Source organism: Paenibacillus sp. sgz302190 (assembly GCF_059820445.1).
This window is the reverse complement of the sequence record NZ_JBZYAO010000034.1, coordinates 1-92614: the sequence shown is the minus strand read 5'-3', so window position 1 is coordinate 92614 and position 92614 is coordinate 1. Positions and strand designations below refer to the sequence as shown.

At 52.0% G+C, this 92614-nt stretch carries 76 protein-coding genes and 1 pseudogene; 13 read left to right on the top strand and 64 right to left on the bottom strand.

The genetic code is table 11. The features are described from left to right. The 14 genes from AC6RNO_RS28125 to AC6RNO_RS28060 all read right to left on the bottom strand — a co-directional run. Positions 1 to 3088 (bottom strand): chitobiase/beta-hexosaminidase C-terminal domain-containing protein (locus AC6RNO_RS28125; RefSeq protein WP_497107519.1); only part of this gene is annotated, 3088 nt, incomplete at its 3' end. Then, positions 3085 to 3246, bottom strand: coding sequence for a hypothetical protein (locus AC6RNO_RS28120; RefSeq protein WP_474684710.1), 162 nt, complete (start codon positions 3244 to 3246; stop codon positions 3085 to 3087). The genes AC6RNO_RS28125 and AC6RNO_RS28120, both read right to left, overlap by 4 nt. Positions 3247 to 3853: 607 nt before the next feature. Next, on the bottom strand, positions 3854 to 3991 hold the full coding sequence (locus AC6RNO_RS28115) for a hypothetical protein (RefSeq protein ID WP_497107518.1): 138 nt from the start codon (positions 3989 to 3991) through the stop codon (positions 3854 to 3856). A 409-nt stretch (positions 3992 to 4400) separates the two neighbouring features. Then, complete coding sequence (locus AC6RNO_RS28110) at positions 4401 to 8996, bottom strand: S-layer homology domain-containing protein (RefSeq protein WP_497107517.1); 4596 nt, start codon at positions 8994 to 8996, stop codon at positions 4401 to 4403. A gap of 155 nt (positions 8997 to 9151) precedes the next feature. Further along, the gene (locus AC6RNO_RS28105) at positions 9152 to 10282 is read right to left on the bottom strand and encodes a response regulator (RefSeq protein WP_474684707.1); all 1131 of its coding nucleotides are present in this window, start codon (positions 10280 to 10282) and stop codon (positions 9152 to 9154) included. 8 nt (positions 10283 to 10290) lie between these two features. Next, complete coding sequence (locus tag AC6RNO_RS28100) at positions 10291 to 13395, bottom strand: ATP-binding protein (protein WP_497107516.1); 3105 nt, start codon at positions 13393 to 13395, stop codon at positions 10291 to 10293. A 462-nt stretch (positions 13396 to 13857) separates the two neighbouring features. Beyond that, complete coding sequence (locus tag AC6RNO_RS28095; RefSeq protein WP_497107522.1) at positions 13858 to 14196, bottom strand: low molecular weight protein tyrosine phosphatase family protein; 339 nt, start codon at positions 14194 to 14196, stop codon at positions 13858 to 13860. A gap of 48 nt (positions 14197 to 14244) precedes the next feature. Then, entirely contained in the window at positions 14245 to 14685 is a 441-nt protein-coding gene (locus AC6RNO_RS28090) for a hypothetical protein (RefSeq protein ID WP_497107515.1), read from the bottom strand. Between the two features lie 41 nt (positions 14686 to 14726). Beyond that, a complete protein-coding gene (locus AC6RNO_RS28085; protein WP_497107514.1) occupies positions 14727 to 15599 on the bottom strand; it encodes a hypothetical protein in 873 nt (290 codons plus the stop codon). Positions 15600 to 16381: 782 nt separating this feature from the next. After that, a complete protein-coding gene (locus AC6RNO_RS28080; protein WP_497107513.1) occupies positions 16382 to 16873 on the bottom strand; it encodes a hypothetical protein in 492 nt (163 codons plus the stop codon). A 106-nt stretch (positions 16874 to 16979) separates the two neighbouring features. Next, the gene (locus AC6RNO_RS28075; protein WP_497107512.1) at positions 16980 to 17144 is read right to left on the bottom strand and encodes a hypothetical protein; all 165 of its coding nucleotides are present in this window, start codon (positions 17142 to 17144) and stop codon (positions 16980 to 16982) included. A gap of 327 nt (positions 17145 to 17471) precedes the next feature. Beyond that, positions 17472 to 18164: a hypothetical protein gene (locus AC6RNO_RS28070; RefSeq protein ID WP_497107511.1), complete on the bottom strand. Its 693-nt coding sequence runs from the start codon at positions 18162 to 18164 to the stop codon at positions 17472 to 17474. A gap of 958 nt (positions 18165 to 19122) precedes the next feature. Next, a complete protein-coding gene (locus AC6RNO_RS28065) occupies positions 19123 to 20400 on the bottom strand; it encodes a recombinase family protein (protein WP_497107510.1) in 1278 nt (425 codons plus the stop codon). Positions 20401 to 20482: 82 nt separating this feature from the next. Further along, positions 20483 to 20614, bottom strand: coding sequence for an SHOCT domain-containing protein (locus AC6RNO_RS28060; protein ID WP_488434441.1), 132 nt, complete (start codon positions 20612 to 20614; stop codon positions 20483 to 20485). A 925-nt stretch (positions 20615 to 21539) separates the two neighbouring features. On the opposite strand from AC6RNO_RS28060, the gene AC6RNO_RS28055 reads away from it, so the two are divergent. The 3 genes from AC6RNO_RS28055 (at position 21540) to AC6RNO_RS28045 (ending at position 22840) form a co-directional block, all read left to right on the top strand. After that, positions 21540 to 21701 carry a hypothetical protein gene (locus AC6RNO_RS28055; protein ID WP_497107509.1) on the top strand — a complete coding sequence of 54 codons (162 nt, stop codon included), beginning with the start codon at positions 21540 to 21542 and terminating at the stop codon, positions 21699 to 21701. A gap of 3 nt (positions 21702 to 21704) precedes the next feature. Continuing rightward, positions 21705 to 22334 (top strand): DUF6973 domain-containing protein, encoded by a 630-nt coding sequence (locus tag AC6RNO_RS28050; RefSeq protein ID WP_497107508.1) that lies wholly within the window; start codon positions 21705 to 21707, stop codon positions 22332 to 22334. Between the two features lie 71 nt (positions 22335 to 22405). Beyond that, positions 22406 to 22840 carry a hypothetical protein gene (locus AC6RNO_RS28045; RefSeq protein WP_497107507.1) on the top strand — a complete coding sequence of 145 codons (435 nt, stop codon included), beginning with the start codon at positions 22406 to 22408 and terminating at the stop codon, positions 22838 to 22840. Between the two features lie 523 nt (positions 22841 to 23363). Here the strand turns inward: AC6RNO_RS28045 and nikE are convergent. The 6 genes from nikE to AC6RNO_RS28015 form a co-directional block, all read right to left on the bottom strand. Then, positions 23364 to 24944, bottom strand: coding sequence for a nickel ABC transporter ATP-binding protein NikE (nikE, locus tag AC6RNO_RS28040; RefSeq protein WP_497107506.1), 1581 nt, complete (start codon positions 24942 to 24944; stop codon positions 23364 to 23366). A gap of 6 nt (positions 24945 to 24950) precedes the next feature. Continuing rightward, complete coding sequence (gene nikC / locus AC6RNO_RS28035) at positions 24951 to 25781, bottom strand: nickel transporter permease (RefSeq protein ID WP_497107505.1); 831 nt, start codon at positions 25779 to 25781, stop codon at positions 24951 to 24953. Then, on the bottom strand, positions 25778 to 26716 hold the full coding sequence (gene nikB / locus AC6RNO_RS28030) for a nickel ABC transporter permease (protein WP_497107504.1): 939 nt from the start codon (positions 26714 to 26716) through the stop codon (positions 25778 to 25780). Before nikB (AC6RNO_RS28030) ends, nikC (AC6RNO_RS28035) begins: the two co-directional genes overlap by 4 nt. After that, a complete protein-coding gene (gene nikA, locus AC6RNO_RS28025; RefSeq protein WP_497107521.1) occupies positions 26713 to 28269 on the bottom strand; it encodes a nickel ABC transporter substrate-binding protein in 1557 nt (518 codons plus the stop codon). Before nikA (AC6RNO_RS28025) ends, nikB (AC6RNO_RS28030) begins: the two co-directional genes overlap by 4 nt. A 173-nt stretch (positions 28270 to 28442) precedes the next feature. Continuing rightward, complete coding sequence (locus tag AC6RNO_RS28020) at positions 28443 to 28838, bottom strand: cupredoxin domain-containing protein (protein ID WP_497107503.1); 396 nt, start codon at positions 28836 to 28838, stop codon at positions 28443 to 28445. 99 nt (positions 28839 to 28937) lie between these two features. Beyond that, positions 28938 to 31196, bottom strand: a complete 2259-nt coding sequence (locus AC6RNO_RS28015) for a heavy metal translocating P-type ATPase (protein ID WP_497107502.1) — start codon at positions 31194 to 31196, stop codon at positions 28938 to 28940. Between the two features lie 180 nt (positions 31197 to 31376). Between AC6RNO_RS28015 and AC6RNO_RS28010 the strand changes: the two genes are divergently transcribed. Together AC6RNO_RS28010 and AC6RNO_RS28005 are read left to right on the top strand one after the other, a co-directional pair. After that, positions 31377 to 31658 carry a hypothetical protein gene (locus AC6RNO_RS28010; protein ID WP_497107501.1) on the top strand — a complete coding sequence of 94 codons (282 nt, stop codon included), beginning with the start codon at positions 31377 to 31379 and terminating at the stop codon, positions 31656 to 31658. Positions 31659 to 31713: 55 nt separating this feature from the next. Beyond that, a complete protein-coding gene (locus AC6RNO_RS28005) occupies positions 31714 to 32427 on the top strand; it encodes a response regulator (RefSeq protein WP_497107500.1) in 714 nt (237 codons plus the stop codon). A 51-nt stretch (positions 32428 to 32478) separates the two neighbouring features. Here the strand turns inward: AC6RNO_RS28005 and AC6RNO_RS28000 are convergent, their stop codons facing one another. The 4 genes from AC6RNO_RS28000 to AC6RNO_RS27985 are packed head-to-tail and all read right to left on the bottom strand — an operon-like array spanning position 32479 to position 35250. Next, positions 32479 to 32850, bottom strand: a complete 372-nt coding sequence (locus AC6RNO_RS28000) for a c-type cytochrome (RefSeq protein WP_497107499.1) — start codon at positions 32848 to 32850, stop codon at positions 32479 to 32481. Positions 32851 to 32868: 18 nt separating this feature from the next. Further along, complete coding sequence (locus AC6RNO_RS27995) at positions 32869 to 33519, bottom strand: response regulator (RefSeq protein ID WP_497107498.1); 651 nt, start codon at positions 33517 to 33519, stop codon at positions 32869 to 32871. Further along, a complete protein-coding gene (locus AC6RNO_RS27990) occupies positions 33520 to 34347 on the bottom strand; it encodes a histidine kinase (RefSeq protein ID WP_497107497.1) in 828 nt (275 codons plus the stop codon). Between the two features lie 15 nt (positions 34348 to 34362). Continuing rightward, complete coding sequence (locus tag AC6RNO_RS27985) at positions 34363 to 35250, bottom strand: cytochrome c oxidase assembly protein (protein WP_497107496.1); 888 nt, start codon at positions 35248 to 35250, stop codon at positions 34363 to 34365. Positions 35251 to 35463: 213 nt separating this feature from the next. Between AC6RNO_RS27985 and AC6RNO_RS27980 the strand changes: the two genes are divergently transcribed. Continuing rightward, positions 35464 to 35880: a FixH family protein gene (locus AC6RNO_RS27980; protein ID WP_497107495.1), complete on the top strand. Its 417-nt coding sequence runs from the start codon at positions 35464 to 35466 to the stop codon at positions 35878 to 35880. 14 nt (positions 35881 to 35894) lie between these two features. Continuing rightward, on the top strand, positions 35895 to 36521 hold the full coding sequence (locus AC6RNO_RS27975) for an SCO family protein (protein ID WP_497107494.1): 627 nt from the start codon (positions 35895 to 35897) through the stop codon (positions 36519 to 36521). A gap of 943 nt (positions 36522 to 37464) precedes the next feature. Here the strand turns inward: AC6RNO_RS27975 and AC6RNO_RS27970 are convergent. The 16 genes from AC6RNO_RS27970 to AC6RNO_RS27895 form a co-directional block, all read right to left on the bottom strand. Beyond that, a complete protein-coding gene (locus tag AC6RNO_RS27970) occupies positions 37465 to 38166 on the bottom strand; it encodes a methyltransferase domain-containing protein (RefSeq protein WP_497107493.1) in 702 nt (233 codons plus the stop codon). A 28-nt stretch (positions 38167 to 38194) separates the two neighbouring features. Next, the gene (locus AC6RNO_RS27965; protein WP_497107492.1) at positions 38195 to 39043 is read right to left on the bottom strand and encodes an EamA family transporter; all 849 of its coding nucleotides are present in this window, start codon (positions 39041 to 39043) and stop codon (positions 38195 to 38197) included. A 26-nt stretch (positions 39044 to 39069) separates the two neighbouring features. After that, positions 39070 to 39849, bottom strand: coding sequence for an ATP-binding cassette domain-containing protein (locus tag AC6RNO_RS27960; RefSeq protein WP_497107491.1), 780 nt, complete (start codon positions 39847 to 39849; stop codon positions 39070 to 39072). Positions 39850 to 39881: 32 nt separating this feature from the next. Continuing rightward, complete coding sequence (locus AC6RNO_RS27955; protein WP_497107490.1) at positions 39882 to 40733, bottom strand: ATP-binding cassette domain-containing protein; 852 nt, start codon at positions 40731 to 40733, stop codon at positions 39882 to 39884. A 20-nt stretch (positions 40734 to 40753) separates the two neighbouring features. After that, entirely contained in the window at positions 40754 to 41626 is an 873-nt protein-coding gene (gene nikC, locus AC6RNO_RS27950) for a nickel transporter permease (RefSeq protein ID WP_497107489.1), read from the bottom strand. After that, complete coding sequence (gene nikB, locus AC6RNO_RS27945) at positions 41623 to 42567, bottom strand: nickel ABC transporter permease (protein ID WP_497107488.1); 945 nt, start codon at positions 42565 to 42567, stop codon at positions 41623 to 41625. Before nikB (AC6RNO_RS27945) ends, nikC (AC6RNO_RS27950) begins: the two co-directional genes overlap by 4 nt. Position 42568: 1 nt before the next feature. Next, entirely contained in the window at positions 42569 to 44155 is a 1587-nt protein-coding gene (nikA, locus tag AC6RNO_RS27940) for a nickel ABC transporter substrate-binding protein (protein ID WP_497107487.1), read from the bottom strand. A 92-nt stretch (positions 44156 to 44247) separates the two neighbouring features. Next, the gene (locus AC6RNO_RS27935) at positions 44248 to 45591 is read right to left on the bottom strand and encodes an opine metallophore biosynthesis dehydrogenase (RefSeq protein WP_497107486.1); all 1344 of its coding nucleotides are present in this window, start codon (positions 45589 to 45591) and stop codon (positions 44248 to 44250) included. Then, positions 45592 to 46404 carry a nicotianamine synthase family protein gene (locus AC6RNO_RS27930; protein ID WP_497107485.1) on the bottom strand — a complete coding sequence of 271 codons (813 nt, stop codon included), beginning with the start codon at positions 46402 to 46404 and terminating at the stop codon, positions 45592 to 45594. Positions 46405 to 46982: 578 nt separating this feature from the next. After that, positions 46983 to 47159: a hypothetical protein gene (locus AC6RNO_RS27925; protein ID WP_488436715.1), complete on the bottom strand. Its 177-nt coding sequence runs from the start codon at positions 47157 to 47159 to the stop codon at positions 46983 to 46985. Positions 47160 to 47377: 218 nt separating this feature from the next. Then, positions 47378 to 49954 carry a beta-mannosidase gene (locus AC6RNO_RS27920; RefSeq protein WP_488436801.1) on the bottom strand — a complete coding sequence of 859 codons (2577 nt, stop codon included), beginning with the start codon at positions 49952 to 49954 and terminating at the stop codon, positions 47378 to 47380. 158 nt (positions 49955 to 50112) lie between these two features. Beyond that, positions 50113 to 51417 (bottom strand): extracellular solute-binding protein, encoded by a 1305-nt coding sequence (locus AC6RNO_RS27915; RefSeq protein WP_497107484.1) that lies wholly within the window; start codon positions 51415 to 51417, stop codon positions 50113 to 50115. Positions 51418 to 51473: 56 nt separating this feature from the next. Beyond that, a complete protein-coding gene (locus tag AC6RNO_RS27910; RefSeq protein WP_474684677.1) occupies positions 51474 to 52310 on the bottom strand; it encodes a carbohydrate ABC transporter permease in 837 nt (278 codons plus the stop codon). Then, entirely contained in the window at positions 52307 to 53233 is a 927-nt protein-coding gene (locus AC6RNO_RS27905; RefSeq protein ID WP_488436717.1) for a carbohydrate ABC transporter permease, read from the bottom strand. Before AC6RNO_RS27905 ends, AC6RNO_RS27910 begins: the two co-directional genes overlap by 4 nt. Before the next feature lie 264 nt (positions 53234 to 53497). Next, positions 53498 to 54553, bottom strand: a complete 1056-nt coding sequence (locus tag AC6RNO_RS27900) for a LacI family DNA-binding transcriptional regulator (protein ID WP_474684675.1) — start codon at positions 54551 to 54553, stop codon at positions 53498 to 53500. 9 nt (positions 54554 to 54562) lie between these two features. After that, complete coding sequence (locus AC6RNO_RS27895) at positions 54563 to 54775, bottom strand: hypothetical protein (protein ID WP_488436718.1); 213 nt, start codon at positions 54773 to 54775, stop codon at positions 54563 to 54565. Between the two features lie 191 nt (positions 54776 to 54966). On the opposite strand from AC6RNO_RS27895, the gene AC6RNO_RS27890 reads away from it, so the two are divergent. Further along, positions 54967 to 55368, top strand: coding sequence for a hypothetical protein (locus tag AC6RNO_RS27890; RefSeq protein ID WP_488436719.1), 402 nt, complete (start codon positions 54967 to 54969; stop codon positions 55366 to 55368). A 49-nt stretch (positions 55369 to 55417) separates the two neighbouring features. On the opposite strand, the gene AC6RNO_RS27885 is transcribed toward AC6RNO_RS27890, so the two are convergent. The 3 genes from AC6RNO_RS27885 to AC6RNO_RS27875 all read right to left on the bottom strand — a co-directional run bounded on the left by AC6RNO_RS27885 (position 55418) and on the right by AC6RNO_RS27875 (position 59395). Then, the gene (locus AC6RNO_RS27885; RefSeq protein ID WP_497107483.1) at positions 55418 to 56419 is read right to left on the bottom strand and encodes a zinc-binding dehydrogenase; all 1002 of its coding nucleotides are present in this window, start codon (positions 56417 to 56419) and stop codon (positions 55418 to 55420) included. A 1041-nt stretch (positions 56420 to 57460) separates the two neighbouring features. Further along, entirely contained in the window at positions 57461 to 58297 is an 837-nt protein-coding gene (locus AC6RNO_RS27880) for a TIM barrel protein (RefSeq protein WP_497107482.1), read from the bottom strand. A 3-nt stretch (positions 58298 to 58300) separates the two neighbouring features. Further along, positions 58301 to 59395 (bottom strand): Gfo/Idh/MocA family oxidoreductase, encoded by a 1095-nt coding sequence (locus AC6RNO_RS27875; protein ID WP_497107481.1) that lies wholly within the window; start codon positions 59393 to 59395, stop codon positions 58301 to 58303. 129 nt (positions 59396 to 59524) lie between these two features. On the opposite strand from AC6RNO_RS27875, the gene AC6RNO_RS27870 reads away from it, so the two are divergent. Then, positions 59525 to 60409, top strand: a complete 885-nt coding sequence (locus AC6RNO_RS27870; RefSeq protein ID WP_474684668.1) for a helix-turn-helix domain-containing protein — start codon at positions 59525 to 59527, stop codon at positions 60407 to 60409. A 4-nt stretch (positions 60410 to 60413) separates the two neighbouring features. Here the strand turns inward: AC6RNO_RS27870 and AC6RNO_RS27865 are convergent, their stop codons facing one another. After that, positions 60414 to 61448: a substrate-binding domain-containing protein gene (locus AC6RNO_RS27865; protein WP_497107480.1), complete on the bottom strand. Its 1035-nt coding sequence runs from the start codon at positions 61446 to 61448 to the stop codon at positions 60414 to 60416. Between the two features lie 105 nt (positions 61449 to 61553). Between AC6RNO_RS27865 and AC6RNO_RS27860 the strand changes: the two genes are divergently transcribed. Then, on the top strand, positions 61554 to 62468 hold the full coding sequence (locus tag AC6RNO_RS27860) for an ROK family protein (RefSeq protein ID WP_474684666.1): 915 nt from the start codon (positions 61554 to 61556) through the stop codon (positions 62466 to 62468). Positions 62469 to 62499: 31 nt separating this feature from the next. Beyond that, positions 62500 to 63441: a mannose-6-phosphate isomerase, class I gene (gene manA, locus AC6RNO_RS27855; RefSeq protein WP_497107479.1), complete on the top strand. Its 942-nt coding sequence runs from the start codon at positions 62500 to 62502 to the stop codon at positions 63439 to 63441. Positions 63442 to 64353: 912 nt separating this feature from the next. On the opposite strand, the gene AC6RNO_RS27850 is transcribed toward manA, so the two are convergent. The 5 genes from AC6RNO_RS27850 to AC6RNO_RS27830 all read right to left on the bottom strand — a co-directional run bounded on the left by AC6RNO_RS27850 (position 64354) and on the right by AC6RNO_RS27830 (position 70298). Continuing rightward, positions 64354 to 66042: a methyl-accepting chemotaxis protein gene (locus tag AC6RNO_RS27850; protein WP_497107478.1), complete on the bottom strand. Its 1689-nt coding sequence runs from the start codon at positions 66040 to 66042 to the stop codon at positions 64354 to 64356. Positions 66043 to 66170: 128 nt separating this feature from the next. After that, a complete protein-coding gene (locus AC6RNO_RS27845) occupies positions 66171 to 67097 on the bottom strand; it encodes an AEC family transporter (RefSeq protein WP_497107477.1) in 927 nt (308 codons plus the stop codon). Positions 67098 to 67136: 39 nt separating this feature from the next. Further along, a complete protein-coding gene (locus tag AC6RNO_RS27840; RefSeq protein WP_497107476.1) occupies positions 67137 to 68663 on the bottom strand; it encodes a tripartite tricarboxylate transporter permease in 1527 nt (508 codons plus the stop codon). Positions 68664 to 68718: 55 nt separating this feature from the next. After that, entirely contained in the window at positions 68719 to 69180 is a 462-nt protein-coding gene (locus AC6RNO_RS27835; protein ID WP_488436729.1) for a tripartite tricarboxylate transporter TctB family protein, read from the bottom strand. Between the two features lie 29 nt (positions 69181 to 69209). Then, the gene (locus AC6RNO_RS27830) at positions 69210 to 70298 is read right to left on the bottom strand and encodes a tripartite tricarboxylate transporter substrate-binding protein (protein WP_497107475.1); all 1089 of its coding nucleotides are present in this window, start codon (positions 70296 to 70298) and stop codon (positions 69210 to 69212) included. Between the two features lie 231 nt (positions 70299 to 70529). Between AC6RNO_RS27830 and AC6RNO_RS27825 the strand changes: the two genes are divergently transcribed. Next, a complete protein-coding gene (locus tag AC6RNO_RS27825) occupies positions 70530 to 72155 on the top strand; it encodes an ATP-binding protein (RefSeq protein ID WP_497107520.1) in 1626 nt (541 codons plus the stop codon). Further along, positions 72136 to 72852 (top strand): response regulator, encoded by a 717-nt coding sequence (locus AC6RNO_RS27820; protein ID WP_488436731.1) that lies wholly within the window; start codon positions 72136 to 72138, stop codon positions 72850 to 72852. Before AC6RNO_RS27825 ends, AC6RNO_RS27820 begins: the two co-directional genes overlap by 20 nt. Before the next feature lie 741 nt (positions 72853 to 73593). Here the strand turns inward: AC6RNO_RS27820 and AC6RNO_RS27815 are convergent. The 15 genes and pseudogenes from AC6RNO_RS27815 to AC6RNO_RS27745 all read right to left on the bottom strand — a co-directional run bounded on the left by AC6RNO_RS27815 (position 73594) and on the right by AC6RNO_RS27745 (position 92372). Further along, a complete protein-coding gene (locus AC6RNO_RS27815) occupies positions 73594 to 73893 on the bottom strand; it encodes a hypothetical protein (protein WP_497107474.1) in 300 nt (99 codons plus the stop codon). A gap of 287 nt (positions 73894 to 74180) precedes the next feature. Then, on the bottom strand, positions 74181 to 77735 hold the full coding sequence (locus AC6RNO_RS27810) for a cohesin domain-containing protein (protein WP_497107473.1): 3555 nt from the start codon (positions 77733 to 77735) through the stop codon (positions 74181 to 74183). 411 nt (positions 77736 to 78146) lie between these two features. Continuing rightward, the gene (locus AC6RNO_RS27805; RefSeq protein WP_474684656.1) at positions 78147 to 79244 is read right to left on the bottom strand and encodes a DUF1648 domain-containing protein; all 1098 of its coding nucleotides are present in this window, start codon (positions 79242 to 79244) and stop codon (positions 78147 to 78149) included. Then, complete coding sequence (locus tag AC6RNO_RS27800; RefSeq protein ID WP_488436733.1) at positions 79241 to 79642, bottom strand: GntR family transcriptional regulator; 402 nt, start codon at positions 79640 to 79642, stop codon at positions 79241 to 79243. Before AC6RNO_RS27800 ends, AC6RNO_RS27805 begins: the two co-directional genes overlap by 4 nt. A gap of 665 nt (positions 79643 to 80307) precedes the next feature. After that, the gene (locus AC6RNO_RS27795; RefSeq protein ID WP_488436734.1) at positions 80308 to 80682 is read right to left on the bottom strand and encodes a VOC family protein; all 375 of its coding nucleotides are present in this window, start codon (positions 80680 to 80682) and stop codon (positions 80308 to 80310) included. 64 nt (positions 80683 to 80746) lie between these two features. Beyond that, positions 80747 to 80868: pseudogene (locus AC6RNO_RS27790) on the bottom strand (SRPBCC domain-containing protein); the annotation flags it as partial. A 524-nt stretch (positions 80869 to 81392) separates the two neighbouring features. After that, positions 81393 to 81707 (bottom strand): DMT family transporter, encoded by a 315-nt coding sequence (locus AC6RNO_RS27785; protein ID WP_488436804.1) that lies wholly within the window; start codon positions 81705 to 81707, stop codon positions 81393 to 81395. Beyond that, the gene (locus tag AC6RNO_RS27780; RefSeq protein WP_474684652.1) at positions 81707 to 82048 is read right to left on the bottom strand and encodes a DMT family transporter; all 342 of its coding nucleotides are present in this window, start codon (positions 82046 to 82048) and stop codon (positions 81707 to 81709) included. Before AC6RNO_RS27780 ends, AC6RNO_RS27785 begins: the two co-directional genes overlap by 1 nt. A 13-nt stretch (positions 82049 to 82061) precedes the next feature. Next, positions 82062 to 82643, bottom strand: coding sequence for a TetR family transcriptional regulator (locus AC6RNO_RS27775; RefSeq protein ID WP_497107472.1), 582 nt, complete (start codon positions 82641 to 82643; stop codon positions 82062 to 82064). 366 nt (positions 82644 to 83009) lie between these two features. Next, positions 83010 to 85271, bottom strand: a complete 2262-nt coding sequence (locus AC6RNO_RS27770; RefSeq protein WP_497107471.1) for a glycoside hydrolase family 3 N-terminal domain-containing protein — start codon at positions 85269 to 85271, stop codon at positions 83010 to 83012. Positions 85272 to 85420: 149 nt separating this feature from the next. Beyond that, complete coding sequence (locus AC6RNO_RS27765) at positions 85421 to 86944, bottom strand: extracellular solute-binding protein (RefSeq protein WP_497107470.1); 1524 nt, start codon at positions 86942 to 86944, stop codon at positions 85421 to 85423. 58 nt (positions 86945 to 87002) lie between these two features. Beyond that, the gene (locus tag AC6RNO_RS27760; RefSeq protein ID WP_488436739.1) at positions 87003 to 87887 is read right to left on the bottom strand and encodes a carbohydrate ABC transporter permease; all 885 of its coding nucleotides are present in this window, start codon (positions 87885 to 87887) and stop codon (positions 87003 to 87005) included. 19 nt (positions 87888 to 87906) lie between these two features. Continuing rightward, the gene (locus AC6RNO_RS27755; protein ID WP_474684759.1) at positions 87907 to 88776 is read right to left on the bottom strand and encodes an ABC transporter permease; all 870 of its coding nucleotides are present in this window, start codon (positions 88774 to 88776) and stop codon (positions 87907 to 87909) included. Positions 88777 to 89007: 231 nt separating this feature from the next. After that, positions 89008 to 90618, bottom strand: a complete 1611-nt coding sequence (locus AC6RNO_RS27750) for a helix-turn-helix domain-containing protein (protein ID WP_497107469.1) — start codon at positions 90616 to 90618, stop codon at positions 89008 to 89010. Positions 90619 to 90644: 26 nt separating this feature from the next. After that, positions 90645 to 92372 (bottom strand): sensor histidine kinase, encoded by a 1728-nt coding sequence (locus AC6RNO_RS27745; RefSeq protein ID WP_474684646.1) that lies wholly within the window; start codon positions 92370 to 92372, stop codon positions 90645 to 90647. Positions 92373 to 92614: the final 242 nt, after the last annotated feature.

Here is a 92614-nt window from a genome sequence, read left to right as displayed (position 1 = left end):
CTGTCGGCGTCGCCGTCTGCGGCATGATCGTGTAGCTTTCGCTCATCTCGGCACTATTGGTCATGCCCGATTTTACCGCAATCGCCTTGATCGTCATCGCGCTTGTCACGCTGATCGGCGTGCTGTAAGCCGTACTGCTGGCGGTTGGCGTGCTGCCGTCGGTCGTATAGTAGATCGTCGCTCCAGAAGTGGACGTCGACAACGCTACGGTCGTGCCCGACGCTACCGCGCCGCCGGACGGATTCGCTGTCGGCTTCGCCGCTTGCGGCATGATCGTGTAGCTCTCGCTCATCTCGGCACTATTGGTCATGCCCGATTTTACCGCAATCGCCTTGATCGTCATCGCGCTCGTCACGCTGATCGGCGTGCTGTAAGCCGTACTGCTGGCGGTCGGCGTGCTGCCGTCGGTCGTGTAGTAGATCGTCGCTCCAGAAGTTGCCGTGGACAACGCTACGGTCGTGCCCGACGCTACCGCGCCGCCGGACGGATTCGCTGTCGGCGTCGCCGCCTGCGACATGATCGTGTAGCTTTCGCTCATCTCGGCACTATTGGTCATGCCCGATTTTACCGCAATCGCCTTGATCGTCATCGCGCTCGTCACGCTGATCGGTGTGCTGTAAGCCGTACTGCTGGCGGTTGGTGTGCTGCCGTCGGTCGTATAGTAGATCGTCGCTCCAGAAGTTGCCGTCGACAACGCTACGGTCGTGCCCGACGCTACCGCGCCGCCGGACGGATTCGCTGTCGGCTTCGCCGCTTGCAGCATGATCGTGTAGCTCTCGCTCATCTCGGCACTATTGGTCATGCCCGATTTCACCGCAATCGCCTTGATCGTCACTGCGCTTGTCACGCTGATCGGCGTGCTGTAAGCCGTACTGCTGGCGGTCGGCGTGCTGCCGTCGGTCGTATAGTAGATCGTCGCTCCCGTCGTGGACGTTGACAACGCTACGGTCGTGCCCGACGCTACCGCGCCGCCGGACGGACTCGCTGCCGGCATCGCCGCTTGCGGCATTGCGGTGATTGGGCCGGACTTCACTATCCTTCCACCTAATCCCACCGCCACATACGTGCCGTTTCCACAGATGACGCTATATAGATGATACATAATGCCGCTCATTCGGCTCGTCCAGTTCGCCCCGTCGCTGGAGGTCACAATCGTTCCACTGTTCCCCACCGCCACATACGTGCCATTTTCGTAGGTGACGCCATTTAGCTGATTCGGAGTGCCGCTCGTTCGGCTCGTCCAGCTCGCTCCGTCGCTGGAGGTTACAATCGTTCCACCTAATCCCACCGCCACATACGCCTCGTTTCCGTAGGTGACGCCATATAGATAATTCATAGTGCCGCTCGTTCGGCGCGTCCAGCTCGCTCCGTCGCTGGAGGTTACAATCGTTCCACCTAATCCCACCGCCACATACGCCTCGTTTCCGTAGGTGACGCCATATAGATAATTCATAGTGCCGCTCGTTCGGCGCGTCCAGCTCGCTCCGTCGCCAGAGGTTACCATCGTTCCACCTGCTCCCACCACCACATACATGCCGTTTCCGTAGGTGACACCATTTAGATTACTCATAGCGCCGCTCGTTTGGCTCGTCCAGCTCGCTCCGTCGCTGGAGGTTACAATCGTTCCACCTAATCCCACCGCCACATACGTGCCGTTTCCGTAGGTGACGCCAGATAGTTGATTCGTAGTGCCGCTCGTTCGGCTCGTCCAGCTCGCTCCGTCGCTGGAGGTTACAATCGTTCCGCCTGCACCCACCGCCACATACGACCCGTTTCCGTAGGTGACGCCATATAGATTATTCGTAGTGCCGCTCATTCGGCCCGTCCAGCTCGCTCCGTCGCTTGAGGTTACAATCGTTCCGCCTGCACCCACCGCCACATACGCCCCGTTTCCGTAGGTGACGCCATATAGATTATTCGTAGTGCCGCTCGTTCGACCCGTCCAGCTCGCTCCGTCGCTGGAGGTTACCATCGTTCCACCTAACCCCACCGCCACATACGCCCCGTTTCCGTAGGTGACGCCGTGTAGATTATTCGTAGTGCCGTTCATTCGGCTCGTCCAGCTCGCTCCGTCGCTGGAGGTTACAATCGTTCCACCTGCTCCCACCGCCACATACGTACCGTTTAAGTAGGCCACACCTTGAAGATTATTCGTAGTACCGCTCGTTCGGCTCGTCCAGCTCGCTCCGTCGCTGGAAGTTATAATCGTTCCACCTACTCCCACCGCCACATACGTGCCGTTTCCGTAGGTGACGCCAGATAGTTGATTCGTAGTGCCGCTCGTTCGGCTCGTCCAGCTCGCTCCGTCGCTGGAGGTTACCATCGTTCCACCTAATCCCACCGCCACATACGTGCCGTTTCCGTAGGTGACGCCAGATAGTTGATTCGTAGTGCCGCTCGTTCGGCTCGTCCAGCTCGCTCCGTCGCTGGAGGTTACCATCGTTCCACCTAATCCCACCGCCACATACGTGCCGTTTCCGTAGGTGACGCCAAATAGTTGATTCGTAGCGCCGCTCGTTCGGCTCGTCCAGCTCGCTCCGTCGCTGGAGGTTGCAATCGTTCCTCTTGCACCCACTGCCACATACGACCCGTTTCCGTAGGTGACGCCAAATAGATGATTCGTGCCGTTCGTGCCGCTCGTCCAGCTCACTCCGTCGCTGGAGGTTACAATCGTTCCACTGTTCCCCACCGCTACAAACGTCCCGTTTCCGTAGGTGACGCCATTTAGATTACTCGTAGCGCCGCTCGTTCGGCTCGTCCAGCTCGCTCCGTCGCTGGAGGTTACCATCGTTCCACCTAATCCCACCGCCACATACGTGCCGTTTCCGTAGGCGACGCCATATAGAGCATTTGTAGTGCCGCTCGTTCGGCTCGTCCAGCTCGCTCCGTCGCTGGAGGTTATAATCGTTCCACCTACTCCCACCGCCACATACGTGCCGTTTCCGTAGGTGACGCCAGCTAGATTATTAGCTGTTGGCAACGGACTCCGGATATTCCACTCGTCAAGAGAATCTGCAAAAGCATACTGAGGAATATTGGCTGCAATTAAAAATAATACCATGACTATCGAAATCCAACGTTTGATCATTGTTTTCTTCCACTCGCCTTTCCCTGCATTCCTTTGATCGTATTCTCAAACTTTTCAACATAAATCATGTTATACTCGGGAAACACATCCTTGCCTGTCAACGTCGCCTTCTGCAGCATCTTTGTCGTCGTTTTCGTTTCGCTTTTGCTGTTTTCCACCTCGTCATCCAAATATTTAAAGCGTTGTTGAATACAGCTATTTGAGGCTTGACTGCCGGGTTTTAAAGCATCCGCGTTCAACCCGTTCGTACCGCCGCCGTCTACTAGCGACCCGAATACATTCGTTTCATTCGGTGGATCACTCCCATGCTGATTTCACTACCAAGGCATTATAACGGGAGCGATGTTGCAAAATTGTTGCAAAACAAAAAGGAACCCGCTCCGGTCGGATTACAGGTTCCTTCATGCGATATGGGTCAATCCGTTTAGGCGCGAAGCAACGCGGTAAGCGTATCGCCCGGCAAGGCCCCCAGCTCGGTCTTGATCAGCTCGGCTACGCTTCATAGTAGGCGGCCGCGCGTTGGGAACCGCCGATGCGATGGTGCAGCTTCAGCGCCGCTTCCCGCAGTAATTCGTCGTAAGGGTCGTGTCCGACTAGCAGATCGGCCAGCCGCAGCGCCTTAAACGGCTCCGTCTCGGCTTTCTCGTAATACTGGGGCAGCTTTTTCCCAAGATGCAGGAAATAATGGCGATACTGCTTGCGGTAAGGCTCACACCAGGCACTGTCGAACTCTTGCAGGAACGGTCGGCTACAGCGGTGGACGAGCTACTCGACATGGGCCAGATTATCCGGGTCCGGCTCGACGGCGTCCAGCTCGAAAAGCTCCAATTCCACCGCGTCCACAGCCGGCGCTTCATCGGACAAGACCAGCCTGTAGCCATTCCTGACAGAAGCCAGCGCCATCCCCGAACGGCAATCCCGTAACGTCTTGTTGATTCTGCTAACCGTGCTTCACAGGTTGATGCCTGCTTTCTCCGTATTCTGGGCCGGCCAGAGCGTCTCGAACAGTTCCCACTTGCTTGACCTCCTTCTCCCAGGGCTGCAGCAGCATATAAGCGAGCAGCTCCGCGCACTTGGATGTTACCCAGCGAACCGGCTCCAGACCAACATACAAATAATGTGCGAACTTGCCGAACAGCGCGGCGACAGCCGTCCGTTGTCCGCCGCTGCCGACACGACCGTTGCCGTCTTGAAAAGGTTGAGTGCTCTCAATTTCATGATGTAATCGAAAAAAGCAATCCCTCCCCCATGCGGAATGTGTCCACCAGGGAAGGGAATATGGGATCTCTTTGGGTTGACTACTGATTTCTAATTAAATCAGACCCGATTTTTGCAACAGTTTCTGAATAATCATTGCCACTTCAGCTCTGGTCATGTTGGCTTTCGGCGCAAGTGCAGCACCGTTTCTTCCCTCTACAATCCCTGCTTGCACACTATCCGCAACGCTGCTTAGCGCCCACTTGGGTACGGCTGTCGCATCTCCAAACGGACGAAGTGCCGTATCTGCCGATTGAACGGAAAGCTTGTCTTTCAATCCGGTGACCTTCATCGCTTTGGAGAGCACTACCATCGCCTGTTCGCGCGTAATTTTGTCATTCGGTCGGAATGTTCCATCCTCGAAGCCCGTGATCAGATTGTACGTATAAGCAGTGTTGACCGCGCCGCTGTACCAATCCGTTGCCTTCATATCCGAGAATGGCGTCGCTCCATTATCCGGTTTGAGCCCCAAACCTCGAACGACGATAGCCGCGAACTCGGCGCGCGTAATATCCCGGTCAGGACTGAACTGGCCGCCCCCAGTGCCCTGAATGACCATCCGAGTTCCCATATCATTGATGGCGTCTTTCGCCCAATGTTTCGCAACATCGCTGAATTCAAGCGGATGCCAGACGACGGAGTAGGTGCTGTTGGTCAAGCTGTTGATTGTTGCGTAATACTTGCCATCGATCACATCAATCTTAGTCGGAACGTGGCGGACCGTTCCATCAGATTCGACCACAACGCCCGTCGTAATCTTGCTCGGGTCAACGCCATCCGGGATCGCAATCGTTCTACGCACATAGGCGTTGAATGTGGATACTTCGATGGTCTTCTCTCCGTATGAGGCTCTAACCGTAAATTCTACCGGCGGAACGACAAGCGTGAACGCGCCCTTCTCTGCCGCATCTTCTACTACTTTCACCTTATCCGCTGTTGGCGCCGCAACCTCGATTTGTACCTTAATATCCTGCAAGGCAACTGACTTGCCGATCTTGTCGGATACAGCGTCGATATTGATCTGCTGAGCAGGAAGTGTGTATGTCGCTTTGTCCGTTTTAATCGCTACAACCGCCTGCTTGTCTTCCAGGTTCTTCACCATTAGGCCATTCAGTTCGCCGATGAAGACATCGGACTTGGCGGCAATCGGAATGGTGATAACAGCGCCTTTTTCTTCCGCCGCGAGCTTGTCCTCCAGTTTCTTCTGATCGACGACAATCGTAGTCACGGTCTGGTCGTTTCGCTTACTTGCGGAGGCTGTTCCCGCAGTTTCTACTTTCCCGTTAACAAATATCTCTACACCGTTATTGGTTGTCGCCGGTGTCGTGGAAACGCCGGAACCAGATGAGATACGATCCTGCGCGAATGTCGCCGTTACGCTCAAGTTTGCCGTAATGTTCGTGTCCGTTCGCGTCGCTTGCGTGTTGCCATCGCTCCAACTGGCGAAGTGATAGCCGGGATTCGCCACTGCCGTCACGGCTGTGCCGGAACCGCCACTGCTCACCGTCTGCGTCACATTGCCTGTGATCGTGCCGTTCGCACCAGCCGTGTAGGTCAGGGTGTAGGCGGGATTGCCCAGCTTAACCAAGCCGTCCGCGGTAAAGGGAATCATCCAAACGCTATCGCCGTCGAATACCCCGCCCCGGAAAGGCATGGGGCCTCTATTGATCCCATCGGGCCAATTACTGTATCCGGTCATCTCACCCGTAACTGTATTCATCTTGACGACAGAAGAATTTGCCGAGGCAGAGACCATCCAGATATTTTGGCCATCGAATGAACCGCCAAAAAAATATTTTTCCGTTAATCCATCCGGCCAAGCATTGTAACTCGTCATGGTACCGTCGGTTGTATTCATTTTGATAACCCGATCTGCATTAGAAGGGATCATCCACACATTTTGGCCGTCGAAAATTCCTCCCGTGAACCTTGCTGTATTTTTCGAAAAATCGGCGGGCCAGTTACTATAAGCTGTCATAGTTCCGGTTTCTGGATTGATTTTGATCACTTGATTGGCTTCAGAGGGAATTAACCAGACATTCTGTCCGTCGAAAAGACCGCCGCCAAATGCATAAGTGCCATGAATGAATCCGGCGGGCCAGTCCTCGTACCCTGTCATCACCCCGGTAACGGTGTCAAGCTTAATTACTTTGTTCACTTTATAAGGGACGAACCAAATATTCCGCCCGTCAAAAACCCCTCCCATAAAAGCGGTCGCGCCAATGGAAGTCGTCCCTTCGGGCCAGTCACTGTAACCCGTCATTTCCCCAGTGTTTTTATCTACCTTTATAACCCTGTCAGCGCTATAGGGAATGAGCCAAATGGAATTCCCATCGTACACTCCCCCCTGGAAAGCCTGAATAGACTGAAAAGGATCGCTCGGGGTTTTGGTAAATCCGCTAGGCCAATTGTTGTAAGCGGTCATCGCACCCGTATCTTTGTCCACCTTAAGCAGGCTATCGGCGGAATATGGAATCATCCAGATGTGTTGTCCATCGAATACCCCGCCGGAAAAAGCAAAGCTTCCTCTTGAGAGATTGCTAGGCCAATTCTTGTACACGGACATCCTCACAGTGGATCCAATTGGCGCGGGTGCAATTGTGCCGCTATAACCAATGCCGTCTTGATTAAAAATGGTTGAACCTGCCGCGGTAACGGTTATCGTCGCTGTCCCTTTTTTGCTGCCATCCACTGTTGACGTTGCCGTGATCGTATAATTCCCCGGAAAGGCATTCGCCGCGACCGTCACGTTCCCCGTGCCGTCCACCGCCACTTTGTTGCTTGCGTCGCTGCTCGTCCATGTGACCGTCTCTGCCGCGCTTCCCACCGCATCTACCACGGCCGTGAGCTTTTTGCTTCCTCCTTGCACCACGCTTGCGCTGCTCGGGCTGACGCTCACGCTGTTGACTGCCGGCGCTGGGGCGGATTGTATAATCTTTCCAGTCATACCCACCGCCATATACGTTCCGCAGCCGTAGGTGACGCCCCTCAGAGGATTCGTGGTGCCGCTCATTCGGCTCGTCCAACTCGCACCGTCGCTGGAGGTCACAATCGTTCCACTTTCCCCCACCGCCACGTACATGCCGTTTGAGTAGGTGACGCCCCTCAGAGGATTCGTAGTGCCGCTCGTTCCGCCCGTCCAACTCGCTCCATTGCTGGAGGTTACAATCGTTCCATCTGCACCCACCGCCACATATATGCCGTTTTCGTAGGCGACGCCATATAGAGCTTTAGGAGTACCGCTTGTTTGGCTCATCCAGTTCGCTCCATCGCTGGAGGTCACAATCGTTCCAGCATCCCCCACTGCCACATATGTGCCGTTTGAGTAGGTGACGCTAAATAGATAATTCGAAGTGCTGCTCGTTTGGCTCGTCCAATTCGCTCCATCGCTGGAGGCCACAATCGTTCCATTGGCCCCCACTGCCATATACTTGCCGTTTCCGTAGGTGACGCCATATAGAGCTTTAGGAGTGCCGCTTGTTCGGTTCATCCAGTTCGCTCCATCGCCGGAGGTCACAATCGTTCCACTGTACCCCACCGCCACATAAGTCCCGTTTCCGTAGGTGACACCATATACATTATTCAGGTTGCCGCTCGTTCGGCTCGTCCAGCTCGCTCCGTCGCTTGAAGTTACAATCGTTCCATTGGCCCCCACCGCCACATATGTGTCGTTTCCGTAGGTAATACCATTTAGATCATTCGTAGTGCCTCTCGTTCGGCTCGTCCAGCTCACTCCGTCGCTGGAGGTTACGATCGTTCCATTGTACCCCACCGCCACATACGTTCCGTTTCCGTAGGTAACGCCAAATAGTTCATTCGTAGTGCCGCTCGTTCGGCTCGTCCAGTTCGCTCCGTCGCCGGAGGTCACAATCGTTCCATTGCCCCCCACCGCCAAATACATGCCGTTTCCGTAAGTGACGCCCTTCAGACTATCCGTAGTGCCGCTCGGTAGTCTCGTCCAGCTCGCTGCGTCGATGGAGGTCTTAATCATTCCATTGTTCCCCACCGCCACATACGTCCCATTTGAGTAAGTGACGCCAAATAGATAATCCGTAGTGTCGCCCGATCGGCTCGTCCAGCTCGCTTCGTCGCTGGAGGTTACAGTCACTCCAAGTGCACCCACCGCCACATACGTTCCGTTTCCGTAGGTAACGCCAAATAGATTATCCCGATGGTCGTTCGTTAGGCTCGTCCAGTTCACTCCGTCAATGGAAATTACAATCGTTCCACTTTCCCCCACTGCCACATACTTGCCGTTTACGAAGGTAACGCCATTTAGAGCATAAGTAGTGCCGCTTGTTCGGCTCGTCCAGTTCGCTCCATCGCCGGAGGTCACAATCGTTCCACTGGTCCCCACCGCCACATACGTCCCGTTTCCGTAGGTGACGCCCAATAGATGACTCGTAGTGCCGCTCGTTCGGCTCGTCCAGCCCGCTCCGTCGCTGGAGGCTACAATCGTTCCATCGGCCCCTACCGCAACATACGTACCGTTTCCATAGGTGACGCCATATAGAACATTACCCGTGGGCAACGGATTCCGGATATTCCACTCGTCAAGAGAATCTGCATAAGCATTCTGAGGAAGATTGGCCGCAATTAATAATAATACCATGACAATAGCTATCCAACGTTTCATCGTTCTTTGAATCATTTCCGAGATCCACCCTTCTTTGAATTCTTCGACAAAATATTACCGCATACGACATCATAGCTCGTGCGATGTTGCAAAATTGTTGCAAAAAGAAAAGGAACCCGATCCGTATGGACCACAGGTTCCTTTTAGCACGTCTATTCCATTTATGTATTTCAATCGGTCAATTTACAAAACAAAGCGGCAAGCGCATCGCCCGGCTTCGCACCCAACTCCGTCTTCAAAAGCTTGGCATACGCTTCATAATAAGCAGCCGCCCGCTTCTGGCCTCCTAGTTGATAATGGAGTTTCATCGCCGCTGCCCTAAGCGAATCGTTATAAGGATCATGGCCGACCAACATCTCCGCCAGGCGCAACGTTTTGAGAGGTTCCGTCTCCACGCTCTCATAATAAGAGAGCAACTTTACTCCAAGATGAAGGAAATACTGACGATATCGGTTCCGGTAAGACTCGCACCAATCGCCGCTGAACTCTTGCAGAACCGGAGGATTGCAGCGATAGACGAGCTGCTCGACGCGATTCAGGTTTTCCGGGCCGATCTCGACGGAATCGAGCACGAAGCGCTCCAATGAATCGGCATCGACAATGAGCGCATCATCGGACATTGTCAGCCGATACCCGTTTCTGACGGAGACGAGCGCCATGCCTGCATGGAGCTCCCTCAGCGTCTTGTTGACCCTGCTGACGGTACTTCGCAGATTAATGTCCGCCTTTTCCATGTTTTTCTCGTTCCAGAGCGCCTCGAACAACTGCCATTTGCTTACTTCCTTATCACCTTGCTGCAGGAGCATGTAAGCGAATAGCTCCGCGCATTTGGACGTCACCCAGCGAACCGGTTCCGGATTATCGCCGAGATAGACGGAAAACTTGCCAAAAAGAGAGACTGCCACTTGCGGGCTACCGGTCTTTCCCTGAGTCTCCACGCGCACTTTTCGTCTCTTCCTGATCCGCTCCAGCGAGCGGTTCAAATCTTCCTCCATAACCGGCTTCAGCAAATAATCGAGCGCGTTCACCCGAAAAGCATCGATGGCATATTGGTTGTAGGCGGTAATAAAGACGACTTCCGAATCAAGGTTGTCCGAATATACTTTCTCCGCGATATCCAGTCCGCTCATCTCCGGCATTTCGATATCTAGGAACAGCACATCAGGCCGCAACGCCTTCGTCATCTCCAACGCTTCATAAGGATTCGTGAAGCAGCCCAAAACTTCGATCCCCGCGTCAGTAAGAAGCCTGTCAATATGCTCTGCAATTAATCGTTCGTCGTCTACGACGATAGCTCTCATTTCCCCATTCACCCGCTTGGTCGGTCTGGTTGCTTACGAGAAGGAATCGAGATCGTCACTTTCGTGCCTTTCCCTTGAACACTCTCGAATTGCAGGCCTTGTCCGTATTCGTTCATGAGCCGTTTATGCACGTTGATAAGACCAATGCCTCCGCCGCCCGATCGATCCGGCGACAGGATCGTTTCCCGTTGTTCCGCGGACATGCCGACTCCATCGTCTTGAACCACAATTCGCAATCCCTGCTGCTCCGCAATCGTTTGAATGAGGACCGTACCTCCCGATATGCGCTTCATCAAACCGTGGCGGATCGCGTTTTCGACGAGCGGCTGAATGATCAGCGCGGGAATCAGCGTCTCCCTAGAAGCGTCCGTGTCCCATTCCACCTTCAACCGTTCGCCGAAACGCGCCTGTTCCAGTTCGACATAAGATTTCACCAGGGAAAGCTCTCGATTCAGGCTGACTTTGGCATGATGAGGGTCAAGATCGAAGCTGAGCCGCAAATAATTGCTGAATTCGCCCAACAGCTTGCCCGCCCGCGCTCCGTCGCTGTAACACAATGATATAATGCCGCTTAAAGCATTATAAATAAAATGCGGTTTGATCTGCGATTGCAAGAAGAGGGTTTCCACTTGAACGGCATGCTGAACCGCTTCCTTGAGCTGAAGCAACGTCTTCACCCGCGTCATTAACTCTCTGCCGTCGAACGGCTTCACCAGAAAGTCATTGGCTCCCGCTTCAAAGCCCGCGGCAATATCGGCAGGCGAATTGCGCACCGTCAAGAGAAGAACCGGCAGCTTGTATATCGGATGCTCGTCCCGAATGCGCCTGCACACTTCATACCCTGACATCTCAGGCATCATCACATCGAGAAGGACAAGCGACAAATCGCCTTGGCGCTCCTCAATCAGCCTGAGCGCGTCCGCTCCGTTGTAGGCCGCGAGAACTTCATAACGGCTTGGTGCAAGCAGCTCCCGCAGCACCTTAATGTTGGAGGCATCGTCATCGACGAGCAGAATCTTCACCTCGCCGGACCGCTCCGCCGCACGCGGCGAGGGGTCTTCAGCCGTCGGCGTGCCCGCTCCGGGTAGCGGTTGCAGCTCCAGATCGGCCGTGGCCTCTCCCTGGCCGGGCTCCCGTTCCTTCTGCGCAGCCGTTGCCTCCGGCAGCCGCAGCTCGAACACCGAACCCCGCTCCGGCTCCGACCATTGCAGCTCCAGATCGCCACCCATTTGCACCGCAAGCGCCTTTGATATTTTCAAACCCAGACCGGAAGAGTGATACGCCGAATCCGTTGGTTCCCCACCGCCGCCCATCAGATCGTCTGTAAAAAGCCGCTGCCGCCGCTCCGCGTTCATCCCGGCACCGGTATCCGCAAAAGTCAGACGAAGCCAGCCTTCTCGCGATTCTGCGGCCACCGCCACGCTTCCCCGTTCCGTAAATTTCAGCGCATTGCCGACCAGATTCACGAGTATTTGGTTCAGGCGGTTTTCGTCTGTAAACAGATAATAGGTTCCCGGCTGCACCTGATTGACCAGCCTCACCTGTTCGTTCCTGCGCAAATAGTTCAACGCTTCCAGAGTAGCCTGAACTGTGCCGCTGACATCGAAAATCCGGTTATGGAATGTCAGGCTTCGGCGCTGCAAACTCTGAAAATCGATAATATCGTTCACCAGCGTAGACAAGCGGGTCGCCTGGGCAATGATGAAATCCAGATTCTCACGCTGCCGCTGCGCTAATTCTACGCCACTCTGGTCGATGACCACCTGCGCCAGATTGATAATGCCATGCAGCGGCGTCTTGAACTCATGGGACGTATGGAGGAGAAATTCATCTTTTTGGCGATCGTACACGATCAGTTGCTCGGCCAACCGCTCGTTCCGCATGAACGCCTCACGAACCCGGTCCGACATGAGGAACGATTGCGATAGAACGAGAAGCAACGGCGTTACGATCATATAATACGGGTTGTCCAACGCCAACTGATAGCGTGTTTGGGCATAAATCCAACTAATGATGAGGAAAAATACGCCCAACAAAATATAGTAAACTTGAACCCCGCGATCCCGATAGCGGAAAATCCAGAAAAGAATGAAAGCGAAAGCGGTGATTTGCAGGACGATCCCCGACCAAAGAATATCGACCAAATATTCGTTAGGAATCGCGACCAATATGGCCAAATATCCATAAGAAATCCGGCACAGCCACTTAAATCCCAATCGTTCTCTATGGTCCAGGTACAGGTAGACATAGAGGGCAAATGTGAAGATCGAAAAGTAGGGCAGGATAAACAGCATTTTCTGCAAAAATAGAAAGGAAATCGTTGGGAACAAGGTCGCCATGACGATTTCGTTGTCGATGCTGAAAAATAACCCTAACGACAAGCAGAACAAACTGAAAAATGCGAGATAGGGCTCCTCCCACCATTGCTTGAACATACCTGCGAAATAAATCCCGAATACAAGCATCGTAGTGATGACAATCATGTCCGCCAGACGGGCATTGTCGCGTCTGCCCATTACGTCTGCTGTTAAACCAAATTCCGGCGCCTGCACCAGTCCGCCTTCCAGATAGCGGAAGCTAACCACTTGGATGATGATGTCAATAGTAGCGGTATCCGCTTTGATCGTACCGAAAAACGGCAGATTGCTAGGTACAAATCGATCTGCTGACAAATCCGGTATTCCGGTGCCGCCGAGGTCCGATCCCCCCATATATACGTGGCTGGACATGCGAATCTTTTTGGCTCTAAGGCTATAAAAATCCGGATCGCCAACCTTAATGTGCAGACGATATGTACCCGCGCCGTACCCGCTGCCGGAGGAAACTAGACCCTTCCAGCCTCCGGGAACGCGAACGATTCGGCGCTCCGCTTGCAGCGTTTCTCCATGGGCATGAAAATCTTGGGCAGTTAGCAGCTTGTTCTCATAAAACTCCCATTCTCCCCGCAACGGTATAATCCCTTGCTTTGCAAAATTCCATTGTCTTGCGTCCAACTCCCCTCCTCGCGCTTCCGGATACTGAAAAGCAGGATTTAGCCATTCATGGATGAATAGCAATGTAACAACGGTAAACACACCGATCATGCAGATCAATACCGTCAATTGTTTTCTCATCGTTCCCGTTTCCTGTCCCATTTTCATATTCGCACCAATTATCTACCGTTAATAATTGAACGTCACATCGTTAAATTCTCCTCGATTCGACATATTCCTTCATTTTATGCGAAAAGAGCCGGATGAAAGCTCAGACTCCTTTCACTTCGAGCCACTAGAGCCGGACCGGTTGGCCACCTGCTTTAGCCGTCAGCCGTAGAAAACGGCCAGAATCCGGATCGGCGGCCTGCGGAGCAAAGCTAATCGCATTGCCCAATCGACATCGGCAGGCTGTCCAAATACTCCCGCAAAATGCGCTCGGCGATATTTGGCCGGCATAATAATTGAAAAAACTCAAGCGGCAATACACTTGAGTTTATCATAATAGGAAAATGTGGCTCTAAATCACTGCGTTCTCACAAGCGACACACAGCACTCCACATGTGTCGAGACGGCGAAAGGGATATATTCCGATGGCTTTTATCATCCAAGTTCAATATACTCGGAAACTCTGGAATAAAGAATTCCAATGAGGTCTTCATCCATAAATTGATAATCATCAGGTATATCAAGACAGATAACTTTCTTATTTAAAAGTTTAGTCCCACATTTATCTCTCAGCCTACGGATGTGCTTTTTCTCCATTACAAAGATAATATCAGCCCATCCAACATGACCATATGTAACTCTAATTCGAGCATTTTCTTCTGTTCCAGCAGATTTAACATCATAACCATTATTTCCATGAAAAATCTTTTCAGCAGTCAAACTACGCCACTTATTTCTGCTGCAAATAAAAAGTAATTTTATCTTCTTCACCATCCATACTTCCATTAAAGTTTGTTTAATCACAACACACTATCATATGTGTTAAGCATTCAACAATGTGTATCCATTTTGCTTATGTTCTGTAATAACTAAGTTCTCTATCAGCCTTCGAATACTAGAATCTGATAAATTGTCTTCTGTGTAGACTCGATTGTTAAATAAGAACTTATGGATATGCATAATTTGAATATCAATAATGTATTGCTCTGTTTGATATTGCTCAAATGCGGTGTTCATCCTGATATTGGTTGTCTGAGATAACCCTGGTTTTAAGTAGCCTTTTAATCGGTCAGCAAAATTATAAGTTTCCCCAATATAGCATATATTGCATTCTTCTGAATATCTATACACATTCCAACGATATATGACAGGCTTTTTATAAACCTTTCTCATATAAGAATTTAACGGATTAGGAAAATAGTATACTTTGTTCATTTCTTCGTGTACTGGAATCCACTCAAATTCGAGTTCTAAGTTGTACATGAGTTGTCTCCTCATTATATCTCATGAAATTGTGTTGTTTATCATACTTCTCTGTATAGCCTGCCATTTTTGATAAAACTATTTCTATCGTAGAAACGAATCAAATCTTCCTTTGTTAAGTTTCTATTCGGCTTAATTTTACCGTGAATATATTTAATTGGATTATTATGATTAATTGAACTTGTAAATTCATCCCATGATGAATATCTACGTTGTAAATCTGAATACATTTGCTGATTCTTTTTCTCTATATCAAGGTTGAAACGAGGTATCATTTCTAATAAGCATTGAAGCATAAATGTCCCATGACCTTTTCTTTCAACATGTGAATTGAACTCATCTATTTCTAATCTGCCATCGCTATAATAAGTAACATCCATATAACTTCTGTTATGATGGTTTCTACACAACCCATATGATAAATACATTGTTGAAATTGAACTCGGGTTTTTAAACTCTGGCAAATAGACGCAAATAAGATCATCCTCAGAATCAAAATTTGCTTTGAGAAAATAATCTTTTTCTTTATTTTCTTTATACAGCTTTAACATATCATCAAATACTTCATTAACTGTTGAGAACTTTCGAGAGAAGTCTTTGAAACGATATTTTAATTTATTTTCATTATAAGCAAGTTCCTCAAAGGATTCCTCACAGTCGCTTGGAGCTAACGAACAAACAAAATCTTCATTACTTACTTGAGCTTGTTCAGTAAGTGGCACAGTGACTTTATAAAAGCTGCTCATAGACTTAATATCTAACAGTTTAATCATTAATGCCCTGTAATCTGATTGAATAAAATCCAAAGCGTTTGAGTAAATTTCAAGCTTTTTTTGTAAAGAAGCGTACTCATACTTATTGCATCTATGATTCAAATGCATTAGCTTGCAATTAATACTTTTGAGTATAGACATTTTGCAGCCGCCCTTATAAATTATCTTTTCTTACTATTCTAATACACACCAAAAAAATTTCCCGGCACACATGAAAGACGAATTTTATTTACTCGATTGAATTCTCTTCCTAAGACATAATATCAAATTAATTAAGTTTCCGATGGTCGTGCCTACCGCGATACTCATTAACATGTAAGCAAGAAAAAATAATATGAGAAGTCCTAACGCCGGACTATCTTCTTTTTTAGGCTGCATTTCTGAAAACACAGGGATAAAGATAAGCACAAACAAAATGCAAAAAGGAATTGTGAGAAAAGACATATACCACATTTTATTATTGAAAAACAAAATAACTACTACTGTGGTTATAAGGATAATAAAACTAAATGTGTAGTATATATAGCGATCACTGGGAACATCTCCATCTCCATACGCTAGACTAAAGAAAACAATATGCCACGTAAACGCTAGCACAGCACTTGTAATTACCGACATTAAAAACGAACTCATTTTAGGCCGACCTTTAATTAGATACAGCAATTATCACTCCCAGCATAGTCTCAATCACTTGAGTCTTCCAGAATCCATTTTTACATAAAACTTCTCTTTCATTAAGCATATTACAATCTTCCGAATGCAGGGTCTAAAGCAAAAGTTGTATCTTACTATAAGAACAACCACAATTATGTGGTTTACCTTTTCTGTTGATTGAGTAACTTCAATCATGTGTTCTGCTTCGTTAGTCATGAATTTTCGTTTCACCTTGTATCAATGGATCCGACTCCACCGAACACAGCAAATTAATCCTTGGTTATGAAAACATTGTTTTTTGGATCGTATTCTAAAGTGTATTCTTTGGCATCACCATTAAAATCTACCACATAAGATTGCTCAGTCATTTCTGTGCCTGAATCATTAATATTTCCTAAATAGACGGCGAGTTTCGAGAAATCGTGACTATTTGTCTCATCTAAGGAAGTAGTCAACATTGTAGTTATGAAGGGACTGCCAGATATCAATTGACCATTTATAACAACATCTTTAGACAGAAAGTTAACTGGTAAGTTATTATCAGGTTGATTTTCGATATTAGGATTATAAACGTTTGAGGTGTACATCGAATAACTATCTTCCCAAGAAACTGTGTTTTTCTCAAATGGGTTAAACGCAATCCATGAGACAGAATGATCATTATTAGTAGCTTGCTTGGCAATGATAATTTGTAGTCCTTCTTGTTGGATTTTGTTTAGGGTTGCCGAATCGAAATTGATATTAAGAGAGTAATTGCTCACTACCATTCCACCTTTCGCAGTTCACAAATAATGGGCGACATTAAGATTATACTTTAGAGTAATGAATTATGAATTGGTCTGTTTTAAAATCCATGTTTTATGTTATTTACACTTTTTCTAAATTCACCAAAGAAAATACAAAGCTGTTTCCACCACCGCCGCCCATTGCACTTTGACTAATTACTTTCCATCCCTCATTTAATAATTGGCTGAGTTCATTTAAGTTATTCTTTTTTTCAGTGGAAGCGTAAAGAATTAAGGTTTTCTGCATTATACTCACCTCGCATAAAATTGCTCTTTCATTGACGGCGCCGCATCATCAAAACAAAGATCATAAGAGTAACACCTACCAAACCAACACCGAACTTCATGTATATAGTCAATTGATTACTCAACGCCATAATAAATGATAAAATAATTAGACCAATATTCTCTCTCGGATATCTTTTGCCGTTTTTTCGAATGAAAGTACGAAATATCACTAAAGCATATATCAAAATAAGCCATACCACTATAAAAATCTTAAAGAAGATGTCCACGGTATCTCCTTTCTATTGCCATTCTACGTCCTACATCGTGTAAATTATAAAATTTAAATTCAGTTTATCTCAATATCAAGGGCAACGTTTTCAATACTTCCCGATCCATTAAAATGACTTGTCTGTTTAAATTTGAAATCAGTTCCTATGTTCATTTTTGAACGTGGTGATAATTGTATACTCACTGGTTCTATTTCAATTCCTTCAAAATGCTCCTTTATGTCTTTCCAATAGTTCGTCTTTGCAATATTAGGCTTAACTGATATGACCATAGAATTTCCACTGTAGTTCACTAAAATTAAATTGCAAGACATATTACCTAAAGTTTCTGTATTTGAGCGAAAGGTACATTTACTCTCCTTCTGGTAATAGGTTACGGCATCCAACCCTGAAACGTTGAATTTTATCAAATACATCATTTTATCGGTCAATATGGGGTATGCAAAGATAAAAGCAATAAGGATGAAAATCAGTCGTCTCATGAATGAGGGGTACACATTTTTCAGGTAGAATCTACTGTATTTATATCCAATCAAAAATAGTGGTAATCCAATAAGTATCGTATAGTGGAAATTGATACCTGATTCATACTCGTTAGACCAAGTTGGAATTCCAAGTTTTATTAAGCATGAATCAGCAAGCGAATACCCCAAATGATGATTCAATGTAAAAACTAACGAGAGTAGAGTTAGCAATAAAAATGCGAACCCTTTTATTACTGGGCGTTCCTTTTTGTTGAAACTTATTTTCATCCTACTACCCACTCTCTACATAAAATCGTGCTTTCACTTTGCCTAACCTGATTTGTTATGAGAAATGAGTAACAAAAGAATCGTAAAAATAACCGCTTGGGTAAATGCAATAGACAACTCCTTCTTCCAATGAGTCATTGCCCAAGCACTAAATAATCGTAGAAGAAGGAAACTACCAATAAAGAAACTGAGCCAAGTTACAAATACTGCTTGCAATATACTCACTCCCACTAATTACAATCATACGTTAATATAAAACTATTATTTCATCTTTGTCGAAGTTGTAGAGTACTCCATGATATATAAAGAAAGACAATAGCTAAGATACAAAACAATATAGCGTAAAATGGGTTGGTTTTTCTTTCTTTAATCGAGTAAGAAATGGAGAAAATAGCCATTGTAAACTGACTTAAGCTTCTATAATATTGACTTTGTATATGGTATAGTCCAATGATCTGAATAATTACAGTTAGAGCAATGACAATATTAAACCATGTTGGATTATTATTGAATTTAAATTTCAATGTCATTAGCCACCTTTTTTATGAACGTGCTAGGTTTAAAATATTACCCGCTAAAATCATTCTTTCAATTTTCAAACCAATAATCACTAATAACCCACATATGACCACATCCTCAGTATATATTCCCGGCTTCAAATTATCCATAAAATTCCTAGAAGAAAGCTTAATTCACGAAACAACTTGCCATCCCCTCCCATCAGAGTTAACATACACACACTCGAAGAAGGGAAGGGGAGAGGCGCTATGGAGGATTGGCCTGATTGGATTGTAAAAGGTTTGCGTCAGAGGTTTGATGATGTATCGCTCATTGTGGAGCAGCAGGAGCACATTGCTCCATTAATCGAGAAATCATCGAAGTTGCTAACGGATTTGAAAAACCAAGTAGATGAATCTGCTTTGGTGATTGTGCTGGAATGGGAGGAGGCTGTTCAATATCAGCAAGCGGCTGAAAAGGAATGGCTGCATGTGAGAGGGGTTAAGGATATGGTTTCAATATTCGCCTTAAGCGTTCGGATAAATCCATCTTTATTTTCATGCATTCGGTTAAACACTCGCACAAATGCATCTTGTAGCACATATTCATCAACCGCCTTGGCAGCACATGCTTCTTTACCTTCATTGACATAAGTTCTGCATTGCCATACGACTTTTTTGTATGCGTTGTTGCTGTTCCATGTTCGCCGTTTAAAGTTGGCTCCGCAGCATCCGCAGAACACTTTGCTGCTCAGTGCATATTTGCTGGAGTATTTTTTACGTTTGCCCATTGTATTGCCCTTCAGCATGGCGCGGCGCTCTTTTTCTTTTTGTACCGCTTCGAACATTTCCTTGGAGATAATCGGCTCATGGTTATCCTCGATTAGATATTGCTGTTCTTGTCCGTGATTTTTGATGCGCTTATGGGTGAGAAAATCAACTGAGACTGTTTTCTGCTGAAGCAAGGCTCCGTAATATTTCTCATTGGTCAGGATAATCGTGATGGAAGAGTCCCACCATTTATCGCCGCCGGTGACCGTTTTGATTTTGTCTCGCATCAAGCCTTTGGCGATGGCTTCGTAACTTTTGCCCTCCAGATACTCCTCGTAGATGCGCCGTACAATTTCGGCTTCTTTTTCGTTAATGACCAGTTCTCCGTGTTCATCTTTATCGTAGCCAAGGAAGCGAGTGGTGTTGCAGAATACTTTGCCGTTCGCAAATCCTTTCAGAATGCCCCAACGAGAGTTCTCAGAAATATTCCTACTTTCATCCTGTGCAATAGAACTGAATATCGTTAGAAAGACTTCGCCGGAGGATTCAAGTGTATTAATGTTTTCTTTTTCAAATAGAACAGCTACGCCTAGACTCTTCAGTTCGCGAACATACTTGAGCAAATCTAATGTATTCCTTGAAAATCTCGATATCGATTTGACTAAGATGAGGTCGATCTTACCATCTCTAGCATCCTGTATCATTCGGTTAAAATCAGCTCTGTGCTTCGTATTAGTCCCCGAAATCCCCTCGTCGCAGTAAATATCGACCATTTGCCAATCCGAATTATTGTTAATGGTTCGAGTATAATGACGCAACTGGTTCTCGTAACTCTCTTTTTGCTCTGCCGAATCAGTACTGACCCTGCAGTACGCCGCTACTCGTTTCTTTACTTGTTGTAGGATACCGTCCATAACTTCCAATGTTTTTACAGGTACGACAACAACCTTCTTCAATACTTTTGCCATACGATTCCCCCTCAAATATATTCCTTTTGCAGTCACATGTTATAATTGTCCCGGCACATCATCAAGTCCATTTCAACCCAATCTACGGGCTGTTGAAGGATTTTTTATTCAATAAATCGATCTCCAAAAACTCTTCTTCGGTGATTAGATTTTGGGATTTCAGTTGTTTGAGTAGGCTCAAGCTGAGCATGTAGTCGATGGATTTTTTCTTCATATGTAATTGGCTCCTTTTATAATTGAAAATAAAAAATGGCCTACCCGAAAAGGTAAGCCGAATATGTATGAAATCAAAATAGATTTTTAAGTTGAATCGTCTTCTCAAATATAATAGTTGTGTCACTCGATAGCGCGGCAGACAAAACGATGTATTTATTCACGTAGCTGGATGGAGTTCCTGCTCTAATCGTTATGCTATTTTCTGTACGTGCCGTAATTGTCGCCATAATAGGTGTGGAGTTATCCTGGTTTCGAATACTCCATTGCACCGACTGATCAAACACCTCATTGCCATTATCATAAACATGGCTGATGTAAGAACCGCTTTGACCTATTCTTACTGTCGAATTGCCGGTTATTGAAATCGAATAATTATGAAAACATGCCCATACTGCATAAGAAAATAAGCCTACCAATTGTGGCGGCTTACTTATCTCTGACATATTTTACTTGTAGCAAACCGTCAATTTAATTCGATTATCTTCTCGATTATAGACAATCCACTCTCCCAACTGCTTCTACGCCATATTCTTCTCTTCGTCCGTAGCCGCGGCGCTCTCTTTTCTAATCTGCAATATTTGAGAAAACAAATAGCCCTCTCAACGATCAAGAGGGCTTCACAATATAACAGTCAATCAGTTAATCCTCTCGATAAATCATATATTTCATTGAAACAAACGAGTAAGGAAAATACGAATATTACATCATTCAATGAGCTTTTTAAGTATGTTAGTGTGATGAGGCTCAAATTCCTCGCAAGGTATATGATAACATTTCTTACAATTTAGTCCATGCGAACTATCCTAAAATATAGAATTAATTGGTATGATATGAAAGTGATTTTGATAAGGGTAGTAAATTATGAAATTACTTAACTACCTTCTTATTATCATCTACTATTCTTAAATACGAGGAGTGTATTTATGGTTTCAAACAAGAAAGTTATGGTTGTCGCTTTGGCAACTGTTGTAGGGTGTGCAATTAATGGCTTATCTGCCTTTGCAGCTAATTCAGATGCAAACCGCCAATATTCATCACAGTCTATTGAGTCAGCGCCAAACTATATTCAAAGTGAAAAAATTTAAAGCGTGGACGAGGTTCTTTCAGATCCTAAATTCAGCGGTTTAACATTTGATAGTAATGCGGTAAGGTTATTCAAAGACGTGGAAAATTTCAAAAAAGAAAATCCTAACTTGAATACACAAGAACTTATCTCTCAATTTGACAAAAAGATAGATACAGAGGGAAGATTCACTTTAACTAGTGATTCTTATAACTCCACATGGAAAAGCCTTACCCTCGCAGAAAAAGTGTTAGTAACTGCTTCGCCTGCCAATGCTTTACTTGTGAATTATTGTAAAGATAAAGCCGTATCTTTTTCAGATAGCCATTATTTATACGGCACGTTGGATGGCAATGGAACAAAAAAAGATGCGTTTCGCCATGCCATTTGGAATGCATTGATGTGCAAATACATTAGCAAAGCGGATGCAGTTACGTGGGCAACAGCACACGAAGACCACGATAATGTGTACTATCAAACTGTATTCGATGGTTTTACTGGAAGGCAACATACTGACATGGACTTGTTTAACAATAAGAAGGGGAGAGACTGCTGGAACATCTTGACAGATGGCATACTTTGGACATCGGATCAAACTTTGCAAGATCGAGTTAATGCAAAAATCCAAGCTGGCGAGATGGTCGTTTTAAGATAGAATATGGAAGAGGAAGGGAATCTCCTTTCCTCTTTTATGATTTAATATCAACGTAAGAGGGAGATTTATTGATGCGAATAAAACTACTAATCGCATTCATTGGATTGCTATTCACATTAAGCGCTTGTTCAAATGACAAGCCTATGCCTACTTCCACTCCGTATGTTGAGGGGACAGATATTAAAATCCCAGTCGGGATACATGTTTCCACTTGGCAAAAAAAGCATGATTATGGGGAAGGTTCAGCGTATGAAGTAAATGTCCACCCTGTCGTTATTCCACCTAATTCAAAAATCATACTTTCTTTTGATAGAGAACCCAATAAAATCGAAAAAATTTCTGAAGTATTAAGCCCGAACGATTCAACCCTGTTGGATAATTCCAAAAATGAAATAGTCGTACCTTATACCGAAGGAACACATACTTACGCTTATTTAGCTCGTTGGGATGAAGGGTATGTTCAATTTGTCATCAAAGTGGAGGTAAAAGGAAATAAAAATCTTTAACTTTCACACTCGCTGAGTAGTACACTCAGTTATCCTTAAAATGCACGAAGTTGAGTTTTTTCTAACTTGACTTCGTGTTTATTCATTTCCGTATTGAAAAATATAATTTCTTCGACGCCTAATGTTAACATTAGCTTAAGGAGAAATCACGATTGATGCTTAACTTCAAAAAAGACACTATAAAATGTATGAACTGTGGTAAAACATACCGCCTTGTTTCATTGGTAATATAAATTAACGACAAATAGCCCTCTCACCAATCAAAAGGGCTAGACTCAATAGGATAGACTATGCTATTTTCACTTATCCCGATATATCCTTACCACGCATTCCACATGCCTTGTGCGTAAAAGGGATATATGTTCCCGCACTCAACTCCACTCGCATTTTTTGAATGCAGGAACATATTTACTTTTGATTGCAAACCCCTGTACATCAATGCTTCTCATCGCGATAGATTACTACCACGCACTCCACATTCCCCGCTTGCCGCCGTGGCCGCAAAAAAAACAACTGTAACCTCTCACAGTCTTAACAGACGTTTCGTATATTCATGTCGATCCGGAGCAAATAAGCCGTCCCTGCCGCACTCATCGATCACCCGTCCGTTTTGCATGACCATGATCCGGCTGGACATGAAATGGACGGCGGCCAAATCGTGAGAGATGAACAAACAGGAAAAGCCGAGCTGTCCCTGCAGCCCCTTTAACAGCTTGAGAATCTGCGCTTGAGCGAGCGTATCCAGGCTAGACGTCGGCTCATCGAGAATAATGAAAGAGGGCTCGATGCTGATTGCCCTGGCGATGGAAACACGCTGCTTCTGGCCGCCGCTCAGCTCATGAGGATACCGGTGCAGCGCATCGGCCGGAAGCCCCACCAGTTCCAGCAGCAATTTTGCCGCTTGGCTGCGGTTGTTTCTTAAATCCCCAAGAAACGCGGGCATTTTGTCCTTGAATACATCCAGCGGCTCCATAAGCGAATCCAGCACGGTCAGCCGCGGGTTTAAAGCGGAGGAAGGATTTTGAAACACGGCTTGAACACGGCCGCCGATAGCTTTATGCCCGCCACCGCTCCGCTTGTCAAGCCGCATATGCTGAAACCATATTTCCCCGGCATCCGGTTTTTCCATCAGTAATAAACACCGGGCTAACGTAGTTTTACCGCTGCCGCTTTCCCCCACAAGCCCCAAGCACTCGCCGGGTCTGACCGTAAGCGACACTCCATGCAGCGCTCTAACTCCTTTGGGATACGTTTTGGCAATGTCGTGCACGGCAAGAAGAACGCCTGTTTCCGGAACAGCGCCACTTTCCCGCTCCACGTCCGAACAGGCCGTTTGCTGCAAAACGGGCGCAGCGGCAAAAAGCTGCTTCGTGTATGGATGCGAAGGTTCCTGCAGCACAGCCGCGGCATCGCCCGACTCCACCATGCAGCCGCTTTTCATCACGACTATTTTATCCGCATAACGCCTAACATGCCTCAGATCATGGGTAATGAACAGAATGGAGCAGCCTGTCCTCTCTTTTAATCCGGCCATCAATCCGAGTATTTCCTCTCCGGTGACTCTGTCCAGCGCAGTGGTCGGTTCATCGGCTATAAGCAGTTTAGGCTGAAGCATCATCGCCGCCGCAATAGATACCCGCTGCAGTTGGCCGCCGCTCAATTGGAACGGATAACTATCATATACTTGCTTTGCAGGCAAATGAACTTTTTCCAGGATGCGCAAAATTCGTTCCCTGCGCTCCTTGCGCCCCAGCGAAAAGTGTGTTTGCAGCGTTTCATCCAGCTGTTTGCCTAATGGGATAAAAGGGCTGAACATGCCCGTATAGTCCTGAAAAATATAAGCGATTTCCTTCCCGTGCAGCCGGCTTGCCTGCTTCTCCGAAAGCTCCGCCAAAGCTTGTCCGCCGATCCAAATGCTGCCGGATTCCACCGTGACGGCGTCCGGAAGCAGGCCCCCCGCGCATAAACCGGTCAACGTTTTACCGCTGCCGCTTTCACCGATCAAAGCAACCCATTCCCCTGCTCCGACAGACAGGTCCAGATCGCGGACAATTGGCCGCCGCCCCGCGCGCAAATTCAAGCCGCTTATCTTCAAAACCGTCATGCGCCTTCATTCCCCTCTGCGTTTGATATCGAACCTGCCGCGAATCCAGTCACCGCCTGCATTGGAGAGCAGAACAAACAGCATGATAGCCAGCCCCGGCACGAGCATCAAGTGCGGAGCGTTATGAAAATACGCGCGTCCTTCGTTCAGCATCGCCCCCCATTCCGGTGCAGGCGGCTGAACGCCGAGCCCGATATAGGAAAGCGATGCGATCATGAGAATGATTTTGCCGATGTCGAGCGATGCAATGACAATGACATGGATGACCGCATGAGGAAGCAAATGCTTCATTGCAATGCGAAACGGGCTCAAGCCGTTCAATCGGGCGGCTGCGACATAATCCTTATGCTTTTCGGAAATAACGCTGTTCCGAACGATTCGGGCGTAGGCAATCCATTTGACTGCGGCGATGACGAACATAAGCTTCAGAATACCCGGACCCAGCAGTCCGCTTAAGACAATGGCGATCATATAATCGGGAAACGCTAGAAACGAATCGGACACGCGCATAAATAAACGGTCCGTCAGGCCGCCCGCATACCCGGACACCAATCCGGCAGGAATGCCGACGGCAAGCGCCGCAGCGAGAACGATCAGGCTTGTGCCGACCGTATTCCGCCCTCCGACGAGCAGTCGCGAGAATACGTCCCTGCCAAGACCGTCCGTTCCGAGCCAATGCTCCGAACTCGGCGGCAGCAGCCGTGCGGGAAGATTGACCGAGTACGGATCGTGCGGAATGAAGAAATGCGAGCAGAACAGAACCGCTGCAGCCGCGAATAAAGCGGCAAAGCCGAGCTTGCCCGCCCGCGTAGGGGGATGTTCGCCTAATTTTCTCATCGTCTCTCCCCTTTCAAGCGAATTTCCGGGTTCAGACAATGGTTGGCCAAATCGACGAGGATGTGCATGAACGTCACGACCACGCCCATACAGACCATATATCCCTGTATAACCGGGTAATCTCTGCTCCGGATCGCATCCACGATGAATTTGCCCATGCCCGGATAAGCGAACAGCGTTTCAATGACAACCGTACCGCCAAGCAAGCTGCCCACACTCACCCCGAACATCGTGACAACGGGCGCAAGGGCGTGCCGAAAAGCGTGATAAAGCAAAATTTTGCCCTTGGCAATTCCTCTGGCCCGCGCTCCCCGGATAAAGTCTTGGCCCAGACTTTCGATAAGGCTCGAACGAATGAGCCGAACGTAGACCGCCGCCATGGTCAAACCCAGCGTCAGCGAAGGCAAAACCAGATGTGCCGCGCTCCCGGCTCCCATGGAAGGAAGCAGCTTGGCCCGCACCGACAGCCCCTCTATAAAAAGAAGCCCTAGCCAAAAGCTAGGGATGGAGGTGCCGATCACGGCGATAAAACGGCTTGCGCGATCTATAAACCGGCCGGGATATAAGGCCGACAAAGTTCCGAGCGGCAATGCAATGATCAACAGGATGGCCAAAGAGGTGCAGGTCAACAGCAATGTTGCGGGCATTTTGCTCAGCAGCTCTTCACTTACAGGCCGGTTCGTCATATACGAGACGCCCAAATCCAATCGGACAAAATGGGAGAGCCAGCTGCCGTATTGAACAAGAACAGAACGGTCCAAGCCCATCATCTCTTTTTGCCGTTCAATTTCCACAGCCGTCAGTGCTACGTCGTCCGATCTGAGCATTTCCCTGACCGCATCTCCGGGCGCCAGCTTGATAAAGGCGAAGCTGATTAACGAGAGCAGAAAAATAAACAGGACAAGTTCTATGCTTCTTTTCCATACAACTTTCATTTCGTTTCCACATCCAGCTGATTCGTCAGCATGTAGTACTCGCTTTTGCTCGTCACCCAATTGCTCACCTTATCGTTATAAACAACGAGCGTATTCGGATGAACGAGGTAAGAATAGTACGTTTCCTTATCGATTCTCGCCAGCGCCTGTCTGATCAGCTCGTTGCGCTTCGCGGCATCTACCGTTTGATCCAGCTCTTCGATCGTGGCGTTCAGCTCTTTATCGTTGATTTTACCGAAGTTCAGCGAGCCTCCGGGCTTAAAAGCTACATTTAAAAAGTAACTGGCATCGCCGCGCGGGGCAATCAATGGGCTATACGTGCCCAAATCCCAGTTGTTGCCGGTCAGCAAATAGTTCTCGTATTTATCGACCTGATCGATAGTTATCGTGATGCCAAGCTCTTTGGCTTGCGATTGGAGCACTTGGGCAAGCAGCGGAAATTCCGCCCGGGAGGCGTAGGTTACAAGCTTCAAGGTCAAAGGCTTGCCGTCCTTGCCGCTGACTTTGCCTTGTTCGACCTGATAACCGGCATCCTTGAACCATTTTCTGGCTGCATCCAGGCCCGTATTCTTCGACTCATACGAAGGGACGAACGGGAATTGCGGCAAAAAAGGCCCCTGCGCAACGGTCGCTTGCCCGCCCATAATGACGTTCTTCAACTCCTCCCGATTAACTAGCGCATCGAACGCCTTCCGGACGCTGCTGTTTTGAAAATCAGTGCGGTTCGTATTGAAAATAAGCTCATGCGTTCGCAAGCTTTCGACGGAATCCATATGGAGCGCCGGGTTCTGCTTCATCTTGTCCATGCTTTCTACCGGCGGACGATATACAATATCGGCATCCCCGGTCATCAACGCAGACAATCGGGCGTTCGCGTCTTCATTAAAATTAAAACTGGCGCGGTCGAGCTTGGCCGCCCCATCCCAGTATCCGTCGTATCGCTCCAATTGGAGCGAGCTTCCGGCAACGAACGAAGCCACTTGAAAAGGCCCCGTACCTATAGGCTTTTTATCCGGCTCTTGCGCGGATACGTCAACAATCGCCGTGTTGGGATGAACGAGCTCGGACGGAAATTGCGGAAACGGTTTTTCGGTAATGAATTGCAAAGTTTGCCCTTTGGCTTCCATGGATTGGATTTTCAAAACTTGTTTGACTCCGGGGTTAAGTTCCATCGCCCGTTGAATCGATTTTTTGACTGCTCCGGCATCCAATTTGCTGCCGTTTTGGAACGTAACGCCGTCCCTGATCGCGAATGTCCAATGCTGCCCGTCAGGACTGCTCCACTCTTTGGCCAGCCAAGGCTGAATGTTCAAGTCTTCGCCCAGCTTGACGAGCGTTTCGGCGACTCCTGCCCGCAGCGGCGTGTAATCGAGGTGCGGATCGATGGTCTGGCTTGAAAAGTTGAAGAGGAATGTCAACCGCTTCACTTGCGAACCGGTTTGTTTGCCTGTGGAGTTTGAAGTGTCCGAACAGGCGGCAATTAGGATCAACATGCATAAAAATAGTGAAAATTTGAGTACTCTGCCTGTGTACAATATTAAAATAACCCCCATAAATATCCGGATGTGAACATTTTCTCCAGACTTCATGTTACCTCACGGTCCTTCGAACGGACATGACTCTATCGGGCTATTCCCGCGTACAAATTGTTACAAAAAATGAACAGTTGCGCCTCATGCACAAAGTCCCGTCTGTGCCGGATGAAAAATTTCATATCGGATCGGCATTATTGAACGGTAATTGTTCCATAATACATATACATGCCGCAGTTGAATTTGTACGTTCCCGGCTTTAAATCCTCCAGGGTTACGAAATTGTTTCCCTTGTTTAAATAAATGTCGAAGTCCAGGTCCTTGGACTGAACGCTTTTTATGCAGGTGAAGCCCGTTTCCTTTTTAAAATTGATCTTCGCCGGAACTCCGGCTTTGAGCTCAATATGATCCGTATCGAAACCGTCGTCGGTTACATCGATAGAAGCGACCTGATATCCTTGCGCTTCCAGCGAAGCTATGTCCTGCGGCGAGCTATTCGAAGACGCGTTACCGGGAAGTTCGACAAATATAACGACAACCGCTGCAACGATGCAAAGTGCGATCGCCGCCAGTGTGACAGGTTTTTTCATTCGGGTTCAATCCTTTCGAAGTTTATGTTCAAGCCTTGATGAAATCTTGCTAACACAAGCATAGGAAATCAGATTGAAATATGTAATGGCTCAGTCGAGCTATTTGAGTTCAATATTATGTCCAAACTTTAAAACTTTGTACTCAAGCCTGCCGGGGAGTACGGTTCCTTGAAGCCTTAATGAATTGGCAACGACGGATACCGAACTAAGAGCCATAGCAGTCCCCGCAAGCCACGGTGTCATCCAGCCCATAAACGCCAAAGGAATCGCCAGGACGTTGTACAGCAAAGCAAAGGCGAGGTTTTGACGAATGGTGCGCATCGTTTTGCGGCTGATCATGATCGCATCCGCAACGCCTCCCAGATCGCTATGCAGCAAATTTACGTCCGCCGCTTCCTTCGCAACCTCCGTTCCCGTCCCGACGGCAATCCCGATATCCGCCGCCGCTAATGCCGGAGCATCATTGATGCCATCGCCTACCATCGCCACCCTTTTCCCTTTTTGCTGGAGCGTTTTTACCAATTGCACCTTGTCCTGCGGCAGCATTTCCGCATATATGGCAGTGATGCCTGCTTGAGCAGCAATCACATTGGCGGTCCTGCGCTGATCGCCCGTGACCATCACAACCTCTGTGCGCAGCTTCTTCAACCGCCGTATCGCCTGAGGCGAGGAAGGCTTCATCGTATCCTGCAGAGCAATGAGTCCCGCATGTGTGCCGTCGACGGCTGCGTGCAAAACCGTTTTGCCCTCCCTCTCCAAGCGATCGCATATTTCCGCATATCTCGCTAATGAAATCCCGTGCTCGTTCATGAAGGCTTTGGAACCGACAAGAATGTCGCGCTGCTCCGCTTTGGCCATAACGCCAAAACCCGCAACAGATTGAAATGCTTCCGGCTCCTTCACGTTCAGACTTCTTCGGACAGCTTCCCGCACGACCGCTTTGGCAAAAGGGTGTTCCGAACGTTTCTCGGCAGCCGCGATCAACCGAAGAAGACGATGCTCCTGATCGCTATCCGTAATGAAATCAGTAACCTTGGGAGATCCGTAAGTAACGGTCCCCGTTTTATCGAGCAATACGATATTTATTTGCTGGAGCAGTTCGACGTACTTGCCCTCCTTAAACAATACCCCGGCCTGAATGGCTCGGCCCGTACCGGCTACGATGGCCGTCGGCGTCGCAAGCCCGAGCGAGCAAGGACAAGCGATGACGAGCACCGCTATCGCTTTAAACAAGCTGCTCCCGAACTCGCCGGGTGTAAGCCACAACGCCCAAATACAAAACGTGAACAGCGCAAGGGCCAGCACCGCGGGGACAAAAACCGATGCGATACGGTCCGCATAGCGCTGAATGTCTGCTTTTGAAGCTTGGGCGTCCTCCATCAAGCGGATCAATTTGGCCAATGCCGTTTCGGTTCCGACAGCCGTCGCCTTCATAGTTATCGCGCCGTCAAGATTGCGCGAACCGCCGACTAAACGGTCCTGCCGCCGTTTCTCCGCCGGCACGGACTCCCCTGTGATAAAAGATTCGTCCACCGCAGTTCGTCCTTCCAGCACTTCCCCGTCGACGGGAATCGTTTCTCCGGGAAAAATTATCAGCGTTTCTCCGGCTTCTATGCTGTCCAAAGAGACGGCCTCCTTGTTCCCGCTGCGGATTACGGTCGCTGTCTCCGGCTGCAGCCGGCGCAGCTCGCGAATCGCTTTCAAACTCTTTTTTTTGGCGGAGTTCTCCAGCCATTTGCCTAGAAGCACCGCCGTAATAATCATCGCGCTCGTCTCGAAATACACCGCATGAGGGCTCGACTCTCCAAAACGTATCATACGCATCGTCATGTAATGACTGTATAAATATGCGCTGGTCGTACTGAGAACCACTAGCACATCCATATTTGCGCTTTTGCTTTTCAAAGCTTTAAAGGCATTGAAATAAAAGGGAGCGCCGATAACAAATTGGACGGGCGTAACCAAAGCCCACTGAAACCACGGTTGGAGGAACAGTTCGGGGATCCAAATTCCGGAAGTAAACGTATAATGGCGGACCATGGCCCACAGAAGCGGAAGCGTCAGCAGAACGGACACAATGAGCCTTATTCCGAGACCGGATAAGTCTTCCTCGCGTTTACTCCTCTCCTCAAGCTTTTTGGCTGTATAACCCAACTGCCCGATTCGCTCGAGAATTCGGGCGTTCAGCACCGCATCGGATTCAACGACCACTGCGGCGCGTCCCAGCGGCAAGTTGACCGCTATCTCCCGCACGCCCTCTATTTTGCCCACTGCCTTCTCGATGCGCGCCGAACAGGCTGCACAGGTCATTCCTTGAATCTCCAAATGAATCTTCTGCAGAGTCGAATCCGGATTCATTCTTGTCCCCTCCATGCCGGACTTTTTGCTTGCGGCCGAAGTTTGTCCGATATACTCCGTCGAAGGATATGTATGCGAAATGACGGATTTTATGCAGTTGTGCAGACATCTGGGAGTCTGATCGATGAACCACGTAGAAGAGGGAAACACTTGGCAGCTTGGTAGGGGGCTAAACAGGGAATGCCTGCAAAAATGCAGTCTTTTTCTATAGAAATGGTTCGTTTGAGCGAAAAGCCTGCGATTGTGCAGGAATTTTCGGCTAAAACGAGTCAGAGCCCATGTTCGCGGCGAAAAGCCTGCACATTTGCAGGAATATGCCGTAGCCAGCGTTTCCACCGGGCAAAAACTGTACTTTTGCAGGTTTTCTTCATGACTAGAAAGAGTCAATTTGCAGCGCGGAAAAAACTGTTCACAAAGGCTACACGCATTGTTCAATATTTGGCCGAGCAAATAACTCCTTAGAGTCATGCCGAACCGAAGCCTTCGGGATACAATGGATCAACACGAGGTGATAGCGATGAATCAAGCGTACAAATTACTGATTGCAGACGACGAGAAGCGCATGCGCAACCTGATCCGCATGTATCTGGAACGCGACGGAGCGCTGATCGAAGAGGCTGACGACGGGGAACAGGCCGTCATGAAAGCGACGAGTACCCATTACGATATCATTATCATGGATTGGATGATGCCTGCCCTGAGCGGACTGGACGCCTGCCGCATCATTAAAGAGATCAAAAAAACGCCTGTCATTCTTCTGACAGGCAAACATGAGGAAACCGACCGTTTGCTCGGCTTCGAGGCGGGTATTGACGATTACATGACCAAGCCCTTCAGCCCCCGCGAGCTATCCCTGCGCATTCGGGCCCTTCTCAAACGCTCCAATCCCGGCATCTTCTGGTCCGGGGGGTCGAGCATCAGCGATCAAATCGTGTTCAAGCACCTGGTTATCGATCACAAATCCCGTCGCGTACTCTCCAAAGACCGGCAAATCCCGCTTACTTTGAAGGAATACGAGCTGCTGCGCCACTTCTCGCTGCATATCGGAAAAACGTTTACGCGCGAGGCTTTGTTCAAAGAGGTCTGGAACTATGAAACCGGCGGCGACCGCCGGACGGTCGATACGCATATCAAGCGGATACGCGAGAAGCTGCAAACCGCTTCGCCGGAAGCCGCTTCCATGATTCGAACGGTCTGGGGGATCGGCTACCGGATGGATGATATTCAGTAACCGGCCGGCGCTTCCGCCAGCCCGGGACCGAGGCCGAGAGCCGCAGGCGGACTATTTCTTGTCGGCCAACCAGCCCGCCAACGCCTGAACGTCCTCATCCTTGAGCTTGGACTTGAAAGTCGGCATGCCTCCTCCGCCGTCTTGAATTTTGGCGGCGATCTGCTCCTTGCTCAGCTTGTCCCCGACCTTTTGCAATCCGGGGCCGATCTTGCCTTCCAGATTGCCGCCATGACAGGACATGCAGTTGCTTTTGTAAACAGCTTCCGCATTCGCCGTGCCTGAGGCGGGAGTCGCGGAAGATGCGCCCGCCGGCTCCCGGTTCCCGTGGTTCTCGTGACCGGCGTTTGAACCGCACCCTGACAAAGCAATCAGCGCTCCGACTGCGATGATTCCCGCTGCCGTTGCTATGCGTTTTTTGCTCATGCTCATCGCCCTCCGCTCTTATTTATTCGCCATCCAGCCCTGCTCGAACACATAACGGGTCAACTGCACCCTGTTGTCCATCTGGAGCTTTTGCATAATGTTTTTCAAATGGTTTTTCACCGTATGCTCCGAGATGCCGAGCGCTTCGGAAATTTCCCGGTTGGAGCGGCCGCTGGCCACCCATTCGAGAATTTCTTGCTCTCTTGCCGTAAGCGAATGGTTCTGCGGCCCCGGCTTCTCTTTCGGAGAAAACTCCCTCAGCAAACGCAGCGCCAGCTCCCTTGACATCGGCGCCTCGTCCACAGCCACCGCTTTCAAATATTCGTGCCAAGCGTTCGGGCTGAGATTTTTCAGCAAATAGCCTTGCGCCCCTTTTTTCAGCGCCTCGAACAGATGCGTAATGTCGTCGGATACCGTCACCATCACGATTTTGACATAAGGAAACTTGCCTTTGATCAGCTTGGCCGCATCGAGCCCGTCCATCTGTGGCATGTTGATGTCCATGAGCAGCAAATCCGGCATCCATTCCTCCGTCAAGTGGATCGCTTCCATGCCATTTCGCCCTTCGGCGACAATTTCAAAAGAAGGGTCCATTTCCAAGATGTCCCTCATACCCTCTCTGGCATGATGATGATCGTCGACAATGACGACCCGAAACGGCTGTATCATTTAAGAAGCCTCCTTCCTGATTTCCACTCGCGTTGTCCCTTGCCCGCTCTGAATCGCCAACTTCCAGCCCATTTCAAAAGCCCGCTCTTTCATAATTTTCAAGCCGTACCGGTCGCGATGCTGAAACGGATCTTCGGCCAGCCCGAGACCGTCGTCCGACACATAGCATACCCAGCCTCCCCCGTTCTCCACTTTACTGACGATCGCGACATGGCGCGCTTGGGCATGCTTGCGCACATTCAGCAGCGCTTCCCGGATAGAAGCGTACAGCTCGACCTTTTCCTTCACCGACAGCCGATCCTCGGCAAGCTCCCATTCCCAGGTGGCGGCAATTCCCGATTCCTGCACAAAATCCTTGACCATATTTTCCAAATACTGCTGCCAAGGCAAGGCGTCCGGATCTGTCGGGTGACGCAAATTCGCGATTGCCTGGCGGACGTATTCATTGACCTGGTGGGCGGTTTTGCGCAGGCTCTTCGCTTTGTCCGTCAATCCTCCGTCCTGGCGATCCAGTTGATCCATCTTCACCGACATTAAAAACAGCGACTGGGCGATGCCGTCATGAAGCTCTCTGGCGATTTTTTCCCGTTCTTTTGCAGCCGCTTGGCGGGACCGTTCCCGGTTCAGCTCCTCCTGAGTCTTCTCAAGCATGGAAAACAGCTTCAACAGAAAAGTGATGCTCACTCCGAACTCGATAAGGGGCGCAAGCCAATTTCCAAGCTCCATCGAGATGTATTCAAGAAACCAATGGTGTCTGGTGTACTCCCACACTGCCAGCGTCACTGTCGGAATGATCAGGATCAGCCATTTGATTTGTTTATACGACATTCTGCTTGTCCTTTCTTAAGCCTCGGAAGGCCGAAATTGGACGTCATCGTCCGGTTCTTCCCTCTTCTCCTTGCGGTACCAGCCAAAAAAGACGAGAGCGAGCGTAACTCCGTAAATAATTTCCTGCATGATTTTCATAATAACCCCGCCAAGCTGCTGATCCTCGTACGGGGAAAGAAATCCCGCAAGACGCGGCACATCCACCTCGGAAAAGTAAAAAGGCGTACACAAAATGTGCGGTCCTTCCGTATAGACCTTATAAAGCGTGGAAGATGCGAAAATGATGCAGGCGCAGGCCGGCGTAAGCAAAATTCCGTTCATGAAAATGAAGCCTATTTTCTTCAAGCCCGATAATTCCCCGCCCTCTTCCAGCGGACTGAGAATCGGCGTCCACATGCAGAAGGCAGTGACCAGCAATATCAAATGCGCTGCGTTATGAACCGCAAAATTGGACATCGCCAAATCGAAAATCGGGGGCCAGTGATAGACGGAGAAAAAGAAATTGAACAAAAGAAGCGCTGGAACCGGCTTTGTCAATAGGGCATACACCCGGCCTAAGACGGGAATCTTTCTCGCATATTGAAAAAAGCTTCTCGGCAAGCCCGCCAAAATCAAAGGCGGCATAAGCAAATATAAAATGGACTGCTGCAGCATATGGGCGCTGAACAGCAAATGGCCGAGAACGTTAAGCGGCCCGCCAAAACCGATGTAAAAGCACAGGCAGCCCGCCACAAACATCAGCTTTCTTCCGGCGGTTACGGATTGAACCAGGCCTGCTTCTCCTCCTGCGGCAGCCGGTACCGTCATCACGTAGTACAATGCCGCCAAACCGCCGATCAGGAAAATTTCAGGAGTGAACATGGCGTGGGCTCCGAACAAATTCAGAAGTATCGAGAATTCCAACCAATCGCCTCCTTGCTTCCCCTTTCTTATTACTATACTCAAATCCACTTTTTTCAAAATGACTCAAAAGAGCTATTAATCGGGCGTTCGTTCCACTTTCTGTCATTAAATATTCACAAATCGATGTCCGCATAGCACTTTCTGGTCATGGCAGCTTGTTTGCAAACGGGTATACTAGCTAAGAATATTTTGTACAGGGGAGTGGTTGCCTTCATGAGAAGAGCGTATACGGCGCTTATTGCGCTCGCCCTCGTTCTGGCCGGATGCAAAAGCGGTTCGGACATGGGCGATATGGATATGTCCTCCATGAACCAGGCCGGCATGCAGCCGATTGCAGCGGACATTCAAGTAAGTCCCGATCAGCCGAAAAGCGGGGAAACCGTCCGTTTTCAGGCCAAAATTACACAGGACGGCAAATATGTCACTTCTGTCAAAGAGGTCAAATTCGAATTTTGGAAAGAAGGGCAAACCGCAGAACACGAAATACTGAAGGGAACAAAACAGGAGACAGGCATTTTCGGCATCGATAAAGCGTTTAAAGATGAAGGCACTTATCATATCAAAGCGCATGTAACCGCTGCCGGCATGCATACGATGCCCCAGCAGGAATTCGTGATCGCTCCTAAATGAGGTGAATTGTACAGATGATGGTTAGCGCTTCCAAAAAAACAGGGCTTCGAATCGCGACCGCCGCCTTGCTCGCTGCAATTGCAGTTTGCGCTGTGCTGTGGTTTCGCCAAGGGACAGCTCCGCTTCCCGTCGTGAAAAAAGCGCCCGAGTTTACTTTGCAAAACTTACAGGGAGAAGACGTTGCGTTCGCCGGTACGAACGGCAAGGTGCGTTTGGTCGAATTTTTCTTTGCCAACTGCACCGACATTTGTCCTGCGACGACCTCCAACATGGTACTGATGCAAAACAATTTAAAGAAAAAGGGGCTCTTCGGCAGCAAAGTGGAATTTATCAGCATCACCTTCGATCCCGAACGCGATACCCCGGAAGCACTGGGCGAGTACGTCAATATGATGGGCATCGATCAAGCGACCGGCTGGCACATGCTGCGCGGCACGGAGGACGGCGTCCGCCGGATCGCCAACGATTACGGGCTTATGGTCGTCAAGCAGAAGGACGGACAGTTCGCCCACTCCATCCGCTCCCTGTTTCTCGTCGATCAGGAAGGCTCGATTCGCAAAGTTTTCGATATGGGAGAAACGATGGACAACACGGAGATTGAAAAGGCGATCGGCCAATTAGTCAAAGCGGGCGCGGCTTGATGTTGGAAAGCGAGGATTCCGCCGTCCAGCGCGACGGCGGGCGGTGAGGTCCGGAGGCGCGTGGGACGTGCTCCCGAGGCGTTGCGTCAGCGGCGCATGTCGGCGGGCGGCCGCCGCGCGGGGCGCGACAATACACGGGGCGGGTGCGCAGACACATGGTGGCAGGCCCCCCGATCGGGCGGACCGGAGGCGCGCGGGCGCGACAATCCACGGGGCGGGTACCGCCGATGCGTGGCGGTGGGCAACCCCCGCTCGGGGGAACCGGAGGCGCGTGGCCGCGACAATCCGCGGGGCGGGTGCCGCCGATGCGTGGTGGCGGGCGGGCAAAAGCTCGCCCGCTTTGACGGCGCGGGGGGCGCCCTCCAATGCCGGGTTGCCGGGCATGCACAGAAAGCCTGCGAAAGCGCAGGCTTTTTGGGCCACCCGACGTCGACACCCGGCGATAGCCCATATGCCTAACTGCGCGAAGAAAGCCTGCAAAAGTGCAGGTTTTTTGCCCGTTGATACGCCGCAACGGAAAATTCCTGCAATTGTGCAGGCTTTTAGCCGGGCACACAGGCTCAGGTTCATTTTCTTCGAAAATTCCTGCACTTTCGCAGGCTTTTCGCCCAAATGAACCTTTTCCCCGGAAAAAACCTGTACTTTTGCAGGTTTTCCCTCGCCTAGCCGGCCTGGCCCACCAAGCCGCCTCATGATCCCCCGGCGGCATCGACGCAACGCGCACCCCCCGGAGGATGCGCGTCACATCGATGCACGCCGGGAGAGACGCGCGTCGGAAAAGTGCGGCCGTCGCCGCCTTCGGAGCACCTCGCTCCCCTCCCCGGCAAGCGTGGAGGCGGATGCCTGCAGCGCTCCCAAAGCTATTGCCGCCCGCCGCCGCCTTCGGAGCACCTCGCTCCCTCCCCGGCAAGTGAGCGGGCAGATGCCTGCAGCGCTCCCAAAGCTATTGCCGTCCGCCTCCGCCCGGTGCGACGAAGCGGAACAGGAACGCCTGCTCATAGGCGAACTGCAAATGATCAGCCGTATGCAGGTACCATTTTTTATCCGGCGATAAATCGACGAACCCCGCGGGAATCATGCGGCGGACGCCTACCTGGAAGCCTGCTCTGAAAAAGGCGTCGGCCACCGTATCGAGCGTATGCTCCTGCATCGGAATGGACGCATTGCCGTTGATTTTGTCCCGGATCGCCGGCAGGCTCGGATTTCCCGTATAGTCGGCAAAGGTCGCGTAATAGACGCCGCCGGGCTTTAGCGACTTGCGAATCTTTTGCGCGTGCTCATCCAAATCCGGAATCAAATAGAGAACGGCCAGGCTAAACGCATAATCGAAGCGGTGGGCGAACTGCTCCGGCTGCGAGGTTGCCAAATACCGGATGGGCAAATCCCCTTTGCGGCTGTTCGCCACCTCGATGGATTTTCGCGCCAGATCCGTGCCTATGGCTTCTTTGAAAGGTCGCAGCTCATAAAGCAGCCGCAAAAAACCGCCCTGATTGCAGCCAAAATCGAGAATGCTGCTTTCGCGCAAATCCTCCTCGGGGATAAAGCCGAGCACCCGCCGCCAATGGGCCTGATGATCGTCCTCCATCCCCTGGTCCCCTTCGTTTTGATGACGCCACCACATGTCGTACAGCATTTCTTTTTCCAATGTCATGCCTCCTCATTTAATTAAACGTTCAATCGTCCTTGCTGCGGCTGCCCGGTTTGGATAAAACGGCACAGCCGGCCAAAATCATCACGCCGCCCGCCACCGTTATCGGATCAGGCGCCAAGCCCCACAGCAGGAAATCAAACAACGCGCTGACCGCGATGCCCGAATAGCCGACGGCCTGGACGACAATCGCATTTTCATGCGTAAAGGCTTTCGTCAAGAAAACTTGTCCGAGCAAAGAAACAACCCCGATACTCAGCAAATATATGCCGTCGATAACGCCCGGAATAACAAAGTCCCGCCACATAAACGGAAGCGCAACCGCCGCAGAGGTGGCCACAAAATAAAAGACGATTTCATGCGCCGGTTGCGTCCTGCTCAAATACCGGATCGAAATGCCGGCCCCTGCCGCTAACAGCGCGCTAAGCAGCCCGATCACCGCATAGACGGAATAGCTGGAATATTGAAAAGGCTTGACCACCAGCAGCGCCCCGAGAAAGACAACAGGCAAAACGGCCCACATTCTTCGGGATAGCCGCTCTTTCAAAAAAATAAAGGACAGAACCAGCGCAAAGACCGGCGACATATTCGCCAAAATGCCGGCATCCGTCAGCGGGATTTTGGACACCGTGTAAAAGTAAGCGAGCATATATAGCCCGCCCAAGAGGCCCCGCAAAGCCAGCATCGGAATCCCGCTTCCCGAAAAAGAAATGCGCTCCCTTCGCATGAGCCACAGCACAAGCAGCGTCCCGATGAGCCCGCGGAAAAAAGCAATCTCTGCGGCAGGCACCGCAGCGCTGACCAGCTTGACGAGCACATTCATTATGCTGAACACGAGAGAAGACAATAGAGCAAGTACAACGCCGTTTTTCATTCCAATTTTATCCGCCTATCCGGTTCTTATTGCGCCGCATCCGCCAGCAGCTTGGTATAAGCATGACGTTCATCGCTCCACATATGCTCGCGTGCAAAACGGTCGATAATCCGCCCTTCCTTCATAACAAGGATTCGGCCGCTCATTTGCAGGACGGCGGCGATATCGTGGGAAATAAACAGATAAGACATGTTTAAATCCCGCTGCAGCCCCTGAAGCAGCTGCAAAATTTGCGCCTGCACGACGGCATCCAGGCTGGAGGTAGGCTCGTCGCAGATAAGCAGACTTGGACGAAGACTGATCCCGCGGGCGATGGCCGCACGCTGCCATTGTCCTCCGCTCAGCTCATGCGGATACCGGTCGAGGTGCTCGCGCCGCAGCCCGACCATTTCCGCGAGTCTGGCTGCGCTCTGCCTCCGGGAATGCCGGACGTCCTCCAGGAACGGCGGCACGATGCGCGAAAAATTGTCAAGCGGCTCCATGATCGAGCGCCAGATCGGCAAGCGATCGTTCAGCGAAGCTGTCGAGTCTTGAAACACAACCTGCATATGCTGCCTCATGCTCCTCAATTCGCGGCGCTTCGCCTCGATCAACGATCGGCCCTTCAACCGGATATCTCCGCTGTCCGGCCGCTCCAGAGCAAGCAGCAGTCGCGCGAGCGTGCTTTTGCCGCACCCGCTCTCGCCGACGAGCCCGAGGCACTCCCCTTCCCCGATCTCGAAGGAAACGTCCTGCACCGCATTTACGCTATGTCCCGAGCTTCGATAATGCTTGACAAGCCTCTCTGCGGCCATGATTACACTCATTTTGCCATTGCCCCTCCCTGCCTGACGGCAATTTATCCGGAAAGAACCGCAGCCGCAGGCTCTGCACGATCTGCTTGATCTGCCCGATCAATGTGCCCGGCCAATCGCGGGCGTGCGTCCAGCAGCATTTTCGTGTAGGGATGCTCGGGCAGATGGCCGATATGCGCAGCGGACCCTATCTCCACGATTCGCCCTTCCTGCATAACGGCGATGCGGTTCGAGCTTTTCAGCACTTGGCGCAAATCATGGGAAATAAGCAGAATCGCGCAGCCTGTCTGCGTTTGAAGTCCCGCAATTAGCTCCATGATTTTCTTGCCTGTGAGCACATCCAGTGCTGTCGTCGGCTCATCGGCAATAAGCAGCTGCGGTTCCGGCATGAACGCTGCCGCCAGCGCAATCCGCTGCCGCTGACCGCCGCTGAGCTGAAACGGGTAGCTGGCGAACGTGCGTTCCGCAGGCAGACCGACGCGGTCCAGCCAGGTCAGGACCAGTTCCTTCGCTTCCCGCCGGGACATTTTCCGGTGGCTGCGTATCGTCTCGACCAGTTGGCTGCCGATTGTCAAAAACGGCGTGAAGCTCCCTTGATAATTTTGGAACACGCAGCCGATCCGGGCGCCCCGCAACTGCCTTCGTTTCTTTTCCGGCCAAGCCAGCACGTCCTCCCCTTGCAAAAAAATCCGGCCGCCGGCTATGCGAAGCGCCTTCGGAAGCTGCCCGGCTATGGCACTCGCAGTAACGCTCTTGCCGCTGCCGCTCGCACCGACAAGCCCAAGCGTCTCTCCCTGATGAATGGCGAACGAGATGTCATGTACAAGCGGCTTGAAGCACGGATTCCCCTGCTCATGCACCTGCAGCTGTTCAATGCGCAAAATCTGATTTGCCACACCGGCACCTCCTTAACCGATCACCGTCCGCGAACGTCCAATATGACCCGCAGCCTGTCGCTGAACCAATGGCACGCCAGCACGACAACCATGATGCAAGCGCCGGGGACGATCATCAATTGCGGGGCCGCCTGAAAATAAGGGCGTCCGTCGCTCAGCATCGCCCCCCATTCCGGCGCAGGAGGCTGCGCGCCCAACCCCAAAAACGACAGCATCGAAATCAGCAAAATCATTTTCCCGACATCCAGCGCAGCCAATACGGCTACGGGCGAAGCCGTCTGCCTGATCAAATGGCGCCGCAAGACAGCCCAAATTCCGCTCCCGGAGACGATCGAGGCCCATATATATTCCTTCTCCCGCTCGGCCAATACGATGCTTCGAACTACTCGGGCGTAGTCCATCCATTTCACGCAAGCGACGGCCAGCATGGCGTTCATCAGCCCCTGCCCGAGAAAACCCGCGACCGCAATGGCCAGCAAAAATTCCGGCAGCGCCCCTGCTCCGTCGACGAGTCGCATAAAAATCGTATCCGTACGACCGACCGCATAGCCGGACAACAGTCCGATCAGCGACCCGGCCAGCATGACAATCGCGACGGTGAGCGACGATATGCCAAGCGTTACCCCCGCTCCCGCCAGCAGCCGGGACAATACGCATCTTCCCAGATGATCCGTGCCCAGCGGATAGTGCAGGCTCGGAGGTAGCAAGCGATCCGGCATGCTGATGATCAGCGGATCGTTCGGCGCCAACTGCGGACCAAGCAGCGCCAGTGCCAGGAAAATGACCGCAATTGCCGTGGCGATGCAAAAATCGGATTTGAGCGGCGCGCTTTTCCTCGTGCGAGGATGGTCTTGAATCATGACGGGCTCATTGCCGGAAACTTCATGCTTCAAGCTTTTCCCCCCTTGCCCAGCCTGATTTGCGGGTTCAAAATACCGTAGCTGATATCTACCAGCACATTCACAATGCCGATAAACGCGCCGGTCAGCAGCACGTAGCCTTGAACGACCGGATAGTTCCGCTGGGTGATGGCCTCCATCGCCATGCTGCCGAGACCCGGCCAGGCGAACAGCGACTCAGTAACGACGGACCCGGCCAGCAGGCTGCTGAGGCTCATTCCGAATACGCTCGCCACAGGCAGCATGACCGCGCGCAGCGCATGTCCCGAAACTACGCGCCACTCGGCGATTCCTCTTGCCCGGGCGGCGCGAATGTACTCCTGCGACAAAGCTTCCAGCAGGCCCGCACGCAGCAAGCGGATGTACACGGGGGCCATAACAACGCCCAGCGTAATCGAGGGCAGAATGATGTGGCGAAAGCTTCCGCTTCCCATCGTCGGCAGCCAGTTCAGCTTATAGGAGAAAATAAATATCAGCAGCAATCCTAGCCAAAAGCTCGGCACTGAAGCGGCGATCAGCGAAAAAAGCCGGCTTGCATAATCGGGAAGCCGCCCCTCATACTTGGCGGCCATCACGCCGAGCGGAACGGAAATGAGCGTCAGCACGGCCAGTGCTCCCGCCGTCAAAGCGGCCGTAGCCGGCAGCCGTTCCATCATGATTTCCCATACGTCACGATTATTCGCGTAAGAGCGGCCCAAATCAAGCCGGAACACGCCCATGAGCCAGTTTCCATATTGCTTGTAAAGAGGCAGATTCAAGCCGAATTGTTCGCGAACCGCCGATTGATCGGCTTCTGTAACCGCCCCGTCCCCGATTTTCAGAATCGTCCGTACAGGATCTCCCGGGGCCAGCTTCATTAAAGTAAAGGTCACCACAGTCAGAAAGACCAATACAATCGCAAGCTGAGTCAGCCTTGAAACGGCTTGCCGCAGCATTTTATTGCACATCCAATTTATTGGTCACGATATAAAATTCTTCCGAACCCGGCTTCCAGCCGGCGATGCGCCGGTTCACACCGATCAAAATGTCCGGATGAATGATGTAGGAATGCGGTACCGCTTCATTAATGACGTTGACGTCATCCTGTGCAAGCCTGTTCCGTTTTTCCATATCGGCAGTTGCGTTCAGCTCCTGCAATATGGGCTGAAGCTTGTCGACGCTAATATTGGCAGGGTTGAACGATCCCCCCGGCACATAGGCCGAATTTAAAAAAGAGCCTGCGTCCCCTCGGGGCGACGTTAAATAGCTGGAAGTGGCTATATCCCAATCCGGGATATCTTTCATGGAAGCGTCCGGAAACTCCACGCTGACAATCTCGATGTCAATGCCCGCTTTCAAAGCCTCCGACTGGAACATAAGCGGAATCAGCGGAAGCTCCGGGTTGATTCCCTTGAAAGCCAGCAGCTTGAGCTTCAGCGGCTTGCCGTCTTTTTCGAGCTTGCCGTCCTTTCCTTTGACGTAGCCTGCGCTCTCCAGCAGCTTGAGCGCTCCCGCCTGATCGAGGCGCTGCGTTCCGCCCTTGCTGCCGAACGACAGCTTGGATGGAAACGGTCCGCCCGCCGGCGTCGCATGGCCGAGCATAATATCTTTCACCATGCTGTCGCGGTCGATCAGCATATCAAGCGCTTTTCGCACCCGGACGTCCCCGACCCGCTGCGGATTGTAGGTAAAATAATGCGTCCGCAAGCTCGGCACGGAAACGACGGACAGCTCTTTGTCCTTCTCGATGGAAGACAACGATTCCGCCGGAAGATGGTACACAATATCCGCTTGCTTGGATTGGTAAGCGAGCAGGCGGGCATTGGGGTCGCCGTTGAATTTATAGGTCACTTCGTTCAGCTTCGCCTTCCCGTCCCAATATTGCTCGTATCGCTCAAGAGCGATTTCGGCGCCGGGGGTAAAGCTCTTGACTTTGAACGGACCCGTTCCGACAGGAGCCTTGTTGAAGGCAGCTTTGCCGGCGGCCTGCTCGGCGGCTGTGCTGATTATGCTCGTAGTCGGATGCACCAACTCCGAAGGAAAAGCCGGAAACGGCTCTGTCGTGCGAAAAGTCAGCTCCTGGCCGTTTGCCGTCATGGAATCCAGCTTTAAAGCTGCGGCAAGAGCCTTGCTGTCGGCAATGCCGCGCTCGAAGGACGCCTTGACTGCAGCGGCGTCCAGCTTCGTTCCGTCCTGAAAAGTAACGCCGTCGCGAATGGTAAACACCCAAGTCCTCTCATCCTTGACCTCCCATTTTACGGCCAGCCATGGGGCCGGCTTCGTGTTTTCGTCCAGACGAAGCAGCGTTTCCGTCACGCCTGCCCTCAGAGCGATCCAGGTATTGTGCGGATCAAGCGTATCGTCCGGCAAGCTGTGCAGGATCGCAGCTTTCTTTATCTTTTCGGTTGAAACGGCATTGGGCTTGGCGTCTCCGGCCGCTTTCGGTTCATTCGCGCCACAGCCGGAAAGTGCGGCCCCCACGCAGAGGAGCAGCATGAGCATAAACGCTGCCATGCGATAACGTTGTTTTACAGCGGATACCATTGCAGAGTGAGCCCCTTTCTTTTTCTTTAGACCATCCGGTTCCGAATAGCCGTTACAATTATACCCCCTCTTCCATTCATTTCCTATGACTCCTAAGGGCTACTCCAGGCGGAAAAATTCCCCTTTTTTGAAAATTGTTCAACAATCGCTTGGACTTCCTCCGCCACGGTATCCGTCATCTGATCGTCATGGAACCCATGCAAGCCTTCTTCCTTCATAAAAGAAGCCATCCTGTGTTCAAATAGCTCGATAAACGCTAAAGTTTGCGGCATAGCCAGGCGGATTTTTTGCGCAAGCCCGTAAAGCAGCTTTAATTTCTTGTAATCTTCGTACGGCACTCTGGGAATGACCCACTTTCCTTCCTTATCCGGCGAAACCTGCTTATAGGGAAATGCGGAAAAGTCAAAATACCTCCCTTGCTCATCCGGCTCGGAAAACGGATCAATCAGAATCGACGAGTAGCGTATGTATAAAAGATATTCCTGCTTGACCTCATCCATGTCAGAAAACCCTTTGATATCGTCCCGCGAAAGCGTGATTTCATGCACAGGATAGTTATCGTCGTTTAAAAATTGCAATAAATTGAGCGGCCGCACCCGAAAAAAGCGGACAAATTCGGAAATTTCTTTCCACAGCAGCACCATGCTGCGTATCGCATGCTGAGTTATGGGACCTTCCGGATAGAGCTTGTACATATACTTTTTCGAAGGTTTTCGGCTGAAAATCTCATTTAAAGAAAAATCATTGATAAAAAACGGAGGATGCACATACATCGTGATGCTGCGGCTTTCGGCCTCGATCGGATCGGCAGCCGTGCCGCACTCCACACCCAGGCTTTCTATAAAACGCCGCGTACAGTCAAGAGCCTGGCTGCCGGTTTTGCTCGAACCTGTGACGATTTTTTTCTTCATTCCTTTTACAACCGATGTCAGCACCTTGGTACGATCCGGGTCGAACCGCGAAGCCGCATAATAGGTGGATAAGCTGATAATCTCGATCTCGCGCCCTGTCGAGCCCAGAAGACTTTGCACGAGAAGGTTGGAGCCGATCCCGGGGGAAAGCAGCAAAATGGTTCTCACTTCGTTCAGGGAACTCCATGGCAAAGCTTTCACGACGCTCCAATAGCTGTCGCTTGGCGTACATACAACGATGGTTTGCCAAATATCGTCGATCCCCTCATATCCCTCGTATACATGCGAAACTTCGGCTGTTCCGGAAAGGTGCCAGCTCGCTTCGACCTGCACTTCGGCGGCGATCATGCCGTCATGCTCTTGCAACTGTTCCTTGATCCTGCCCGCATGCGCCCCCTTTCTGTTCAGCAAGCCCAGTTGCGCGCACCAGCCTCCGGACAGATCGACGGCAGCATGAATTCCGGCAGGGCCCGCACCGATAATGAGCGTATTTCCGAATGGAGCAGTTTGATCGTGTAAACGCATTCATCTTTCACCTTCTTTTGCCAGGCTTTTTTTCCGTTCGATCATCAGCGTATCGTAGATGCAATGGCTTCGTACGATCGGAGTCAGGTTCCACTCCTGCGACAAATCTTTTTCAAGCGGATAGTTGAAAATGGATTTCAATCCGTTCCCGTATCTGACGATGATTCGCGCATCGGGCTTGACGACAGGCTTGAGATCTTCGAGAATCTCCAGTTTGTTGCCGACAAGGGACGCAACCATGACATGAGTCGCCTCCTGCACAAAGGGCAAATTGCGCAGCCGGTCTCCCGAAAATCGAATCTTGGATTGCAGCCCTGCCGATTCGGCGACCCTTCCGCCCAGATAAACGGCCTCGTCGTCAATGTCCAGGCATACTACGTCTGCGCCAGTTTCCTTGACAATCGTTAAAGCCGATAGCGGAAAAGCGCCCGAACCGATAAACAGCACTTTGGAGCGATGGTCGATTGCAAAATACTTGACCTCCTCGCTAATGGAATTCGCAAGCGCAGCCATGTACTCGCTGATATTCAAATTCTTTTCCAGCGCGCAAAGCGACTGATATTTCTCGACATCGCACAGCGCTTGAATCGAAGTTTGACGCAATTGTTCGCCATGCAGCCTTATTTCTTCATAACGCTCCAACTGTCTCCAAAGCCGTTCGTTCTCGTCGCTGACCATAAACTGGCAGAGGTCATCCAATTTCGTCCGGAGAAGTTCAAAGCAATCCGAACACTCCTTTGAATAATCGTTCAACAGCCTGATTTCGTATTCAAGCGTTTGCAGGGATAACAAATATGCATATTTATTTACCACTTAACTCCCTTCTTCCTGGAAAAAAGTCCCGTTTCGGCTTCTATTATATATAATGGATCGCAAAGCAAAATGACCCATAAGAGTCATGAAGTCACAGAAATTATGAACTTTTTGTGGTAAATACTTGAAGTAATCCCTAAATGAAGGAAACCGCCCCTTTAAGCAGGCTGCTTATGAGCAAACCTTTAGAAGACCTGTGGAAGTCAGGTTACGCACTAATCTGCCCGACTTCACACTAATCGCCGACCACATACCAATCTGCCGACCGCACACTAATCTACCCGACCACACACTAATCTGCTCAACCGCACACTAATCTGCCAACCACACACTAATCTTCCGACCGCATACTAATCTACCCGACCACACACTAATCTACTCAACCGCACACTAATCTGCCGACTGCACACTAATCTACTCAACCACACACTAATCCACTCAACTACACACTAATCTGCCGACCACACACTGTTCTGCTCGACCGCACACCTAATCTACCCGACCACACACTAATCTGCTCAACTACACACTGATCTGCCAACCGCACACTAATCTGCCTGACTGTACATTGGCTGCACTCAAAAAACCCGCAAAAATGCAGGTTTTTGCTCCATCTTGCGCGTGCCTCGGACAATTCCTGCAATTGTGCAGGCTTTTTGCCAGAAACGTGGGCTCGGCTTCACTTTCAGCGGAAATTCCTGCACTTTCGCAGGCTTTTCACCAAAATGGGCCATTGTCGCGGAAAAAGCCTGCACTTTTGCAGGTTTTCTCCCGCTCGGCCTGCCAAGCCGCCTCGCACCCTCCGCCGTGCAGCCGTGCTGCCAAGCCGCCCCGCAGCCAGCGCTGCGCTGCGCGGGAGCATGCGGCGCGCGCCGGGTAGAGCGGCTGCGCCAAACCAAAGGGGAACCACTCGAACATGGTTCCCCCACTCATAACAAAACCGGGAAGACAAGCCCCCCGGTTTTGTTTGCTTCTATGAATTCGGCCGCACGAAGTCGGCCATCGAACGAACCGCGATGCGGCCGGGCGATGCCGGCACGAACGGCTTCCCGCCTGCATCGCGGGCATAAAACTCGACCGTGCGCGGCTCATTGGGCAGCAGGTCGAAGAAATTGTCGCTGAAGATGCCTTCGACTTCCGCAGAGATCCAGACCTGCTTCGCCAGCACATCCGTGCGCAGCACGTATTTGCCGTCGGCGGCTTCCGTCACTTCAATCGCCGGCATGCTCAGACGCAAATCCTTGACAGGCGTCAAGTAATGCTCTTTGCTGTCGATGACGCGCCCGTCCCGCCCGAGCAATCTGGCGTACACCAGCACCGCCGAGGCGTTGCGCCCTTCCAGAAGCGATTCGGCGTCCAGCGACGCCGTTTTCGTGCTGCCATTCGCCTCCACGCGGACAGGATACTGCGCCTGCTCCAGCACTTCGCCGTAAAAGGTCAGCAGTTGAATATCGACTTGCCCGGTAACCGGCTCCATAAGATCGGAAACGACATAAAAGTCGAGCCGCCCTCCGGCCGATCCGTCGATGGACAGCAGCACGTCCCGGAAGCTGCGCTTCGCGTAATATTGCAGCGCCTTCCAGCGGCCGTAGTAATCCATCCCTGCCCATGAAGCGACTGGCCAGCAATCGTTCATTTGCCAATACAGCGAGCCCATGCAAAACGGTTTTTGGCGGCGGTGCGCTTCGATCGCCGTTTTCATCGCTTCCGCCTGCAGCACCTGGCTTACATACAAAAACGACGGGAAATCGTTCGGCTCGCTGAAATACAGCTCCATATATTGCCGGATAAGCTGGTTGCCCCGGGCATTTTTCTGGTGGGCGAGCATCACTTCCGATTCCAGCGCCAGATCCGCTTCCGCCGCATAAGTCCTCACCGATTTCAGCTCGGGAAACGATTGGAACCCGTATTCGCTCATAAACCGGCCGACATGAACGTTATATTTGTCAAAAGGCTCCAGCTGATGCCATACGCCCCAATAATGGATATCGCCGCTCGTCGATTTGTTGAAAGCATGCTGGCTGCCGTCTCCGGTAAGCCCGCGCATCGGCGAAGAAGGCCAGTAGGACGCGCCGGGATGCCACGCATTTACAGCCTCGGGCAAAATACGGTGAAAAATATGCTCGTAATCTTCCCATATGCGCTCGCGCTGCTCGGCCGTATAATCCTTTTTCCAACCCCATCCCGCATGCTCGTCGTAATGCGACCACGCCGTATCGATTTCGTTGTTGCCGCACCACAGCGCAATACACGGATGATTGCGAAGCCGCTTGACGTTCTCTTCGGCCTCCTGCCTCACATTGTCCAAAAACGCCGCATCGCCCGGGTACATGCTGCAAGCGAACATAAAATCCTGCCAGACCAAAATACCGTACTCATCGCACAGCGAATAAAAAGCGTCCGCTTCATAAATGCCGCCGCCCCACACGCGCAGCATGTTCATGTTCGACTCGGCTGCGGTCGCAACCTCGTGCCGGTAATTGTCATAAGTGATTTCGCTCAAAAAGCTGTCGTTCGGAATATGGTTGGCACCTTTGGCAAATACAGCCACTCCGTTTAGTTGTATATAAAACGAAGTGCCTCCGCCCTGCGCGTCCCGCTCCGTAACCAGCTTCACCGTTCTGAGGCCGGTGACCGTTGTCCGTTCGCAAACCGCTTGACCTTGGCGAACAAGCTCCGTTCGGAACGTATACATGTCCTGGCTGCCAAGCCCTCTGCACCACCAAAGCCTCGGCTCGGCGATTTGCGCGTCAAGCTCGACCAACTGCCGGCCGGGCTGCAGCCTGACCTCCCTGCTCCAGGACATGGAGTCCGCCGAAAGCTTCAACACGCCTTCCCAGGCGGCGTCGCTTTCGATTTCGGCGACCGCCGTCAGCAGGGCCTCTTCTCCGGAAACCGCGCGCTGCCGGATGAACACGTCCGCCAGCCGGACGCCGGACCAACCCTCCAGGCGGGCTTCCCGCCAAATGCCGCTCGTCACAAAGCGCGGTCCCCAGTCCCAACCGTAATGATACGGCGCCTTGCGGGCGAACACGCTTATTTTGCGATCGCCCAATCCCCCGGCTTCGGATTGGTCGTTCGTGGCCGGCAGCGGATAGCCCAGTTGCTCAAGCTTGGGCAAATCTTCGCGAACCGGCGAACGAAACCGAATCCGCACCTTGTTGGCCCCCTCCCGCACGATGTGCCGAACGTCCGCTTTCCAGGTACGGAACATGTTGTCCGCCGACAGAACGCGGCGTTCGTTCACATAAACGTCCGCATACGTATCCAGCCCATCGAATACAAGATGCAGATTCGTATGCCGGAGCGCTTCATCGGAAATATGCAGCTGTGTCTCATATTCCCAGTCCTGCTTGTCGATCCACTGCAGATCGCGTTCATTCGTCCCGTAGAACGGCTGCGCAATCATGCCATTCCGCAGCAAATCGGTATGCACGCAGCCCGGCACCTTGGCCGGAAGCCACCGCTCCCCGTCGCACGCTTTAAATACCCATTCGCTCAAAAGCAGGTTTACCGGTCTTGCCGGGTTTGCTCGGTTTACTTGGTTCATTTCCGCCTCCACTGTGACTCCATCCATTTGATTTTCTCTCTTCCGCGGACCGGCGTTTCCGGCCGAATGCGGCTAAGGCTCCTTCTCGAATTGCGAGCCACTCCGATCCGCGTAGGACTGAAGTGGCTCCGTTGCCTGCATGTATAGTAGTCGGATTTTTACTTGCTCAGCTTCGCTTCCGCCGCTTTGCCTTTTTCCACGAGTGTATTATAGGCTTGATCCAGCGTCGATTTGTTGAACATGACCGCTTCCATCTCGGATTTGTACGTTTTCACGAAATCTTCCGCGCCCGCAGGAGCCGGATAGAACGGCAGCGCCTTTTCCTTGGCGGCGCCCAGCAGCTCTTTGCCGAACAAATCGCTTTTGCTTAATGTAGGCTGCAGCTCTTTGAACACCGCTTCATCGATCGGAATACCGCGCGTCGTGCCCAAAATTTTGCCGTTCTCCTTATCGGAAATAAACCATTTGATGAATTGCTTCGCCTGCTCTTTGCTTTGGGAATTCGCCGATACGGAGAGGAAGATCGTCGACTGCGCCCAGCCGCCGCCTTTCACGCCTGTCGGGACGCTGGTAACGGCCAATTTGCCCGGAAGCATCGCTTCGACAACGCCTACGGAACCGACGGACGCCGATCTCAGCATAACGGTGCCGTTGCCGAGAGAGTCGAGCTTCGGATCGTTTTCTTTAAAGGATAATTGCTGGTCCGCGGAAGGCACAACGCCGTCTTTGCGGAATTGGGCGTAAATATTTTGGAACTCGTACCATGTGTCTTTATCCAGATTGAACTTGGAGCCGTCCTGGAAAATCGGGCCCTTGCCTTTGGACGTTTGATAGTATTGATACCATTCCCAAATGTTCGTCATATCGTCGATCGGGTACTTGTCCTTGGGCAGCTTCGAACGGGACTCTTTGGCATAGGCGAAAAAGTCCTCCCACGTCCAGTTGCTCGCCGGCAGCTTGATGCCTGCTGCAGCCAGCGCCTCTTTGTTGTATACGACGCCTTGACCGTTAAGGCTGAGCGGGACGCCGTACATCTTGCCGTTGATTTTGACGTTTTCCAGCACTTTCGGATCGACGATGCCCGTCAAATCAATGTCCGACAGATCGGCCAGCAGCCCTCTTTTTACGTAGCCCTGAATGTAAGCCGCGTCCATTTGCAGCACATCGGGCATCGAATTCGACGCAGCCAAAGTTGGCATTTTTTCCCAATACCCGTCCCAAGCTGTATATTCCGGCGTGAAGGTAACCTGCGGAACGTTTTTCGTATATAAATCAAGAGCTTTCAGCGTGGCGTCATGGCGGGCCTGCGAGCCCCACCACATCATTTTCAGCTTGGCCGCCTTGCCTGCCGCCGGGCTTCCCTGGGCAGTATCCGCCTGTTTGGAGCCGCAGCCCGTCAAAGCTACCATCGAGGCGAGCATTGCAACGGAAACGCCTTTTACCCACGGTTGTTTCATTTTCATCTGAAAAACACTCCCTTTTTATTTAAATTTAAGTGTAACCGTCGTCAGAACTTGCTTTACCCTTTGATGCCCGTAGTCGCGATCCCTTCGACAAAATGCTTTTGAGCCGTGAAAAATACGATAGCCGAAGGCAAAACCGACAGCAGCGACATGGCGAGCAGTTGGCCCCATTGAATTTCGAACTGGTCGATAAACATGCGCAGCGCCAAGCCGACCGTAAATTTCTCGATGGAGCTTAAATACAACAGCTGTGCGAAAAAGTCGTCCCAGCTCCAGAGGAAGGTGAAAATGCCTACCGTAACCAGGGCCGGCTTGATCAATGGCGCGATGACCCGGAAAAAGATACCGTATACGGAAGCCCCGTCGATTTGCGCCGCTTCATCCAGCTCCTTCGGTATGCCGCGAATAAACTGCACGACGAGGAATACGAAGAACGCCCCGCCACCGAAAAAATGCGGCAATATGAGCGGAATATAACTGTTCACAAAGCCAAGCTTGTTGTACAAAATATATTGCGGCACGACCGTCACCTGCGTCGGAAGCATCATCGTCAGCAGCAGGATGGAAAACCAGAACCCGCGCAGCTTGAACTGCAGCCGGCCAAAGCCGTAGCCTACCAACGCCGCCGTTGTCACACCGCCCAGGACGTTCCAAAACTCCATAAGCAGCGTATTGGCAAAAAACTTGGCGAACGTGAACTCTTTCGAATAGGTCCAGCCTTTCGTGTAATTTTCCCATATAAACTGATGCGGCCAAATGGTCGGCAGCCCGAACTCCGTCGAATCCTTGAAAGAAGCCCCGATCCACCAAAACACGGGATACATCATCAGAATCGCGAAAGGGAGCAAAATCAGATGAACCTTGAGTCCTGAAAGACGTTCTCTGCTTGTCATTTCGATTTCCCCCCTTCAGCTTCGTAAAAGACCCAGTACTTCGAAGCCAGGAAGTTGATCGCCGTAAACAGCGCGATAATCAGCAGCAAAATCCAGGCCAGCGCCGAGGCGTAACCCATTTCATACTGTTTGAACGCTTTCTCGTACAGAAACAGCACGTACATATACGTTGAGTTGGCAGGTCCGCCGGGCCCGCCGGGCGGAATGACGAAAGCGGATGTAAACATCTGGAAGGAATTGATGATACCGAGCACGAGATTGAAAAACATGACGGGTGAAAGCATCGGCAGCGTAATATGGAAAAACTTGCGAATGCCGCCCGCTCCGTCCACGGAAGCGGATTCATAAAGATCTTTCGGAATTTGCTTCAAACCGGCCAAAAAAATGACCATCGTGGAGCCGAACTGCCACGCATTCAAAATAATAAGCGTTCCCAGCGCAGTGGCAGGATTGGACACCCAGCCGATCCCCTCGATGCCGAACCAGCCAAGAACGTGATTGATGTAGCCGTCCAGGCCGAACATATTTCTCCACAATGCGGATACCGCGATACTTCCGCCGATCAGGGAAGGAAAGTAAATCGCCGTCCGGTACCAGCTCATGCCGCGAATGTTTTTGTTCAGCAAAATCGCCACCATCAAGGAAAAAAACAGCTTGACAGGAACCGCGATCAAGACGAATGTGAACGTCACGGAAAGCGATTTCAAAAATAACCGGTCCTTGAGGAAAATGTTGCTGTAGTTCTCCGTTCCGATCCATGACGGAGAATCGAGCAGCGAATACTCCGTAAACGATAAATAGAACGACTGTACCGTGGGCCAAAGCGTGAGCAGCAAAAACCCGAGCAGCCACGGAGCGATAAATACATAACCTGCAACATTATGCTCGCCCGAGTTGCGCAATTTGCGTTTTTTTGTCGTCATGGCATTACCTCTTTCAGTGTGGGATCCGAATAGCTCCTTTTAATCCTATGAAACTAATAGTAGTGCTTAATCAACTATTAGTCAACTAAAATTTTAGTTTTATTATGTTTACAAAATGAAATTTAAATTTACTTAAAGCGCTTTAATTAATAACTTTAAAAAATCTGAAGCGGCCGTTCACGACAAACAAAAAAACTTTTCGAAAACGATTCCTCTTAAATCGTCTGCGAAAAGTTTTTGCTCTGCGTTGCATGATGATAGCTGTCAGGCGCGCCCGCCGGGCGGCGTATCGACGCTTTCCCGGGCCATTAAACCGCTTTGCAGCAATATTTTTTCATAGGGCATAAGCGGATTGTCGAGCCTCCATTGCAGGATGTCCACGGCTTTCATGCCCAGCGCCTCTTTCTCGACGTCAATCGTAGTCAGCCCGGGAAAATCTCTCAGTATATCGCTGTTGTTATCAAAGCCTGCAAGAGAGCAGTCCTCCGGCACCCGCAGTCCCATCTTCGTTAAAGCCCGCAGCGCCAGCAGCGCGATCTGATCGTTGGCGCAAACGAAGGCAGTCGGAAAGCTTTTGCGCGGAATCGATTGTAAACCTAACAAAAGCCTATCGATATTTTCATCGTCAAACGTCGGCTTTACGCTCAGCAGTTCCTTGTTCGGCACATAGGGCAGCTCATTTTCGTCCATAACGGAACGAAACCCGCTCCAGCGGTCAAAAAAGCTTCTCGAATAGCGTATCTCGCCGATAAACTGAATATGGGCGTGCCCTTTGCCTAACATAAACTTCGTCATTTTGCGCATGAGATCGAAGTTGTTGACGAACACGCTGTCGGATTCGATCAAATCGTCTTCATGATCGATCAGAACGGTAGGAATCGCTTTGTTTCTCAGCTCCATCAGCATCGGGGTCGATATGTAGCCGACGCCGATCACGCCGAGCAGCCCTTCCGGCTTCATCACCAGATTGAAATTGCGCGGCGAATCGTCGGAAATCAAAATAGCGCCGATGCCTCGCGCTTCCAAAAATTTGTAAACGCCGTCAAGCACTTTGCCCCAATACCCGGATTCCCTGTTCTGGATTCGGATATTGGAGAACAGAACACCTGCAATTTTATGATCGTTTTCCTCCTGCACGCTGCTCTGAAGCTTCTTGATGCTCTTTTGGTTCAAGTAGCCCAAATTCGAGGCAAGCTCGAAAATTTTTTCCCTGGTGACCGCACTGATGCCCGGCTTGCCGGACAGCGCCTTGGACACCGCATATTTGGAAACTCCGATTCGGTCAGCGATTTCCTGCATGGTCACCTTCTTGTTTCTCACCAAATCGTATCACTCCAAGTCGTTAAAATCCGAACCGTTTGTCACCTTTGTAAACCAAACGTTATCCTGCTCATCATAACAAATTCGTTCAAAAATGTACACAACGTTATCGTCCGGTACCCCACGGGCGGCCAGATCCGCATACGAAAGCGCTGCCTCGAAAGGCAGCGCTTTGACTTTCAGCCGGTTGCTTTTCCTTGCGGGAATGTGCGGCTGCGGCAAAATGAGGTTGCTGCGTTTGTAAGCTACCTCGCGCAGCTCCTAGAGTCTGTCCGATGAACCACGTAGAAGGTATATATGCAAAAAATGACAGTCATTATGCAGCGTGAGCGGCAATATATACAGTCATGATTCACCCGGTATGCACAAAAGTAACTCCGTCGGACAGACTCCCATCGCGCGGCGTGTGCTGCATGACTGCGGCCGGTCGAACAGATAACGCGGTTCGCTGTACGCAAAACCTGCAAAAGTGCTCAAAAGTGAAAGTGCCGGGCTTTTTCGATGGAGGTGATTCGTTTTTGGGAAAAACCTGCAAAAGTGCAGGAATTTTCGACGGAAGCGGTTCATTTTTGGAAAAGCCTGCAATTGTGCAGGAATTTTCGGCCATTGAGGCTCCAAACGCGAGTTTAGGGGATAATTCCTGCAGTTTTGCAGGAATTTATCGAGGGACGCGTATCTGCGGGCAAAAAACTGTACTTTCGCAGGTTTTCCGCTCGCTCCCCAATGATGGGCCTGCCAACAATCTCCTATTCGCAGGTATTCTGCATGTGAGATGCTGCTGCAGTGAAGCGCCGGACGCCGGGAATCGAGCGTAAAAGAAAAAACAGACAGCCCCGTTGTGCCGAGTCTGTCTGTCGTTGTTCTCTACCAGCGGAACAAGACGCCGTGGTAATCGTCCTTTCGATTGCGGAGCCCTTCATAGGCGGCAGGCGCATCCTCCGGTGCCAGTATATGGCTGATCAACGGCTGGATGCACAGTTTGTTCGTCTGCATCAGGCGAAATACGATTTGCGAATTACGCACGAGCGAATGCTTGACGAACGGGTCGGGCCTCAGCGGGAACCGCCATTCGTGCGCCCCTTTGTACGTAATGCAGCCATGCCCGTTCAAATGGATGTGATTCAGCAAATCCGTCGCATTCGTCTGATATTCGCCGCGCGGACTGCCGAGCAAAACAACTTCACCGTATTGCCCCACCCAGGAAGCGCTGTCGACAGCCACCTTCGGCACCCCTGTCGCTTCGATCAGCGTCGATACGCCTTTCCCGTCCGTCAGTTCCCTGATTCGCATCCCTGTGTCCGAACCTGACGGCAGGGCAAACTCCACCCGGCATTCGCGCGCAAGCTGCAGCCGGTTAGGGGAAAGGTCAACGCCGATCACCGACGCGCCCTGCAATCCGGCCAATTGCGAGGCCATATTTCCGATCAGGCCAAGCCCGGTCACGGCGACGTAATCGCCCAGTTCGATTTGCGAGACGCGAATGCTCGTCATGGCCACAGTCGCCATCCGGGTAAAAGGCACCCAGGACAGCTCCAAATCGGCCGGAACTTTCAGCATGACCCCGTCTGCGCTGTCCACTTCGTACAGGGCGTGCTTGCCGTAGTGAAACACGATATCCCCGACCTCGAACTCCGCTGCCTCCGGGCCTTTGTCCACAATTTCGCTGACGGCCGCATATCCCGGCACGGCGGGCATCGGGAACCAGCTCTCCCCGCCCGACAAGCAGGCGAGCTCCGTTCCGGGGCTGATCAGCGTGTACGCCTTCTTGAGCAAAACCTGCTTGCCCGTCAGCTTCGTGAAATTGTCCGTTTTTTGCTGAAGCTCAACCTTCCATGGCGCGGTAAAGACGATTTGTTTATTTTCCATGGCGCTTTCTTCTCCTCTGTTGTTCAAATTTTGTACCCGTCGTGCCCTGGATACGAGCGAATCCCGGGCGTGCATTGCAGCGCCGCCAGCCCTCTGCCGGGCTGCGCGAAGAAAGCCTGCAAACATCAGGCTGCCAAGAAACCTGCGCGACAGAGCCGGATCTCACTTCTGTCCGGCTGGGCGAAGAAAACCTGCACATATCTGGCACCCAGAAACCCACGCGTCAGACCAGATCTCACTTCTGCCCGGCAACCTGCACATATCTGGCGGCCCAGAATCCTGCGCGACAGAGTCGGATCTCACATTTGCCGGGCTGCGCGAAGAAAACCTGCAAACATAAGCCCGCCCAGATACCTCCGCGCCAGAGCCGGGTCTTTACATTTGCCCGGCTGTGCGAAGAAAACCTGCAAAAATACATCTTTTTTGCTGCTAATACACCGGCCGCGAAACAATTCCTGCAATTGTGCAGGTTTTTCGCCGGGCGCAAAGGCTCAGGTTCATTTCCATCGAAAATTCCTGCACAATCGCAGGCTTTTCGCCAAAATGAACCTTTTTCCCGGACAAAGCCTGCACTTTTGCAGGTTTTGTCCCCGGCCTGGCCTGCCAAGCCGCCTCACGGCCCTCCGTCGTGCAGCGCCCCGCTGCGTGCTATACCCTTCGCCGTGCATCACCCCGCTCCGCGCAGTGCAGTGCCCCCCGCCATGCAGCACCCCGCTGCGCGCAGTACCCTCCGCCGTGCAGCGCCCCGCTCCGTGCTGTACCCCCGTCGTACGACGCCGCAACCCGCTCCGAGACTTGTTGGGAGAGGCAGGCGTTCTCTCCGGCCCTTCCACGCAAGCTGATTTTGCAAGTTTGCGCGTCTCTCTCAGCCCGCTAACGTACGGCTTGTCCGCCGGCGAAAAAAGCTCCATCGAGCTCTTTCGAAAATGAGCGTCCGCCGATCAGCATGCTGCCGCCACGCGCTTTATCACTGTAATGCGGTAAAAAAGAGCAATTTTGCAGAACAACCCTGCAAAAATCGCTCTTTTCATGGCGGATCGTTTATAGGGCCGCTGCGGAAAACACCTTATCGAATCCCGCTTTGGATCGCTGGACAAGGCTTTCGGGCGTGCCCGCAGGCGGTTCCGCGGATAATATCTCCTGGGCGACGACGCCCCGGTATCCGATTTTGTGCAGCCCTTGCAAAAAGCCGGCCAAATCGATGACGCCCTCGCCGGGGTAAATGCGTCCGTTGTCGAGCGCTTCCTCAACCGGGACGTCCGGCGCGTCGTTGATGTGGACATGGACGATTTGCTCGGCGCGCAGACGCTCGATGTCGCCGACCGTCGAACCGTTCGTATACCAGTGGAACGAATCGAACAGCAAGCCCACGCTGCGCTCCCCGATCGCATCGATCCAGTCAAACGTTTCATCGATCGTCCAGATGAACGGGTTCGCCCAGCGGGTCCGCAAATGGTGCGGCCCGACGAATTCCAGCGCGAGGCGGATGCCGTACGCGCCGAGAATTTGCGCGCAGGTGCGCAGCCGCCGCGTTGCCAGCGCCATGAAGTGCGCCGCTTTCAGGTCGGTCGACGGCAATATGTAGGTGCAGCAGCTCGCGCACCCCAACGCGGCCGCGGCGGCAGCCGACTGCGCCAGCTTGCCGACGCCGTCAAGGAACGCTTCCTCGGTCGTCCGCCATTCGACCGGAAGTCCGAATGCGCCGACGACGACGCCATGCTTTTGCAGCAACGCCTTCGCTCCTTCAACACCGTGACGCTCCACAAGCGCCAGGGCATCCAAATCGACCGATTGAAAACCGTATTCGGCCGCCAATTCGATGAACCGCTCGTCGCTCTCTATTTGTCCCAGCCCAGACCGGGTTAATCCTCTCAGCATCTGCTATGCCCCCTCCGATTCGTCCAAATTCCAGTTCAGCTTCACTTCATTGCCGGTACGGGACGATTCGTAAATCGCATCCAGCACCAGATTGTTCGTGAGTCCGCTCAAAGCCGAAGTAATCGGCTCCTTGCCTTCACGGATGCACGCCAAAAAATGGCGGCTCAGGCGCAGACGCTCACCCTCGTCGTTCTCCGGCCTGCGCAGCTCGGTTTCGATCGCCCGGTCGAACTTTTCGGTCAGCAGCTTGCCCTGCGCACCGCGATAGCTGGCTCCGCCTTCCGAGCCCATCAAATGCACGAACGGTGTGTTGTCGGTATCCATGTGCACGGCCCAGCTTACTTCCAGCGACAGCGTGCTGCCGTTGTCCATTTTGATCAGCGCCGTCGCCAAATCTTCCACATCGTAGATGCCGTTCCAATCCGGTTTCCCCCAGGTGCCGATCCCTTTGCGGCGGGGGCCGAACTCCGCGTAAGTCGCACCGTAGACGGAGACGGGCTTCGGATTGCCCATCAGGTACAGCGCGAGATCCAGCATATGCACGCCGATGTCGATCAGCGGACCGCCGCCGGATTGGTCCATCCGCGTGAACCATGTCCCCCAGCCGGGAATCCCCTTGCGCCGGAACCAGCCGGCTTTGGCCGTATAAATATGGCCGAGCTCGCCCCGCTGTGCCTGCTCCTTAATTTGCATCGGAACGGCTTCCCAGCGCATTTGGTGGCCGATCATGACGACCTTGCCGGCCGCCCGGCTAGCCTTCCAAATTTGCCGCGCCGCAGCTGAATTGATGCCCATCGGCTTTTCCAGCAGCACATGCTTGCCGGCTTCGATCGCCTGCACCGCAAGCGGCGCATGGAACTGGTTCGGCACGCCGATAATGACCGCATCCACATCGGGGCTTTGAATCAGCGCCTCGGGGGACGCCGCAACGTTGGCGATGCCGTGTTCTTTCGCCCTGGCTTCCGCAAGCGGCAAATAGGCATCGGTTATCGCAGTAATTTCGCACTCATCGGCCAGTTTGGAAAATTGCTCGATATGTACGCCCCCGATATTCCCGGCGCCTATAATTCCGATCCTCACTTTATTGCTCACTGCCATTTCTGTTCCTCCTTAACGCATAAGCTGAGTATGTATCCTGTTCCTCTGCCATTTATGGTAAGATAAAAACAAAAAGAAAGCGTACCGTATTTTTCGAAAAACGTCCCAATTTTTCGGAGGACCACAAACATGACTTACTTTCCCGCTTATTTGAAAACGTATCCAAATATGCATTCGGCGTTCCCGTTTCATCTCAGCCTGCACCGACTTGAGCACGGCTTTCGCGCTCACCGCCACGATTTTCTGGAGTTTTCCTACGTTGTGGAAGGCGGCGGGTCCGAGGCGATCAACGGAATGCGCCATCCGATGCTGCCCGGAACATTCACGTTCGTCTTGCCGTACCAGGTACACGAGCTGTTCACCGATCCCGGAAGCACTCTGGTGCTGTACAACTGCGAGTTCAGCATGGATCTGCTGATGGAAGCAAGCGCCGAGGAAGGATTGTCCGGCCTCATCAACGACGCCGACCCGCTTCCCGCCTACGTACAGCTGGGCGAGCAAGAGCAGGCGCGGATGCGGCTCTTATTGGAAGACATGTTCCGGGAATACCAAGGGGATGAGCGCTGGCGGCGCACGCTTTTGCAGGCGAAGCTTAAGGAAATTTTGATCCGCTTCGACCGCTGCCGAAGGTCAGACGGCCAGCCCTCATCGGCGGCAGCGCCCGCATCCAAAGCCAGCCTGTCGGTATGGCCGATCATTCACTACATCCACAGCAGCTACCAGGAGGAGCTGTCGCTGTCCGATCTGTCCGCGCGGTTCTCGATGAGCGTGTCCCGAATCAGCGAAGTCATCAAGCAAACGACCGGGCAAACGTTCGTTCATTTTTTGCACGATTTGCGCCTCCGCCACGCCTGCAGCCTGCTTGTGTCCACCGACATGAGCGTTGCGGAAATCGCCCACGAAGTCGGGTACGGCTCGTACAAGACGTTCTCCCGCATTTTCCGGGAAAGCAAAGGCGTCGTGCCGAAAGATTACCGCAAATTGAAAATGGCCGGAGGCGCCAAAACGCTTTAGGCGGTCAGTCCGCTGCCGCCACCGAATGCCGGACGGTCAGTGCCGCGGGGACGCCCCACTTCAAAAACGGCTGCTCCATCGGCTCCATCAGCAGCCACGCCACGGCGGCATCGCACATGCCGGCTTTATCCACTTTCATCGTCGTCAGCGGCGGGTCCGACGTCTCCGAAAGGGCCAGCCCGTCAAATCCGATGACGGACATGTCCTCGGGAACCCGGATGCCGCGCTCGCGCAGCGCCGCGATCAGCAGCAGCGCGATTCGGTCGTTCCCGCAAAAGAACGCCGTCGGCCGCTCGGCCAGCCCGTCCAAAAAAGCGTCCAGTTCCTCCGCAGTAAAGGCAAAACCCGCAGACTCCAGCAAACAAAAATCCGCGCGCTCCGCGGCTCCGCTCTCCCGCATCGCCTTCCAATAACCGAACCACCGCTCCTCATGGCTCGTCGTCAAGTTCGTCGGGCCGATAAACCCGATGCGCGTATGGCCGCGGCCGAGCAAATAGCGGACCGCTTCATATGCCCCCTCGATATTGGCCGACGTCACGACCGGACCGGGGAGGCCGCGATGATAGGAATCGAACATCAGAACCGGACCGCAGCGCTGCCGGACCATCTCGGCGTATTCCCGATCCACAATCCCGAACAAAATCATTCCCCGCGAAGGAAGCGTAAGCACCAGCTCGGGCAGCTTCAGCCGCTTTTCCATCTCATCGCTGATTCTCAAAATAACGGCGTTGAACCCTTTTTCCCCGAGCCGTTTTTCCAGCCCCCAGATCAGATCGTGGTAAAACAAAAAATGATCGTTATCCTCATAGCTCATAATTCGATCCGGGACAAGCACCGGCACAGCCGCATGCTCCTGCCGCTGCGGACCTCCGGCTTCCGCCACCATGCCGTAGCCCAGATCCCGGGCGGCCTGCAGCACCTCCTGCCTGAGCTGCTCGCTGACGCCCTTTTTGCCGGACAGCGCCAAAGAAACGGCATTTTTGGAGACGGCAAGCTTATCCGCAATATCCTGCATCGAAACTTTTTTCGGCCTTGGCATGATGTTCATTTCCTCCCGCTTATGATACAATCAACATAGCTTGACAATAATCAATTTCGTCAAGTTTTGTCAAGTTAAAAGCCCATATTTTTGGAGGGAAGACCTTTGAGTTTAGCTATTGGAATCGACATAGGCGGAACGAAAACCGCCATCGGCATCGTGGATGCCCAAGGCAGCATCATTGCCAAAAACGCATTAAAAACCGACCTCGCCGTTCCACCGGCGCAAATGGTGGAGCGAATCGCGGCCGACGTGCAAAAGCTGATCGCGGACAGCGGTGCAGACGCCGCCGCCATTCGCGGGATCGGCATCGGCGCTCCCGGACCGCTGGACCCTGCCGGCGGTAAAATTACTTGCCCGCCCAACTTGCCGGGCTGGCAGGATTTCCCGCTGGTGCAAGAGCTGGAGCGCTATCTTCGCTACCCGATCCGCATGGAGAACGATGCGACCGCCGCTACGCTCGCGGAAAAATGGGTCGGCGCCGCCAAGGACAGCGACCATTTCGTTTTCATCACGATCAGCACCGGAATCGGCTCCGGCATTTATTTGCACGGCAAGCTTTTGACCGGTTCCAGCGGCAATGCCGGCGATGCCGGGCACATGGTCGTTGACCCGTCCGCCGGGCGCTGCGTCTGCGGGCAGTACGGCTGCTGGGAATGGGTCGCTTCCGGAACCGCGATAGCGAGACAAGCCTCGGAGCGGTTAGGAAGAACGGTTACTTCCAAAGAAGTATTCGAGCTTGCCGCCAGCGGAAACGCGGAAATGACCGAGCTGACGGCCAAAATGTACCATAACATCGGCGTCGGCTGCGTATCGCTCATCAACATTCTGGACCCGGACAAAATCGTCATCGGCGGCGGCGTGTCCCAAGTCGGCGAGCCGCTTTTTCAGGCTGTCAAAGCCTATGTATCCGCTCATGCATTGAACCCGACCGGACGCAGGACGGACATCGTCCCGGCCTCGCTGCACACCGATGCGGGGCTGGTCGGCGCCGCGGCGCTCGTCCATCTTGCTTATTAAGCGTTCAAAAACAGAGAGGAGCTTGACAAACATGGAACCGATTTTTCTCGAACCGGTATTCAAAGACCGCATCTGGGGAGGCACGAAGCTGAAGGAGCTGTTCGGCTACGACATTCCTTCCGCGCTGACGGGGGAATGCTGGGCGGTCTCCGCCCATCCGAACGGCCAAAGCACGGCCAAAGGCGGGGCATTCTCCGGCACGACACTGGGCGAGCTTTGGGAGAAGCGGCCCGAGCTGTTCGGATCGAAGGCGGGCAAATTTCCGCTGCTTACAAAAATTCTCGACGCGTCGGACGATCTCTCCGTACAGGTGCATCCGGATGACGCTTACGCCATGGAGCACGAAAACGGCGAGCTCGGCAAAACCGAGTGCTGGTACATCGTCGACTGCGAGCCTGGGGCGGAAATCATTTTCGGCCACAGAGCGCAGTCCAAAGCGCAGCTTGCAGCCATGATCCAGGCCGGCGAGTGGGACGAGCTGCTGTGCCGCGTCACCGTGAAGCCGGGAGACTTCTTTTACGTCCCCAGCGGAACGATTCACGCTCTCGGCAAAGGGATCGTCGTGCTGGAAACCCAGCAAAGCTCCGACACCACGTACCGGGTGTACGATTACGACCGCAAAGACGCGGCAGGCAACCTGCGCGAGCTTCATTTGGAAAAAGCGGTCGAGGTCACGACCGTCCCTCATCAATCGAGCGCAGCGGAGTATCTCGTGGAGACCAGCGGCGGCGCCCGGATTACGACGTTCGTCTCCAATTCCTTTTTTACCGTGCAAAAATGGGACGTAAACGGCTCCTCCTCCTTCGCGGCTCCGGCCAAATACACGATCTTCAGCGTATTGTCCGGCGAAGGCGCGCTGCAAACGGAAACCGGCAGCTTCAGCCTGCGAAAAGGCGACCATTTCATTCTGCCGCTAGGATTCGGCAGCTACCGGCTGGACGGACAGCTGGAACTCATCGTTTCCAGCGAGTAAGGCCAGCGGCCGGGCGGAAGCGCCCGCTGCTGCGGCAGCGCTCGGCAGCGCCGCGTGCTTGGGCGCTCGGTGGCGCCGCAGAGCTGGGGTCAAAAGCCTGCAATTGTGCAGGCTTTTTTGGCGAAAACGGCCCGTTTGGAGGAAAAGCCTGCGATTGTGCAGGCTTTTTCCTGTTCTGACGGGGCGGAGCCCCAAATGTTAGCGAAAAACCTGCAGTTTTGCAGGAATTTCGCCAAGGCGGCACATCCTGCGGTAAAAAGATGCACTTTTGCAGTTTTTTTGCTCAGCGCCACACCAAATGCAGATCACAGCGCGCGGTGTGCGTGGTGCGTTTGTGAAATGTGTGGTATGTTTTTTTTGGGCTTGTGTGGTGTATGTCGTGTATCATGCGTGGTACGTTTGGGATATGCTGGTATGCGTGTTTTTGGTTTGTGTGGTGTGTACCGTATGACGTGTATCGTGGGTGGGTGTGCGCATGCATGGTAGGTGGCGTGTTGTATGTACGTGTGGTATGTACGTGTATCGTTTGTGGTGTGTACGCGTGGTTTATGTACCGTGTATCGTGTTATGTGTACGTGTGGTTTGTGTCATGTATCGTTTGTGGTGTGTGCGTGTGGTATGTTCGCGTATCGTTTGTGGTGTATGCATATGGTATGTGTGCCGTGCATCGTGTTGTATGTGCGTGTGGTCTGTGCGTATAGTATGTCGTGTATCGTCTGTGATGTGTTGTGTTGTGTGCGTGTGAGGCGGGTGGTATATGGCACTGCATAGACGGCGGCCGACATGCTGGCGGCCTGTTTCGCAGCAGTCCGGAGCGCCGCGCGGCACCGGCGCACTGCTGCTGCGCGGTTTCACCCGCGGCGGCGGGGACGCGCATCAAAAAAAGGAGGGCCGGCGGCCCCCCTTTTTAAATTACACCTTGAATTTCCCGACAAGTGTTTGTAAATCTTCCGCCATGGATGCCAGCGAAGCTGCCGAGGAAGAGATTTCTTCCATGGAAGCCAACTGCTCTTCCGAGGCTGCGGACACGCTCTCCGTTCCTGCCGCCGCTTCTTCCGACAATGCCGCCACGACCTTGATCGAGCCCACGACCATATCTGCGCTTGCTGCCATTTGCTGGACGGCGGCGGACACTTCTTGGACTTGTCCGGCAACGTCGCCGACGGATTGCTGAATGTTTTCGAACGAGTGGCCGGCTTGCCGGATAATCTCGGTTCCTTCCTGCACTTCTTTGGTGCTCGCTTCCATAAATTGTACGGCTTTGACCGTATCGCTTTGAATATGGCGAATCAATGCGGTAATTTCGCTCGCGGACGAGCCGGATTGCGCGGCAAGCTTTTTCACTTCGCCTGCGACGACGGCAAAGCCCCGGCCGTGTTCACCCGCCCGCGCCGCTTCGATCGCGGCATTCAGGGCAAGCAAATTCGTTTGCGCGGCAATTTCCGTAATGGCCGAAACGATTTGCTCGACCTCTTGCGAACGGGTCGCAAAGCCTTTGATAACTTCCGATAACGATTGAATCGAGCGTTCGATGGACGCCATCTGTCCGACAGCGGTTTGCAGCGACCGGTTTCCTTCAATTGATGCTTCCGATGAATGGGCCGACGATTGCGAAATTTCTTGAATGCTGGAAGCGATTTGCCCGATTCCCATAGATATTTCATCGATGACGACTACGTTATGCCGCAAATCGGCAACCTGCTTTTGCGAACCGGAGGTGACGTCCTGCATCGTCAGAGCGATATGTTCCGTCGCTTGGCTCGTTTGTTGCGCGCTGGCCGTCAACTGCTCCGACGAGGATGCGACCTGGACGGAAGCGAATCCGACCTGCTGCATGATCGAACGCAAATTGCCGAGCATTTGGTTGAAATAACGCGCCAGATCGCCGATTTCATCTTTGGAGGCAACGGAAAGCTGCTTCGTTAAATCGCCTTCGCCCTCGGCTATTTCTTTAATTTGCAATGTTACCTGGCGCACAGGCTTCGTAATTTTATTGGCCAAAAAAAGCGCGATAAGCATCCCCACTACGATGGCGGTAACCGTTACCGCTACATTGACCTGAAAAGACAGCTTTTGCCTGGAGTCGACCTCCCGTCTTTGCTCCACCACTTCTTTGGCAAGCTTGTCTTTGTAGGCGATCAGCGTATTGATGACAGGTTCAAAAGTAACTTCCGTATAGGCTTGCTGCGCCTTTTGAACGGCATTTTGTTGAAAAAGTATAAATGTAGTTTCGTTTCCTTTTTGGTACTTTTCCCATTCGGTGCTAAAAGATTTAAGCGCCTGCATCTCCGTTTCGTCATGCTGCTCAGCCATAACCTCCTGAAACTTGCTTGTGGCATCCTGCACATATTGCCGGTATTGGGCCAAAAACTTCTTTTTGTTCTCATCCGTAGCGCTCATCAGATACGATGCCCCGCTGTCGTCGGCAGTGCGGCCCAAATAAGTCAGATTTTGCAGCTCGGTCAATTCGGATGAAGCTTTGTTCATATCTCTCACAAGCAGGTCGACTTGATACTGGGTCACGATGTTGCCTACGATCGCCGCCGTGAATAATACCATCACTACAATAAACCCCAAAATTAACTTGATGCGAATGGACATCCGTAATCCTCCTCTAGTTGATCATACTGATTTAGATTATCGGCATATTGAACCTTTTCTTTTAGGCTGTATTCATTCTTCATGTTGATTTTAGATAAAAATAAACCACCTTCTTCCTAAAAGGCGGTTTATTGGAACAAAATCCCCGACACATACACGGCGGCAGCGACGGTTACGCTGCTGAGCAGCGTGGACAGCAGCACGGCCTGTGCGGCAAAATCGGGCTCGTTCCCGTATGCCAGGGCAAACACGGCGCTGTTTCGCGAGGTCGGGTATGAGCTTGCGATGAATAAAGCTTGCGCGGTCGTGCCTTCCAGCTGCAGGGCCGCAATGAGGCCAAACGCAATGGCCGGCGACAGCAGCAGCCTTGAGATCACGCTTGCCGCAAGAGGGAAGCTCAAGTGATTGAAGCGCAAATATGCGCTTTGCGCGCCAAGCGTGACCAGCGCGATCGCCAGAAAAGCGCCGGAAACATTTTGCACGGGATTCCACAAAAAAGACGGGATCGGAACGTCCGACAATTTGAGCAAAAAGCCGAGCGCAAACGCGTACATCATCGGATTTTTCAAAAGCTCCTTAACCAGCTTGCTTCCCTGGCTGCGAACGGAAACGGCGTTCATAAACCCGAACGTGTTGGTCAGGAAGTTCTGATAAATCATGACGATCACCTGCACGGAAAGCCCGACGGGATTATGTTGAAACACAAGCTGGCTAACCGGCAAGCCGAAATTGCCCGAATTGCTGAGGACGATGCTGTTGGTAAAGCTGGAAGCGAGCCCCCTGCCAAACTTTGATGCCTTTGCGACGGCTTTGCCGACCGCGATCAAGACCGCCGTTTGCAGCAGCAGAAAACCGGCAATTTGCAAAAGCGTGCCGCCGGCAAGGTTGCTCTGGTAAATATTCGTGAAGCTCACGCACGGCAGCAGGAAATACGCATTGATTTTGGAAAGCGTGTTCATATCGAAACGGAATATGCGATGCATCAGCGCACCGGCGGCGATCAGCAAAAATACAGGGAAAATCACATTCAGCAAAATCAGCGAAAATACGCTCATAACCCTTTCTCCTCGTCATCATGCATGGCTGCGCCATCGTTATCCTTCCTCGTTCACCAGCACGTTTCTGCCTCTCATTTTCAGCAACAGCGGAACCGTGATCCATAGCAGCCCGACGAACAGGAACGCGAGAGAAACCGGCTTTTGCACAAAGATCATGAAATCGCCGTTGGAAATCGTTAGCGCCCGGCGCATGTTGTTTTCCATCATCGGACCGAGAATGAGCCCGAGCACGAGCGGGGCAAGCGGGTAATCGTTTTTCGCCAAAAAATAGCCGACAATGCCGCAGCCCATAATGAGCAGCAAATCGAAGGTCGAATATTGAACCGCATACACGCCGAATACGGAGAACACAATGATCAGCGGAATCAAATATTTGGTCGGAGTTTCGATCACTTTGGCAAACACTTTGACCAACGGCATATTGAGAATGAGCAGCATCAGGTTGCCGACGAACATGCTTGCAATCACTCCCCAGGCAAGCTGCGGGTGGTCCTGGAACAGCAGCGGGCCCGGCTGGACATTGTACATAATAAAGGCCCCCATCAAAATGGCCGTTGTGCCCGAAGAAGGAATGCCCAAGCTGAGCAGCGGAATCATGGCGCCGCCCGAAGCCGCGTTGTTGGCCGACTCGGGCGAAGCTACGCCTTCGATTGCGCCCTTGCCGAAGCGCTCCGGGGTTTTGCTCAGCTTTTTCTCCACGATATAGGCGAAAAATGAAGCGAGAATCGCTCCCGCGCCGGGCAGCAAGCCGATAAAAAAGCCGAGAATGGAACCGCGGGCGATAGGAGCGGCGCTGTCTTTCAAATCTTTTTTGGTCGGGAGAATCCGGTTGATTTTGGCCAGTTCTCCGTCATTACTTTCCCGCTGCAAAATCGTTTTAAACACTTCGCCTACGGCAAAGGTGCCGACCGCCACGGTCAAAAATTCCAGTCCCTGATACAGCTCGGGAATGTTGAACGTAAACCGCTCGACGCCGGATACGCTGTCGATGCCGATCGTGGCCAGCAGCAGGCCGAGCGCGGTCATCATCAGCGCCTTGACCATCGATTTGCCGGCCAGCCCGATGATCGCGAGCAGACCGAGCACCATCAGCGAAAAATATTCGGCAGGGCCGAATTTGATGGCGACCTCGGACAGAGGCCGCGCCATGAAAATCAGGCCGATCAGCGAGATGATGCCTGCGGCAAAAGAGCCGATGGCCGAGATGGCCAGCGCCGCGCCCGCCCTGCCCTGTTTGGCCATCTGGTAGCCGTCCAGCGTCGTCACGACGGAGGAAGACTCGCCGGGGGTGTTCAGCAGAATCGAAGTCGTCGAACCCCCATACATGGCGCCGTAGTACACCCCGGCTAACAAAATGATCGAGCTTGTCGCCGCTTCCTCGGGGCTCAATCCGTTCGTCATCGTCGCCGTAATCGGAATCAGCAGCGCGACTCCGCTCATCGGGCCGATTCCGGGCAAGACGCCGACTACGGTCCCGATCAGCACGCCTATGAAAACAAACGCCAGATTGTGCCACTGCATCGCTGTACCCAGACCGTGAAGCAAGTATTCAACCGTGCTCACAACTATAACCTCCTAAAAGTTTTCCGCAAAAAACTTGGCTTCTGGCAGGAATAGGCTAGGAAAAACCTAACCAAGCCGGGAAACCGGGCAGGGAACCGTCCAGCACATGGACGTAAAGATAATAAACGCCATAGGAAAAAGCTATGGAGATGAGCAGGGAAATCCATATCCTGCCCTTTTCCATCGTCTGGAAACCGATCATCAAAAAGAGAAACGTCGAAATGACAAACCCGACATCCTCCAGAAAATAGGCGTACAAGACAGCCGACGCAAAAATGATGCCGAACCGCTTGTAGTCCAAATTTTCCTTGCGCTTCTCCGCCTGCTGATGGCGAAATGTTTCATAAACGAGCCTGACGCTCAGCAGCGCCAGGATAATGCCCAGCACCATCGGGAATATGTTCGCCCCGACATTGCTGCCGTAGGCGCTGGCCGAAATGCTGTTGCTGCCGACGACAAACAGCGTGCCTACGGCAAAAAATACGATTCCGGCATAACGGTCGAACGTTTTGTTCATTTTCAGCCATCTCCTGTTTAAAGACGCTCTTATTTTTGCATGCCCAGCGCCGTTAAAATATCTTTGACCTGCGTTTCCTGCTGCGCCAGATAAGCTTTGAAATCATCCGCTTTCTTGTACTCGGTCTGCCAGTTGTTGGCCTGTACCTCTTTTTTCCATGCGTCCGACTCCACCATTTTGCCCAGCGTGTCCTCCCAAAACTTTTTCGCGCTCTCGCTCATCTCTTTCGGTCCGAAAATACCGCGCCAAATCAAAAATTCCGCATCGATGCCCTGCTCTTTCATCGTCGGCACATCTTTCATGCTTCCGCCCAGCCGCTCGGGCGCCGCTAACGCCAGCACTTTGATTTTGCCGGCTTTCAAATACTGGTCCAGGGAGGAAGCGTCCGTCCCAAGAATGTCGGCATTGCCGCCGAGCAGCGCCGTTATCGCTTCGCCGCCGCCATCATAGGAGACGTACTTCACTTTTTTCGGATCGATGCCGAATTTGAACGCCGGAAGAATCGAGACTACATGATCCATCGAGCCCGGAGCCGATCCGCCCGCTACCGTGAATTTGGCCGGGTCCGCTTTCAAATCGGTCAGCAGCGACTTCAGGTCGTTATATTTGGAGCTTGCGGATACTGCAACCGCGCCATAATCCTTGGTCAGCTGCGCCAGCGGGGTCGTGTCCTTGTAGCCGTAAGGAGAGTTGCCCTCCTTTTTCAAATTGTTAATAAGGATCGGCGGCGAGTTGACGAACAGTTTGTAATTGTCCTTCACATCTTTGGTGGCGTATTCCGCCATGAAAACAGCTCCGCCTCCGCCCGGTTTGTTTTCCACCGTAATCGGTTTGTTCAGCGCTTTGGTGTCCGCCAATACTTTGACGATCGTGCGCGCGGTCATATCCCAGCCGCCGCCGGCGCCCGACGGAGCGATCAGGCTGAGCGCCTTTTCCGGATACTTGGAGGCCCCTGCTTGAGCAGTTGCGGCTGTCGTCGCCGCCGGAACCTTCGCTGCCTCCTTGCCCGAGCCGCCGCTCGTTGAAGCCTGCTGGGCACCGCCGCCGCATGCAGCCAAGCTGAGCGCCAGCAAGCCGGCCGAAGCCGCTTTCCATGAAGCCGCAAAAATTCGTGTCATTCCAATACCCCTCCATGATAAATTGTATGTGTAAATGAATGCGCTTTCTTATAAACGTTTTCAGAATAACATGAGGCTTATGAATTGAATAGTTTAACGCGATTAACGATAAAAAAAGCGTTTTGCGCATTTTGTTCATATTGTTCACGGCGGGCTGCGGACTATTTTTAACTGAAATGATAGCGCTTTATGTTACAATAACAGCAAAAAAAGTGTGGTGCTTTGAGGACGATGCGTCTGCAAACGAAGCTTATTTTGATCATCTGTTCCCTGCTTGCATTTGTCATCCTTAGCCTTGGAGGCACTCTATATTATGTCATTTCCTCCGTACTGGAGGAGCAGATCGGCACCCGTGCGCTGAAGGTAGCGGAAACTTTGGCTTCCATGCCCGATATCCGGGAAGCCTTCCATCAGCAAAACCCTTCCGCGGTCATTCAGCCGATCGCCGAAAACATCAGGTTGAAAACCGATGCGGAATATATCGTGATCGGAAACCGGGATGGCATCCGCTATTCGCATCCTCTGCCGGAGCGGATCGGCCTGGAAATGGTCGGCGGAGACAACGGCCCCGTCCTGGAAGGCCGGTCGATCATCTCGAAGGCGGTCGGCTCGATGGGCCCTTCCCTGCGTGGCAAAGCGCCTGTGCTGGATGCGGACGGCTCGGTTATCGGCATCGTGTCCGTCGGCTTTTTGACTGAGGATGTCGATCATATTACCGATGTTTATCAGGATCAAGTGTACCTGATTTCTTTTATCGTACTGACCGTCGGCCTCAGCGGCGCGGTGCTGATCGCCCGCAGTGTCCGCCGCTCCATCCACGGGCTGGAACCGCAAGAAATCGGCGCGCTTTATACCCAGAAGCAGGCGATTCTGGAATCGATCCGCGAAGGAATCATCGCCGTCGACCGGAAAGGCACCATTACGATGGCGAACCGCTACGCGCTGCAGCTCCTGCGCATGCCGGAACATGCCGACATCGTGGGCCGGCAGGTGGAAGAAATGATACCGAACACCCGGCTTCATGAGGTCGTTCGGACAGGCGTCGCCGAATTCGACCGGGAAATGCTGATGGGCGATCATGAAGTTATCGTCAACAGGGTGCCGATGACCGATTTGCAGCACCGCGTGATCGGCGCCGTGTCAAGCTTTCGCAGCAAATCCGAGCTGTACCGGTTAGCGGAGGAATTGTCCCAGGTAAAGCGGTTTGCCGACGCGCTGCGGGCGCAAACCCACGAGTTTTCCAACAAATTGTATGTCATCTCCGGCTTGATCCAGCTTGAATCGTACCAGGAAGCCGTCGAGCTGATTAGCCGTGAATCGAATGTGCATCAAAACCTGGTGCAATTTATTATGAAGGAAGTGCCTGATCCCATGATCGGAGGGCTCCTCATCGGCAAGTACAATCATGCGACAGAGCTTAAACTGACATTCGAGATTGACCCGGAGAGCACGTTCAAAGACATCCCGGAACAAGTCGACCGCAACTTGCTTGTTACGATCATCGGCAATCTGGTGGACAATGCGATGGAAGCTGTGCTTGCCGGGGCCAACAGGCATAACGGCCATGTCAAACTATTTTTGACCGATCTGGGAGAAGATTTGATTATCGAATGCGAAGACAACGGAATCGGCATTCCGGGCGAAACGGGCAGCGCCGTTTTTGAAAAAGGATTTTCGACAAAAGCGGGAGAAAACCGCGGCATCGGACTTTCGCTCGTCCAGCATGCGGCAAGCAAGTTGAACGGATACGTCACCTACGGTAAAAATCCGGCAGGGGGCACGAACTTCACCGCCGCCATTCCCAAAAATAGCGAAGTCGCCGCAAGGAGGAATTTCAATGGACATTCGGCTCCATAAACCAAGCGTTGAAGTGCTGATTGTCGAAGATGACGTGAAAATCGCCGAAATCAACCGGAGATTCATTGAAAAAGTGCCCGGCTTTAAAGTCGTCGGCATCGCCACCGATGACATTCAGGCAAAAGAACAGCTGGAAGTTCTCGTTCCCCATCTGGTGTTCCTCGACATCTACCTGCCGAATGCGAGCGGCCTGGATATTTTGCAGTACATCCGGCAGCATTACCGCGAGACCGATGCCATTATGATTACCGCCGCCAAAGAAGTCGACGCGGTGCGCGAAGCTGTCCGCAGCGGGGCGTTCGATTACATCATAAAGCCGCTCGTCTTTAACCGGCTCCAGGAAACGCTCGTCCGTTACCTCGATTTTCGCCGCGAACTGAGCCGGTTGAACGAGAGCGCCAGCATCAGCCAAAGCGATGTCGACCGGCTGCTCTCGGGAACGGCCAAAAAAGAGCCCGGCCCCGACGCAGCGCCATTGCCCAAAGGCATCGACAAATTGACGCTGGTCAAAGTTGTCCAGGCCATATCAGGCGCGCCGGCGGGATTGACGGCCGACCAGATCGCCAAGCTGATCGGCGTGAGCCGTTCGACAGGCCGGCGCTACCTGGAGCATCTGGTCGGGTCCGGCGACCTTTACGCCGATCTGTCCTACGGCGTCGTCGGCCGCCCCGAACGGGTATACCGCAGCAGGAAGTAGCCAACCAAGCGGCGTGCGGAAATGCAATGCTTGCAATGCACATTGGTGAGGCGCATCTCTATTAACGTGTAAAAAACCTGCGAAAGTCAGATTGTTGATAAAGTGTCGGGTTAGAGGAACAAGCGGGGCTACAGCCGTTCCTCCTTAACCTGCCCCTGCCCGAGTTGCGGTGCTGAAGTAAGCCGCTCCTCTCCTGCACAGGTTGCAGAGCTGAAATAAGCCGTGCCTCTCCTCCACGGGTAGCAGAGTTGAAGTATCCCATGCCTCTCCTCCACGGGTTGCGGTGCTGAAGTATCCCATGCCTCTCCTCTAAGGTTGCTGTGCTGAAGTATCCCATACCTCTCCTCCACGGGTTGCAGTGCTGAAGTACCCCATGCCTCTCCTCTAAGGTAGCAGAGTTGAAGTATCCCGTGCCTCTCCTCTACGGGTTGCAGTGCTGAAGTATCCCACGCCTCTCCTCCACGGGTAGCAGAGTTGAAGTATCCCATGCCTCTCCTCCACGGGTTGCAGTGCTGAAGTACCCCATGCCTCTCCTCTACGGGTTGCAGTGCTGAAGTACCCCACGCCTCCCCTCCGCGGGTTGCTGGGCTGGAATAAGCCACGCCTCCCCTCCGCGGGTTGCGGGACTGAAGTGGGAGAGCTAAAGCGGTCTGACAGGAAAAAAGCCTGCGAAAGTGCAGGTTTTTTTCACAAAAATGGCCCATTTTGGCGAAAAGCCTGCAATTGTGCAGGAATTTTTGGTTAAAACGGGGCTGAGGCCATGTTCGCGGCGAAAAGCCTGCACATTTGCAGGAATTTTTCACAGCCAGCGTTTCTACCGAGCAAAAACTGTACTTTTGCAGGTTTTCTTTCGCTCAACCGGGCAGATGGTGCGACCGGCTCTTGATTGTGGGCGTATGGGTTGCTTGTAGGCGTATGGGCTGCCTGTGGGCGTGCGGGCTTCTGGGCGGCCTGGAAAGTGCAGGCTTTTTTTGCACTGCGCGCAGCTCCCAGCGCGTGGTGTTGCTCTGCATGACGGCGGTCGATCGACCACATTTCCATGGAAGCGGCTCGCTTGGAAAACAAACCCGCGAACGCACACAAACGTACAGGGATTTCCACTCATAATGAGGCCGATCCCTAATTTTCAACCGAAATTGCTGCACTTTATACGAGTAGATCTGATTACTTTCAATCTGTGGGGTGGCGTTCGTGGCGGTATCGAGGGCGCAAAAGGATTCACAGCAAGTTTTCTGCGCATGACGACCAGGGGGTGCTGCCAACACGTCGCCGCCTAAAGAAAAAACGCCTCCCCGCGTACATAGGGGGAAGCGTTTGAGACATGCCGGTTATTGTGATAAAACTTTTCTGGCTACGATTGTGAGGTCCATGATGTCGACTTTGCCGTCGTGGTTGACATCCGCAGCCGGCAGCCAGTTCGGGCTTGCCGAAGTTTCGCCGTAGTGCGCCGCCACCATTGCCAAATCGCCGATACTGAAGCGGTCGTCCCCGTTCACATCCCCTGGAGCGGCTACATTCACCGAGGCCAGGAACGTCTGAATCGCGGCGTTCAACTGAGTGACAGCCTGATTGATTTGCGTCTGCGTCGATGACGGGTTGTCGGCAACCGCCTTGGCCTGATCAATGGCAGCTTGCAGGGCGTCGATTGCAGCCCGCGGATATTGACCGGCTTTCGTGCCTTCCACTGCCGTATCGTGCTTCGACTGTGCGTCTGCGATCAGCGAACGCAGCGCAGCCGTATCCGTAACGATCAATTGCAGGCTGTGGGAAGCCCCGGCTAATTGCCGTTCTTCGCCGTTCCCGTCGGCCACCACGACATCCGACATATACACGGTACTTGTCACCGACTGCGCCAGCGGGTTGACCTTGAAGTTCAGCTTCAATATTTGCCCGCTGTTCGCTGCAGTTATCGCATGCTCTGCGCCCTGACTGGCCGCAATGATACGAATATGTCCCGGCGTCTCGGTCTGGCCTACGACCGCTACGCCGTCGAGCAGCGGTTCGGCGGAAACAAATTGCAGCTGGCCCGGATCGTAAGTGACCGTCAAATCCTGGGCGTAAATGCTGCCATACACCGAATCGGTGACGGCGTTTCTAAGGCCGTAGGTCAAATCGAAAGACTGGCCGGCCTGAACGCTGTCCGTTCCCGTTAAAGTGGCTGACGCATTTTCGTCGACGATGATGATCCAACTGATCTGCGGGTCGGAGTTGGTTGCAAGCGCAGAAGCGGACCTGTGAACCGTTACCTCCAGGTGCCCGTCGGTTACTTTCACTTTGTCGTATCCGAGCGAATCGTAAGCATCGGTAAACACGTATCCGCTCGTTTTCGTTTCTCCGTTGATGCGGATATCCGCTTTACGGTTCCCTTTGGAATATTGGTACCAAGGATCGTAAAGACCGACGTACACCGAATAGGCGCCATTGCCAAGATCGAACTTATACGTCAGATCGTCCCCGGCATTGCTGGCGAGATAGCGCAGAGATGCGTACAGATTGCCCGAAGCGTCGCCGGAAGTTTTGGTGCTGTTGCCGACGTAGCCCCATGTTTTGCCGTTCACCGGATCGTACTGCTGGTCGATGACGGACTTGTTGATCAGCGTATTTTGCATGTATGAGCTCCAGATGCCGTAATCGCTCGTCGCCGCCCCGCCTGCATGCACAAAATACAGCACGTGGTCGGGCACAACGGCAATCTGGATCTTGATGACCCGGCTCCCCAAGGCGGTCAGCGTGCCGTTCACGGAAACCGTACCCGGCTTGGCAAAATCGGCTGCGTTCAGCGACCAGACGACCGGCGTCTCCTTGATCGTACCGTCCGTGTCAGTCACATTCAACACAGCGGGCAAAACGGGAGGCTGGCCGACAGCGGCTTTTTGCGGCAGCGCAGTATTCACCGCAATTTTTCCCATGCTGTCAAGCAGGCTCAAATTCCACTGGTCGTACCATTTCAGCGCAATTTCGTCGTTTTGCCCGAATTCGACCGGCAGCCAAATGTATCTCGAATCTTTCAAATTGCTTTCATTCCAACGGTCGGCCATGAAAATGAACTTCCCTTTGGCGGGGTCGACGGGCAGCACATACGTGCTTTGCGAATCGAACGTCGTCGAAGCTTTCGCTCCCACGGAAGGATCGCGCATCGCTTTCCACTCACCGAAAATCCGGTCGGCCATCGTATACATCGCGCGGTTTGGCGCCCATCCTGTAGCGCCTGAAGTGATCAAGTAGTATTTGCCGCCATATTTGAACATTGCGGGCGCCTCGCGCTGCGCGCCGGGAAAGACGCGGATGTAATCGACGCCGTACTGGGCTTTGTAGGTCGTATCGCGGGTTTCCAGACCATCCTTATGCCAGCCGACGATATCCGTATACGAGTCATTGAGCTTTGAAATATAAATCGTCATATTTTCTTCGCTGGAATAAATCAGATAGGCCGTGCCGTCATCATCCTTGAACAAGTTCATATCGCGCGCCATGCCGGGCTGGTTCGGCTGGCCGTCATACGTGGCCCCGGGCGGCACGCGATCCATGCGGTTGCTCACCTGATAGACGAAAGGCCCCGTCGGCGAATCGCTAAGCGCATAACCGGCTTCGGCTTTTGCATAATTCGCGGTGGAAGTGGCGCTTGGCCCGTCCGTATGCATCCACATAACATATTTATGCGTTTTTTCGTTATAAATCACCTTCGGCCTTTCGATGATCCGCTGGGTGCCGATGTCGTTGAAAATATCCGCACGGTCCGTTCGGCCGGCATAAATCCGGGAAATGAGCGGATCGGTGTCAAATTGCTCCAACGACCCGATTGCGGTTAAGGCAAGACCTTTGTCTTCCCAATTATAAAGATCCTTGGAAGCATACACTCGCACTCCTCTGGCGGGAAGGTAGCCGTTCGTTTTGTCCTCGCCGTACCAATAATACGTTTGGCTCGGCTCATCGTAGAGCATGCCGCCGCCATGCGCCTGAATGGGCGCTCCGTTCGTGTCTCTCCAGACAGCTCCCGGCGTAAAAGAGTTATAGACCATGTCCGGCGCCAATCCGGCTACCGCCTGGGCCAGATTTTCCATGGCTGCGCGAATTTCATTTTGCTTCGCAGCCACGTCCGCAGCGCCGCCGGCAATGCTCGTTGCCAGAGCGTTGGCGTCAGCGATCACGGCATTCAGCAGCTGCACCGTGTATTTGCTGTAGCCCGGCTTTGCGGCTTCCGCCTGTGCCGCCGCGATTTTGGCCTGCAAGTCGGAGAGCGGGATGAGCGTATTTTTGCGAACAATAATGTAGTTGACCAAGGGGTCATTGTAATTGCTCAAAGCCGCCGTAGACGGCCCTTGAATATCGACGTTCAGTTCGCCGTCGCCGACGTGCGTCTTCGTATAAGTCACTTCCTTCTCGGCGCCGTAGCTGCCGATATCGTAATCGCCGCCCGACACATTAGTGCCTTCGAGCACAATGTTGACGCTTCTGCCGCTCCACGGATTTTTAAAACCCAAAGTTACATCGTAATCGCCTTCCGGCAGCTCGAACTTGTAGCTCAACGCTTTGCTTCGCACTTGCGTTCCATTATAATAGCGGAGCGATCCGTATTTATTGGCGGCATTGGTGACGTTTGTTGCGCTCGTTGTGGTGGTCAGCCCCCATTTTTTTCCGGTGACCGGATCTTTGCCGTAGATCTGCTCCGTGCTGCCGGCGTACAAGCCCATTTTATCCGTACCTTCGACCGTAGCGGGCGTAGGGTCTCCGGCGTTGACGAAGTAAAGAATATAATCGTTATCTTTCAGCTGCTGCTCCGTTAGACCCGTATCCGCCGCTGCGGCAGGCGCCGTATAAGCGAACGACAAACTGCCGAATAAGGCCAAAGCAAGCGATAACGCCTGAATCCTGCTTTTGCGCAATGAAGATCCCTCCTATAAATGTTCGTTTAAAATCTTTTCTGATACATTTTGTATCAAGACGAACACGACAATGCCTTTCAAGACAAGCCGTCGCATTCGGCCAAAACCTTTCCCTAAGCTCCTTTCGCCAAATTTGTATTCGCTTTCATTTTGCCGGTGCAATTCAACATTATAAACGCCTTCCTTCCGAAGCGTCACTTCATATTGCCGGTTTTTATGCACTTTTTATTAAAAAGCGGGTGGACATTTCCAACTTTTATGAACTTTTCGGCGGTAAAATGAAAAAAACATGCATCCTGCAAGCATTGCAGCATACATGTTTGATACCCGATGCGCCCCTAACACAGAGAAAGCCCGTGGGCAAAACAAGCAGCAGCCCATCCGGGAGCCTAGTCAAGCCGCTCCATTTCGTCAAGACAACAGCAGCGAGATGGCAATGATCGCCAGCGGAAGCAGCAATGTAGCGCCGAGCACCACCCAACTTAACGGCTGCGCCATATTCAGCGTCCACCCCACGCCAATACGTTTGTCAACAAACAACGACGGATCCTCGGGATTGTAATACCACATACCTCCCCCACGCCAATGACGGTCATCGGAGGAAGGGCCGTATTGCGACTGGTCGATACCTTTGCTGCTGAGATACACCATAAATCCGGCGACGCCGAAAACAATAACGATCGGCAGCGCCAATGCCGCCCCTATCACTGCATTCATGGACCAGCCATACAGCATAGACGCCTGAATATAGCTAAAAAAAGCGATAACAAACAAAGACAGGACGAACAAAAAAATCGAGTTGGCCCAGCGAAACCGCAGTTGCTTCTCCATCGATTCCCCGGGGCTGTTCGGATCCAACTGCTGTTTGGCCAATCGGATGATGACGTTGATGGACGCAAAGAGGGCGGTCATCAGCAATTGAATGATATTGAGCGTAAAGACGGAACCGAAGCCTTTCGCGGAATATTTGTCCGGTCGGCCGTTGGCGCCGTAATGGGTTGCCAGCGTATCGGGAATCCGGTCCCAAAAGGCGATAGCGCAAATGACCGATACGGCGATCAGAACCAGATGGATGGCATACCATCCGTTGCCGAGCGCCAGCCGCTGTCTACGGAAGTGCAGATTTGCCACTCGCCGGCGGAAGTCCGCAGGCTGTTCCCAGCCTCTCTCCTCCTTGATCCGGCGCGCGGCGCGATACCCCGCCATAACGGCAATCGCAAAGCCCGCGGTTTGCAGCACGGTTGCCGTCAAAAACGCCGCCGCGGGATTCCATCCGAACAACCATCCCGCCACAGCGCCCAGGGCGGCTCCGCATACGAAATTAACCCATCCGTGAACGATATAACGGCGTCTGATTGCGATGACACCGGAATCGCGGCGCATTTCAGCCGGCACGAACACGCCGAACAAAACGGCCCGGCTCCCCAAATACGGCAGCATCAGCAATAAAATGCCGACCGAAACATACATAGCGCCTACAAAAGCCCAAATCCACCATTCGTCGATCATTGTTCATGCCCCCCTTCTTTAGCACTGCCTCCGCGATAAACTTCCGCGCACACGCGCAAAAATTCCTCCTCCGGCATCCCTCTGACGATCGCCTCCGCCGCTAACGTGCGAAGCTGCCGCCGCAGCTTGCTTTTGAACGCTTCGGTCACGCCCGGCATGCCTTCCGGCTGTACGATGACACCCTGCTTGCGGTGAACCTGCAAAAACCCTTCCTGCTTCAAGCTCTGGTACGCCTTGTTCACAGTGTGCAAATTAATGCCCAGATCCGCTGCCAAACTGCGTACGGAAGGAAGCGGTTCTCCCGGTTTCAATTCGCCAGAGGCGATGCCTTCCACAAGCTGCTCGGCAATTTGCGCGTAGATCGGCACCTCCGACTGCAAATCCAGTTCGATGAACATGGCAAACATCCTTTCTCTCTCAGACGGGAAAAATCAATTAGACATAACGTGTATTTCGTATATCTGTTATATCTTATATATAACATATATGCAGGATAATATCAAGGCGGCATTTAATGACAAGCCAAATAAGCACCCTGCGGGTGATATATCCATTTTGGCAGCAAAATCGGGGAAGCAAGCTTCTTGCAACTAAGCACTTTTTGCGCCCAAGCCCTGCTTGCATTTAGTAAGAAGGTGGTAAGGGAAAACGCAGCTGCAAAGGCCGCTGTTGCAAAACCCTCGCGTCAGAGGCGATGACCACAATCTGTCTGGCTGTACGAAGAAAACCTGCAAAAATACATGAATTTGCGCCCTTGACCGCTGGCCACCGAGAATTCCTGCAAAAGTGCAGGTTTTTTACCGAACTAATGGCCCTAAATTCACTTTCAGCGAAAATTCCTGCACTTTTGCAGGATTTTTTCCAAAACAAGCCATTTCCTGAGGAAAAGCCTGCACTTTCGCAGGTTTTTTTCCTTGCCTCGATGTCTCCTGCCCATTTTGTTCAGTCTTGCGGTCTCACAAGGAAACAGGACTCGAAATTAAACACCCATTTTGCCTGATACGGCAATGAAAAAAGCAGCTGATCATTTTGATTAGCTGCTGTCGTAACTTATTCAACTATTTTATTTCTTTTCCGATACAGCAAAGTAATTTTCTTCATTATCTGCGAAGTTAAAAACTCTGCCGGAGGGAAGTTCCACAATTTGTCCAACTTTGATATTTTTGTTTTTCAGATCGCTATACAACTCATCAAAATTGTCTGTGAAATACATGATAGATGGCGTTCCAAGATTCATTTCAGGGTTCATTTTGGCAACGAACTCTTTACTATGAAGAACAATGCTCGTTGCTGCACCCTTAGGAGCGACTTCGATCCATCTCATCGGACCATTGGTTACTTCCGCGATGACCTCGAAGCCAAGCTTTTTTGTCCAAAAATCTCTGGATGCGTCTTGGTTATTCACATACAACATAACTTGCCCAATTTTGTTAATCATAATTTATACACTCCTCATATGGAATAATTTACGGCTCAAGCCCGCATTTTCTTTCTAGCTAACTTTACTTAAGCGACTCCAAAAGCTCGCTCAATCATTCCAGGTTTCGGCAATTCCTTGCAGCATGCCCATGTCCATAACGGTTTTAAGGGCCTCTGCCGACGCATATTCAGACCGGTTTACCAATTAGGTCTTGCCGCGCTCGAGACCATTTCGTTTTTTGACTGGTATTGCACCTCCTAAATGAATGATGTTATGGTTTTTCCTTATTCTGCAGTTCAAGCAAGTAATTGCCCAAGTTATCAAAACGGTCTTCCAAAATAGGCTGGAAGGACTGCAGTATTTAACAGTTTCTTGTTTAATCTTCTCCGTTATTCAGGATAACTTTCATCCTACGATTCAAAAATGCCCAATCAGGAATATTCCTGTAAAGGAATATTCTAAATGAACTTCCCTTAAAAATTTAAAGGTGACATTGTATCGGCTCATGATTCAACGTCAAGCGTTTCATCGAGGGGCCAAAATTCAATGAAAAAAATTATGATTCCCTACTTGTCCCAGGCTTTCCACGAATCAAGGAATGGGCATATGCCGGATTGGTCTTCGATTTGACCGGCGGCGCTATGTATGCAACCATCGCTGTGGACGGCCTTTCGGGCGATCAAAAATGAACTACTGAATCTATACGTTTTTAAAATGAATTGCGCATACTAAGAGATGAGTTTAAGTCCGACAGCAGCAGCTAGTACCATGGCAATGAAGAGAATACGTCGCCATTCTTTGGATTCACCGAAGAAAAACATGCCAACTAAAGCGCCACCGACAGTACCAATACCTGTCCATATTGCATAAGCCGTACCCATCGGAAGACTTCTCAATGAATAACTCAAACATATGAAACTAAGAATGATCCCCCCGGCAAAGAGCAGATAAGCCTTTACGTTATTGTCACGTTTGATCCTATTCATTCCAAGCACACCTACTACTTCAAATAGGCCAGCGAAAATTAATGATAACCATGCCATCAACCCGATACCTCCTTAGTTTTTGGTGAGGCACCGACTAATTTCAATCCCAGTACACCCGCCAAAAGTAATGCAATGAGTAATAGTTTGGTCAATTTAACCGGTTCATCGAATAAAATCATCTCAGAAAGTACGGTCCCGGCAGTCCCAAGGCCTGTAAATACCGCATAAACCGTACCCACAGGTAACCTGGTAGATGCAATAATGATTAAGCCAAACGATATGACGACGGCAGCAGCAGTTCCCACCCAAGTAAATAAATCATCTGCATGCTTAAAGCCAATGACCCACATAACCTCAAATAACGCACCGATAATGATTAAAATCCAACTACGATTCATGTCTGATCCTCCCCTAGATGTTTCTTACACCCCGCCAAAAAACATGCCATGTAGCCTCAAGTCGTTTCATTAGGTGGTCGTGATCACCATAAAGCATTTCAACAAATAAACTGTCCAGAACCGCCATATAAGCGCCCGTCGCCTGATCAATAGTAACGTCTACATGGATCAATCCTTCTTGCTGCGCGGATTGAAAAAGCACTTTGGCTTGGTCAGCCATTTGATCGATATAAGACAAGCTAAGCTTCATCGATTGCTCCTGCAAATGGACGGGAGAAAAAAAAGACATCCGCAAAAAAAACTTCGTATCCTCCTCTTTCTCGTACCGCTCTTTATATCCGGATAAGAAGCCAAAAAGCTGTTGTTCCAGCTGCTCATGACGGTCAGGCTTCAGATACGTTTCAACAAATTGAAGCTCTCTTTTCGCTGCATCTTGATATACCGCCATGAATAGATCGTCTTTGCCCTTAAAGTGATTATAAATAGACGGTTTCTTGATCCCTACTTCTGTAGCAATATCTGCAAGCGAGGCGCCCTCATATCCATTTTGCGCAAAATGGCGAAGCGCGACATTCATAATTTTTTGAGCTGTCATATACATCCCTCCACTAACTACCGGTCGTTAGTAATTGACTAACAGTTGTTAGTTTACCATAGAGATTTTAGAAATTCAAATTATTTTTTGTGCAGTTTTTAGTTTGAGCCATAAAGCACTAAGAAAACTTTATTTTCTTCAGACACCACAAGCCAAGCCTCACTCACATAAAAAACCGCGCATCGCGCGGCTTTTTAGACACGTATGTACTTATCGGCGCGGTAAACATTTCCACCATATCTTCAATAACGATTTACGGTTATTTATGATGGTATATCACACCCGCTTATTAGCTTCCCAGCGTAGACCTGCTTTGCCGGAACATGGGTGCTATTTGGCATCAGACTGCGCATGCGCAAACTGCCTTCACCTTATTTTAACATACGCCAAAGTGCGGGCATCCTGAATGACACCGCTCCAGTTCAGGCCGAAGCCGAAATCGTAGCGGCTGCCTGCCGCATCGACATGAACGTCCATATCATGCGGCACGTCCTCAAGCTGCTCCTCGACGGTCCGCATATTGGCGGGCATCTGCATCGGCAGCAGTGCGGAAGGCTCCGCCGCGCCGGTCAAAATATCCAGAAGCGCCTGGTCCTGCGCGCCGAAATGAGCGATAATCGCGCTGGCCTCGCGTTCGAATTCCTCTACCACCGTCGGATTGGACAGCATGAGCGAGACGATGACGGGCTTGCCCTGCATCCGTTCCCTTGTCGTCAAAACCATGTCAAGATCCGAAGCGTTCAAAACCTCGACGGTTTTGCCCTTGTAGCTGCGGTTCAGCACATCGCGCGGATCGCCGGCAAGGCTCGTTTCGCGGGCGTATTCCGCCGTATACGGCCGATACTGCAGGCTGATCGGCACGTATCCGTTGCCTCCCGCTTCCGCATCGGCCGTGCTGTAGCCGCTTGTCGTAATCGGGCTCTCGATGAACACCAGCCCGTAATCGGCTTCCCCGGGATCGTTCGTCACTTCAAAATACCGCCGGACGACTTCCAAATTAACCGGACTGCCCTTCACCTCCGGTACCGGCTGGCCGAACCAGTTCACGGACGCCGGACGGTACCGCTCGGGAATGTACACTTTTTTATGCTTTTGCAAAGGAAGCGCGCCGATTTCGTTTTTCAGCATCACGACCGATTTCAGCTGCGCTTCGTATCCGGCGGCCATAAATTCGGCGCTTCCCACGGTTGCAACCGTCTTCGCAGCCTGAAGGTAAGGGTTCTCGAACAGTCCGAGGCGGAACATGTTTTTGAGCAGCCGCACCGCGGATTGCTCGAACCGCTTGCGCATCCACGCTTCGCCGTGCTCAAGGGCGCCGATCCGATACGCTTCGAGAATCGGCCCGGCCTCGTTGTTGCCACCGAATTGGTCCACGCCCGCCATGAGCAGCTTGTAGTGGCGCTGCGCCACCGTATAATTCTCTTCTACGCCCCAGCACCGCCCGCCGGGGAACAGCTTGGAGATATCCTCGCCTTCGTCGTCGGTAATGGCCCAATCGGTACAAACGACCCCGTCATAGCCGTACTGCGAGCGCAGCAAATCGTTAATGATATAAGAATTGTAGGAATTGCCGACGTTTTCCCCGTTCACGGTATCCTGACCGTACGAGATCGTATAATACGGCATGACGGCGGAAGCTTGGCCCGTCGGGCCGTTCAGCCGGAATGCCCCTTCCGTAAACGGAATCAGATGCTGGTCAAAATGGTTCCCCGGATATACGGCGAATTTGCCGTAGCCGAAATGGGCGTCCCGCCCGCCTTCGCCCGAACCGCCGCCAGGCCAATGCTTCACCATCGCATTGACGCTGTCGTAGCCCCAGCCGCCGGCGATTTCCGCTGCACCGGCGGAAGTCTGGAAGCCGTCCACGTAGGCGCGGGCCATATCCGCCGACAGAAGCGGATCTTCCCCGAACGTCATCCCGAAGCGGTTCCATCGCGGCTCGGTCGCGATGTCGATCTGCGGAGACAGCGCCGTCGCGATGCCGAGCGCGCGGTACTCCTTGGCCGCGACTTCGCCGAACCGCTTCGCCGCTTCCGGGTCGAAGGTCGCGGCGAGGCCCAGAGCTTCGGGCCACATCGAAATCGCGCCGCCCGCTCCGGCGTTGAACTCTTTGGAAGCGTCCGCGCTGTGCCGCGGGTCCGAGCTGATGTTCACCGGAATGCCGAGTCCGACGCTTTCCGCATAAGCCTGGATGTTGTTGTTCCACCGGGCGGCCGTCTCCGGGCTCTCCAGCATCGTCACGAGCACATGCCTGACGTGGTCGCGGGACAAAAATTCAACCTGCTGATCCGAAAGATCGTGCGGCCGGGCGCCGCTTTCCTCATACGGCTTATCCCCGTATGTAGCCGAAAACCAGCCGAGAGACGCCGGGACCGCCTGGTGGCTGCTGTACAGCATCAGTCCGGCGATCTGCTCGACGGACATGCGGGAAGCCAGATCCGCCGCGCGTTCTTCCGGCGATAAGCGCCAATCTTTATATTTGTGCAGCTTGCCGTCCTGATTCAAATCCTTGAAAGCGCATCCATCCTGTTCGATAATTCGAACCCCGGATGCAGCCGAGTACCCCAACGTCGGACCGTTCGGGTTCGTGATGTAATGAATGACCGCCTCTTCTTTGCCTTTGTTCATTCGCTCTTCTCTCCTCGCGCTTCATAATCGTCCTGTGTTCGCCAACTGCCGCGCGGCATATTCAACAACAAATTCGTTGGAAGACCGCACGTATCCTGCTTTAACAAACACGCGTACCCCTCAAAAAGAAGCGTACGCGCGTCTGACTGTTATTTGCCGTTTGCTTTCGCCCAGGCGTCCAACTGCTTTTGCTTTTCTGCGATAATTTTGTCGAGACCGGCCGATTTCAGCTTTGCGTTGAATTCCTGCAGCATCGCCGTATCGAGCGTTCCCGTTTCGAGGCCGACGCGGTATTGGCTGAGCACGTTCGTCGCTGCGGCTACTTCCGTTTTGACCGGATCAACGTTAAATGTGAAGCCCAGCGCTTTGGAGCGGATCGAAGATTTGTTGAACTGCTGCATGTTATCCCAGTTTTTCGGATCTTCGCCTTCCCAGATGTAGGATAAATAGTTGTTGCCGACTTCCCACTCGTTCAGCATATAGCCGGATTCCCCTGCGCCCGCGGGCTTGGCGATCAGAATGTCGGATTTTTTGACGTAATGCTTGTTCTCAATTCCGTTATCGATCAGGTTCACGATGTCTTTATCCGTATACATCAAATTCATGAACTCCATCGCTTTTTCCGGGTTATCACTGTTTTTCGTAATCGACATCATGAAGGACGTGATGTTGGACGTTGCGGTGAACGGCTTGGTCAGCCTGACGCCGACCAGCTCAGCAGCGGAGTTGCGCGACTCCTGCACTTCAAAGCCCGGCTTCATGTTGGCTACGTAGCCGAACGCTTTGCCGGCTTTCACCAGGCTCGGACCGGTTTCCTGCGAAGTGGCGATGTCTTTCATGACGTATCCGGCTTGATACCATTTGCGGACGAGCGCCAAGGTGTCGGCATATTCCTTCGTCTCGAACAAGTTGACGACTTTCAGGTTGCCGCCGGAATCGGTCAGACCGCCCAGCCAGTCCCCTAGCGGGTCGAACGTCGCGCCGGTCAGCACCTGCGAAATCGTTTGTCCCGACTGCCCTTGACTTTGCTGGACGAGCGGGGCGATACCGGGCTCGTTGTCCTTGATCGTTTTTAAAACCGGCTCCAGGTCGCTGAACGTCTTCACTTTGCTCAGATCGATGTGATATTTGTCGACGAGATCTTTTCGCATCACCATGCCGTAATCCGCGGCCAAATCCCTCATGCTCGGAACCCCGGAAATTTTGCCGTCCACCTTCGTCGCGTTCAAAATGTCCGGCTCCACGACCTTCTTGATGCCCTGGCCGTATTTTTCCAGAAGGTCGTCAAGCGGAATCAGCTGCCCTTTGGCAACCTGACTGCCGTAATTGAAAACCGCCGAGCTGACCATCAGGTCCAGCTTCTCATTGCCGGCCAGCATCAGGTTCGTCTGCTGCGTCCAGGCGGAAATGCCGATCGGAATCAGCTTCACCGTTGCGTTGATTTTTTGCTTCGTGATTTTGCTGATCTCCTCCGAAACCGCCGCTGCATCCGGCATGTTCTGGAAATTGATGAACGCCACCGATATTTCATAAGGCTTGCCGTCGTCTTTCGCCTTGCCGCCCTGACCCGCATCGGCCTGCGAGCCGGATGAACTGCCGCAAGCCGCAAGCAAAGTCGTCGCCGTCAGCGTGACAGCCATCGTTCCCGCTACTGTTTTCCATTTTTTCAACATCGGATTTCCCCCTAAGATAGTATGATTTATACGAACCGGACTGGTGGTCCGGCAGTATTCAGCCTTTTACCGCACCGATGGTAAGCCCTTTGACGAAATACTTTTGAAAGAACGGGTAGGCGCAGATGATCGGGACGACGCCGATGACAGCCATCGCCATGCGCACCGTAGCGAGCGGAATTTTGGCCGTAGCCGTAGATTGATTGCTCCCCAGACTCGTCTGCTGCAAAAACTGAATGTCCGTCAGCATCCGGTTGAGCATATTCTGCAAGCTGAACAGCTTGCTGTCGGTGACGAAGATCAACCCGTTAAACCAGTCGTTCCAGTAGGCGATCATCAGCATCAGTCCGATGGTAGCGAGAATCGGCAGGGACAACGGCAAAATGATGCGGTAAAATATTTTGAATTCCGAAGCGCCGTCCATGTAGGCGGATTCAATAATCGGTACCGGAATCGACGTGCTGAAGAACGTCCGCATGAGCATGATGTAGAAGCCGTTCGTCAGCAGGCCCGGAATGATCAAAGCCCAGATCGTATTTTTGATATGGAACACTTCGGTGTAGATCAAATAGGTGGAAACGAGCCCTCCGTTGAACAGCATCGTGAAAAAAACGAGGAAGGACATGATGTTCCGCAGCGGCATATCTTCCCTTGAAAGCGGATACGCAAGCAGGGACGAAATGAGCAGCCCCCCGAACGTCCCGACGACCGTAATAAAGACGGTGATGCCGTATCCTCTGAGCATGGAGCTGGAATCGTTCAGCAAAAACTTGTAGGCATCAAGGCTGAACTTGCTGGGCCACAGCGAATAGCCGTGCTGAATGATCGCTTTTTCGTCGGATATCGACGCCATAAAGAGCAGGATAAACGGAAACAGGCTGGCACAGGTCAAGAGCAGAAAAAAGACGTTGACGGCAAATTGGTTCATGTGATTCGATTTCATTCGTTCCGACTCCTCTCTGTTAAAATAAGGCTCGTTCCCGGTTGCGCCGGCTGACGACATAGTTGGAAATAAGCACCAGGATAAATCCGACGAGCGATTGATACAGCCCCGCGGCGGAGGACATGCCGATATCGCCCAGGTTCATCAGCCCGCGGTACACATACGTATCGATAACGTCCGTCGTCGATTGAAGCGGCCCCGAATTGAGCGGAACTTGATAAAAGAGGCCGAAATCGGAATAAAAGATGCGCCCGATCCCGAGCAGGCTCATGATCGTAATGGTAGGCATCAGCAGCGGCACCGTAATCGTGCGGATCTGCATCCATTTGCCCGCGCCGTCGATCGTGGCGGCTTCATAATATTCGTGATCGATGCCGACGATTGCGGCCAGGAAGATGATGCACAAGTACCCGACATTTTTCCAAATATTCACGATCGTCAAAATGTAAGGCCAATACTTGGCTTCGCCGTACCAGGAAATCGGATCGATGCCGAACAGAGGCAAAATATGGTGATTGACAAAGCCGTTGTCAACGTTGAGCATCGAGAGAACGAGATAGCCTACGATGACCATGGAGATCAAATAAGGCAGCAGCACGACGCTTTGGTAAAACCGCGACAACAGCTTGTTTTTGATCTCATTCAGCAAAATCGCGACCGCAATCGCCAGCACCAGATTCAGGATGATGAACAGGCCGTTATACAAAATCGTGTTTCTCGTAATGATGTAAGCATCGGACGTTTTGAACAAGTACTCGAAGTTTTTGAGCCCGATCCAGTCGCTGCCCAGAATCCCTTTCCGGTAATTAATATTTTTGAAGGCGATAATGACTCCGAACATGGGCATGTAATTATTGATGAACAAATAAATGAACCCCGGCACCACCATCAAAAATAAGGCCCGATATCGTTTAAACGTTTTCAAAGCTGTTCGCGCTGCGCTCTGTTTCACGGTGAGTTCCTCTCTTTCTTGTCTGTATGGTCCTATTGTAGAAGATTGGAACGGGAGCCGCTCACCAATAAAACGACCTTTCACTTTCATTATTCCGACTTTTCCGCAAAAAAAGACATCCCCTGCGCGCATGTAAGGGATGCCTTGTACGGCTGCGCTTGAAAGCGCTTAATACTTCCGGATTTGCTTGCGGTAATCGGCCGGAGTCATGCCTGTAGCTTTCTTGAAAATCGTCGAAAAATACGAAAGATTGGAATATCCCGCCGTCAGCGCGATGTCGCTGACCGGACGGTCGCCGGCCGCGAGCCATTTTTGGGCCAGAACGATGCGCTGCTGCTGCAAATATTCCGAGATCGCAAGCCCCGTCTCTTTCTTGAACACCCGCGTCAAGTAATCCGGGTTCAGGAACACGGCGCTGGCAATATCCTCGCGGCTGAGCGTCTGCTGGCCGATATGCTCGGCAATGAACTGCTTGACCTTCTCGACGACGGACAAATTTTCGTGAGTCGACTGAATGTGATTCATCGCGACCTCGATCACATAAGGTACCCACTCCTGCAGCGCGGTCAGCGAACGGACGACCCGTTCCGGCTTTTCCGTCAGCAGGCTGCCGGCGAACACTTTATGCGCAGGCAGCCCTTTCAACTGCAGAACGAAGAACACCATCTGCATAAAATCCTGGTAAAAAGCGTGCAACCAGCCGGCGTCGATCCCGCTCGCGTTCCGGCTTAACGAACCGAGACACAGCTTCACTTCGTCCAGCAGCTTCTCCCGCGCCCCCTGCTTCATCAGCTCAGCCCATTCGTCCATCTGAGGCGTCTGCGGCTGGCCGGCGGTTTTGTTCTGTTTGCGGAGAACGAGCGTTTGATTGACGAGCGTCACATTGTCGGCGTCCAGCTTTTTCAGCGTGCCGAACATCGCGACCATCTCGGGCAGCGCCGTCCGTTCGCCGATGTAGCAGCACAGATCGCAGTAAAAGTACTTATTGCACGCCTCGATGAAGCGGTCGCATTCCGGCACGATATAAGCGGGCGAAGCTTCCGTATCGTCCGGAATAACCGCCAGCAAAGTTCCGTCCTGCATGGAAATGACCATGGAATTGCGGGCATGCCGCAAAATTTGCTCCTCGGCGACGTTTCTCAGGGCATATTCCATAATCCGCTGCTCCCGCTGCGTAAGCGGCTTGTGCCAGCGCTGAACATGAATGTAGATGGGCAAAAACCGCTGATCGACCGGAAGCGCGATGTTTTGCTTCGCCAAATGCTCGCGGATTTTTTCCGGCGTCGAAGGGATCGTCTGGCCGATCAAATCGTGCCAAAAGCGCTCCATCAGCAGCGGCTGATGGGCTTCCCACAGCTGAAGGTAATGCTTGTAGGTAGCTTCAAAAGTGCGCAGCTCCTCCTCCTTTTCCACCTTATCCAGCGCCCTGCCGATCACATCTTCCAGTTCTGAGTAGTCGACCGGCTTGAGCAAATAGTCGAAGCTGTTCAACTGGAGCGCCTGCTTGGCATAGGAAAAATCCGCATGGCACGTCAAAAATACCGTCTCCGTGTTCGGAAAATGCCGCCGAACCCAGCCGAGCAGCTCAAGCCCCGTGCCCTGCGGCATTTCGATATCGCAAAGCAAAATATGAATAGGCTGCTCCTCGAAAATTTCTTTCGCCTGGCGAATATTGAACGCCTTATGCACGGCCGAAATGTTCAGCTTGTCCCATTTTACGCCGGCCTGAAGACCTCTGACGGCATGCGCTTCGTCGTCGACAATAAGGGCATGATACACGCTTGCCACTCCTCTCGATGTTCAGTTCAGGAAGTTATCGGAATTCTCAGCTCCACTTGAGCGCCTTGCGGCTGCCTGTTGGCAAAATCAATCTGCGCCTGCGCCTGATACAGAAGCCGCAGCCGCCGCTTCACGTTCCACAGGCCGATCTGCCCGCCTTCCGCGTCAAGCAGTTCTTCGCTGGTCCGCAAGGTGTGCAGCTTGTCCGCCGGAAAGCCCTGCCCTGAATCCTGAATGCGGATTTGCAGGCAGGGGACCGATTGATCGGCAGGCTTGTCCACGCTGATGCGGATAAAAATCGGCTCATCCAGCGTCATTCCGTGCTTGATGCAGTTCTCGACGATCGTCTGGATGACCAGCGGCGGAATGCCGTAAGCCAGCAGCTCATCCTCGGCTTCTATCCGGTAGGACAAATTGTCCGGGAACCTGAGCTGCTGAATGCGCAAATAGTTTTCCGTATGCTTCAACTCGTCCCTGAGCGACACGAAATTGGAGCCGCTGCGGAACATAAAGCGGAAATAGGCGACCAGGCATTTGCTCATCTCCTGAATCAGGGCGTAATCTTTCACTGTGGCCAGATTGTAAATAATGTTCAGCGAATTCAGAAAAAAATGCGGATTGATTTGCAGCTGCAAATGTTTCAGCTCTTCCCGCTGGGCATTCAGCTTTTCTTCGTACACGTGAATTTTCAAATCCTGAATTTCCTCCGTCATCCGGTTGAACGTATCGTACATCATTTCAAACTCGGTAGAGGTCGCCTCCCGCTGCAGCCTCCACTCCAGGTTGCCGTCGCGCAGCTTTCTCATGGCCACGACGATGCGGTTGATCGGCAGCAGAAACACTTTTCGCATAAAAAACAGAAAACCAACCAGGAAGCAGCTCGCCACCACGGAAATGACCGAAGCGATGCGCTGCACGAAAGGAAGCTTCTCCAAAATGACCTCGTCGGGAATTAAGGCAACCATGGAAAAATCGCCTAACGAGGAGGGCTGGCTCATGACCAGATATTGATTTTTGTCACCCGATAAATAGTAAGGCTGGTTCGCATTCGGTTTCAATAAGATGTTTTTTTCCCTGACCAGATCGGCGTGATTCATCGGCTCAAGCCCATTCGTCGCGAGCAGCACCGCCCCGGATTTGCCGAAATCGATCATGCTCAACGGCGATAGCAGTTTCTCCGCGTTCACCCACGCCCCGACGTAAACGTTGCCCGTTTTGATCAGATGAAACAAGTAATACGCCTGGCCGGACCGCCAATAGTACCAGCGCGTATTGTCATACTGCGACGTATCTCCCTGAAGCATCTGCAAAATCGCCGACTTGACGTCCGCACGCTCCTGATAGCTCGATCCGAAGTTTTGATTCCAGATCAGCTCCTGATTGACCTCGGAATAGATGAAAAACAGGTCGATCGATTTATAGTAGCTGATTTCGTTGGAAATCGAGTTGTACAAGCGCAGCTTGGCTTTCAGGTAATCGTTTTCATAAGCGGACGACGAAACTTCGAGATCGAGCAGATCCGTATTCAACTGAGACAAATTGTACAAATAATTGTCCACCTGCTGCAAATTTTGGTCGGTCTGCCCGACATACAGGCTGAGCGTATTTTTGTTCGATTGAGCCACTTCGCTGCGGACAACGCGGACCGAATAAATGTTCAGCACAATCAAAACAACGACAAGCGGGACGATAATAAAAATAACGCCAAGCAGCTTAAAACGCAGCGAATTGAAAAAAGGTCTGAAAGCTTTCATCGCAGATCAGCTCTTTCATCGGTGATTTGTCTCTCTATAGTATCATTTTCATGCAAGCGCTGTCTCTGCTCAAATTCATGAAAAAACCCGGCTTCCCGGCGTGCGCAAATCCCAGGCGCGCGTGTGCCGACGCACGGCGATGGCTAAGCCCCGGAGAAGGACCCGGGGCGGCGGGCGGGCGCGTGGGCGCGTGTGCCGACGCATAGCGGCGGTCATGCCCCGGAGAAGGGCCCGGGGCGGCG

What these genes read in the sequence shown, in the direction of transcription:
- AC6RNO_RS27780 (WP_474684652.1), bottom strand. Translation starts at nt 82,048, where the DNA reads ATGAATCGTAGTTGGATTTTAATCATTATCGGTGCGTTATTTGAGGTT.
- AC6RNO_RS27795 (WP_488436734.1), bottom strand. Translation starts at nt 80,682, where the DNA reads ATGATTAACAAAATTGGGCAAGTTATGTTGTATGTGAATAACCAAGAC.
- AC6RNO_RS27910 (WP_474684677.1), bottom strand. Translation starts at nt 52,310, where the DNA reads ATGACAAGCAGAGAACGTCTTTCAGGACTCAAGGTTCATCTGATTTTG.
- AC6RNO_RS28055 (WP_497107509.1), top strand. Translation starts at nt 21,540, where the DNA reads ATGGTTTCAAACAAGAAAGTTATGGTTGTCGCTTTGGCAACTGTTGTA.
- nikA (WP_497107487.1), bottom strand. Translation starts at nt 44,155, where the DNA reads ATGGTATCCGCTGTAAAACAACGTTATCGCATGGCAGCGTTTATGCTC.
- AC6RNO_RS27915 (WP_497107484.1), bottom strand. Translation starts at nt 51,417, where the DNA reads ATGAAAATGAAACAACCGTGGGTAAAAGGCGTTTCCGTTGCAATGCTC.
- AC6RNO_RS27850 (WP_497107478.1), bottom strand. Translation starts at nt 66,042, where the DNA reads ATGTCCATTCGCATCAAGTTAATTTTGGGGTTTATTGTAGTGATGGTA.
- nikB (WP_497107488.1), bottom strand. Translation starts at nt 42,567, where the DNA reads ATGCTGCGGCAAGCCGTTTCAAGGCTGACTCAGCTTGCGATTGTATTG.
- AC6RNO_RS27935 (WP_497107486.1), bottom strand. Translation starts at nt 45,591, where the DNA reads ATGCGTTTACACGATCAAACTGCTCCATTCGGAAATACGCTCATTATC.
- AC6RNO_RS28005 (WP_497107500.1), top strand. Translation starts at nt 31,714, where the DNA reads ATGAATCAAGCGTACAAATTACTGATTGCAGACGACGAGAAGCGCATG.
- AC6RNO_RS27865 (WP_497107480.1), bottom strand. Translation starts at nt 61,448, where the DNA reads ATGCCAAGGCCGAAAAAAGTTTCGATGCAGGATATTGCGGATAAGCTT.
- AC6RNO_RS28070 (WP_497107511.1), bottom strand. Translation starts at nt 18,164, where the DNA reads ATGAAAATAAGTTTCAACAAAAAGGAACGCCCAGTAATAAAAGGGTTC.
- AC6RNO_RS27845 (WP_497107477.1), bottom strand. Translation starts at nt 67,097, where the DNA reads ATGAGCGTATTTTCGCTGATTTTGCTGAATGTGATTTTCCCTGTATTT.
- AC6RNO_RS28085 (WP_497107514.1), bottom strand. Translation starts at nt 15,599, where the DNA reads ATGTCTATACTCAAAAGTATTAATTGCAAGCTAATGCATTTGAATCAT.
- AC6RNO_RS27870 (WP_474684668.1), top strand. Translation starts at nt 59,525, where the DNA reads ATGACTTACTTTCCCGCTTATTTGAAAACGTATCCAAATATGCATTCG.
- AC6RNO_RS27745 (WP_474684646.1), bottom strand. Translation starts at nt 92,372, where the DNA reads ATGAAAGCTTTCAGACCTTTTTTCAATTCGCTGCGTTTTAAGCTGCTT.
- AC6RNO_RS27875 (WP_497107481.1), bottom strand. Translation starts at nt 59,395, where the DNA reads ATGGCAGTGAGCAATAAAGTGAGGATCGGAATTATAGGCGCCGGGAAT.
- AC6RNO_RS28000 (WP_497107499.1), bottom strand. Translation starts at nt 32,850, where the DNA reads ATGAGCAAAAAACGCATAGCAACGGCAGCGGGAATCATCGCAGTCGGA.
- AC6RNO_RS27990 (WP_497107497.1), bottom strand. Translation starts at nt 34,347, where the DNA reads ATGTCGTATAAACAAATCAAATGGCTGATCCTGATCATTCCGACAGTG.
- nikB (WP_497107504.1), bottom strand. Translation starts at nt 26,716, where the DNA reads ATGAAAGTTGTATGGAAAAGAAGCATAGAACTTGTCCTGTTTATTTTT.
- AC6RNO_RS27815 (WP_497107474.1), bottom strand. Translation starts at nt 73,893, where the DNA reads ATGGAAATGTGGTCGATCGACCGCCGTCATGCAGAGCAACACCACGCG.
- AC6RNO_RS27785 (WP_488436804.1), bottom strand. Translation starts at nt 81,707, where the DNA reads ATGGCATGGTTATCATTAATTTTCGCTGGCCTATTTGAAGTAGTAGGT.
- AC6RNO_RS27765 (WP_497107470.1), bottom strand. Translation starts at nt 86,944, where the DNA reads ATGTTGAAAAAATGGAAAACAGTAGCGGGAACGATGGCTGTCACGCTG.
- AC6RNO_RS27805 (WP_474684656.1), bottom strand. Translation starts at nt 79,244, where the DNA reads ATGATCGACGAATGGTGGATTTGGGCTTTTGTAGGCGCTATGTATGTT.
- AC6RNO_RS27830 (WP_497107475.1), bottom strand. Translation starts at nt 70,298, where the DNA reads ATGACACGAATTTTTGCGGCTTCATGGAAAGCGGCTTCGGCCGGCTTG.
- nikE (WP_497107506.1), bottom strand. Translation starts at nt 24,944, where the DNA reads ATGACGGTTTTGAAGATAAGCGGCTTGAATTTGCGCGCGGGGCGGCGG.
- AC6RNO_RS27965 (WP_497107492.1), bottom strand. Translation starts at nt 39,043, where the DNA reads ATGAAAAACGGCGTTGTACTTGCTCTATTGTCTTCTCTCGTGTTCAGC.
- AC6RNO_RS28015 (WP_497107502.1), bottom strand. Translation starts at nt 31,196, where the DNA reads ATGAATCCGGATTCGACTCTGCAGAAGATTCATTTGGAGATTCAAGGA.
- AC6RNO_RS27755 (WP_474684759.1), bottom strand. Translation starts at nt 88,776, where the DNA reads ATGGTGGTGCCGGGGTTCATTTATTTGTTCATCAATAATTACATGCCC.
- AC6RNO_RS28105 (WP_474684707.1), bottom strand. Translation starts at nt 10,282, where the DNA reads ATGAGAGCTATCGTCGTAGACGACGAACGATTAATTGCAGAGCATATT.
- AC6RNO_RS28075 (WP_497107512.1), bottom strand. Translation starts at nt 17,144, where the DNA reads ATGCAGAAAACCTTAATTCTTTACGCTTCCACTGAAAAAAAGAATAAC.
- AC6RNO_RS28045 (WP_497107507.1), top strand. Translation starts at nt 22,406, where the DNA reads ATGCGAATAAAACTACTAATCGCATTCATTGGATTGCTATTCACATTA.
- AC6RNO_RS27890 (WP_488436719.1), top strand. Translation starts at nt 54,967, where the DNA reads ATGACTGCGGCCGGTCGAACAGATAACGCGGTTCGCTGTACGCAAAAC.
- AC6RNO_RS27800 (WP_488436733.1), bottom strand. Translation starts at nt 79,642, where the DNA reads ATGTTCATCGAACTGGATTTGCAGTCGGAGGTGCCGATCTACGCGCAA.
- AC6RNO_RS27770 (WP_497107471.1), bottom strand. Translation starts at nt 85,271, where the DNA reads ATGAACAAAGGCAAAGAAGAGGCGGTCATTCATTACATCACGAACCCG.
- AC6RNO_RS27760 (WP_488436739.1), bottom strand. Translation starts at nt 87,887, where the DNA reads ATGAAATCGAATCACATGAACCAATTTGCCGTCAACGTCTTTTTTCTG.
- AC6RNO_RS27835 (WP_488436729.1), bottom strand. Translation starts at nt 69,180, where the DNA reads ATGAACAAAACGTTCGACCGTTATGCCGGAATCGTATTTTTTGCCGTA.
- nikA (WP_497107521.1), bottom strand. Translation starts at nt 28,269, where the DNA reads ATGGGGGTTATTTTAATATTGTACACAGGCAGAGTACTCAAATTTTCA.
- AC6RNO_RS27820 (WP_488436731.1), top strand. Translation starts at nt 72,136, where the DNA reads ATGGACATTCGGCTCCATAAACCAAGCGTTGAAGTGCTGATTGTCGAA.
- AC6RNO_RS27995 (WP_497107498.1), bottom strand. Translation starts at nt 33,519, where the DNA reads ATGATACAGCCGTTTCGGGTCGTCATTGTCGACGATCATCATCATGCC.
- AC6RNO_RS28090 (WP_497107515.1), bottom strand. Translation starts at nt 14,685, where the DNA reads ATGTACAACTTAGAACTCGAATTTGAGTGGATTCCAGTACACGAAGAA.
- AC6RNO_RS27920 (WP_488436801.1), bottom strand. Translation starts at nt 49,954, where the DNA reads ATGAACCAAGTAAACCGAGCAAACCCGGCAAGACCGGTAAACCTGCTT.
- AC6RNO_RS27905 (WP_488436717.1), bottom strand. Translation starts at nt 53,233, where the DNA reads ATGACGACAAAAAAACGCAAATTGCGCAACTCGGGCGAGCATAATGTT.
- AC6RNO_RS28060 (WP_488434441.1), bottom strand. Translation starts at nt 20,614, where the DNA reads ATGAAGAAAAAATCCATCGACTACATGCTCAGCTTGAGCCTACTCAAA.
- AC6RNO_RS28115 (WP_497107518.1), bottom strand. Translation starts at nt 3,991, where the DNA reads ATGGCGCTGGCTTCTGTCAGGAATGGCTACAGGCTGGTCTTGTCCGAT.
- AC6RNO_RS27960 (WP_497107491.1), bottom strand. Translation starts at nt 39,849, where the DNA reads ATGAGTGTAATCATGGCCGCAGAGAGGCTTGTCAAGCATTATCGAAGC.
- AC6RNO_RS28065 (WP_497107510.1), bottom strand. Translation starts at nt 20,400, where the DNA reads ATGGCAAAAGTATTGAAGAAGGTTGTTGTCGTACCTGTAAAAACATTG.
- nikC (WP_497107505.1), bottom strand. Translation starts at nt 25,781, where the DNA reads ATGAGAAAATTAGGCGAACATCCCCCTACGCGGGCGGGCAAGCTCGGC.
- AC6RNO_RS28095 (WP_497107522.1), bottom strand. Translation starts at nt 14,196, where the DNA reads ATGGTGAAGAAGATAAAATTACTTTTTATTTGCAGCAGAAATAAGTGG.
- AC6RNO_RS27980 (WP_497107495.1), top strand. Translation starts at nt 35,464, where the DNA reads ATGAGAAGAGCGTATACGGCGCTTATTGCGCTCGCCCTCGTTCTGGCC.
- AC6RNO_RS28110 (WP_497107517.1), bottom strand. Translation starts at nt 8,996, where the DNA reads ATGATTCAAAGAACGATGAAACGTTGGATAGCTATTGTCATGGTATTA.
- AC6RNO_RS27880 (WP_497107482.1), bottom strand. Translation starts at nt 58,297, where the DNA reads ATGCTGAGAGGATTAACCCGGTCTGGGCTGGGACAAATAGAGAGCGAC.
- AC6RNO_RS27975 (WP_497107494.1), top strand. Translation starts at nt 35,895, where the DNA reads ATGATGGTTAGCGCTTCCAAAAAAACAGGGCTTCGAATCGCGACCGCC.
- AC6RNO_RS27775 (WP_497107472.1), bottom strand. Translation starts at nt 82,643, where the DNA reads ATGACAGCTCAAAAAATTATGAATGTCGCGCTTCGCCATTTTGCGCAA.
- manA (WP_497107479.1), top strand. Translation starts at nt 62,500, where the DNA reads ATGGAACCGATTTTTCTCGAACCGGTATTCAAAGACCGCATCTGGGGA.
- AC6RNO_RS28020 (WP_497107503.1), bottom strand. Translation starts at nt 28,838, where the DNA reads ATGAAAAAACCTGTCACACTGGCGGCGATCGCACTTTGCATCGTTGCA.
- AC6RNO_RS27885 (WP_497107483.1), bottom strand. Translation starts at nt 56,419, where the DNA reads ATGGAAAATAAACAAATCGTCTTTACCGCGCCATGGAAGGTTGAGCTT.
- AC6RNO_RS27825 (WP_497107520.1), top strand. Translation starts at nt 70,530, where the DNA reads ATGCGTCTGCAAACGAAGCTTATTTTGATCATCTGTTCCCTGCTTGCA.
- AC6RNO_RS28100 (WP_497107516.1), bottom strand. Translation starts at nt 13,395, where the DNA reads ATGAGAAAACAATTGACGGTATTGATCTGCATGATCGGTGTGTTTACC.
- AC6RNO_RS28010 (WP_497107501.1), top strand. Translation starts at nt 31,377, where the DNA reads ATGCCTGCAAAAATGCAGTCTTTTTCTATAGAAATGGTTCGTTTGAGC.